Raw genomic sequence first — 114,945 nt, forward strand, 5'->3', positions numbered from 1 at the left:
GGCTGCGGCCTCGGTCACGATCGCCATGGTCTCGGCCGCCTGCTCGCCGCCCATCACCGCGGTCTTGGCATTCGGCCATGAGAAGCAGAAGCGTGGGTGGAAGCCGCGGCCGCACATGCCGTAATTGCCGGCGCCGAACGAGGCCCCGCAATAGATGGTGATCTGCGGCACCGTCGCCGAGGTCACCGCCTGGATCATCTTGGAGCCGTGCTTGATCATGCCGGCTTCTTCATATGCCTTGCCGACCATGTAGCCAGTGGTGTTGTTGAGATAGAGGATCGGCGTGCGGGTCTGGCAGCAGGCCTGGATGAAATGCGTCGCCTTGTTGGCGCCGGCGGGATCGAGCGGTCCGTTGTTGGTGATGATGCCGATCGCCTGGCCCTCGATGCGGGCATGGCCGCAGACGGTGGCCGGACCGTAGTTCGGGGCCATCTCGGTGAAGTCGGAATCGTCGATGATGCGCGCGATCACCTGCTTCATGTCGACCGGGCGCTTGTGGTCCATCGGCATGATGCCGAGCAGCTCGTCCTGATCGTAGCGCGGCGGCTTGAAGTCCGGCAACTCCCTGCCGGGCCGTTCCCATTCCAGCGCCGCCATGATCTCGCGGGCGATGCGCAGCGCATCGCGATCGTCCTCGGCGAGATAGTCCCCGAGGCCGGACACCTGCGTGTGCATCTCGGCGCCGCCGAGCTCTTCCTCGGTCGCGATCTCGCCGGTTGCAGCCTTCAACAACGGCGGCCCCGCGAGGAACGCGCGGGTGCGCCCGCGAACCATGACGATGTAGTCGGACAAGCCAGTCTGGTAGGCACCGCCTGCGGTGGACGAGCCGTGCGTGACGGTGACGACGGGCAGGCCAGCCGCGGAGAGCCGCGCAAGATTGCGAAAGATGTTGCCGCCGCGAACGAAGTCCTCGACGCGGTAGCGCAGGAGATTGGCGCCGGCGCTTTCGACGAGCTGGACGTAAGGCAGCTTGTTCTCCAGCGCGAGTTCCTGCACCCGCAGGGTCTTGTCGAGGCCGTAGGGCTGCAGCGCGCCGGCATCGATACCGGAGTCGCTGGCGCTGACCGTGCATCGAACACCCGAGACGAAGCCGATGCCGGCGATGACGCCGCCCCCCGGCACGCTCTTGGCCACATCCGACACGTCGAACATGTAGCCGGCGAGCGTGGAGAGCTCGATGAAGGGCGCGCCGGGATCGAGCACCAGCGCGACGCGCTCGCGCGGCAGCAGCTGACCGCGCTTATGGAAGCGGTCCTTTGCGGCCGCCGATGCAGCACGCGTGCGTTCTTCGAGTGACCGCATGCGGTCGATCAGGCCGAGCATGCCGTCACGGTTGGCGTGATAGGCGGCACTGCCGGGGGAAATGGTGTTTTCGAGAATGGACATCAAAGCTCCTACCCGTCATTCCGGGGCGCGCGTAGCGCGAGCCCGGAATCCATACTCCCGATCGTGGTTATGGATTCCGGGCCTGGCCCTTCGGGCCATCCCGGAACGACGGAGTGTGTGACTACCTGTTCGTCCCAAAGATCTTCCGCGCCTCGGCGGGGCTGGCGATTTCGCGGCCGGCGCGGCGGGCACAGGCGGCGATGGCCTCGATCAACTGGCCGTTCGACGTCACCTTCTTGCCGTCGGCGAGATAGAACGCATCCTCGAGGCCGGTGCGTAAGTGCCCACCTAGCTCGGCACAGCGCTGGTGCAGCGGCCAGATCTCTTCGCGGCCGATCGCGGTGACCTGCCAGTGCGCTTCCGGGCGCTTCAGCTTGATCAGGATCGGCAGCAGCTCGGGATCAGCGGGCATGCCGGAGGCGACGCCCATCACGAAGTTGTACTCGAGCGGACCCTTGTACATGCCGACCTGGTGATACATGCCGACGCAGCGCACGATGCCGACGTCGAAACATTCGAACTCTGGGATGGTGCCGACCGCGTTCATGACGTCGAGATAGTCCTTCACTTTCTCGACCGCGTTGTCGAACATCATCGGCGGCCAGGCCCAGGTGTTGTCGGCCTTGACCTTGAGATAATTCAGCGAGCCGGCGTTGCAGGCGGCGATCTCCGGCCTGGTCTCGCGGATGCAGTCGAGCGCGCCGGAGTAGTTCGGCCCCGACACGCCCGAGGTGTGGTTGATGATGACGCCGGGGCAGGCTTCGCGGATCGCCTGCTGGATCTCCTTGCTGACGCTCACTTCCCAGGACGGCAGATGGCCCTTGTTCGGCGCCTGCTGGCGCAGATGGATGTGCATGATCGACGCGCCCGCATCGAACGCCGCCTTGGCCTCCCGCGCCATCTGCTCGGGCGTCACAGGTACGTTGTGCTGCTTCGGGTCGGTGAGCACGCCGTTCAGCGCGCAGGTGATGACGGCCTTGTCGCTCATGCCAATGATGTCTCGCAACGTTGAGAATTCAACGCCTCCGATCATGTGATGCAGGGCATGCGGCTTCTTGCGCGGAGAAGCTGGGAAAATCGACGAATCGCGGCCGCGCTATCCCGCCTCCGCGAGCTCCCGCACCGTCTCGCTGCTGCGGTAGATCGCAAGGTCGCGCGAGCCGACGAAGATCGCCCGCGGCTTCAATCCATAGAAGCGGCGGATCGAATGGCTGAAATGGGTCGAGTCGGGATAGCCGATGTCCTGCGCGAGATGGGCGAGGTTGAGGTCCTGGTTGGCGAAGTGCAGCAGATGCCGCGCACGCTTCCAGGCGCGGAAGGAGCGGAAGGAGATGCCGGTCTCTTCCTTGAACAGATGCAGGAAGCGCGAGGCCGAGAGGCCCGCTTCGGCGGCACAGGTGTCCGCTGTCACCGGCTCGCCGGAGAAACGCTCGATGCGGGCGACGGCGCGCGTCACGCGCGGGTCGAGCACACGGCGTGGCAGCGCCTCGCCAAAGCACATCTCGTCGAATTCGGCGGTGGCGATGTCGCCGTAGCGGCGCTGCCGCAGCAGCGCGTAAGCCGCGAGGATCTTTCGGGCATAGACTGGCCGGTCGGGTCCCATCAGCCGCTGGGCCAGATCTTCCAGCACGCCATCCGGCATGCTTTCGGGCTCGAGCGTCACGCTGATGGCGGTGCGGTAGTCGCTGGCGATCGAGTGCCGCTGGTTCGGCAGGGTGACGAACAGCTCGGCCGTGGCGGGAACGTCGTCGATCGTCATGTGCAGGCTGCCCTTCACCGCGACATAGACGTGGCAGCAACCTGGGGTCCGCTTGCGGGGCCGGCCGAGCAAGCCGGCATAGAAGACCCGCTCCGGCGTGATCAGCATCAGATGGTCGGATTCGCGACCCTTGTCTTCCATCGGGGATCCTCCTCGCGCGGCTCTTTGGCCGCTGCGGACGGAGGTCACCTTAGCGGAAATTTGGGCGCTGTCACGACGGGATAGCGCTGTCATCGCGCGCAAAACATTACCGTTCCGGGACGACCGAAGCGCGGGCGCGGAACCTCGCGCTGCAACTCCTGGATTCCGGGTTCGCGCTATTGCGCGCCCCGGAATGACAGCCTCCCTTACGCCCTCACCCTTGGCGCAACATTCTGTTCCGCGCCGGCCTTCTGCTCCGCAGCAACGGCACGCTTGAAACCGTCGCGCTGCTGCAAGCGCGCCCAATAGGCTGCGACATTCGGTCCAAAATCGTTGGCGAGACCGATATTTTCCGCGAGGCGGAGTGCATAACCAATGACAATGTCAGCGGCGGTGAACCGGCCGGCGCACAAGGTTTCGGCATTCGCGGTCGCTGCCTCTACTGCGCGCAGCCGCCCCAGGAACCACTTCGCATAGTCGGTGGCGACCTGCGGGTTGCGGCGCTCCTCGGGCTCGAGCTGGGTGTAGCGGAGCACCAGCGTTTGCGGGAACGTTAACGTGGCGTCGCTGAAATACATCCAGTTCAGGAAGGCGCCATAGGCGGGATCCTCGGGACCGACCATCAGCGGCGTCGGACCGTATTTGACGCCGAGATAATGGCAGATGCCTGATGACTCCGTCATCTTGGTCTCGCCGTCGACCATGAAGGGAATCGTGCCGAGCGGATTGAGCGCGAGGTATTCTTTGGCGAAGACGCGCGGCGGGAACGGCAACATCTTCAGCTCATAGGGCAGCCCCATCTCCTCCAGCATCCAGAGCGGACGGAACGAGCGCGCGGCGTCGCAGTGATAGAGCGTGATCATCAGGTCGTCTTCCCCTTGCTGCCGGGCAGCGTACCCATCATCTTGCACAGGACCATCAGCATGACCTCGTCGGCACCACCGCCGATCGAGGTCAAGCGGCTGTCGCGATAGGCGCGGCTGACCGGCGTCTCGTTGGTAAAGCCCATTCCGCCCCAATATTGCAAGCAGGCGTCGGTGAGCTCGCGGCCGAGCCGGCCGGCCTTCAGCTTGGCCATGGTCGCAAGCTTTGTGACGTCCTCGCCGGCGACCAGCTGCTCGGCGGCGCGATAGATCAGCGCGCGGAGCAGCTCGACCTCTGTCTGCATCTCCGCGAGCTTGAAGTGCACGACTTGGTTGTCGAGGATGCTCTGGCCAAAGGCCTTGCGGTTGCGCGTATACTCGATCGTCTCGTTGATGATGTATTCGTGTGCCTTCAGGCAGGCCGCCGCGCCCCAGAGCCGCTCCTCCTGGAACTGGATCATCTGGTAGGTAAAGCCCTTGCCCTCCTCGCCGATCCGGTTGCGCTTGGGCACGCGGACATTGTCGAAGAAGATCTGCGCGGTGTCCGACGAGCGCATGCCCATCTTGTCGAGCTTGCGGGCGACCGTGACGCCCTTGCTCTTCATGGGCACGCAGATCAGCGATTTGTTGCGATGGACGGGACCATCGCCGGTGTTCGCGAGCAGGCAGATCCAGTCGGCCTGGGTGCCGTTGGTGATCCACATCTTGCCGCCGGTGATGAGGTAGTCGTCGCCGTCGGAGCGGGCGCTGGTCTTGATCGAGGCGACATCTGAGCCCGCGCCGGGTTCGGAGACGCCGATGCAGGCGACATAGTCGCCGGAGATCGAGGGCGCGAGAAATTCGCGCCGCACTTCGTCCGAACCGAACCGCGCCAGCGCCGGCGTCGCCATGTCGGTCTGCACACCGATCGCCATCGGCACGCCGCCGCAGGTGATGGCACCGAGCTCTTCGGCCATCATCAGCGCATAGGAATAGTCGAGGCCGGAGCCGCCGAACTCGACAGGCTTGTTCAGGCCGAGGAAGCCGAGGCTGCCCATCTTCTTGAACAGCTCGTGCGCCGGGAAGATGTCGGCCTTCTCCCATTCATCGACGTGGGGATTGATCTCGTTGGCGATGAATTTCTGTAAGGAGCGACGAATCTCGTCGTGGTCGCCGGTGAACAGCATTTCTTCCTCTCGTCACAACCCCATCTGCCGCGACGCCAGATCCTTCATGATCTCCTCGGTGCCGCCGCCGATGGCATTGACCTTGACTTCGCGGTAGATGCGCTCGGCCTTGATGCCGCGCATGAAGCCGGCGCCGCCAAAGATCTGAACGGCTTCGGAAGCGCAGAACGCCATGGTCTGCGTCGCCTGGTTTTTCATCATGCAGATTTCTGCCACCGGGCTTTCGCCCTGCTCGAGTCGCCAAGCCAGCATTTCCAGCATCGCTTGCGACGCCGCAACCTTCTGCGCCATGTCGACGATCTTGTGCCTGATGACCTGATGCTGGGCGAGCGGCTTGCCAAAGGTCTTGCGCTCCTTGGCGTAGGCGACCGCCTCGTCGAGACAGACGCGGGCAAAGGCGGTGCAGCCCGCGGCCATGCCCATGCGCTCGCTGTTGAAATTCTGCATGATGATCTTGAAGCCTTGGCCCTCCTCGCCGATCAGGTTTTCGGCCGGCACACGGCAATCGTCGAAATGCAGCGTCGCGGTGTCGGAGGCCCACCAGCCCATCTTTTTCAGCCTGGTGCGCGACAGGCCGGGCGTATCGCCTTCGATCAGGAGCAGGCTGACACCGCCGGCACCCTCGCCGCCCGTACGCACCGCAACGGTCAGATAATCGGCGCGCACGCCCGAGGTGATGAAGGTCTTCTCACCGCTCACGACGTAGTGATTGCCGTCGCGCCGAGCGCGGGTACGGAGGCTCGCGACATCTGACCCGCCGCCCGGCTCGGTGATGGCGAGCGCCGAGATCTTCTCACCTGACAGCACCTGCGGCAGCACGCGTGCCTTCACTTCGGGCCGCGCTGCGCGGGCGATCGGCGGCGAGCCGATGGTGTGGCTCATCAGACTGGCGCTGACGCCGCCGGCACCTGCCCGCGCCAATTCCTGGCTCGCAACGATCTTCATGAACTGGTCGGCGGCGATCCCGCCATATTCCTCGGGGAATCCGAGGCCCAACAGGCCGATCTCGGCCGCCTTGCGATAGAGCGCACGAGGGAATTCGCCGGCCTCGTCCCACTCATGGGCGAACGGCGCGATCTCCTTGTCAACGAAGCGGCGCATCACGTCGCGGAAGGCGTCGTGCTCGGCGGTATAAAACGGGCTCTTCATGGCGTGCGCGCCTTCGACGACTCTCTTCTCGTTCCACCATGGCTGGAACATCGCCGGCTCACTTGCGCGCAGTGGCTGGCTGGGGGAGCAGCACCTCGCGGGTCATGGCCTAGCAACTCAACGCAAGACGATTTTCACCCCTCGCAGGCCAACTCCAAATCAAAAAAGACTGCTGCACAGAAACTCCGGCTGGCCTCCCAGGGCCAGCCGGGCATGGTGCACAGCAATAAAATTCAGGCGGCACAAGACCGCCGAGGGAGGAAGCGTTGGCCGTTCGTTACTACGACTGGATCGCTCATCATGCGCGCCGCGCTCCCGGCAAGGTCGCGACCATCGATCTCGCGAGCGGCCGCCGCTTCACCTATGCAGAGCTCAATGCGCGCGTCTCGCGCCTCGCCTCGTTCTTCCGTCATACGCTGAAGGTTGCGCGCGGCGATCGCGTCGCGGTGCTGGCGCTGAACACGACCGACACGCTGGAGGTGCAGTTCGCGTGCGGACGATTGGGTGCCGTCTTCGTGCCCCTGAACACCCGCCTCACCGTCCCCGAGCTTCAGTTCATCACCGGCGATTGCGCGCCGAAGGTGATGATCCACGACACCGATCTGGCCGAGACGGCGCTCAGCGTCGCAAAGCTCTGCAACGTCGCGACAAGTTTGCTGCTCGGGCCCGGCGGCGCTTATGAGGCAGGCATCGCCGCGGCGAAACCGCTCGAGCGCGCCGAAGAAGTCACGCTCGATGATATCTCGACCATCATGTACACGTCGGGCACGACGGGACACCCGAAGGGCGCGACCATTACGCATGGCATGACCTTCTGGAATTGCGTTAATCTCGGCGGGCCCGCCTGCATCGGACCGTCCTCGGTGCTGCTCACCGTGCTGCCGCTGTTCCACACCGGCGGATTGAATTGCTACACCAACCCGGTCCTGCACGCCGGCGGCACCGTGATGATCATGCGCGCCTTCGATCCCGGCACGGCGCTCGGCCTGATCGGCGACCCGGCGCAGGGCATCAACGTGTTCTTCGGCGTGCCCGCGATCTACCAGTTCATGGCGCAGCATCCGGCGTTCGCAACGACTGATCTGTCCCGATTGATCGTCGGCGGTGTCGGCGGCGCGCCGATGCCGTTGCCGCTGCTGAAAGCTTGGGAAGCGCGCGGCGTCGCGCTTCAGCAGGGTTACGGCATGACCGAGACCTCGCCGGCCGTGCTGGTGCTCGACCGCGAGGACGCGGCACGCAAGGCCGGCTCTGCCGGCAAGCCGGTGCTGCACACGGAGGTCCGCATCGTCCGCCCCGACGGCAGCGATGCCGATGTCGGCGAGCTCGGTGAGCTCTGGGTCAAGGGACCGAACATCACGCCGGGCTACTGGAACAGGCCCGAGGCGAACAAGACCTCCTTCACCGACGGCTGGCTGCACACCGGCGATGCAACCCGCGTCGATGACGAGGGCTTCTACTACATCGTCGACCGCTGGAAGGACATGTACATCTCCGGCGGCGAGAACGTCTATCCGGCGGAGGTCGAGAACGTCCTGCACCAGCTCACCGCGATTGCGGAGGCCGCGGTGATCGGCATTCCCGACCCGCAATGGGGCGAGGTCGGCCTCGCCATCGTCGCGGTCAAACAAGGCCAGCGGCTGACCGAGGCCGACGTCTTCGCCCATTGCGCGGCCAATCTGGCGCGCTTCAAATGCCCGCGGCAAATCCGCTTCATCGATGCCCTGCCGCGCAACGCCACCGGGAAGATCCACAAGCCGACCCTGCGCAAGGAATTCTCGGTGGCTTCCGAAGTCGACAAGAATGTCGCCAATGCCTGATCAAAGCGCCCCTTCGCGGGCGCTTCTGTTTTTTGACGTGCCTGCCCCAACCCAGAAGAATCGCCAAGGAAAAACCAAGGAATTTTCATGAACAAGAAACTCCCCCTGCTTGCCGCAGCGACCGCGCTGACGCTGCTCTCAACCCAGGGCGCCTTTGCCCAGAAGACATACGACACCGGCGTCACCGACACCGAGATCAAGATCGGCAATGTCGAGGCATATTCCGGCCCGGCGTCCGCCTACGGCATCATCGGCAAGACCGAGGAAGCCTATTTCAAGATGATCAACGATCAGGGCGGCATCAACGGCCGCAAGATCAACTTCATTTCCTATGACGATGGCTATTCGCCGCCGAAAACGGTGGAGCAGATCCGCAAGCTGATCGAGAGCGACGAGGTCTTCCTCGTGTTCAACGCGCTGGGCACACCGACCCAGACCGCCGTGCAGAAATATCAGAACTCCAAGAAAGTGCCGCAGCTCTTCCTCGCCACCGGCGCCAGCAAGTGGAACGATCCGAAGAACTTCCCCTGGACCATGGGCTTCCAGCCCAGCTACCGGGTCGAGGCACGGATCTTCGCAAAATACATTCTGAAGGAGAAGCCGGACGCGAAGGTCGCGATCTTCTATGCCAACGACGATTTCGGCAAGGACTACCTTGCCGGCATCAAGGACGTGTTCGGCGACAAGGCCTCGAAGCTGATCGTGGCCGAGGAAAGCTACGAGACGTCGGAGCCCTCGATCGATGCGCATATCGTCAAGCTCAAGGATACAGGCGCCGATGTCTTCGTGAACATTTCGACCCCGAAATTCGCGGCTCAGGCCATCAAGAAGATCGCCGAGCTTAACTGGAAGCCGATGCATCTGATGACCGACGTGTCGGTGTCGATCGGGGCGGTGATGAAGCCCGCCGGCTTCGAGGCTTCCGAGGGCGTGCTCTCGGCCGGTTACCTGATGGATGCGTCCGATCCGCAGTGGAAGGACAACGAGGGCATGAAGAAGTTCCTGGCCTTCATCGAAAAATACATGCCCGGCGCCAACATCTCGGACACCAACCTGGTCTACGGCTACGCCGCCGCCCAGACGATGGTGCAGGTGCTGAAGCAGGCTGGCGACAATCTCACCCGCGAGAACGTGATGAAGCAGGCCGCGAGCCTGAAGGACTTTATCCCGGATACGCTGATCCCGGGGATCAAGATCAACACGTCGGCCAACGATTTTGCGCCGATCGAGCAGCTGAAGATGTGGCGGTTCAAGAGTGGTCACTGGGAGCTGTTCGGCGACATCATCAGCGCCGATGTCGGCGGCTAGTTCGCCACGAGCCTCGCACATCTCGAGGAAATAGCGGCCGCAGGGCCGCTATTTTTCTTGCAGGCCGCGCGCGGCGGACTATCCCGGCAGCAAGAGTGCAAAGGATTCCTCGACGGTACGGCGCAAATGATCGCGGTAGAGTGCATGGTTGACGTCGCCAGGCGCGATCCGCCCCAGCGACGGGGTCGGGACATTCTTGAGCGGCACATAAGCGATCGGCGCAGCGACCGGCGTCAATTGCGAGCCGGCGCCGGCACGCAGCGTCGAGATGATGCCATACATCGCGCCAGTCACGGTCGGCCGCGACACCGTGATCACCCGGTGCTGGCCATGCTTGTTGATGACGAGATAGATGAATCCGGACTGATGCGGCACCGCGACTTCGCCGGTGTGCTCGTAGGCCGCGTCCGTCCGCTCGCCCTCGCGGAAGACCAGCGAGGAGACCTTTGGCTCCCAGACGATCTCGGTGCGATAGGCGAAGATCGCATCCTTGTCGCCAAAGGAAGGTCGCAGCGTGATGTAGACACCCTCGAGCCATGTCACGGCGCGATGCGAATAGGAGCCGAGGCCGTCTGGGGCGACATCGTTGCCTGCCGCGGGCGCCGGCGCAACCTGGCTCTTGCGCAGGGACACGCCTAGCGCCTGCTCCAGCCGGACCGTGGTCGCCAGTGTGAACGGACGACGGCCGCCGAGCGCCTTTTCCAGCGTCGACAGGCTGAGCTTGGCCTGCTCGGCCAGCGCCTGCCGCGAGATGCGGCGCTTGGCGATTTCCTCGCGGATCGTCTCTGCAACCTCCCGGCTCTGCTCGTCCGAAAGCTGCTTGTCAGAGAGCTTGTCTTGCGTCTGCATCATTAACCCTGCTCCACGGCGGCCAGTCTAGCAGGGCGGACAAGTCAGCACAAAACCGGACACGGCCGCCCAAGCTGCCGGCCGCCCAGGCCGACCGCGACGGAACATTGCCAATCATTCTGCTCGCGGGATCCGGCCCTCCCGACCGATGCTCGGCGTCGTCAAACACGCTTCGGGAGCAGGCAAATGGACAATTACGACACGGTCGACAGCGACGAACACCCTTGGCTCGGCAGGCTGATCAAGGTCGGGCTGTTCCTGCTGGCGCAGAGCATCGCCGTGCTCCTGGTCAGTTTCGTGGCCCTGCTGGTGAGCTTCGAGACCTCCTGGTCGGCGACGACGGAGCAGGCGAGCCTGCTTCAGCCTGGGGACGCCAAATCCGGCACCCTCCTGCTTAGGGAAGACGGTGCCTATACTGAAGCCATCCGTCTCGGGATCGACGTCGACGTCACGGTCTCTGGTCCGACGCTGCGCACGCGCGTCACACAGATCTTCCGCAATCCGACCAAACACTGGGTCGAGGCGACCTATGTCTATCCGCTGGCGAGTGCCGGCGCGGTCGACACGCTGAAGATGGTGGTCGGCGATCGCGTCATCGTCGGCGACATCAAGGAGCGTCAGCAAGCGCGAACCATCTACGAGCAGGCCCGCCGCACCGGGCAGAAGGCCGCACTCACCGAGCAGGAGCGGCCGAACATCTTCACCAACTCGGTCGCCAATATCGGCCCCGGCGAAACAGTGCTCGTGCAGATCGAATATCAGGAGCCGGTGCATCAATCCGGCAACGAATATTCGCTGCGCGTGCCGCTGGTGGTCGGGCCGCGCTACAATCCGGCACCGATCGTGCAGAGCGTCGACTTCCGCAAGGACGGCTCCGGCTGGGGCGCAACCACGTCCGACGCGGTGCCGGACCGTGATCGCATCTCGCCACAGGTCCTCGATCCCGCCGAGAACGCGCCGGTGAATCCGACCAGCATCACGGTGCATTTGCATTCCGGCTTTGCGCTCGGCGAGGTGACGAGCCATTACCACAACGTCAAGATCGAGAGCCCCGACGACACGACACGCGTGGTGACGCTTGCCGACGGCACCGTGCCCGCCGATCGCGACTTCGAGCTGACTTGGAAGCCGGCCGCCCGAAAGGCGCCTTCGGTCGGCCTGTTCCGCGAGCACGTCGGCGATGCCGACTATCTGCTCGCCTTCGTCACGCCGCCGGCCACCGAGCAGGCCACGCAGAAGCCGCTATCTCGCGAAGTGGTGTTCGTGATCGACAATTCCGGCTCGATGGGCGGCACCTCGATCGAGCAGGCCAAGGCGAGCCTTCTCTACGCACTCGGCCGCCTCCAGCCGAACGACCGCTTCAACGTGATCCGCTTCGACGATACCATGGACGTATTGTTTCCGGCCTCGGTTCCGGCCGACGCTGCGCACGTCGGTGAAGCGACCTCGTTCGTCAGCGCATTGCAGGCCCGCGGCGGCACCGAGATGGTACCGGCGATGCGTGCGGCCCTGACCGACAAGCTCGCCGACACCAGCATGGTTCGCCAGATCGTCTTCCTGACCGACGGCGCGATCGGCAACGAACAGCAATTGTTCGAGACCATCACGGCGATGCGCGGCCGCTCGCGCATCTTCATGGTCGGCATCGGCTCCGCGCCCAACACCTACCTGATGACGCGGGCCTCCGAACTCGGTCGCGGCGCCTTCACTCATATCGGCTCCGTCGAGCAGGTCGAGGAGCGCATGCGCGGCCTGTTCGCCAAGCTGGAGAATCCCGCCGTGACCGGCCTCAGCGCAAAATTCTCCGAAGCCAAGGCCGATATCACCCCCGCGATCATCCCCGACGTCTACCGCGACGAGCCGCTGGTGCTGGCGGCGAAGCTCGACAAGCTCGCAGGCTCGCTGGAGATCAAGGGTCGCGTCGGCGACCGGCCATGGTCGGTGACGCTGCCGCTGCAAAATGCCGCCGAAGGCAAAGGCCTGTCGAAACTCTGGGCCAGGCGCAAGATCAGCGATGCCGAGGTGGCGCGGACGCTCCGCGAGATGACCCCTGAGGATGCCGACAAGACCATCCTTGCGCTGGCCCTCGACCATCAGATCGTCACGCGGCTGACCAGTCTCGTCGCAGTCGACAAGACGCCGAGCCGGCCCGAAGGTGAACCGCTCGAGCTCAGCGAACTGCCGATCAACCTGCCGGCGGGCTGGGATTTCGCGAAGGTGTTCGGCGAACGGCCGCAGCTGACGCCGGCGCAATTGCGCGAACGCCGCGCCGATGCAGGCCAGCCTGCAGCAAGGCGGCCGGCCCCGGTCACGTCGGATTCGATCCGCCTGCCCAAGACCGCGACCTCGGCCGAACTGAAGATGATCGCAGGCCTGGTCATGATCGCGCTCGCCCTGATCCTGTTCGTGTTCAACCGGCGTCGGACCTTGCTCACCGACGCTGCTTGAGGGAGGAGCCCCCCGAACTCCTCTTGCTTGGCGCGCGCGGCTGCCCGTCCCGAAACCAACGGCCGCGCGCGCTTTTTTTGGTGTAACCCATGCCCCGCCTCATCTCGCCTCTGGTGCTCGCACTCGTCGGAACGTTCCTGCTCGGCGAAGGCGCCTATATTCACGCCAAGGCGTGGCTCGCGCAGGTGCTGCTGGAGCGTGCGTTCGAGCGGAGCATTGCGACCGGCCAACCGGTCAAGCCGTGGTCCTGGGCGGATACCTGGCCGGTGGCACGGATCGAGGTGAAGCGGATCGGCGCCAGCGCCATCGTGCTCTCTGGTACAAGCGGTCAGGCCCTCGCCTTCGGCCCCGGTCATCTCGACCAAACCGTCGACGCCGGCGAGCGCGGCGTTGCCGTATATGCCGCACATCGCGATACACATTTCCGCTTCCTGCGGAATGTCGTCATAGGTGACGTGGTCGATGTCACACGCAGCGACGGCAAGCATTTTCGCTACCGCACGGACGGCTCGGCGATTGTCCGTTTCGACGCATCGGGCATCGATCCCTCGACGCAGGATTTCGAGCTTGTCCTTACGACTTGCTGGCCGTTCGACGCCATCACGTCCGGCCCCGAACGCTACCTCCTGCATGCCACCCTGATCGGAGATCGCGAATAGCATGGCCGAAGATTAAGGGCTTCGCTCGCGATCCGCCGCGCATTCCGCCACGCGGCATGCAGCGCGGCTGGTTGCCACTCCACACAACTCGCCATACGATCCGGAGACGCACGACCAAGAAGAACAACAGGTGAGATCACGCCATGGAAGCTCAGGTTTCTACCGCATCGGTTCCTGCCCGCCCATGGTCGCCACCACCCGATGCCAGCGACATCGTCAAAGGCATCCACGCCATGCTGCATCCGCACAACATCGTGCTGGTGGGCGCAACCGACAAGCCGGGCAACTACGCCGAGCGCATCTGGAACAATCTGGTCAAATACGGCTTCGAGGGCGGGCTCTATCCCGTCAACGCCAAGCGCGACACCATCTGGGGCGTGCCGTGCTACAAGGACTTTGCGAGCCTCCCCGAGAAGCCTGACCACGTTTTGGTGCTGGTGCCGGCGCGCTTTGCCGTGCAGGTGATCCGCGATGCCGCTGCCGCGGGTGCGCGGTCGGCCACCATCGTCACCTCTGGTTTCAGCGAGTTGCAGGACGAGGAGAGCCAGAAACTCGCCGCGGAGCTGCAACAGGCAGTGCGCGAAACGGGCCTCGCGGTCACCGGCCCCAACTGTCTCGGCAATTTGAGCGCCGGCGAAAAGCTCTTCACCAATATCGACGACCGCATCGTCACCATGGAACAGGGTGCGGTGGCGATCGCCGGCCAATCCGGCGCCATCGTCATGGCGATCCGGCAGGCGCTGGAGGATCGCGGCGTCGGTGTCGGCTACATGGTGACCACGGGCAACGAGACAGGGCTCGAGACGCCCGACCTCATGCGCTATTTCGCGGAGGATCCCAGCGTCAAGGTGATCGTGGTCTATCTCGAAGGCGTGCGCAACACCAAGGCGTTTCGGGACGCCTGCAAAGCCGCGCGCGCCGCGAGCAAGCCGGTGATCGCACTCAAGCTCGGATCATCGGAAGGTGGCCGCGCGGCAGCGATGGCGCATACCGGCGCGCTCGCCGGCTCGATCGAGACATTCGACGCGATCGCAACCCGCGAAGGCGTGATCCGCGTAAGCGGGCTCGACGAATTGATCGAGACCGCCGAATGCTTCGTCCATGCCAAAGTTCCCAAAGGCAATCGGCTCGCGGCGGTCTCGCTCTCCGGCGGCAAGCGTGGCATGCTGATCGACGCCTTCTACGCGGAGGGCCTTAATTTTGCACCTTTGAGCCCACATGCCAGCGGCGAGCTTGCGAAAATGCTGGGGCCGGGTTCGATTGTCGGCAATCCGCTCGACGCCGGCTTTGCGGCAGTCGTCGATCCCTCCGTCTACATGAAGTCGATCAAGCTGATGATCGACGATCCCGACATCGATGTCGTGATCATTGATGCTGAATTGCCCAAGGCTCCGCACGAGTTGCGCGAGCGGAACCTGCGGATCGTCGACGAGATGGCAAGCCGGGCCGGAAAGCCCGTGATCTATGTCAGCGCGATGTCGATCGGCTTCACGGAGTTCACCAAGGGTCTGCGCAAGTCGCTGCCGCACCTCACGGTCATGCAAGGACTCGACCGTGCCGTCACCGCGATCAAATCGCTGCTCGCTTATGCGAAGCTGCGCAAGGAGGTGCCCGACATCGTCTCGAGCTCGAAGCCCGCCGCGCGCGCTGTGCTGGAGAAGGCGCTGAAATCCGCGACCGGCGCTGCGCTCGACGAAGTCGCCTCGAAGAAGCTGCTCAAGGCCTATGGCATTCCGATTTCGAAGGAGGGTATCGCGCAGACCTCCGTGGAAGCCGTGAAGATCGCCAAGCAGATCGGATTTCCGGTCGTGGCCAAAGTCGTCAGCGCCGAGATCCTGCACAAATCGGATATCGGAGGCGTGGTGCTTAACCTCAAAAGCGCAGCCGAGGTGAAGAAGGCATTTGCCGACATCACCGCGCGGGTGAAGAAGCTCAAGGGCAAGCCGAAGCTCGACGGCATCCTGATCGCGCAGCAGGTCAAGGCTGACCTCGAACTCGTGGTCGGCGCCTCGCTCGACGCCGAGATGGGGCCCGTCGTTCTGTTCGGCACGGGCGGTGTCGATATCGAGCTGATGAAGGACGTGGCGCTGGCCGGCGCACCGCTGGACGAGGCCGAGGCGCGGCTCCTGATCGGCCGCACCAAGGCCGGCGTCAAGATGCGCGGCTATCGCGGCAAGCCGGCTCTGCACGAAGTTTCCGCCGTCAAGGCACTGGTTGGGCTGTCCAACCTGATCGCGGACGCCGGCGACCGGATCGCTTCCATCGACGTCAACCCGTTCCTGATCAACGCCAAGACCGGCGTCGCGGTCGATGCGCTGATCGTGTTGAACAATGCCGCAGCCAAACGCGCCGCGAAGCATTGATGTCGCAATGGGCGGATTAGCGAAGCGCAATCCGCCTATTTGTACAAATGCCAGCACCAAACGGCGGGTTACGCCTCCGCCTTCGCTCTTCCAGCTACGGCGGACAAGTCGTTAACCCGCCCGCGCTAGTATTGCGGCCTTCTTCCAACTTCCCCGCTTTGGTCGTAAAATCGCACCCGCATGGCACGCGCGAGCAATCTGGTGATTGGAACGGCGACGCTGGCGGTGATCGCCGTGGCGTTCGGCGGCCTGCTCGGCGTGCAGAAGTGGCGCACGGTTCAGAGTCGCAGCCAGTTGCGCGTGGTGTTCGAGGGCGGCTCCGCGAGCGGACTGCGCCGCGGCGGCCCGGTCAATTTCGACGGCGTACCGGCCGGCCAGATCTTGTCGATCAAGCTGGACAGTCCACGCAAGGTCGTGGCTCTGGTGTCGCTCGATAACACCGCGCCGATCCGCAAGGACACGGTGGCCGGCATCGAGTTCCAGGGCCTTACCGGCGTCGCCGCGGTTTCGCTGATCGGCGGCGCTCCGTCCGCGCCACCGGTGCCGCTGGATTCTGACGGCGTCCCCGTGCTGACCGCCGATCTCAGTGACGCCGAATCCATCGTCGACACCTTGCACAGCGTCGACCGCACCATCGTCAGCAACGCGCCCGCCATCAAGGAGGGCCTGCGTACCTTCGAGGACTACACGGCCGATCTCAAAGGCAAGGGCGACGAGATCGACGCGGTGATGCTCAAGGTCGACAATGCGTTCGCGGGCTTCGACAAGGCGGTCACCAAGATAGAGGGCGTGGTGCCGGGCTTCGTCGACGGCAGGGCCGACGAACTGTTCGAAAAGGTGAAGGGGCTGCACGAGCTCGCCGACACCATGAAGAAGAAATCGGCAAGCTTCCTCGAAGACACCCGCCGCTCGCTGCTCGATGTCAGCGAGGCCGCCAACAAGATGAGCGGAACGCCCACGCCCGCCGCGGCTCCGCGCCCGCCGCGCAAGCCGACGCAAAAGAAACGATAGAGCCTACCAGGTGTAGCGCAAGACGGCCTTGCCGGCTGTGGAGCGCGTGACGTTCGAGAACTCGCCCTCGAAGGTTGCCGAAGCGGACCAGCCGTTCATCCAGTTCATTTGCACCGACGCCGTGGTCAGCGCGGAATCGCGCGCCAGCGCCGCGCCGTTCACGACGAAGGCCGAACCCGGCAGCGCCTGGAACACCGCGCCGACCGTGCGGTCCGGATTGAAATCATGCGCCCAGGCGGCGCGGCCGCGCAACGTCACCACGCCGCCGGCGGCGGCGAACGATCTGTCGGCGCGCAGGCCGAGCTCGGTGCGGGTACTGGTCACGTCCTTGGCGGCATAGTTCAGTGCGAAGGTGTTGTTGCCGACCACGGCGAATTCCGAATAGCTCGGCAGGCTGAACAGCGTGGCCTGGACCGCGGCATAGGGCGTCAGCCCGATCCACGGCGTTGCGTGGCGATAACCGCCCTCGATACGGCCCGACACGGCGTTGGTGTTGAACTGCGCACGCAGCTGATCGGTGCCGGCCGCGGTGACGATGCGGTTGGTCGTGACATCCTGCCAGCCATAGGCGAGCGCCGCCGTGATGTAGGCGGGGCCGGAATTGTGACGAACGAAGGCGCCAGCCTGGAACAGGTCGGAGTGCCCCCAACCGAGTCCGTTGACGCCAAAGCCGGTGCCACCACCGGCGAGCGCGAAGCCCGCAACCGTCGACGGCGAGAAGCGGTAATCGAGACCGACCGCAGTGCCGTAGAGGCTGCTGGTGGTGGCGTTGGAGCCGAGCCCCGCATGGCCGTCAGTGGTCTGCGAACCGCCGAAGCCGGCGGCCCAGACATCCCAGCGCTGCTCGAACGTCGGAGCCGGCGCCTTGCGATAGATCGAGGCAAAGGCATCGCTCGGTCGCCTGCCAGCCGCAGCATAGGCGTTCGCACTGATCTCGTCGGCATAAGGCGTCGCACCCGGCGTGCCACTGCGGCCCGCACCGAAAACGTCGGTCAGCAGGCCCATGAACAGGTTCATCGCACTGAACGTCGTCTGCTGCGATCCCGTTGCGGACTCACCCGAGGCCTGGGTCAGGCCGGCGGGGCCGAGGCCCGCGAGTTCGGCTGGTAGAACGCCGTTGGCGTCGAAGAAGTTCTGAAGGGTCGTCGCGACGCGCTGCTGGTTGACGCTCAGCGCGTATTTCGCGCCGTAGTTCAGCGTGAAATCGAGCAAGACCTCGTTCGAGCCGACGGTCGTCGTGCCAATCAGTCCACCCGGTGCGGCAACGCCGGCAAAATTGCCTGAAGCGGTGCCGAGGAAGTCCATGATCGCGTAGTGCTTCATCACCGTGCTGCCGGGATACAGCGCAACGCCGACCATGCCGTTCAACGCGACATTTCCGGTGACGAGCGCATGGCTCGTGCTGGAGGCGCTGCCAACCTGCACGACATAGACCGAGCCGGCCTGAAGAGTGAGATCGCCCTGGACCTGCATGCTCGAACCCGGCCCGCCATCGCCGGGAGCGTAGGTGCCGTCGTTGCCGATGACCGTGTTACCGACGATGCCGGCGCCATACAGCGCGCCGCCCGCATTGACCGTGGTCAGGATGGACTGCGAGATATCGCCATCGACGCGCAGGATGCCGCCATTCACCGTCGTCGTGCCGGTATAGGTGTTCGTGCCGGAGAGGATCAGCGTTCCGCTGCCGACTTTTTCCAGCGAGCCCGGTCCGGCGGCACCGCAACCGCAGGGATTAGAGTCGCCGATGACGCCGCTGACCTCGGTCGACAGATTGTTGCCGCCGACGACGAGCGTGTTGCCGTCGCCGATATAATAAAAGCCACTCCCTTCGATCGATCCAGCGGTGATGCGGCCGTCGCCGGCGGGGCCGGTGCCGCCGCCGAAATCGACGATGCCGGTGCCGGTGGTGATGAAGCGCGCGGCGCCGCCGGTGGAATTGTCGAAGAACGAGGTCTGGCCGCCGTCCCTGGTGATGATTGTCGCATTGCCGGCAGTCGAGAACGCACCAAAATCGGTGATGCCGTTGGCTTCGTTGATGATCGTTGCGTTGGCGGCGGTCGCAGTGCTTCCGGGCACGGCGCCGAACGTCGTACCGCCAAAATCCTTGTTGACGATGGTCGCCGACCCCGCCGAAGCTTGATCGATGAACGCAGTGCTGCCGCTGTTCTGGTTGGTGATGCTGGCTGAGCCCGCACTGGTCTGACTGAAGAAGGCGATCAGGCCGCCGTCATTGGTAATGGTCGCCCGACCGGCCGTCGCGGTGTGGGTTCCGCTCCCGGTCGGATCACCGAAATAGATCTGGCCATTGTTGGTGATCGTCATGGCGCTGGCCGAGGTCGCATTGAGGAACGTCGTCACGCCGGAGAAAGCGTTCGTGAGCGACGTGACGCCCGACATGTCGGCGTTGACGATCTTGAACAGGCCCTCGTTGGTGACGCCGCCGATGATGCTGCCGGTATGGGTCGCATCACCAAGCTGCAACGAACCACAGGTGCAGATGAAGGTATCACCGGCATAAGTATTGGCGCCGAGCAGCGCCAGGAAACCGGGGCCCTGCACCGAGATGCCGCCACTACCGACGATGCGGGACGTGATCACGGCCGAGGGATCCCCGGTGCCGGTCACATCGTTGGTGAAGAACGTGGTGCCGCCTGGTGCCAGCCTGAGGTCACCGCCCTGGATGGTATAGATCGAGCCGTCGCCGGTGAGGTCGAAGCCCATGAGACTGGTGAGTTGCACGCCGCCTGGCGTGACCGTCACCGTACCGCCCGTCGCGGGCGTCGAGGGACCGCTGCTGCCGAACAGCGTGCCGGCTGATGCGGGGTCATAGGCCGTGCTGGTCGAGCCGAAGAAGTCGGTCCAGTTCGTCGTGACGTTGTCCCAGACGCCGCCACCGCCGTTGACCGAGCCGTTCGGTGTGGTCTGCGATCCGTTGAAGACCTGTTGCGCGGATGCGGGGCTCGCCATAACGGCCACGCTCGAGGCGAGGCCAAGCCAGAGTGCCGTGGCAACACACCAGCGCGCACAACCCTGCCCGCTCGATGGCAACCCAGCTTCCAAGTTCAACCCCTGCCACGCGGCGCTCCCAGTGGCGCCGCCGGGGAATTTAGGGCACGGGGATGATCAGTAGAACTACGGCCGGGTCAGAATCCGGCTTCGAGCCTGCAACCTGGACAGATTCGACACATGATGTTGCAACCGGGCCACGTTTTGACACGTTCAACTGCGGCAGAATGGCCGGCCATATGGACGGCCATTCACATCAGCACATCCACAGTCATGGATCGGGCTGCCGGAAACCCTCACCCATACACAAACGCCTTGTCATCAAGATCCGTCTTCGGGATTTCGTCCTTCTCGGTCCAGTAGTCCTGGCTATGCTGCCATTCCGGCTTGTCGCCGCGCTTGGGCAGCAGGTTCATGTTGCGCATGATGTAGCCGGGGTTGAAATTCTCCGGATCGATCCACGGCAGGATCGGCATGTTGTGGTCTTCGGGCCGCAGCTTGACCTCGACTTTCTTCGCGCCCTTGGCCTTCATATGGCCGAGCAGACGGCAGACGAAGTCCGCGACGAGATCGACGCGCAGCGTCCAGCTCGCACGGAAATAGCCGAACACCCAGACCATGTTCGGCACGCCCGTGAACATCATGCCGCGATAGGTGACGGTGTCGCCGAAAGCGAGCGGCTTGCCGTCGATCTCGAATGCGATGTCGCCGAGCGCCGAGAGATTGAAGCCGGTCGCGGTGACGATGACGTCAGCTTCCAGCAGCTTACCGGATTTGAGCTGGATGCCGTTCTCGACGAAGCACTCGATCTCGTCGGTGACCACCGAGGCCTTGCCGCTGGCAATGCCCTTGAACAGGTCGGCATCGGGCACGAAAGCGATGCGCTGCCGCCACGGGCGGTAGCTCGGCGTAAAATGCGTCTCGACGTCGTAGTCCGGACCGAGAACCGCGCTGATTTGACCGATCAGCTCCTTCTTCACCTGCTCGGGCTTGGCCAGGCAGAGCTTCGTGAACGCATCCTGCTCGAACAGGATTTTTCGTCGAACAATCTCGTGGATCCAGGCTTCATCCACCTGGAGCCGGCGCAACTCCTCCGCGATCTCGATGGCGTTGCGCCCGAGGCGGAAATAGGTCGGCGAGCGCTGCAGCATGGTGACATGCGCGCAATCGTCCGCGATGTTCGGCACCAGTGTCGCAGCGGTCGCACCCGATCCGATCACAACGACCTTCTTGTCCTTGAGTTCGATGTCGTCGGGCCAGGTCTGCGGATGGACGATTCGCCCCTTGAAGCGATCCATGCCCTTCCACTCCGGCGTATAGCCTTCAGAATGGCGATAATAACCCTGGCACATCCAGAGGAAGTTGGCGGTGAAGGTCCTGGCCTCGCCGGTGTCCGTCGTCACGGCCTCGACGGTCCAGAGATTCTGCCCGCTCGACCAGCTGGCCGAGACGATCTTGTGCTTGTAGCGGATGTGGCGGGCGATATCGTTGTCGTCGATCACCTCGTTCATGTAGGCTAGGATCTCCTCGGCGGTCGCGATCGGCGGCCCGACCCAGGGCTTGAAGCTATAGCCGAAAGTGTGCAGATCGCTGTCCGAGCGAATGCCGGGATAGCGATGCGTGCTCCAGGTGCCACCGAAGGTCGCCTGCGTCTCGAGGACGACGTAGCTCGTGCCCGGAAGCTGCTTTTCGATGTGATAGGCGCTTCCGATGCCGGAGATGCCGGCGCCGACGATCAGCACGTCGAAATGTTCCGAAGCCTGTTTGGTCGTGGCGTGACTGCGAACAGCGACATTCATTGTTGCTTCTATGCCTTGTCATTTTCAGGCCGCCTTGATGGCGACGCGTTTCCTCCGCGACGGGCATGATCGTCCATCGCGCTTCCCTTGCAAAATGACATAGATCAAGTCGCGATCAAACTACAACGCCGCGCCCCAGCTCCGCGCGGTCTGCAAGATCCAGTCGCGATAGAGCGTCAGCGGCGTAACCCCGGTCAATCCGCCGCAACCGGCAGCGCCGTTCGGCCCCGTGGACCAGCTGATGACGCCGACGAGCACGGCACCGCCCGGCTTGTCCTCGAACACCGGGCCGCCGGAATCGCCGGTACAGGCACCGATTCCGTCACGAACACCATTGGTTACGGGATCGACCAGGCGGATCTGGAACGTGCCGGGCTGGCCTGTGACAACGAGACCGGCGACGCGAATCGTACCACCGCTCTTGCCATCACCGCGAACGGTGACGCCGATACCGGCGATGGCAAAGCGGCTGCCGACACGAATTGGAATGTCGGGCGCGCCGACTGGTACCGTCGATTTTCCCTTGAGTGGAATTTCTAGTTGCAGCAATGCCACGTCGGCCGTGGCGCGGTGCGCCAGCATGGCCTGCATGTTGAAGCTCGGGTGGATCGCGACGGCGCGCACGTTCAGCAACTGCGGCGTACCGTCCGCGCCGCGATCAACAATCTTGTAGTCTGCGCCGGGCTGCACGCAATGGGCAACCGTGAGCACGAGCTTCGGCGCGATCAGGCTGCCCGTGCAGAAATTGCCGCGCGAACCGACGATGGTGACAACCGCACGCGCAACGCCATCCGTCTGCGGCGTGCCACCGCCGACGATCGCGTAGGCAGGCGTGGCAAGCAGCAGCGTGGATATGACGAGAGTCACGAGATTCTTCATGGAACACGCTCTGGCGTCGGCAGGACTGGCCCTTGCGGATAGCGCATGCTAGCCCTCTTGGAAAGGAATTGACGAGGGCAGGATCTTGGCGATCGAGGCTGTAATCTTTGATTTTGGCGGCGTGTTGACGAGCTCGCCGTTCGAGGCGTTCACGCGATTCGAGACGGAGCGCGGCCTGCCCGCCGACATCATCCGGCGCACCAACGCCGCCAATCACCTGGAAAATGCCTGGGCCAGGTTCGAGCGCGCCGAGGTCGATATCGAAACTTTCGACGAGCTGTTCGCCGGGGAATCGCGCGCCCTCGGCGCTGAAGTGCGCGGCCGCGATGTGCTGCCGCTGCTGCAGGGCGATCTTCGTCCAGAGATGGTCGAAGCCTTGAAGCGCATCAAGGCACAATTCAAGACCGGCTGCATCACCAACAATCTGCCGGCCAATGCGATCGGCAGCATGACCGGGCGCTCGCTCTACGTCGCCGAGGTGATGGTGCTGTTCGACCACGTCATCGAGTCCGCCAAGATCGGCCTGCGCAAGCCTGACCGGCGCATCTACCAGCTGATGGTCGAGACGTTGAAGGTCGATCCAGGCAAGTGCGTCTATCTCGATGACCTCGGCGTCAATCTAAAGCCCGCGCGCGAGATGGGCATGACCACGATCAAGGTCACCAGCGGTGCGCAGGCGATCGTGGAGCTCGAAGCTGCCACAGGGTTGACGCTGGCGTAGTCTATCATTTTCGTCATTGCGAGCGCAGCGAAGCAATCAAGAGTCGTTCCGCCGCGGTGCTAAACTCGCAATGACGGGTGTGGCGAGACTCGCCTGAATAGAGCCTACTCCGCCGCAGTGGCGATCCGTTCCGGAAATGCCGCCGCCAGCGAGGCGCGGTCGGGCTTGAGCACGCCACGCTCGGTGATGAGGCCTGTGACGAGGCGCGCCGGGGTCACGTCGAACGCGTAGTTCGCAACCGGCGAGCCCTCTGGCACGATGCGCACCGTCTCCAATCGGCCGTCGGCGGTACGGCCGGTCATGTCGGTGACCTCAATGCCGCTGCGCTGCTCGATCGGGATGTCGCGGATGCCGTCATCGACGGCAAAATCGATCGTCGGCGACGGAAGCGCGACGTAGAACGGCACGTTGTTGTCGTGCGCGGCGAGCGCCTTCAGATAGGTGCCGATCTTGTTGCAGACGTCGCCATTGGCGGCGACGCGGTCGGTTCCGACGATGGCGAGATCGACCATGCCGTGCTGCATCAGATGCCCGCCGGTATTGTCGGGGATCACGGTGTGCGGCACGCCGTGATGCCCGAGTTCCCAGGCGGTGAGCGAGGCACCCTGGTTGCGCGGGCGCGTCTCGTCGACCCAGACATGGATCTTGATGCCGCGCTCGTGGGCGAGATAGATCGGCGCGGTCGCGGTGCCCCAATCGACGGTGGCGAGCCAGCCGGCGTTGCAATGGGTCAGCACGTTGATCGTCTCGCCCGGCTTCTTCCTGGCCACGATCGCTTCGATCAAGGCTAGACCATTGGCGGCAATCCCGCGATTGATCTCGACATCCTGTTCGACGATCTCATCGGCGCGGGCGTAAGCGGCTTCCGCTCGTTCGACCGGATCGATCGGCGCGAGCGTCGCGCGCATCTCGTCGAGCGCCCATTTCAGATTGATCGCGGTCGGTCGCGCCACGACGAGCGTATCGTAGGCGCGCTTCAGACCGGCGTCTGAGGCGTCCTCGCGCATCGCGAGCGCCATGCCATAAGCCGCCGTCGCGCCGATCAGCGGCGCGCCGCGCACCAGCATGTCGCGGATCGCCATCGCCGCGTCCTCGCACGAGGTCAGCTTCGCAATGACAAACTCGTGCGGTAACCGGCGCTGATCGATCGCGCCGACCGACCAGCCGTCACGCTCGCGCCAGATGCTGCGGAAATGATTGCCATCGACCTTCATGGATCATGCCTTTCGTCTCAACCGCACAGGATGCGCCCGGCCACTGCGTCGAGCTTCTTCAAAAGCTCGGGATCGCGCGCTTCGGGCGCGGTGATCAGCGCGGTGTCGAGCGCGCGATCCGAGCCGATCGGGCACGGCTCGTGCTCACGCGGGAAATCCTTGGCCAGCCGCGCCACCAGCGCCTTGGCCTTGTCGGCGTTCGACGTCAGTACGCGGATGATGTCCTGCACGGTGACTGCGTCGTGATCGGGATGCCAGCAGTCGAAATCCGTCACCATCGCGACGGTCGCGTAGCAAATCTCCGCCTCTCGGGCGAGCTTTGCCTCGGGCATGTTGGTCATACCGATGACTGAATAGCCCAGCGTTTTGTAAGTCATGCTCTCCGCGTAGGTGGAGAATTGCGGCCCCTCCATGCAGACATAGGTGCCGCCCCGTGCGATCGCGATGCCCTCGGCTTCGGCCGCCGCAGCCAGATGGATACGCAGCCGCGGCGAGACCGGGTGCGCCATCGAGACGTGCGCAACGCAGCCCTTGCCGAAGAACGAGCTCTCGCGCCTGTGGGTGCGGTCGACGAACTGGTCGACGAGGACGAAGGTACCGGGCGGCATCTCCTCCCTGAAAGAACCGCAGGCCGAAAGCGAAATCAGATCCGTGACGCCGGCACGCTTCAGCGCGTCGATATTTGCGCGGTAGTTGATATCGGAGGGCGACAGACGGTGGCCCTTGTCATGCCGCGGCAGGAACACGATAGGCAGACCAGCAATTGTCCCGCGCCGCACCGGTGCTGACGGCTCACCCCAGGGGCTCTTGATCACTTCTTCGCGCGCGCCCTCGAGACCCGGCAGATCGTAGATGCCGGAGCCGCCGATGATGCCCAGTACCGCCTGTGTCATGCCTGCTCACCCCTGTCCGCCACCTGCGACATGGTTAAGCTATGCCAGTTTTGCGGCGGTTTTGAAACGGGGTGGCGAGGGTCCTGCCGGGAAGCGGCGGCCGGATTAGGCCGCAGTCGCCGGCTGCAGCTGGGTCGCGACCATCCGTTCCAGCGTCTCGACGGACTGGAAATTCTCCGGCGTGATCTCGGTTTGCGGAATGGTGAAGTCGAATTCGGCTTCGACGCCCAGCATCAGATTGACCATGTCCATCGAGGTCAGGCCGGCATCGACGAGCTTCGTGGACAGCGTGATATCGGCGGCGAGCGAGTTCTGCGCGAGGATGCCCTTCACCAGCTTGATGATGCGGTTACGCACGTCGGTGCCGAAGGCCTGCATGGTTAAATTCCCATATGTCCAAAATAGATCGAACCTGTCGCCCGGTACGATGGGCGCGACGGACTGATCTCACAATGGGTGTCACCATTACTTCGCGTTTCTTAGTAAACGATGACTCAGATTGTCTGGAATTTGAGCTTCTTCCAGAACCCTAACGCCATCACGGAAATTCGGGCCATGCAAACAACCGGGTCTTAACTGTTCGTTCGGAATTGCAGTTCGTTTACCCTCAATTTCATCGACGAATTTGAATTAAATCCGTAGCCTCCTCTCACAAGCAAAGATGGTCGGAGGATCGCCGATGCGACATCGCGAATGATGCCGGCGATCCCGAACGACGAAGCGGAGGCGGACGAGTATGAACGTGCGTGAAGCAGTCCAGACTTTCGACGAAACTCAGCCGAGCCTTCTCGAGCACGGCCCCTCCTTGATCGAGCGCGCGGCGCGCACCGCCAGCGTGGCTGCGGCCGACGCCGACGCCGTCGATCGCGACGCCCGCTTTCCGCACAAGGCATTCGACACCGCACGCGAGCAAAAGCTACTCGGCGTCATGATCCCGGTCGAGTTCGGCGGCTTCGGTGCCTCGATCTACGACGTCACCGACATCTGCTACACGCTCGGGCGCGCCTGCGCCTCGACCGCGATGATCTATGCGATGCACCAGACCAAGGTCGCCTGCGTCGTCAGACACGGTCACGGCATCCCCTGGATGGAAACCATGATGCGCCGGGTCGCTCGCGACCAGTGGCTGCTCGCTTCCTCCACCACCGAAGGCCAGAATGGCGGCAACATCCGAGCCAGCGCGGCCGCGGTCGACCACGCCGGCGACACCGTTTCTCTGGTCCGCGACGCCACCGTGATCTCCTACGGGGCCCAGGCCGACGGCCTCGTCACCATCGCCCGCCGCGCCACCGAGGCTGCGGCTTCGGATCAGGTGCTGCTGGCTCTCGCGAAGGACGATTACTCGCTGAAGCAGACGCAGGGCTGGGAAACGCTCGGCATGCGCGGCACCTGCTCGACTGGTTTCGAGCTCAAGGTCGACTGCCCCGCCGACCGGGTGTTCCCGGAGGCCTATGACAAGATCCACGCGCAGACCATGACGCCGTTTGCGCATCTGTGCTGGTCGTCGGCCTGGGCCGGCATTGCCGCGGCCTCGGTCACGCGCGCGCAAGCTTTCGTCCGCAAGGCCGCCCGCGGCTCCGGCGGCCAGATGCCGCCAGCGGCCGCGCATTTCACGGCCGCGAAGATGTCTCTGGCAAAGCTGCGCGCGCTGATATCGGCCAATCTCGACGCGTTCGCCCATGCCGAGCATGACGAGCGCGCGCTCGGCTCGCTCGACTTCCAGTCGTCGATCACCCTTCTCAAGGTGCAGGCCTCCGAGCTTGCGGTCGAGACCGTGATGCATGCGATGCGCACCGCGGGCCTCGCCGGTTATCGCAACGACGGCGAGTTCACCATGGGCCGCCATCTGCGTGACGTGCTGTCGTCGCCTATCATGATCAACAACGACCGCATCCTGGCCAACGCCGCCACCTCGACGCTGATGAGCGGCATCCCGACGAGCCTTCGTGACTAAACCAACAAGAACAAATTTGAGATAGCAGGACACCATCCCATGAACATTGCCGTCCTCCCCGATTCGCCTGACACCGCGCCCCAGATCGTCGACCCGCTCGATCATCTCACCGACAAGCTGTTCCATCGCATGGGCTCGGACGGCGTCTACGCCCGTACCGCGCTCTACGAGGGCATCGTCGAGAGGCTCGCCGCGCTGATCACCAATCATCGCGAAGCCGGCACCGAGGCGCTGCGCTTTCCACCCGTGATGAGCCGTGCCCAACTGGAAAAATCCGGCTACCTCAAGAGCTTTCCCAACCTGCTCGGCTGCGTCTGCGGCCTGCACGGCACCGAACGCGAGATCAATGCCGCGGTGAGCCGCTTCGATGCCGGCGGCGACTGGACAACCTCGCTCTCGCCCGCCGACCTCGTGCTGTCGCCCGCGGCCTGCTATCCCGTCTATCCGATCGCGGCGAGCCGCGGCCAGTTGCCGAAGGGCGGCCTGCGCTTCGACGTCGCCGCCGACTGCTTCCGCCGCGAGCCGTCGAAGCATCTCGACCGGCTGCAATCGTTCCGGATGCGCGAATATGTCTGCATCGGCACGCCGGATGACGTCGCGGATTTCCGCGAGCGCTGGATGGTGCGCGCGCAGAAGATCGCGACCGATCTCGGCCTGACCTTCCGCGTCGACTATGCCAGCGACCCGTTCTTCGGCCGCGTCGGCCAGATGAAGGCGGTGAGCCAGAAGCAGCAGCAGCTCAAGTTCGAGCTCCTGATCCCGCTGCGCTCGGAAGAGCAGCCGACCGCCTGCATGAGCTTCAACTATCACCGCGAGCATTTCGGCACGACCTGGGGCATCCAGGACGCCAATGGCGAGCCCGCCCACACCGGTTGCGTCGCCTTCGGCATGGATCGTCTGGCCGTCGCGATGTTCCACACTCACGGCACCGATCTCTCCGCCTGGCCCGCCAAGGTGCGCGAGATCATGGGCATGCAGCCGCAACTCGCGGCCGACGCCCACGGCGAAGGCTGGCGCTAAGTCGAGAGGCCGACCATTTCTACGGGCAGGACGAGCGTGATCCACACCAAGGTCCGATGTCGCGAGATCACCGAGTCCGATGTCGACGGCATCGCTGACTTGCTGACGCGCGGCTTCGCCGGCCGCTCGCGCAACTACTGGATCCAGGGCCTGCGCCGGCAAGCCTTCCGGCCGGTGCCGGACGGCTATCCGCGCTTCGGCTACATGCTCGACAATGACGGCGAACCGGTCGGCGTGCTGCTGCTGATCTACACGACGCGCAAGGATGGCGAGGAGATCGCCATCCAGTGCAATCTGTCGAGCTGGTATGTCGAGCCGGCCTACCGCAACTACGCGCCGCTGCTGACCAAGATCGCGCAGCGGCACAAGCACGTCACCTATCTCAACATCAGCCCGGCACCCTGGACCTGGCCGATCATCGAGACGCAGGGCTTTCGCGCCTATTGCCGCGGCATCTTCTTGTCCGTGCCCGCGCTGTCGCGCGCACCGCGCTGGAGCAAGATCGAAGTCATCTCTCCACATACCAAACAGATCGAAGGCCTCACCGACGCCGAGACCGAGCTGCTGACACGGCATGCGCGCTACAGCTGCCTCAGCCTCGTCTGCCGCACGCCGAAGGGCGTCTTCCCCTTCATCCTGCAACCGGTGCGAATCCGCCGCGGGTTCATCGCACCGCCGGTGATGCAGCTGATCTACTGCCGCAGCGCCGCCGAATACGCCGCCTGCGCCGGCCGGATCGGCCGGCTGCTGCTACGGCTCGGCAAGATCGCGGTGATCATCGATTCCAACGAGCCCGTCCCCGGCCTTGTCGGTATTTATACCGAGCGCCGCGGCCGCAAATATTTCAAGGGCCCGCATCGCCCGCGACTGGCCGATCTCACGGATACGGAACTCGTGCTCTACGGACCGTAGGCGCCGCGCGCGCCTACAACACCGCGATTTGTCGCGCGGGGCGAGACCTGCACTCTCTGCATCGGTAGTCACCCTCCGTAAACTACGGCGCTTAAGGGAATTTTCCCGCCTCTTCGCTACGCTCGGTGGCTGAATTACGTTGCGTTAAGCCTATTGCCACCGAGATCCGCTGATCCCATGACGTCGACCCGCGACAACGAGCTCGGTGCTTACAGCGAGCAAGGCCAAGAGGCCCTGCTGTCGCTGAGCCAGCTTGCGCTCGACGGCATGGAACAGGGCGTCTGTGTCTACGACCCCGGCAACCGGATCGTGCTGGTCAACCGCCGATATGTCGAGTTGTTCGGCATGTCGGCCGACATCGTGCGGCTCGGAACGAGTTACCGCGACGTCCTTGCCCACAGCATGGCGCGCGGAAATATTCCGGCCGATGAACTCGACACCCTCTACGCCTCGCGGATCGCATTGATTTCGGCCGGCAAGCCGTTCCAGACCCGGCAGACGCTGTCAAGCGGCCTTGTCATCACGCTCGAGCTGAAGCCGCTTCCCGCCGGCGGCTGGATGACGATCTGCGACGACGTCAGCCGCCTCGCCCGCCTCGAGACCGAGCTGCAGCTCCAGACCGAGCGCAGCCAGCATGCGCTCGCGCACATGTCGCACGGCCTCATCATGTACGACGCCGACGCGCGCGTCGTCGTCTGCAACGAGCGCTTCCTGCAATTCTACGACCTCGACCCCGACGTCGTGAAGCCAGGTGTCGCGCACAGCACGGCCATCGACCACTGGCTGTCGCGCGGAAACAGAGCGGACATGAGCGGAGAAGAGTTCCGCGACGCCCGGATCAACGACGTCAGGACCAGAAGCCCGAAGACCCTTCTCGTGACGCGCCATGACGGCCGCAAGGTGCAGGCCGTATCCCGCTTCATGCCCGACGGCGGCTGGGTCACCGTGCACGAGGACGTCACCGAACGATTGCAGCACGAGGAGACTCTGAAGCAGCAGAACCTCATTCTGGATGCCGCGCTCGAAAACATGGCGCATGGGCTCGCCTTCTACGACGGCGACATGCGCCTGCGCGTCTGCAATTCGACCTACCGGGAGATCTACCGGCTATCGCCGGAAGAGAGCAAGCCCGGCACCCATCTCTCCGAACTGATCGAGCGGTCGATTGCGAACGGCGCGTTCTCGTCCGAATACAGCCCGCAGCAGATCCTTGAAGCTGCCCGCGCCCGGATCGAGAGCAACGATTCCTCGCCGATGCGGCGGCGCATGACCAATGACACGATCGTGTCGGTGCGCTATTGCGCACTGCCCGAGGGCGGCTTCGTCGCGACCTACGAGGACATCACCGAACGCGAGCACGCGGTCGAGGAACTGAGCGAGCAGTATCGTCGCTTCGACGCCGCCCTGAACAACATGAGCCAGGGCCTGTGCATGCTCGATGCGAGCCTGCGCGTGATCGTCTGCAACCGCCGCTACATCGAGATGTACGGCCTCTCGCCCGAGATCGTGAAGCCCGGCGTCTCGATGCGCGAGATCATGGAGCATAGCTGCGATCTCGGCATCCATCCGAACACGACGGCCGCCAAGCTGTACGCCGACTATGTCGAGCGGCTGCGCGAGGGCGAGCACACGCTGCACCGCCATTTGAGCGACGGCCGCATCATCAAGCTCAACCACAAGCGGATGGAGCATGGCGGCTGGGTCGTCACCTACGAAGACGTCACCGAGCGCCACAAGGCCCAGGCGCGCGTCGCGCACATGGCGCGGCACGACTCCCTGACGGATCTGCCCAACCGCACGCTGTTCCGCGAGAAGATGGGCGAGGGATTGAACCAGGTCGCGATCGCCGGCGGCGCCATGGCCGTGCTGTGCTTCGACCTCGACAATTTCAAGACCGTCAACGACCGGCTGGGCCACGCCGCCGGCGACCGGCTGCTGCGCTGGGTCGCGGCGCGGCTGAAGGAGAATGCCGGCGAGCACGACACCGTCGCCCGCCTCGGCGGCGACGAGTTCGCCGTGCTCCAGCGCGGCCCGCAGCCGCAATCGGCGGAGCGGCTGGCACGGCGACTGGTCGAGATCATCGGCCACCCGCCGCCGCTGGAGAGCCAGTCCATTCATGTCGGCGTCTCCGTCGGCATCGCGATCGCGCCGGATCACGGGCTCGATGCCGACGAGCTGATGAAGTGCGCCGACCTTGCGCTGTATCAGGCCAAGGCCAAGGGGCGCGGCGCCTTCCAGCTGTTCGAACCCGGGATGGAAGAACAGGCGCGCAGCCGGCACGCGCTCGAGCACGATCTGCGCGGCGCGCTGGAGGCCAGCCAATTCCATCTGGTGTTCCAGCCGCAGGTGCGGCTCGACACCACCGAGCTGACAGGCTTCGAGGCATTGCTGCGCTGGAAACATCCCTCGCGCGGTTTCGTCTCGCCGGCCGAGTTCATTCCGATCGCCGAAGAGAACGGGCTGATCGTTCCGATCGGCGAATGGGTGCTGCGCACGGCCTGCGCCACGGCCGCCGCGTGGCCCGAGGTCACGGTCGCGGTGAACCTGTCGCCCGTGCAGTTCCGCTCGCGCGGACTGGTGGCGATGGTCACGAGTGCGCTTGCCGAAGCCGGCCTGCCGCCGCAGCGGCTCGAACTCGAGGTCACCGAGACGGCGCTGCTCGACGACAGCGAAGCCACCATCGGGATCCTGCACCAGCTCCGCGCCCTCGGCGTGCGCGTCAGCCTGGATGATTTCGGCGTCGGCTATTCCTCGCTGAGCTACTTGCGCAAGTTTCCGTTCGATCGGATCAAGATCGACCGCTCCTTCGTCGGCACGCTCGGCGAAAGCCCGGAGAGCGTCGCCATCGTTCGCACCATCGCGAGCCTCGGCTCCGTGCTCGGCGTCGAGACCACGGCGGAAGGTGTCGAGACGGTGGAGCAGCTCGACTTCGTCCGCGAATGCGGCTGCACCGCGGTGCAGGGATATTATTTCGGCAAGCCCTGTCCGGCGTCCGAGGTCGGGCTGACCATCAAGACGCTGAACGCGATCCGCCGCGTGGCGTGAGTTTCTTCCATCGGCGTGAGCTTCCGCGAAAACAACCCCATGCACAGTAGAAGGGGGATTGATTTCAAAGGAGAAATTCAAGGACCAGGTGAAGCTCGGCTGCCCCACCCAGGGGGATGACCACGAAGCCCTACCCGGCCGCAGGCAGAGCGCTGTCCGGCAACGGACGCCACGGCCGGTCGGCTGAGGCGAGGCCGATCAGGCGGCCCTGGATGTAATCGCAGCCCCAGTCGCGCAGCATGTCGGCGGCCTCCTCGTCCTGCACCCATTCGGCAACGGTCTTGATGTCGAGGCGACGGGCGAGGTCGATCAGGGTCTGCACGAAGGCGCGGTCGTCGGCGGAACGGTTGATGTTCTGCACGAAGGCGCCGTCGATCTTGACGATGTCCACGCCGAGCTTGCGCAAATTGCGGAACGAGGTGTAGCCGGCGCCGAAATCGTCGATGGCGATGCGGCTGCCGAAATTCTTGAGCCGGCTGACGAAGGCGCGAACGTCGTCGATGTCCTGGATCGCGACCGTCTCGGTGATCTCCACGATCAGCCGCTCGGCGACGCCGGGATGGGCCCGCATCAACGATTCGATTCCGGCCCACCAGTCCGGGTCCATCGTCGTATCAGGCGAGATGTTGAGGCTGAGGCGGATGTCCGGCGCGGCCGCGAGTTCGGCAACCACCAGTTCGAGCACGCGATGATCGACCAGGCGGATGAGGCCGAGCCGCTCGGCAACCGGCACGATGTCGGGCGCAAGCAGCACCTGGCCGTCGCCCTGGTCCATCCGCACCAGGCATTCGTGGAACGCGCCCTCGCGGGTCGCAGCCGAGACCACCGGCTCGTAGGCGAGCTTGATGCGACGCTCGTTCAGCGCCGTGACGATCTCGTCGGTGACGCGGATGTTGACGCGGCGCTGCGCGTCGCGCGCGGCATCCGGACGCCACGCCGCGAACGAGCCGGCGCGGCGGCGCTTGGCGGCATCCAGCGTCTCGTGGGCGCGGTTGATCGCCTCGTCGGTATTGCGGGCATAGCGCGGCAGGCTGACCGCGCCGATCGAGACGGTGACCGAGACCGGGCCGGATCTGGTCGGCACCACCTCGTCGCGGATGCCGGCGAGGAAGCGCTCGGCGGCGACGTTCATGTCGTCGACGGTGCAGTTCTTCAGGATCAGGCCGAACTTGTTGCCGGAGAAGCGACCAAGCACGTCGCCGCCGCGCAGGCGCGCGCGAATCCGCTTGGCGACGTCGAGGATCACGGCGTCGGCCACGTCGAAGCCGAAGGCATCGTTGACACGGGCGAGATGATCGATGCCGACCAGCATGAAGGCCGCGGTCGAGCGGAAGCGGCTCGTCTCCTCGATCGCTTCGGCCAGCGCCGCAATCAGATGGGAGCGGTTGAGCTCGCCGGTCAAGGGATCGAGCCGGGCGAGCCTGCCCAGTTCCTCGTCGCGGGCGTGCCGTTCGTTGTTGATGCGGATGGAGCCGATCGCGCGCGTCGGGCGGCCGTCGGGGCCGGCGAACCAGCGGCCGGTCTCCTCGATCCAGACCACGGGATCGGAGGCGCTCATGCGCACGCCATATTCGACCCGGTAGGGCGTGCCGTCGGCGCCGTGCACGGCTGATGTCTGCGCGAGCGCGGCGCTCCGGAGCGTTTGCGCGGGCTCGATCAGCTTGGCGAACTCGGCGCCGGTCGCGAGCCGCTCGGCAGGGATCCCGGGGAAGATGGCACCGGCCTGCTCGCCCCACACGATGGCGTCGCTGGCAAGATCCCAGACGAACAGGGCCTCGCCGAGGGCGGCGAGGATTTCGGAGGCTTGCGGCAATGCAGGGGTCAAAAGCGCCTCGTTTCGGGACAGCGGGGAGTCCTGAGCCGGCACAGGATACGGCCAGATTCGCCTTCGACCCTAGGCAAAGTTCATAAACAATTTGGAAACCACGTTCCGGAACCCCGTGGAACGGAATAGGCTCGGCCGGCATAGGCCTTGCGAGACCATCACATGCACCGGCGCCAGCGTCCCAAAACGCGCCAGTTCAACCGGATCAGCGGTGTTGCGATGGTGAATGCGGACCAGATCGAAGAAACGACGCGGGAAGCGAGCACCGCGCTGGTCCCGTTGACCCCGGTTTTGCAGTTCCTTCGCAAGGTGCCCTTGACGCGTCCCGACCCCAGCTTCGTCACCCAGCTGATCGCCAATGCCGAACACATGCCCCAGGCAAGCCGGCTGCGCCGCGGCTCGTCCGAGGACGCACGCATGGCCTATGGCAACAAGCGCCCGCTACCCAGCGTCAGCTCTCGCACGCGTCAGGTGGCTTGAGAAATCTCAGCGCGGCTCTTCGGGGGAGGACGGCGTGCCGTTGCCCGGCTGCAAATGCGGCGAGGGAATTTCCGGCGACGGTGCGATCACCGGCTTCGGCGCGGGATGATCCATCAAAACGGATTCGGCAACCGATTGCGCCGAGGGCGCGGGCGGCGCGGGCGGCGGTTCGGGCACCTTCGGCTCGAACGTCGATGCCGGTGGCGGCGCCTCGGCCTGCCGCTTCGCCTTGCGTGGCACCGGCACGGTCTCTGCGGTGACATAAGTGATGCGGCGACGCGCGCGCTGCGCAATGCCGCCGAGGAAATCGGCCATCGCCAGCAGTACCAGCAGGAAGTAGGTGGAGTTGCCGAATTTGGGCCACATCACGAATTCGGCGGCGGCCGCGCCGAAGATGATCAGCGACAGCAGATGGTCCATCAGGAATTTTGCGCCGGGCCGCGCGCCCTTCACCACTTCGAGCAGCAGCAGCAGCACGCCGAGCGCCAGCAGCAGATCGGCGAGCGTGACCGGCCAGGTCTCGCCCGTGATCATCGGCACCTTGAACAGCACGTCCGAGAAGGACACGCTGGGCATCAGGAAGGCGATGATGTTGTAGACCGCGAGCGGAATCAGGAGCAGCGGGAAACCAACCATCGGCGAAATGCCTTCTCGATCAAGATATCCGGACAGAACAATGCAGCGGCGAAGCATTCGCTCCGCCGCCGTCACTGTCATATCTCATGGATTGGCCGAAATCAGGCAGGTCACGCCATCCTGATTGAGGATAACTCTGCCCGAGAAGAGTCTTTAGGACTCTTTCTTCTTCAGGACCTGACGGCCCTTGTACATGCCGGTCTTGAGGTCGAGATGGTGCGGACGACGGAGCTCGCCGGAGTCCTTGTCTTCCACATAGGTCGGCTTCTTGATGGCGTCTGCCGAGCGGCGCATGCCACGGCGCGACGGCGAGGTTTTTCTTCTCGGAACGGCCATTTCAGTATCCTCTAGGGATTGGTGTTCATCCGGGCATCGTCCGCGGAGGACGGCTCAGCACCCGCAATACGGGGCGAGCTGAATGCCGATCAAGGCCGGGCTTATAGAGGAAGGCTGGCCGTAAAGCTAGGCTCTTGGACCGGAAAATAAGCCCGAAAATCGCTCGAAATCAGCGATTTTCCCGCCAGCAGGTCAAAAGCGAGGACGCCTGCCCCCTCGCCACGTAGGTCCCGGCCAGCCGCCGGACGCCCGGCCCCGGGGTCCTGGCGCTGCGTTTGACCGGATTCGGCAGGATCGAGGCCAGAAGCGCCGCCTCCCGGGGGGAGAGATCGGCCGCTGACTTGCCGAAGGCATAGGCGCTGCCCGTCTCCGCCCCAAACTGCCCCTGCGGGCCGAGTTCGGCGATGTTGAGGTAGATCTCCAGGATCCGGCGCTTCGGCAGGACGAGGTCGACCCATAGCGCCAGCGGAAATTCCATCGCCTTGCGGATGAAATCGCGCCCCTGCCAGAGGAACAGGTTTTTTGCCACCTGCTGGGTGATGGTGGAGGCCCCCCGGAACGGCGTGCCGTCCTCCGTTGCGTCGTCGATGGCCTCGCGCAGTGCGCCCCAGTCGATGCCGTGATGCTTGCAGAAATGGGCGTCCTCGGCCGCCACCACCGAACGCGGCAGATGCGGCGACATCTCGGCCAGATCGATCCATTCCCGATGCATCGGCGCGCCCGTCAGCGAGCGCCAGGCCATCAGCGTCGAAACCGGATGGCCGGTGCGATAGAACGGCGCGATCACATAGGGCGTGAGAGCAACGACCACGAGCGCGACCAGCAGGATTTTGACGATGCGCAAATCAACCTTTCCGGCGCGAAATGAACGCAGCCGCGGATCCCGCCATTAAGTCTGTGATAATTCGGGCCTTTTCCAGCACTTTTTAGGCCTTCCAAACGATTGACTGGGGCGGGCGCATAAAGGATTGTCCGGCCGAATTTTGGTTCTGGAGCCTTTCTTGATGACCGGCACGTCACCGTCCGATTTCGCCAAGCGTCTGGACAAGACCGCTGATGACACCGAAACCCTGCTCGGGCGCCTGCTGTCGGACGACATCCTGCACGATGAGATCGCCCGCCCCAAGCGACTGATGGACGCAATGCGCTATTCGAGCCTGAATGGCGGCAAGCGCCTGCGGCCGTTCCTGGTGGTCGAGAGCGCCGCCGTGTTCGGCGTTCCCCGCGAAGCCGCGCTGCTGGTCGGCGCCGCGCTCGAATGCATTCACTGCTATTCGCTGATCCATGACGACCTGCCGGCGATGGACAATTCGGACCTGCGCCGCGGCCGTCCCACCCTGCACAAGCAGACCGACGACGCCACGGCGATCCTCGCCGGCGACGGCCTGTTGACGCTCGCCTTCGACATCGTCACCCGCGACGAGATTCATCGCGACGCCAATGTGCGGCTGCTGCTGACGCGGGCGCTGGCGCGCTGCGCCGGCATCGGCGGCATGGTCGGCGGCCAGATCCTCGACCTCGCCGGCGAAGGCCGCTTCGGCGGCAACGAGCCGATCGACGTCGCCCGCATTCAGCAGATGAAGACGGGGGCGCTGCTGCGTTACGGCTGCATCGCCGGCGCGATCCTCGGCCAGGCCTCGCAGAAAGAATACCAAGCGCTCGACGATTACGGCCGCGCGCTCGGCGAAGCCTTCCAGATCGCCGACGATCTGCTCGACGTCGAAGGCGATGCGGCCGCGCTCGGCAAGCCGGCCGGCGCCGATGCCGCGCTCGGCAAAACCACCTTCGTCACCCAGCTCGGCATCGACGGCGCCAAGCAGCGCGTCCGCGACCTGCTGGCGCGCGCCGACAGCGCGGTGTCGATCTTCGGCGATCGCGCCGCCGTGCTGCAAGCCGCAGCCCGTTTCGTCGCCGAGCGCAAGAGCTGACGTATTCACGATCTTCACCTCTCCCCGCTTGCGGGGAGAGGGAGCAGAGAGCCATCGCCACCATGGCCACTGACAAGGAAGACCCCGTCCTCGCCCGCTTCCGCCAGATGTCGCGACCGATGCGGCTGATCTACGCGCGGCCGCGGACCTTCATCTCGCTCGCCGTCGGCGTCCTCGTCTGCCTGCTCGTCCCCGGCTCGTACCGGCTGGTGACGCGGCTGTTGTTCGGCTGGGATGCGCTGATCGCGGTCTATCTCGTGCTGGTCTATACGATGATGCTGTGCAACGACCATCAGCACATCCGCCGTGCGGCTGCGATGCAGGACGACGGCCGCTTCGTGATCCTGCTGGTGACGGCGGTCGGCGCGTTCGCCAGCATCGCGGCGATCGTCTCCGAGCTCGGCACGCCGCACCGTGGCGCCGCGGAGCTCACCATCGCCATCACCACCATCGCGCTGTCCTGGGCCGCCGTGCACACGACCTTCGCGCTGCACTACGCTCATGACTATTACCGTCATCCGCCCGGCGGATTGCAGTTCCCGAGCGGCGACAAGGAAGACCACGCCGATTATTGGGACTTCGTCTATTTCTCGTTCGTGATCGGCATGACCGCGCAGGTCTCCGACGTCGGTATCACCGACAAGACCATCCGCCGCACCGCCACGGCGCACGGCATCGTCTCGTTCATCTACAATACGGCGCTGCTGGCGCTGACGGTGAACATCGCGGCGAGCGCGATCTCGGCGTAGCCGTCACAGCTCTCTTGCGACAGCTCAGTTGCAGACCTCGACATTGGCATCGACGTGAGGGCCGCCGCCGCCGTGATACTCGAGATGGCAACCGCGCTTGACGGGACGGCAGAGCAGATCGTTACAAAAGATCTGACCGCTTCCGCCCGTAGCGCGACCGGCGCCGGCGGCAACAGCAGCGCCGCCCGCAGCTCCCGCCGCCGCACCGCCGGACTGACGACGCTGCCGTGCGGGACGGTCATCGCCGTCGTCGCGCCTGGCGGTTGCAGGCTTGGCGCCTGCAGGCCTGGCCGGCTTGCCGACACGCTGCTTCTCGCACTCATTGTCGTCGTTCAGCACGAAACCGTCGCCGCAGACGATCTTGGTACAGGTGTCGCCGTCGGCCTTGAAGCCGTGATCGCAGACCAGCGGGCAGACCCGCGACTGCCTGGCCTTGACCGTGTCGAGCGCGTCCGTGCTCGCCACCTTCACGTCGAGCTTGGTGCCGGCATAGCGGTTGAACTGCGACAGCGACCGCTGCGAGGACGTGTTCCAGTTGCCGTCAGCCTGGCCTGAGAAGCAGCCGACGCGGCCGAGCTCGGTCTGCACCGAGCGGCTGAGATCGGCCGGCGTGGTGGCTGGCGTCAGCGCGGCGACATTGGTTCCGGCGGGACTCGCCGTGCCGGCCGGCGCGGCGGTCGGCGCGGCGGCAGCGAGATTGACGCGCTGCTGCTCGGCAGCGGCGGCCTGCTGCTGCGCCTGCTCCTTGGCCTTCTGCGCGGCCAACTGGGCCTGCTCCGCCGCCTTCGCGTCGGCCGCAGCCTTGGCCTGCGCGTCCTTCTGCGCACCAAGCGCAGCGAGACGGTCGCGCTCGGCTTCCGCCTGCTTTGCCTTCTCGATCGCTGCGGCATGAACCTGCTCGGCCTGGATCTTGTCGAGCTGGAGCTTGGCAAGGCTCGCGTAGAAACCGTCCGGGTGCTGGGCCAGGAAGGCCTCCCACGCCGGCTTGTTGCCGACCTGGAGCGCGAGCTCGTAGTCGCGGCGCATGTCGGCTTGCGGATTGACCGCAGGCGCGGATGCCGCCGCGGCCGCAGGCGCGGCCTTGACCGGCACCAGCGGCACGTCTTCACCGCCGAGCGAACCGTAGACGAACGGCTCCTGCTTGTTGCCGGTCGACTTCAGCACGTCGTCGCGCACGAAGCCGAAAGCGCGGCGGACGTCGAGGCCAGGCGTCGTCAGATGCTTCGACAGCGCGATCGTGAAGGGACTGTTGGCGCCGTCGCCATCCTGCGCGGTGAACCCGGCCTTGGCCGAATAGGCAATCAGCGTGTTGGTGCTGGTCGGCTCGACCTGGGCCAGACCACGACCGATGCCGCGCGAAGCGAGCGTGCGCTTCATGGTCCGGCCAAACGGATTGTCGCGGCAGGCGTCGAGGATCACCAGGCGAAGCTGCTTCGCCGGCTCGACGGCGACCAGAACGCGATCGAGCGAAAGCGCCTCGTCATAGACGTCGGTGTCGCGCTCGAGCTTGGCGTCGACCGGGATCAGATAGTTGGAGCCTTCGACCTCGATGCCGTGGCCGGCATAGTAGACCACGGCGATGTCGGCATCGCGGGTCGCATCGGCGAAGTCGCGCAGCACGCGCCGCGTTTCGAGCGCGGTCAGATCGTGGCGGGAATCGACGACGTCGAAGCCGGCATCCTTCAGCGTCTTCGCCATCACCGCACCGTCGTTGACGGGATTCGGAAGCGAGGGCGCGTGCTGATAGGCCGAGTTGGCCAAAACCAGCGCAACCCGTTTTCCGGCGAAGGCGGGCTCGGCACCCGACATCAGCGCGACAGCGAGCAGAAGCAGGCAAAGTCTGAAAATATTTCGCATGACACGACGTCCAAATATTCGGGGTAGTTCACACCCTCGGGGCTAGCCTTAGCAAGATCCATTGCCCGCGCTTGTGACGGAGGTCACGCACACCGCACCGGCGACATGCCGAGGAACCCTTTTTGTTAGTCGCGCCAGAGCCTTGGCGGTTCGCCACCAAATGCCCGCGGGCCGGTTTCCGCTACGCATCTCCGATGTGGCCCCGATACTGCGGCAGATTGTCCGTGATCTCGTGCCACGGCGCCTTGGAGCCGACGAAGATATGGGCGGTCGGGCGGATGGTGGGGGCATCGACCAGGGTTCCCATGGCGACATGGGCCCATTGGCCTTCGCGGACGCGGGAATAAAGCAGCGAGCCGCAGCGGCCGCAGTGCGCGTCATGGGTGGTGTCGTCGCCGTAGATGATCCTGATGTCCTCGCCCCCGACGAGGCGGAGCCGGCTGTATTCGATGCCGGCAAACGGCTTGAAGGCGGAACCCGTGGTCCGGCGGCAGTTCGAGCAGTGACAGTTCAGCGCGTAGGAGAACGCGTCCGCCACCTCGTAGCGGACCGCGCGGCAGGTGCATTCGCCGGCAAGGATACGAGCATTCTGATGTCGTGAACCCGTCATGATGGTGCCCTCGCGCAAATCGCGGAAGACAGAGATAGCGCAATCTGACGCGTCCGACTAAATTCTCGCCAAGCCATCATTCAAAGGGATGACCCATGAGCCCAAATCGGTCGAGCGTCGAAGCCGTCGTGCAATCCTATTTTGACGCGCTTTACGAGGGCGACGCCGACAAGCTCGGCGACGTCTTCCATCCGTCCGCCGATCTGCGCTGGGTGGAAAAGGGCGAGCTGAAGATCCTGACCGTGCCTGACTGGCTCGCCTGGGTCCGCAAGCGCCCCTCCGCCAAGGCCGAAGGCAAGCCGCGCGAGGATTTCATCGTCACGATCGACCGTTCGGACGACAAGACCGCCTTCATCAAGGTCAAATGCCAGCTGCCACCGCGGTTTTTCACGGACTATCTGGTGGCGATGAAGCTCGCCGACGGCTGGCAGATCGTGTCGAAATCGTATCGGTACGATCTGAAGGAGTGAGGGCTTTCGCCGGCCATCCACCTGCCGCACTCATCCCTCATTCTCCGTCATTGCAAGCCCAACTCTCGCCACACGTCATTGCGAGGAGCTCCTGCGACGAACCCAGAGTCCCTCCGCGGAGAGACCCTGGATTGCTTCGCTTCGCGCGCAATGACGACGCGGATAGCCCGTCGATTGCATCTCTTTCCACTTCTCCGTCTCCTAGAAGGCCCCCCATGCTCGATCGCCGTTCCGTGCTCGCCTCGCTCTGCTGGATGGCCGCTTCTCCCGCGCTCGCCGCGGAGGCGCCGCCCGAGCTTGAATCCTATGAGCGCGAGAGCGGCGGACGGATCGGGGTCTATGCGGAGAATCTCGCCACCGGCGCAAAACTCGCATGGCGCGCGGACGAGCGCTTCGTGATGTGCTCGACGTTCAAGGCTTCGCTCGCGGCCTGCGTGCTGGCGCGGGTCGACCGCGGCGAGGAGAAGCTGGCCGCGATGATCTCTTTCGGCAAGGCCGACCTGCTCGAGTACGCGCCGGTTGCGAAGCAGAACCTGACGGCCGGTGCGATGTCGGTCGCCGACATGTGCAAGGCGATCGTCGAGCTCAGCGACAACACCTGCGCCAACCTGCTGCTGGCGCGGATCGGCGGGCCCGCCGCGCTCACGTCGTTCTGGCGATCGACCGGCGACACCACCTCGCGGCTCGACCACAACGAGCCCGAGCTCAACCGCTCGCCGCCCGGCGATCCCCATGACACGACCACGCCGGCAGCAATGGCCGGCAATCTGAAGCGGCTGGTGACGGGCGAAGCGCTGTCACCGGCTTCCCGGATCCAACTCACCGAATGGATGGTCGGCTGCAAGACCGGCGCGAACCGGCTGCGCGGCGGCCTGCCGGCAGCCTGGAAGATCGGCGACAAGACCGGCAGCAACGGCAAGGACGCATCAGGCGATATCGCCGTCGCCTGGCCCAAGCCCGATGCGCCGATCCTGATCGCGGCCTATACCCAGGGCGGCGCGCCGAATCCGGCTCAGCTCGAGGCGGTGTTCGCGCGGATCGGGCGCATGGTGGCGGAAAAGCTGGTGTAGGCCGCCTTGCATTGACCTCCCGGCCGCTTCCGGCCAAGACAGGTCATGATCGCAGCGAAATTCCAGACCTTTCTCATCCTGCTCGCCGTGCTGGCAGGCACCGCGCTGGTTGCACGCCGCTTCAACCTAGCGCCCGCGATCCTGCTGATGCTCTCCGGCGTCGGCCTCGCTTTCGTGCCCGGGATGCCGCCGGTGGAACTGCCGCCGGAGCTGATGCTGCTGATGGTGCTCCCGCCGCTGATCTACTCGGCGAGCGTGGCGATGAGCTGGCGCGAGTTCAGGAACAATCTGCGTCCGATCGTGCTGCTCGCGGTCGGCGCGGTGATCTTTACCGCCGCGATGGTGGCGACGGCGACGCATTACGTGATCGGCCTGCCCTGGAGCATCGGCTTCCTGCTGGGCGCGATCGTCGCGCCGCCCGACGTGGTGGCGCCGCTCGCGATCGCGCGACGGCTCAACATGCCGCGCCGGCTGCTGGTCATCCTCGAAGGCGAAGGGCTCGCCAACGATGCCACCGCGCTGATCCTGTACCGCTTCGCGCTCGCCGCGATCGTGGTCGGGCATTTCTCGCTGCCGCTGGCAACAGGCGAATTTGCCCTGATCGTCGCCGGCGAGATCGCCTTCGGCATCGGCGTCGGCTGGCTCTCGCTGCGTTTCCGCAGATGGTCGTGCGAGCCACGGGTCGAACTGACGCTGTCGCTGATCACGCCTTACGTGTCCTACTGGCTGCCCGAACACGTCGGCGGCTCCGGCGTGATCGCCACCGTCGCCTGCGGCCTCTATGTCAGCTGGAACGGGCCGCTGCTGATCTCGGCGTCGACGCGGCTGCAGGGCATCTTCTTCTGGGACCTGATCATCTACCTCATCGAGGGCCTGCTGTTCCTGCTCACCGGCTTCCAGATGCGCGCGCTCTACGAAAAATCAAAAGCGTTTCCGCTCGACGACATCATGCTCGCGACCGCATTGGTCATGGTCATCGTCGTTCTGGCGCGCTTCGCCTTGCTCTATCCCGCGACTTACCTGCCGCGGATGCTCTCGAAGTCCCTGCGCGCGCGCGATCCCTCGCCGCCCTGGCAATGGCCGTTCGCGCTCGCCTTCACCGGCGTGCGCGGCGCGGTGTCGCTCGCCGCCGCGCTGGCGCTGCCGTTCACACTGCCCGACGGCAATGCCTTTCCCTATCGCGACCTGATCCTGTTCGTCGCCTTCGGCGTCATCTTCATCACGCTGATCGGCGTCGGCCTGACGCTGCCGCCGGTGGTGCGCGCGCTCGGCATCGCGGAAGCCGGCCGCAACGAGCATGTCGCCGAGCACGAGGCCGAGATCGCGGCACGGCGCCAGGCGCTCGACGCCGCGCTGAAATCGCTGGATGCGCTGACCGAGCAGAAAGAGGTGTCGGACGAGGTGATGCGGCTGCTGCGCGCCCGTCATGAGATCCGCGTCAACCAGCTGCCTGACTCGCTCGATCCCGCCCACCACGACGTCTCCGCGGCCGGCACCGCGCTGACCCGCGAACTGATCGAGGCCGAGCGCAAGTTCATCCACGACCTCCTGCGCGACGGCCAGATCACCGACGAGACGCGGCGGAGGATCGAACGCGATCTGGATCTGGAAGAGGCGAGCCTGGCGAACCGGGAGTATCAGGGCACGCCGCTGTAGCCCGACGGCAGCCTACCGCTTCCCGCAATAGGTCCGCATCGCCGTCACCACGGCCGTCGCGATCAGCTCCCGCCGTTCCGGCGAGTTCATCGCCATTTCCTCGTCGCGGTTGATGATGGAACCGGCTTCGAGCAGGACTGCCGCGCTTCGGGTCTGCGAGAGCACGACGAGGGCGTCGTAGCGGTAGACGCCGACATCCTTGTCGAGCAGGGGATGCCGATAGCGGCCCATCAGCGGCAACGTGTATTGGCTCGCATAGTGCAGCCCGCCGGCTTTCAGCTCCTTGCCCAGCAGCCGGGCAAAAGAGAGGCTGTCGGTGAAGTGCGGATTGCGCTCCGATACGAACAGCGAATGGCCGCTGAAGCGGTCGCTGAACCAGCTCCTCGAGCCGTCGAACTCCCATTCCTCGAGCAACTTGTCCGGGACGGAATCATGGTGGATCGACAGGACAAGGTCGGCGTGGTCGGCGTTGGCCGTGGCAACACGCTTGAGCAGGCTCGCCTTCGCCTTGCCATCGGTCACCAGCACGCGGGTCGCGGCGAAGCCCGCCGACTTCAGACGCGTTCCGATCAGCCGCGTCAAATACAGATTGAATCCGAATTCCACGTCGTTGCGCGCGCTGGTCGCCCCTTGCGCTTCGGAGGTGTGGCCGACATCGAGGATGATCCTGAATTTGCGGGGGTCGCAGGTCTCCGGTGCGGATGGCTTGACCTTGACCCGCGCGGCCTTGCGTGCCGCGGCCGCTTCGCTGTCGTCCACCGACGAAACCAAGAGCGGGATCAGCGAAACAACGATGGCGGCGGTGATGCGCCACGACATTCTCACACCGGCCGTTCCCCCTTCACCGTCACGCGCGTGCCCGAGCGTGTATGCGGCCAGTAGTCCCACATCGCGCGATGCTGGGTGCAGCGGTTGTCCCAGAAGGCGATGGCGTTCTCGGTCCAGCGGAAGCGGCACTGGAACAGCGGGTTCTCGGCGTGCTGGTAGAGATAGGCCAGCACCGCGTCGCTCTCGTCGCGCGGATGCCGTTGATGTGTCTGACGAAACCGCGGTTGACGTAGAGCGCCTTCTTGCCCGTAACCGGATGCGTGCGCACGACGGGGTGCTCCGCATTCGGGTAGGACGGCCGATCGGCGACGCCGTAATTCGCATAGAGCCCGCGATAGATCGGCTCGCCGTCGTGCAGCGCGGTGAGTCCGTCGAGATAGGCCTTCATGCGATCCGACAGCGCCTCATAGGCCGCATACATGTTGGCGAACAGCGTGTCGCCGCCGCGCGGCGGGCACTGCTTGATGTAGAGGATCGAGCCCATCGGCGGCTCGAAATCGCAGGACACGTCGGAATGCCAGCCCTCGCCGTTCGCGCGCGGCGAGTTCTTGTCGGCATGGATCTTCATCAGCGCCGGGTCTTCGTCCTCGTGCGGTGCGGCGGGATGAAAATGCAGCTCGCCGAACTTGCGGCCGAAGGCCAGATGCTGCTTCGGCGTGATGGTCTGGTCGCGGAAGAAGATCACGAGGTTTTCGGCCAGCGCGCGGTGGATCTCGTCCATCTGCTGGTTCGAGCGCGCATCGCCCTCGACGAGCTTGCCGATCTCGACGCCGGAAATTTCCGCGCCGATGATCGGCGTGAGCTTCTCGACCGCGATGGTCTCGTAAGGCGCGCCGTCGTCGGCCGTGTGGCGATAACGCGGGCCTTGCTTGCCGGATAGCGAGCTCATGGGTGCTGTCTCCCGATCGTTCTTGATTGGGAGCCATCGTAGCCCGGATGACGCGAAGCGCAATCCGGGAACGGTCGCGCAAAAGAAGAGGGCGGGCCGCTGTTAGCGAACCCGCCCTACGATTCCAACATCTGGAAGACGGCTACTCCGCCGCTGATACGGGCGCCTTGGCGCCCTGGCCGTAGCGCTGGTCGATGTAGTCGATCACCAGCGCCTTGAAGTCGGCGGAGATGGTCGGGCCGCGCAGCGTGCGGAACTTCTTGCCGTCGACGAAAACGGGCGCGGCGGGCGCTTCGCCGGTGCCGGGCAGCGAGATGCCGATATTGGCGTGCTTGGATTCGCCGGGGCCGTTGACGATGCAGCCCATCACCGCGACGTTGAGCTCCTCGACGCCGGGATATTTGCTCTTCCAGTTCGGCATCTCGTCGCGGATGAAATCCTGGATCGAGCGGGCGAGCTCCTGGAACGTGGTCGAGGTGGTGCGGCCGCAGCCGGGGCACGCGGCGACCAGCGGCACGAAGGTGCGGAAACCCATGGTCTGCAGCAGCTCCTGGCCGACCTGCACCTCACGGGTGCGGTCGCCGCCGGGCTCCGGCGTCAGCGAGATGCGGATGGTGTCGCCGATGCCCTGCTGCAGGAGGATGCCGAGCGCGGCGGACGACGCAACGATGCCCTTCGAGCCCATGCCGGCCTCGGTGAGGCCGAGATGGATGGCGTAGTCGGAACGGGAGGCGAGATCCTGATAGACCGCGATGAGGTCCTGCACCGCCGAGACTTTTGCGGAGAGGATGATGCGGTCCTTGGGCATGCCGAGCTCTTCGGCGCGCGCGGCCGAGAGCAGCGCGGACTGCACCATCGCCTCGCGCGTCACCGCGCGCACGTCGCGCGGATTGGCGGAGGCGGCGTTCTCGTCCATCAGCTTGGTCAGCAGTTCCTGGTCGAGCGAGCCCCAGTTCGCACCGATGCGGACCGGCTTGCCGTTCTTGTTCGCGATCTCGATGATGTCGGCGAACTGGGTGTCGCGCTTGTCCTTGAAGCCGACATTGCCCGGGTTGATGCGGTACTTGGCGAGCGCCTCGGCGCAGGCCGGATAGGCCGCGAGCAGCTTGTGGCCGATATAGTGGAAGTCGCCGATCAGCGGCGTGGTGATGCCGCGCTTGGCGAGGCCGTCGCGGATGTGCGGAACGGCGGCAGCAGCCTCTTCGCGGTCCACGGTGATGCGGACCATTTCGGAGCCGGCGCGCGCGAGCGCTGCGACCTGGGCGATGGTGCCGTCGATGTCGGCGGTGTCGGTGTTGGTCATCGACTGCACGACGATCGGCGCGCCGCCGCCGACGGCGACGTTGCCGACCTTGACCTGGGTGGTGTGATGGCGCGGCGCGGGCCCCGCGATGTCGGAATCGATGGTGCTTTCGGGCTTGTTCATGGGGTCCAAATATCAGGTTTTGGTGACGTTCAGCAATGCATCAGCCGGCGCCGCAGCCGTTTGGCTCGGACGGTTAACCAGGAAAAGCCCAGCAATTACAAGGACGGCTGCCGCCCCAAAGGCCAGGCTCAGGGTGTCGTGCATGATGAAATAGCTACCCACCACGCCAAACAAAGGGGTGATGAAGGTAAAAGCCGACAATTTGCTGGCCGAATAGGCCTTCACCAGCGCGAACCAAAGCGTGAACGTGGTTCCGACCACCCAGATCGCCTGGAAGGCCAGAAGCGCGAACGACAGCGGCGAGGGGGTGTGGGTGATGGACTCGCCCGACAGCAGGGCGGCCGCGCCCAGGATCGGGATCGAGGTCGCGACCTGGTAGCCGAGCGCCTTCTCCGGCGCGGCAAAGCGCAAGCGCGTGCCCTTGGCAACGAGCGTGGTCGCGGCCCACAGCGATGCACCAAGCACGATCAGGAGATCGCCGAGCAGAACGTGCGAATCGACATTGGCCTGCGGCACGCCGATCGCGAGCGCGACACCGGCAAAGCTCACGGCGAGCCCCAGCCATTGCGTGGTGCCAAGCCGCTCGCCGAGCACCTGATAGGAACCGAGCGCGACGAAGAAGGGCGCGGTGTAGAGGAACACCACCGCGCGGGAGGCCGAGGTCAGTCGCAGGCCCTGGAAGATCAGCACGAACTCGATGCCGAACATCAGCCCCGCAACCAGGCCGGGCTTCCACGTGTTGTCGTTCTCGAAGAATTTGACCCCGCGAAACGTGCCGATGAGAAACAGCACCGGCAGCGCACCCATCGAACGGATCATCGCCTGCAGCATCGGCGGCACGTCGGGCAGCACCAACTTCACCGCGATCTGGTTGAAACCCCAGGTCAGGCACAGCATGAGCATCAGGGCGATGGCGCCGGCACTGAGGGGACGACCGGCAGACGGGATGGGTTGAGGTGAGGACATTTCTTCCTGAGACCCGGCTTTGCGCCGTTGTTGCTTTAAGACGTTTTCTGACAATGGGTGCAGACGCCCGTGATCTCCACCACGGACAGTTTTGGCGCGAAGCCCGACGCACGCGCCGCGGCGTTGAGCTCCCTGGCAAAAGACCCTGACGGGATCTCGCCGACGAGACCGCAGCGCTCGCAGATCAGGAACGCGACCGCCGAGGTCGCGTCGTGATCGTGGGCGGCGCAGGCGAGATAAGCGTTGCGGCTCTCGATGCGGTGCACGAGGCCGTTCGCCATCAAGAAATCGAGAGCCCGGTAGACCGTGATCGGTGCCGGCCGCGGCATCGATTTGGCGAGTTCGTCGATCACCTCATAGGCGCCGAGCGGCCGATGGCTGGAAAGCAGTGCGCCCAGCACCTGGCGGCGGATCGGCGTGAATTTCTGCGCCCGCTGCTCGCAGACCGCTTCCGCATGCGCCAGCGCGTCCGCGGTGCAGCGTCCGTGATCATGGTCGGGCGTCGGAAATGCCGGCTTTGCGAGGGTCATTCGGCCCGCCTTCTAGCATTTCGGCAGGGGAACCCAAAGCACGACCGGCACGGCGGCGATCAGCCATGCTTTTGCTGCGGGACAGCATCGCATTAACCCGCCATGAAATAATCATAAGCTTGCTTATTATATTCAAGCTTATTGGAGTCCAAGCTCATGACCCGCGGGTCTGTCGACCAGAACTTCCTGTTCACGCTCGGCGAGCTCTACCGCCTGTTGCGCGTCTATGCCGACAAGGAGGCCTCGCGCTTCGGCATCACCCGCGCGCAATGGGCCGTGCTGGCCAAGGTCGAGCGCAGCGAGGGCATGAAACAGTCGGAACTCGCCGAGCTGCTGGAGATGCAGCCGATCACGCTGACGCGCCTGATCGACAAGCTCTGCGACAGCGACTGGATCGAGCGTCGCAGCGACGCCACGGACCGCCGCGTCAAGCGCCTCTATCTGAAGAAGGCCGGCCGCGCGCTGCTCGGCAAGATGAGCGGCCTGAAGTCCGAGCTGACCGCGAACGCGCTCGACGGCATCAACCCGGCGGACGCCCACCGTCTGCTTACCCAACTCGAAACCATCAAAGAAAACGTGCGTAGCGCGATCCAGACCTCCGGCGCGGAACAAGCACGCAAGGAGCAGCGCTATGGCTGAACAAGTCCTCAAATTCCAGCCCGAGCAGAAGATCGACAGCGGCAAGCCGACCAGGAAGGCCGGCACCGATCCGCGCCGCCGCTTCGTTGCCGGCCTGCGCCGCTATCGCCGCTTCCTGCTGATGGTGGTGCTGCCGATCGTGGCCGTCATCGCCGGCCTGACCTTCTATCTCAATGGCGGCCGCTATGTCGGCACCGACGATGCCTATGTCGGCGCGCAGAAGGTGCTGGTGACGCCGGATATCTCCGGCAAGATCGACAAGGTCGTGGTCAAGGAAGGCCAGAACGTACAGCTGGGCGACGTGCTGTTCGAGATCGACCCCGTGCCGTTCCGCCTCGCCGTGGACGAGGCCAGGGCGCAGCTGATGCAGGCGCAGACGACCTATGACAACCTTCGCGCCAACATCAAGATCTACGGCGACATGCTCGATCTCGCCCAGAAGGGCGTCGACCTGAAGCAGCGCGACGTCGAGCGCAAGCAAGCGCTGGTGAAAAACAGCTTCGGCTCGCAGCTCGACCTCGACAACGCGTCGAATGCACTGGTAACCGCGGGCGCGCAAACCCAATTCATCAGGCAGCAACTCTCGAACGCCAAGACACAATTGCTCGGCGACCCCTCCTTGCCGCTGGAGAAGTTCCCGCCCTACGCGCAGGCGAAGGCTAAACTCGACGATGCCGAGCGCAATCTCGACCACACCGTGCTGCGCGCGCCGATGGCCGGCGTCGCCACCCAGGTCGACCAGATCCAGCTCGGCCGCTTCGTTGCCGCCGGCACGCCGGTGTTCTCCATCATCGACATCGCCCATCCCTGGGTCGACGCCAATCCGAAGGAGAGCGACCTCACCCACGTCACCGAGGGACAGCCCGTGACCCTCGAGGTCGATGCCTTCCCGGACCATGTGTTCAAGGGCAAGATCGGCTCGCTCTCGCCCGGCACCGGCGCGCAATTCGCGATCCTGCCGCCGCAGAACGCCACCGGCAACTTCGTCAAGGTGGTGCAGCGCGTACCTGTCAGGATCTATTTCGACGAGAGCGACAAATACGTGAAGAAGCTGAAGGCCGGCATGAGCGTCTATGCCACCATCGACACCGGCCACAAGCGCTCGCTCGCCGGTCTGCTCGGCCTGTCGGCGACGGCAAATCAGGACAAGGACTAGGATTATGTCCGGTCCCAATGCCAGCCTGATGGTCCCCGGCCTGCGCCGGAACATGGTGACGATCTGCGCCATGACGGCGACCATCATGCAGGCCCTGGATACGACCATCGCCAACGTCGCGCTGCCCTACATGCAGGGCACGCTGTCGGCCTCGCAGGACCAGATCAACTGGGTGCTGACCTCCTACATCGTCGCCGCCGCGATCATGACGGCGCCGGTGGGATGGATCGCCAACCGCTACGGCCGCAAGCGCATCTTCATCATCTGCTCGGCCGGCTTCACGCTGGCCTCCGTGCTGTGCGGTCTCGCGCAGGACATCAACCAGATGGTGCTGTTCCGCCTGCTGCAAGGCGTGTTCGGCGCGGCACTGGTGCCGCTGTCGCAGGCGGTGATGCTCGACTATTACACGCTCCAGGAACGCGCGACCGCGATGTCGATCTGGGGCATGGGCGTCATGATGGGCCCGATCATGGGGCCGTCGCTCGGCGCCTGGCTCACCGAGACCTATTCCTGGCACTGGGTGTTCTTCGTCAACCTGCCGTTCGGCGTCATCACCGTGCTCGGGCTCGCCGTCTTCATGGACGAGACCGACAAGAATCTCAGCCTGAAGTTCGACTGGTTCGGCTTCGGCGCGCTGGCGATTGCGATCGGCGCATTGCAGCTCGCGCTCGATCGCGGCGAGCAGCTCGACTGGTTCGAGTCGATCGAGATCGTCACCGAGTTCGTCATCTCCGGGATCGCGTTCTATTACTTCTTCGCGCATTCCTTCACGACCTCGCGCCCCTTCATCCAGTTCGCGCTGTTCCGGGACCGCAACTTCCTCACCGGCTGCATCTTCATGACGGTGATGGGCCTCGTGCTGTACTCGACCATGGCACTGGCCTCGCCCTACCTTCAGAACGTCATCGGCTATCCCATCATGACCGCCGGCGGCCTGCTCGCGAGCCGCGGCTTCGGCACCTTCTTCGCCATGATGATGGTCGGCCGCATCATGAAGTACATCGAGGCGCGCACGCTGATCATCTGCGGCCTGACGCTGACGGCGGCCTCGCTGTTCCAGATGACCGGCTGGACCGACCAGACCCAGGTGCCGGAGATCGTCATCGTCAGCGTGATCCAGGGTTTTGGATTCGGCCTCGTCTTCGTGCCGCTCTCGACGGTGTCGTTCCTGACCCTGCCGAACCATCTGCGCACCGACGGCACCTCGATGCTGACGCTGCTCCGCAACGTGGCGAGCTCGGTCGGCATCTCCATCGTGATCGCCCAGCTGACGCAGGGCACGCGCAAGACCTATGCAATCCTCTCGGAGCACATCAACCCGTTCAACCACGCGCTCCAGATGCCCGACGTCCGCGGCCTGATCAACCTGTCCACCGATGCCGGCCGCGCCATGGCCGACCGCATGGTCAGCGTGCAGGCGCAGATCATCGCGTTCGCACACGACTACCAGGTCATCATGTTCTTCATCCTCTGCACCATCCCGCTGGCGCTGATGATCGGCTCGACCAAGGCCGCGCTGCGCAAGCAGGCGGCAGGTCCGGAACATGCGGTGATGGAGTAGGCAGTCTCAGCTGTGCGGCCATCTCCGCTCGTCGTCCCGGATCTGCGCCGGGACGACGCTGAACGAGTTGAGCCGCCGTCGCGCCTCACCGGCTACCAGGCGACCGCTACAACAGCTCCTCGCACCCGAGATCCTCGACCGCCATCATCACCCGCTCCAGATTATTCCACCAGATCAGCGGCGGGATGTTGATGCTCCATTGCCAGACCGGCTTGGTGATGTGCCAGAGCACCGATCGGCGATAATCCTGGTCGAGCGCCCCGCGCGAGTAGCCGCGAACGCCGTTCGCGATCAACGTCTCATGATAGTGATTGAGCAGCGCACGCTCGAGCACCTGCCGGCGCTCGGGATACCATTGCATGGCCATCATGTAGGCGAGATCACCGGTCGCCACGTTGATGCGCCACTGGTCGAAATCGAACATGCGCACGGTGTCGGCGACGCCGGCACGCGGCAGCATGAAGTTCCAGATGTGGGCGTCGCCATGGGCAATGGTGAGATGCCGACGGGAATGATAGCGCTCGAATAAGCGAGCCGACTGGTCGATCAGGCGGCGATAGAGAATGCGCCGTTCCTCGCTGAGGCGATCGCCGAGCAGATCGGCGAAGCGATCGTAATGGCCGGCGAAGATCTCCATATGCTGCGCGCTCTCGTCGGCGCTCACCCAGGTGCCGACGGTATCTCCAAGGCCGGGGTGATCCCACCAGGCGGCATGCCAGCGCGCGAGCGTCGTGACGATCGCGATCGCCTGATCGCGCGACGGCGGCAGCGGCCATTGCGTCGCGACCTCGTGACTGTCGGTGAGGTCTTCGAGCAGGAGGTGCCAGTCCGTGCTCTCCTCGTCGAAGCGCCCGTCGAAACAGCGGGGCACCAGCCCCGGTGGCATGTTCGGTGCCAGCTTCGTATAGAAGGTCACTTCATGCCGACCGCCATGCACGAGCGTCTTGGCAAAATTTGCATGAGGCGTTTTGAGGAACAAGGTCTGCGGAGAACCGGCGGACTCCCCGACATAGCGCAGTCCGAGCCTGATGATGTGCGACACCAGAGTATCGCGCTCATGCAGCACCTTCACTTCGCGCACGGCGCCCGCGTCCAGTGCGCCGGCCTTGCGCAGCGCAGCCGTGAGGAAATTAGGTTCGGCGACCGCCGGAAGTTGCGGATTCGTCATGACCACGATGCCCCCGTGTCGAGCAATACTGCACGATCACAATCGCGGACACCAGCGGCAGATGCACGGAAGTGAAGGCGCTCAGGCCGCCGCCGCTTCCTCTCCAAAATTCCGGGCGATGTAACGGGCGAGCTCCTTCTTTTGCGCATCGCCAAGGGCAAAGGCGACGTGCGCGGCTTCGCCGTCATGGGTCCGGACCGTGAAGGGGAGCGGCAATGCAAATCCCCTGATGCGCAGCACCCCGGTCTCACCAACATCGAGCTGGGACGCGCAGCGGATCCAGGCTCCGCCTTCCGAAAGATCAACCAGCGTGGTCGCGTGCGCAGCCTGCCGGTTGTCGGTGACCGTCACTTCCAGATCGGTCGGATAGCGCTTGCTGAGGCGTCGATCGACCTCCGTCGCCGAACTGCGCACCGTGCGGACGAGCAACGACTGCAACGACGACAGGTTTGAAGATACGCCGGAAATCGCATCTCGCATCTCGGCCGCACGCGCGTTGACGGAATCGGCATCCTGGCTGACGCGGGCGATCTTGGTGGACACCTGCTTGGCCGCGGTTGCCGACTCCTGGATCGACCGCGCGATCTCGCGCGTCGCCGCGTCCTGCTCCTCCATCGCCGCCGCAACCGAGGTCGCAACGCCGTCGATCTCGGTGATCTGGCCTCCCATCTCCTCGACCGCCTGCACTGCGGCCTGTGTCGATGCCTGAATCTCCGCGATCAGCCGCGCAATCTCTTCGGTCGATTTTGCGGTCTGGTTGGACAAGGATTTGACTTCGGCCGCCACCACCGCAAAACCGCGGCCGGCCTCGCCTGCACGCGCAGCCTCGATCGTGGCGTTCAAGGCAAGCAAGTTGGTCTGGCCGGCAATTCCACCGATCAAATCGGAGACTTCAGCGATTTTCTTCACGGAGCCCGATAGCGCCTGGATGGTGGCGTGAGCCTGCTCGCGACCTACGACGGCCGATGCCGTGACCTGGCTTGCGCGCGCCAATTGTCCCGAAATCTCGCGAATCGATGCAGTCAATTGCTCCGCCGCAGCGGAGACGGTATCCGCGCTGGCGAGCGCCTGCTCGGAAGCCGCGGCGACGCCTTGCGATTCTATCGACAGATCCCGCGCAATATCCGAGAGATTGGTGGCTGCGCGCTCCACACCCTGGGTCGCGTCGGTCGCCGTCTCGACCGAAGCGCCGGTTTCGCGCTCCACGGTGGCGGCCATGTTCAGCAGCGCTTCGCGCTTCGTCAGGTTGGCCTGCTCCTCGTTACGAATCTGCTCCTCGCGCAGCCGCGCATTGTCCAGCGCACCCTGCTTGAATACCGCCAGCGCGCTCGCCATCGAGCCCACCTCGTCGCGGCGTTCGGCGTAAGGCACTTCCGCGGAGAGGTCGCCGGTCGCGAGCTTCTGCATCGCGCCGGTCATTCGAACGATCGGGCGCACGACCCCGAATGCGACGAAGGCGATACCGCCGATGATCAGCGCAAGCACGACGGCAGACACGCCCCACACGACATAGGAGATGGAGGCGTCGCGCTCGGCGGCGAGCTTTTCCATGTCGGCGTTCTTCTTGTTGGCCCCCTCGACGATGCCGTCGATGATGCCGCGATGGGCCGTATAGGTCTCCTTCAGCTGCGCGTAAGCACGCTCGGCCGACGTGCCGTCCTTGCCGTTGAGAGCCGGCATGAGCTGATCGAGCACCAACTTCCAGAATTTCTGAACCTCGACATCTGATTTGGAAACCAGCGCCGTCTTCAGATCCGCTCCCAGGCTGGACGCGCTCCAGAATGCTTTGCGATCTTCATAGTCCTTCCGGAGTTGAACGAGGCGCTCACCGTGAGCAGCAAGTTGATCCGGCTCCCGCATTGCCAGAGTCGCGACCAGATAGGCTTCGAGCACGTAAGCCGGGGGCGGCAGGATGTCGGCGACGAGATCGTTGCCGAGCTTGATGTCGGAATAGAGCGGACCTCCGACCTTCAGCTCGCGCAACGCATAGACGCTGGTGGCCAGCACCGCCGAGAAACCGAGCACGAGGAGAAGACCAAACGCAACGATGGCGGAGGAAATCGACAAACGCATTTTCATGGAGGATGCCCGCAAGATGTACGGTCCCCATGAATAGTCCTATCAAGTCAACGGACACTGAATGGGACTATCGAAATTCCGCAGCAGGAGCCTCCGTAGGATACCGGAGGAGGAAAGATAATTCGCATCTCTCGCATTGCATCATTTCAAGAAGCGATGCCCGGGAGCAGGCCCGGGCATCGCAACGAAAGAAGCAATCGCGGTTGGCTCACACGTCGAAGAACACCGTCTCGTTGTCGCCTTGCAGGCGCAGGTCGAGCTTGTAGACGCCCTTGCCGGCCTCGCGTACCGCGATCAGCGTAGCGCGGCGGTCGGCGGGCACCAGGCCCAGCACGGGATCGGCAGCGTTGCCGGCCTCGTCGCTGAAATAGATGCGGGTATAGAGATGCCGCAGCATGCCGCGCGCGAACATCGCCAGGACGATGTACGGCGCCTGCGGCTTGCCGTCAGGGTCGGGCACCGCGCCCGGCTTGATGGTGTCGAAGGAATAATTGCCGTCCTTGTCGGTGCCGCAGCGGGCGAAGCCGCGGAAGCTGGCGTTCGGCAGCGCGCGCTTGTCCTGCGGATCGGCGTAGCGACCCTGCGCATCCGCCTGCCAGATCTCCAGCATGGCGTCGGGCACGACGGCGCCGTCGCCGTCGAGCACGCGGCCCTCGATGCGGACGCGATCGCCGGAAACATCCGGGGTCAGCGTCGAGTTGGTGAACGCGTCGTTCCAGGAATATTCTCCGGTCGGCGTCAGGCCGTATTTGAAGAACGGGCCGACCGTCTGCGACGGCGTGATCCCGTCGGGCTTCACAGAATCCTGCACGTTACTTGGTCTCCATGGGGGTGGCGTTCTTGCCGCGCAGCACGATGTCGAAGCGATAGCACAGCGCCCATTCGGGCTTGGTGTTCTCCAGGTCGAACGACGAGACCATGCGCATCCGCGCCTTTTCGTCCGGCACCGAGTTGAAGATCGGATCGAACGGAAACAGCGGATCGCCCGGAAAATACATCTGCGTCACCAGGCGCGTGACGAAGGAATGGCCGAACACCGAGAGGTGGATGTGCGCCGGCCGCCAGGCATTGTGGTGATTGCCCCAGGGGTAAGCGCCGGGCTTGATGGTGACGAAGCGATAGTAGCCGGAGGCATCGCTCTGGGTGCGGCCCGCGCCTGTGAAATTCGGATCGAGCGGCGCCGGATGCTGGTCGCGGACATGGACGTAGCGGCCGCAGGCGTTGGCCTGCCAGATCTCGACCAGCGAGTTGGGCACGCCGCGGCCGTCCTCGTCGCGGACATGGCCGTGCACGATGATGCGCTCGCCGAGCGGCTCGCCCTTGTGCTGGGTGGTGAGGTCATTGTCGCCGTCGCGCACGGTCTCGTGGCCGTAGACCGGACCGGTCAGTTCCGACAGCGTATGGCGCATCGGGATCAAGGGCTTGTTCGGCGCGCGCTTGATCGAGCTCTTGTAGTCGGGCGACAGCGGCAGCGGATGCGCCTTGTTGCTGTCGACGGGATAGATGAATGTCATTGGCGAACTCCTCCCCGGCCATCTTGGTCCGGCCGGATAACCTTTGCGCCAATCATTATAGAATATAACTAATTTAGGGAAGCGAGTTTAGCACCCTTCCTGCACCGGGCACTACTTGATCGGCGCACGCGGCAGCACGGCCTCGCCGGCTTCGAGCCGGTAGATGTGGTCGAGCGAATACCAGGGCGTTGCGACATCGGACGCAGTCGGATGAGGCGTCTCGTGGCGCACGAACTTGCCGATCAGCGCTTGCGTCACGCCGAACTGCACGTCGCTGTCGATGTGAGGGTCGTTGGGATCGTAGACCTGCGAGATCAGCACCTTGAATCCGGGCTTGAAGATCAGGGCGTGCAGGTGCGCGGGACGATAGGGGTGCCGGCTCTGCGCCTCCAGCAGGCGACCGACCACGCCGTCGGTTGGAATGGGATAGCCGACCATCATCACCGAGCGGAAGGCAAAACGGCCGTCGGCATCCGTCGTGAACTTGCCGCGCAGGTTCATGTCGGCCTGCTCGGGGTCCTGGTTCTCGTAGAGCCCGACCGGCGAGGCGTGCCAGACATCGACCTCGGCAGCCGCGACGGGACGGCCGTCCTTGTCGACGACGCGGGCGTTCACGAACAGCGGCGCACCCGGCGTCTCGGAGCGGACGATCGATCCGCCATTCTCCACGCGCGGCGAGTTCAACCGCCAGAACGGCCCGAGCAGCGACTGATCGGTTTCGGTGTTTCCCTGGTCGCCGTTGTTGAGCAGGCACACCAGCGGCGAGACGCCGAGCGAGCCCGCCATCAGCACGACTTCGTTGTGCGTGTCGCTCGTCAGTTTGCCGAGTTCGGCAATGATCGCCGTGGCGTCGCGGAATTCCTTCTCGGTCAGCCTGACATCCCGGACGAAGCCGTGCAGGTGCTTGACCAGCGAGACCATGATCTGCCGCAGCCGCGGATCGGACGTCCGCTCCATCACCGCAAGTGCGGCGGCCGTGACGTCCTGCTCGCGCGCGATGATCATGCTTGTCTCCCAACCGCCGGACTCTTCGCCTCTCCCCGCCTGCGGGGAGAGGGAGAGGAGAAAGCTCAGTTCAGCTTCTCGATCGCGACGGCCACACCCTGGCCGACACCGACGCACATGGTGGCGAGCGCCAGCTTGCCGCCGCGCTTTTCCATGCCGTGCACGGCGGTGAGCGCCAGGCGCGCGCCGCTCATGCCGAGGGGATGCCCGAGCGCGATGGCGCCGCCATGCGGATTGACGAAATCGGCATCGTCGGCGACGCCGAGCTGGCGCATGCAGGCGATGCCCTGCGAGGCGAAGGCCTCGTTGAGCTCGATCAGGTCGAAATCGGTGATCTTCTTGCCGAGCCGCTCCATCAGCTTGCGGGTCGCGGGCACAGGTCCGATGCCCATGATGCGCGGCGGCACGCCGGCCGAAGCGAGGCCGAGGATGCGCGCGCGGGGCGTCAGACCATGCTTCTTCACCGCGGCTTCCGACGCCAGGATCATCGCCGCCGCGCCGTCATTGACGCCCGACGCGTTGCCGGCCGTGACCGTGCCGGGATTGCGCACGATCGGCTTCAGCTTGGCGAGGCCTTCGAGCGTGGTCTCGGGACGCGGATGCTCGTCCTTGTCAACAGTGATGGGGCCGGCCTTGCCGCCGGGAATGGTGATCGGCGTGATCTCTTCGGCAAAGTAGCCGGCAGCGATCGCCTTGCCGGCACGCTGCTGCGAGCGGATCGCGAAGGCGTCCTGGTCGGCGCGCGAGACCTGGAATTCCTCGGCGACGTTCTCGCCGGTCTCGGGCATTGCGTCGACGCCGTACTGCGCCTTGAGCAGCGGATTGATGAAGCGCCAGCCGATCGTGGTGTCGAAGATTTCGGCCGAGCGCGAGAACGCTTCCTGCGCCTTGCCCATCACGAAGGGCGCGCGGGTCATGGACTCGACGCCGCCCGCGATCGCGAGCTCGATCTCGCCGGAGCGGATGGCGCGCCCCGCAGCACCGACCGCATCGAGGCCCGAAGCGCAAAGCCGGTTCAGGGTCTGACCGGGAACCGAATCCGGGAGGCCCGCCAGCAGCAGCGCCATGCGCGCGACGTTGCGGTTGTCCTCGCCGGCCTGGTTGGCACAGCCGAAGAAGACTTCGTCCACCTGCGCCCAATCGAGATTCGGGTGCTTGGCCATCAGCGCCTTGATCGGGGCTGCGGCGAGGTCGTCGGCACGCACCTTGGCGAGCGAGCCGCCGAAACGGCCGATCGGGGTCCGCACGGCATCGCAGATAAAGACGTCACGCATCATCGTTCTCCCTGAATGTCGCGATCCGGCGAAAATTCTTCAATGTCGGCGGAGTTTTAGGAGGGCGCCCGCGGCAGGTCAATTGACGGTTTCTTGCATGTTCCGAGGGGCGCGCACGCCGCCAGCGCATGCCGCGGTGCGGACAACGTGGAAAACCTCTCCTGCCAGCCCAAAGCGATAGGAGCGAAGGGGGAAATTTTGTAGGTTGCGCCGCCCATGACGATGCAACAGCCCATTCCCGTACCGCCACCCGACGAAGCGCCCGCGCCGCAGGCGGAAGCCGCCGCGCGCGTCACGCCGATGATGGAACAGTACCTGGAGATCAAGGCGGCGCATCAGGGCCTGCTGCTGTTCTACCGGATGGGCGATTTCTACGAGCTGTTCTTCGAGGACGCCGAGATCGCCTCCAGGACGCTCGGCATCGTCCTGACCAAGCGCGGCAAGCACCAGGGCAACGACATCCCGATGTGCGGCGTGCCGGTCGAGCGCTCCGAGGATTATCTGCATCGCCTGATCTCCGCCGGCCACCGGGTCGCGGTGTGCGAGCAGACCGAGGATCCTGCCGCCGCAAAGGCGCGCGGCAACAAGAGCGTGGTGCGCCGCGGCGTGGTGCGGCTGGTCACGCCGGGCACGCTGACCGAGGACACGCTGCTCGATGCGCGTGCCAACAACTATCTGCTGGCGATCGCGCGAGCGCGCTCGTCCGCCGGCGGCGACCGCTTCGGCCTCGCCTGGATCGACATCTCGACCGCTGAATTCACCGTGACCGAAGTCTCCGGCGGCGAGCTTGCCGCGACGCTGGCACGCATCAACCCGAACGAGGCCATCGTCACCGACGCGCTCTTTGGCGACAACGAGCTCGGACAGACCTTGCGCGAGCTGCCGGCGGTGACGCCGGTGACACGTGACGTCTTCGACGGCGCCACCGCGGAAAAGCGGCTGTGCGACTATTTCGCCGTCGCGACCATGGATGGCCTCGCACAGCTCACGCGGCTCGAAGCCGCCGCCGCGGCCGCGGCCGTCACCTATGTCGACCGCACCCAGGTCGGCAAGCACCCGCCGCTGTCGCCGCCCGCGCGTGAAGCCTCCGGCGCGACCATGGCGATCGATCCCGCCACCCGCGCCAATCTCGAGCTGACGCGCACGCTCGCGGGCGAACGCCGCGGCTCGCTGCTCGATGCGATCGACTGCACGGTGACCTCTGCCGGCTCGCGCCTGCTGGCGCAGCGGCTCGCTGCGCCGCTGACGGATGCCCCGGCGATCGCGCGGCGGCTCGATGCCGTCAGCGCCTTCGTCACGGATTCGGCGACACGGGAGGACATCCGCAGCATCCTGCGCGGTGCACCCGACATGTCGCGCGCGCTCGCCCGTCTCTCGGTCGGCCGCGGCGGCCCGCGCGACCTTGCCGGCCTGCGCGACGGCATCATTGCCGCCGACCAGGTGCTGGCGCGATTGTCCGAACTCGACCAGCCGCCGCTGGAAATCGCCGCGGTGATGGCGGCGCTCGAGCGTCCCTCGCGCGAGCTCGCTGCGGAATTTGCAAGCGCGCTCGACGAGCAGCTGCCGCTGATCAAGCGCGACGGCGGCTTCGTCCGTGCCGGCTACGAGCCGGCCCTCGACGAAGCGCGAAACCTGCGCGACGCCTCGCGCCTCGTCGTGGCCTCGATGCAGGCGCGCTACGCCGACGACACCGGCGTGAAAGGCCTCAAGATCCGCCACAACAACGTGCTCGGCTATTTCGTCGAGGTCACCGCGCAGCATGGCGACAAGCTGATGTCGGCGCCGTTGAACGCGACCTTCATCCATCGCCAGACGCTGGCGGGCCAGGTGCGCTTCACGACGTCCGAGCTCGGCGAGATCGAAGCCAAGATCGCCAATGCCGGCGACCGTGCGCTCGGCCTCGAGCTCGAGATCTTCGAACGGCTCTGCGCCAAGGCGCTCGCGATCAGCGACGACCTGCGCGCCGCGGCGCAAGGCTTTGCGCTGCTCGACGTCGCGACGTCGCTGGCCAAGCTTGCCGTCGACGAGAACTACGTACGGCCCGAGGTCGACGGCTCGCTCGGCTTCGCCATCGAGGCCGGCCGCCATCCGGTGGTCGAGCAGGCGCTGAAGCGCAACGGCGAGCCGTTTATCGCCAATGCCTGCGATCTCTCGCCGAGCCCAGCGCAAAAGTCCGGTCAGCTCTGGCTGCTCACCGGTCCGAACATGGCCGGCAAGTCGACCTTCCTGCGCCAGAACGCATTGATCGCGCTGCTCGCACAGATCGGCAGCTTCGTGCCGGCCACGCGCGCGCGGATCGGCATCATCGACCGCCTGTTCTCGCGCGTCGGCGCCGCCGACGATCTCGCCCGCGGCCGCTCCACCTTCATGGTGGAGATGGTCGAGACGGCTGCGATCCTCAACCAGGCCGGCGAGCGCGCTCTGGTCATCCTGGACGAGATCGGCCGCGGCACCGCGACCTTCGATGGCCTCTCCATTGCTTGGGCCGCGATCGAGCATCTGCACGAGAGCAACCGTTGCCGCACGCTGTTCGCCACGCACTATCACGAGCTGACCGCGCTTTCGGCGAAACTGCCGCGCATGTTCAACGCCACGGTGCGCGTGAAGGAATGGCAGGGCAATGTCGTGTTCCTGCACGAGGTGCTCCCCGGATCGGCCGATCGCTCCTACGGCATCCAGGTCGCCAAGCTCGCAGGACTTCCGCCAGCAGTAATCACGCGCGCGAAATCTGTACTGGCAAAACTCGAAGCGCAGGACCGCGGCCAGACCGCCCGCGCGCTCGCCGACGACCTCCCGCTATTCGCCGTCCCCTCACGCGCCGCCGCGGAAGCCGCGCCGCCGACCGAGGCCGAACTGCTGATGGACGCGGTCAAGGCGCTGCACCCGGACGAAATGTCGCCGCGCGAAGCGCTGGACGCGCTCTATGCGTTGAAGGCCAAGCTGCCGAAACAGTGACGGCCCTTCCGGAGGTTAGTGCGCCAGCCGCTTCCGGCGGCCGTTCCACCACAGCGTCAAGTTCCAGACGATGCAGGTGGCGAGGCCCATGCCGAGGCCGGCAGCCGAGCCGAAGCTCGACGCGCCGACATGGAGCACCGCAATCGCCATGCCGAAGCCGAGCAGGCCCCAGGCCGAGTTGGCGAGCACGGCCGCAGTCGGCGGACCGCCGATGCGCGGGTGCAGGATCACCATCATGCTGGTGAATACGATCGGATACAGTGCGATGACGCCGGAGACGCGCGGGCCGACCCAGCCCGAGGTCGAGACCACGATTGCAACGAGCGTTGCGACCAGCGAGGCGCGGAACGGAATGTCGTACCAGCGGCGCGTCACCAGTGGCATCTTCACATGGCGGTACTTTGCGAGCAGCGGAATGCAGATGCCGAAGGCCACCAGATTGGCCGCGAGCCCGGCCGTCAGGGTCCACTCGAACAGACGGATGATGGACGCCAGGACAATCCACACTCCCACAGCGCTTCCAACGCTCACGGCAAAGCTGTGCCGCTGCGCCAGCACGACGTAAGTCAGCCCGAGGAAGATCGTCGCGGCGTTGACGGGAAGGCTCGACAGCGCGCCCTGCGCAATGAAAGCAGCGTCATGGTCGATCGCGAGGAAGACATAGGAGGGCCCCGCCGAAATCGGCAGCGTCGCCACCAGCGCTCCGATCACCGGACCGGAGCGCTCGGTGATGATCGACGCCGACACCACGAAGGCGGCCGCAACCGCCATGCGCAGCAGAAGGAAGAGGATGTAAGACAGTTCGGCCGGCATCTTTTTCTTCTTGCCCTCCCCTCGAGGGGGAAGGAGGCAGCTACATCCGCTGCATCGACACCGAAACCTTCGGGCCGTTCTTGATGGTCTGATAGACCACGCAGTAGCGCTCGGTGAGCTTGAGCAGGAGATCGAGCTTGTCCTGCGGCGCTGGCGTGTCGACCTCGAAGCGCAGGCGGATCTCGGCGAAGCCGACCGGGGTTTCCTTGTCGACGCCGAGGGTGCCGCGGAAATCGAGGTCGCCTTCGGCATAGACGTTGCCGGTCCTCAGCGGCACCTCGATCGCGGTCGCGACCGATTTCAGCGTGACGCCGGCGCAGGCGACAAGCGCTTCCAGCAGCATGTCGCCGGAACAGAGTTCGAGGCCGGAGCCGCCGGTGGCGGGATGCAGGCCGGCCATCGCGATGGCGCGGCCGGTCTCGACCTTGCAGGCGATGCCTTCGCTATCGGTCGAGCCCTTGGCCTTCAGCGTGATCATCGCGGTCTTGGGATCGGTCTTGTAGCGTTCCTTGATCGGGGCCTGCATCTGGCGCAGCTCTGCGGCATCCATCTCGTTCTCTCCCGGGAAAATTGCTCTCCGATGTACCGGCTCGGGGCGAAATTGTCACCACCACACGGCCTGACCGGGACCCTGGGTTGCGTCACGGTCGGGCATGTTGCGATCGAGCGAACGGTCGAGTGACGTCAGCACGCTTCGTTTGAAGTTCTCGAACAACGGCGAATTGCGGTCGCGCGGCCGCATCACCGTTACGCGGTCGGCCAGCGCCATAGCCTCGTCGATGTCACCGGCTGCTCGCGGTGCACGAGGAGACCCGCAAACATTCGCTGGCGAACTACGACGACCTCGAGGAAGATCTTCATCGCGTCGCAAGGCTGCCCGACGCTGTCGTCGTCAAGCAGCTCAGGAGCCGAGTTCGCCCGCAGCCGCATCGGTGCGGGTCCAGGTCGGCCCAGACGTCTGGATCGCCGCAGGTCGCGCGGCAAGCAAGAAATTTCATGTTTTCAATGGGTTACATCCTGAGTTCATCGAGAAAATCAAACCCTTGAAAGCGTGTGGCCTGAGAACAATTTTGCTTCGGCGGGCCTTTTCCAGCATGGAACGACACTTGCCAGAGAATGGCTGATGACAGCGCCTGTCAGCTCTTATATCCGGTGAGACATGGACACCGTTGCGACCGAGCACAAGCCAGAGCTGGATGATCGCTTCGACACGGCGCGGATCACAGCCGCGGTCGATGCCCTTGCCGAAAAGCATCAGGGACGCGAGGACACGTTCCGCACCGCCGTGGCGCAACTGCTCAAGGCGGAGCTGATCGCCGCACGCGCCGCAGCGCAAGCGATCCTGCTGAAGGACCGCCACGGCCGCCGCTGCGCCGAGCGTCTCTGCCACGTGCAGGATGAGATCATCCGCATCCTCTATTCGGCCGCGACGCGCCATCTCTACCGCTCGCCGATCCCGAGCGGGGCGGAGCGCATGGCGGTGGTGGCGACCGGCGGCTACGGCCGCGGCCTGATGGCCCCCGAGTCCGACATCGATCTGCTGTTCATCCTTCCTTACAAGCAAACCGCCTGGGGCGAGCAGGTCGCAGAGGCCATCCTCTATTGTCTGTGGGATATGGGGTTGAAGGTCGGCCACGCCACGCGCTCGGTCGATGAGTCGATCCGGCAGGCGCGGGGCGACATGACCATCCGTACCGCGATCCTGGAGACGCGCTTCCTCACCGGCGACCAGCCGCTCTATAACGAGCTGGTCGAGCGCTTCGACAAGGAAGTGGTGCAGGGTACGGCGTCCGAATTCGTCACCGCCAAGCTCGCCGAACGCGAGGAGCGGCATCGCCGCGGCGGCCAGTCGCGCTATCTGGTGGAGCCCAACGTCAAGGACGGCAAGGGCGCGCTGCGCGACCTGCACACGCTGTTCTGGATCGCCAAATACGTCTATCGCGTCCGCGACACCGACGAACTGGTCGAGCGCGGCGTGTTCGACGCGCAGGAATATCGCAGCTTCCGCCGCTGCGCCGACTTCCTCTGGTCGGTGCGCTGCAATCTGCATTTCTACTGCAACCGTGCCGAGGAGCGCCTTTCCTTCGATCTCCAGCGCGAGATCGCGATCAGGCTCGGCTACACCTCGCATCCCGGCATGCAGGACGTCGAGCGCTTCATGAAGCACTACTTCCTGGTCGCCAAGGAAGTCGGCAACCTCACCGCCATCCTCTGCGCCAAGCTCGAGGACCAGCAGGCCAAGCCCGCGCCGGTGCTGAGCCGGATGATGGCGCGGCTGCGCCCGACCCAGGCGAAGCGGCGCGTCCCTGACAGTGACGACTTCATCGTCGACAACAACCGCATCAATGTCGCCGCGCCCGACGTGTTCAAGCACGATCCGGTCAATCTGATCCGCATCTTCCGCCTGGCTCAGAAGAACAACCTCGCCTTCCATCCGGATGCGATGCGCGACGTGACGCGCTCGCTCGGCCTGATCAACGCGCAGATGCGCGAGAATCCCGAGGCCAACCGTCTCTTCATGGAGATCCTGACCTCCGACAACGCCGAGATCGTGCTGCGGCGAATGAACGAGACCGGCGTGCTCGGCCATTTCATCCGCGCCTTCGGCAAGATCGTCTCGATGATGCAGTTCAACATGTATCATCACTATACGGTCGACGAGCACCTGATCCGCTGCGTCGGATTCCTCCAGGACATCGAGCGCGGCGGCATCGAGGAATTCGCCCTCGCCAGCGACCTGATGCGCAAGATCCGGCCGGAGCATCGCCCGGTCATCTACATCACGACGCTGCTGCACGACATCGCCAAGGGACGGCCGGAAGATCATTCGATCGCCGGCGCCAAGGTCGCACGCCGGCTCTGCCCGCGGCTCGGCTTCAGCGCGGCCGACACCGAGCTGGTGGCCTGGCTCATCGAGGAACATTTGACGATGTCCACGGTCGCGCAGTCGCGCGACCTCTCCGACCGCAAGACCATCGAGAATTTCGCTGCCGTGGTGCAGTCGGTCGAGCAGATGAAGCTCTTGACCATCCTGACCACCGCCGACATCCGCGGCGTCGGTCCGGGCGTGTGGAACGGCTGGAAGGCGCAGCTTTTGCGCTCGCTGTATTACGAGACCGAACCGGTGCTGACCGGCGGCTTCTCGGAGGTCGACCGCGGCAAGCGCCTCACGGCCGCCTATGCCGAATTCCGGCACGCCTTCGCCGAGTGGCCGACGGACGAACTCGATGCCTATGTCGGCCGGCACTATCCGGCCTACTGGCTCAAGGTGGAACTGCCGCGGAAAATTCGCCATGCACGGTTCGTGCGCTCGAGCGAACAGGCCGGCCACAAGCTGGCGATCAATGTCGGCTTCGACGAGGTGCGCGGCGTCACCGAGCTCACCATCTTCGCCGCCGACCATCCCTGGCTGCTGTCGATCATCGCAGGCGCCTGCGCCTCGGCCGGCGCGAACATCGTCGACGCGCAGATCTACACCACGACCGACGGCCGCGCGCTGGATACGATCTCGATCTCCCGGGAGTACGACCGCGACGAGGACGAGGGACGGCGCGCCACGAGAATCGGCGAGATGATCGAGGACGTGCTGGAAGGCAAGCTGCGCCTGCCCGAAGTGGTGGCGCGACGCACCGTGCGCAGCAAGGCGAAGCCGTTCGTGATCGAGCCTGAGGTGACCATCAACAACCAATGGTCCGACCGCTACACCGTGATCGAGGTTTCGGGCCTCGACCGCCCCGGCCTGCTCTACGAGCTGACCACCGCGATCTCGAAGCTCAACCTCAACATCGCCTCGGCCCATGTCGCAACTTTCGGCGAGCGCGCGCGCGACGTGTTCTACGTGACCGACCTGCTCGGCGCGCAGATCAACGCACCGACCCGCCAGGCCGCGATCAAGAGCGCGCTGACTCATGTGATGGCCGGCGACAAGGCGGTTCAGCCGGCGGCGTGAGGAGCGAGGCCTAAACCGCCACGCCCTCGTGCCGCAGCAGCCAGCGCTTGCGCTCGAGGCCGCCGCCATATTTCACCAGCGAACCGTCTGCACCGATCAGGCGATGGCACGGCAGCACAACGCTGATCGGATTGGAGCCGTTGGCGTGGCCGACGGCACGAATGGCTTTCGGCATCTCGATCTTCGCGGCCAGCGTGCCGTAGCTCATCGTGGTGCCCGCCGGAATCTTCGCGAGCGCCGTCCAGACCTTCTGCTGGAACGGCGTGCCGGCGACGCGCCAGGCGATTCGTGCGAGTTGACCGAGATCGCCTTCGAAATATGCCGAGAGCGCGGCCTTCATCGCGGTTGGCGCGGGCTGATCGATCAGGTTCACCGCGCCATGATGCAGGCGCAGCAGATCGCGCATGCGGTGCTCGTAATCGTCCCAATCGAGCGCGCGCAGCGCGCCATCTGCGTCCGTGACGAGCAGCGCCGTACCAATCGGTGTCGCCAGCCGATCGAGGCCGAAGCGTTCAGGCGTCATCGTTGATCGAGCGAGCATTACGGCACCATCACGTCGGAACACGGTTCGCACTTGCCATGCCTGATATGCTAACGTCCACCCGAAAGCTGACGCTTTCGGGGGAGCTCAACTTGATTCTCATTGCCAATGTCCTGGTGGCGCTGGTCGCCGCGCTGCACGCCTATTTCCTGATCCTGGAGATGTTCCTTTGGGACAAGCCACAGGGCTTGAAGGTTTTCCGCAACACGCCCGAGAAGGCCGAGATGACGAAAGTGCTCGCCGCCAATCAGGGGCTCTATAACGGCTTCCTCGTCGCCGGCCTGATCTGGGGTCTGGTCCACGGCAACCCGGCCTTCGCGTTCCAGATCAAGATCTTCTTCCTGCTCTGCGTGATCGTGGCCGGCGCCTATGGCGCGGCGACCGTCAGCACGCGCATCCTGATGGTGCAGGCGCTACCGGCGGCGATCGCACTGTTTGCCTTGTTTCTCGCCTGAGGGACACCAGCGCAGGGTCGCAATCCTTGCGCGACGCCCGGCCTTCCTCCACAATCTTCGGCAGCGATGGCAACCGTTATAATCGACGGGAAAAGACCATCGGCCGGAAAATTCCGTAGGGAGGAACAACCAACATGAGCAATCGCAGAGCCTTCATAGCTGCCACGGCAGCGCTTGCCGTCGCGTTCTCCACGAGCCAAGCCCTCGCCCAGAAAAAATACGATACCGGAGCGAGCGACACTGAAATCAAGATCGGCCAGACCGTGCCGTTCTCAGGCCCTTATTCCGTCTACGCCAATATTGGCAAGACGCAGGCCGCCTACATGAAGATGATCAACGATCAGGGCGGCATCAACGGCCGCAAGATCAACCTGATCCAGTATGACGACGCCTATTCGCCGCCGAAGACCGTCGAGCAGGTCCGCAAGCTCGTGGAAGGCGACGAAGTCCTCCTCACCTTCCAGATCATTGGCACGGCGGCAAATGCCGCCGTGCAGAAATATCTCAACTCCAAAAAGATCCCGCAGCTGTTTGCCGCCACGGGCGCGTCCAGATTCAGCGAACCCAAAGAGTTCCCGTGGACGATGGGGTACAATCCCAACTACTTCACTGAGGGGCGGATCTACGGCCAGTACATTCTGAAGGAGCATCCGAACGCCAAGATCGGCGTCCTCTATCAGAATGACGATCTGGGCAAGGATTACGTGAACGGGCTGAAGGCCGGCCTTGGCGACAAGGCGGCGAAGATGATCGTCACCGAAGCCTCATACGAGGTCTCCGACCCCACGATCGATTCCCAAGTGCTCAAGATCAAAGATGCCGGCGCCGACCTGTTCTACAGCGCCTCGACGCCGAAAGCTGCGGCACAAGCCATTCGCAAGATCCACGAACTCGACTGGCACCCCGTGCACATCCTGGACATCAATGCGAGCCCGGTCAGCGCCACGCTGAAGCCGGCAGGTCTCGAAGCGTCCAAGGGAGTGATCAGCGTCAACTACGGCAAGGATCCGGCCGACCCGACCTGGAAGGACGATCCGGGCCTGAAGAAGTACCTCGACTTCATGGCTAAATATTTCCCTGAAGGCGACAAGATGAACACCGTCAATACATATGGCTATTCGACGGCCCAGCTCCTGGTCCACGTGCTGAAGCAATGTGGCGACGATCTCACGCGCGAGAACGTGATGAAGCAGGCCGCAAGCCTGAAGGACGTCGTGCTCGATCTCGGCCTGCCCGGCATGAAGATCAACACGTCGCCGACCGACTACCGCGTCAACAAGCAGCTTCAGATGATGAAGTTCAACGGCGAGCGCTGGGAACTGTTCGGTCCGATCATGCAGGACGCAGGGCCTGCAGGTTAGCTCGATCCGGGTACCGCGCTTCTGCCCCCGACAGGCGCGCGTAGCGCATGCTCCGCACCGATGGTGCGGAGCATCATTTTTTGAATGTTATCCCGGGCCGTCAACCATGTCCTGAAGTCTCGCCGCCGGCTCGGCCAAAGTCGCTTCCTGCCCACCATGTCATCTTGCGTCGCACCACGACCTCCGCCACACTTCCGCCCAGCGATGGCGTCCGCTTGCTGCCACGGCGACGGAAAGATCACCCGCGATAACAAACTGAGGAAATTGCGAATGAGGAACGGACTTTTGCATTTGGTCACTGGCACGGCGCTCGCCCTGGCGCTGTCGGTCTCGGCGGCCAGTGCCCAGAAGAAATACGATCCCGGTGCGTCGGATACCGAAATCAAGATCGGCCAGACCAATCCATTCAGCGGGCCGGCCTCCGCCTATGCCACAATCGGCAAGACGCAGGCCGCCTACATGAAGATGATCAACGATCAGGGCGGCGTGAACGGCCGCAAGATCAACCTGATCCAGTATGACGACGCCTATTCGCCGCCGAAGGCGGTGGAGCAAGTCCGCAAGCTGGTCGAGAGCGACGAGGTGCTGCTGACCTTCCAGCTTCTCGGCACCCCCTCGAACGCGGCCGTGCAGAAATATCTCAACTCCAAGAAGGTGCCGCAACTCTTCGCGGCCACTGGGGCTTCCAAGTTCACCGATCCGAAGAATTTCCCGTGGACGATGGGCTTCAATCCCAACTACTTCGTCGAGGGTCGCATCTACGGCCAGTACATCATCAAGAACCACCCGAACGCCAAGATCGGCGTGCTCTATCAGAACGACGACCTCGGCAAGGACTATCTGAACGGCCTCAAGGCCGGCCTCGGCGACAAGGCCGCCAAGATGATCGTGACCGAAGCCTCCTACGAGGTCTCCGATCCCACGGTCGATTCGCAGATCCTCAAGATCAAGGACGCCGGTGCCGACCTGTTCTTCAGCGCCACCACGCCGAAACAGGCCGCGCAGGCGATCAAGAAGATCGCCGAGCTCGGCTGGCACCCGGTGCAGATCCTCGACATCAACGCCACTTCGGTCGGCGCGGTGATGAAGCCCGCGGGGCTCGAGGCGTCGAAGGGCGTGATCAGCGTCAATTACGGCAAGGATCCGCTGGACCCGACCTGGAAAGACGACCCCGGCATGAAAAAGTATTTCGCGTTCATGGCGAAGTACTATCCCGAAGGCGACAAGGACTCGAGCTTCAACAGCTACGGATACATGACGAGCCAGTTGATGATCTACGTGCTTCAGAAGTGCGGCGACAACCTGACCCGCGAGAATGTCATGAAGGTCGCCACCAGCCTGAAGAACGTGCAGCTCGATCTCTTGCTGCCAGGCATCTCCGTCAGCACCTCACCGACCGACTATCGCGTCAACAAGCAGCTTCAGATGATGAAGTTCAACGGCGAGCGCTGGGAGCTGTTCGGCCCGATCATGGAAGATGCCGGCCCGGCGGGCTAGTTCTCGAAAGCAACGGCCTCAACGACGTGATGCCCGGGCCTGTCCCGGGCATCCACGTTTTTGGAGTCGAAAAAGAAGGCGTGGATGGCCGGGTCAAGCCGGTCAAGCCCGGCCATGACGGTACTCAGGTCGGTATCTCCCCAAAATTCTTCCCCACAGGCAGTACCGCGTGCCGGATCAGGCGCGAATCCTCGACTGCTGCCTGGCGGTGCTTGACCGCCTCGCGATAGACGGGGTCTCGGATCATCTCGACGAAGGCGGCGACGCTCGGGTACTCGGCGATGAAGCAATGATCCCAGCGCTCCTCCTGCGGACCGATCAGCATCAGTTCGAACCGGCCCTGCCAGACGATGCGGCCGCCAAGGCGTTCGAACACCGGGCCGCTCTCGCGACCGTAGGCCGCATAGGCTTCTGCACCGCTGGCCTTGCGGCCGTCGGGGTAGGCCGCCTCTTGGCGCAGCCGCACCAGATTGAGCATGTGGATCGGACCCGGGCGGTCGTTTTCCCGGAATTGCGCGAAGATCTCCTTGGTCGGATCGATGTGGCCCATGCGAGCTCCCTCTTCTTGATGGCCGTGATCCTAGCTCTGCCGCCCGATGAGCGGAACTGCGGCCTGGGAATGCCGTACCTCCTAACCAGACGTTAAGGACGGGGTAACGGGGCCTTAAACAGCGACCGCTAGCGTGCGGCGGGGCGGGGTGACCGGGCGTTTGCGTATGGGGTCGGGAAAGAAAAAAGGTGGGCGGAAGGAGCCGTTGTTCGGCTTGCCCGCTGCGCTCGCCGACCTGCGCCTGACGGCGGCCGATCGCATTCCCGGCGGCGGCGACGACAAGCCGAAGAAATCCGCCAAGCGCAAGAGCGAACCTGCCGGCGACGAGCCGCCGCGCGAGCGCAAGGCGCCGGCCAGAAGCAGCGGCGCCAGGCGCCGATCGAGATCATCCTTCAGCGCCGGCCTCGGCCGCCTCGTCTATTGGGGCGCCGTGCTGAGCCTGTGGGGCGTGATCGCCGTAATCGGCGTCGTGATCTGGGTCGGCGCCCATCTGCCGCCGATCCAGTCGCTGGAGATTCCGAAGCGTCCGCCGACGATCCAGATCGTCGGCATGGACGGCACCCTGCTGGCGCAGCGCGGCGAGATGGTCGGCGCGAACGTATCACTGAAGGACCTGCCGCCCTATCTGCCGAAGGCGTTCATCGCCATCGAGGACCGCCGCTTCTATTCGCATTTCGGCATCGACCCCGTCGGCATCCTGCGCGCGCTCATCACCAACGTGCTCCATCGCGGCGTGTCGCAGGGCGGCTCGACGCTGACGCAGCAACTCGCCAAAAACCTGTTCCTGACCCAGGAACGAACCCTGCAGCGCAAGCTGCAGGAGGCGGAGCTCGCGATCTGGCTGGAGCGCAAGCATACCAAGAACGAGATCCTCGAGCTCTATCTCAACCGCGTCTATTTCGGCTCCGGCGCCTACGGCGTCGAAGCGGCCGCGCAGAAATATTTCGGCAAGCCGGCGAAGAACGTCACGATCGCGGAAGCCGCGATGCTGGCGGGCCTGGTCAAGTCGCCCTCGCGCCTCGCGCCGAACCGCAATCCGGAAGGCGCCGAAGCGCGCGCGCAAGTCGTGCTCGCGGCGATGGCGGACGCCAAGTTCATCACCGAGGCGCAGGCCCAGGCCTCGATCGGCCATCCCTCCTACAATGTGAAGCCGGTCGGTGCCGGCACGATCAACTATGTCGCCGACTGGATCGGCGAGGTGCTGGACGACCTCGTCGGCCAGATCGACGAGAGCATCAGGGTCGAGACCACGATCGATCCGAAGCTGCAGGCCGTGGCGGAGGCCGCCGTCATCGACGAGCTCGCCGCCAAGAGCGTGAAGTTCAACGTCAGCCAGGGCGCGCTGGTGGCGATGACGCCCGACGGCGCCGTGCGCGCCATGGTGGGTGGCCGGAACTATTCCGAGAGCCAGTACAACCGCGCGGTCACCGCCAAGCGCCAGCCGGGCTCCTCGTTCAAGCCGTTCGTCTATCTGACGGCGATGGAGCAGGGCCTGACGCCCGACACCATCCGCCAGGACGCGCCGATCGAGGTCAAGGGCTGGAGGCCGGAGAACTACACGCATGAATATTTCGGCCCGGTGACGCTGACGCAGGCGCTGGCGATGTCGCTCAACACCGTCGCCATCCGCCTCGGTCTCGAGGTCGGGCCGAAGAACGTGGTGCGCACCGCGCATCGGCTCGGCATCTCCTCCAAGCTCGAGCCCAACGCCTCGATTGCGCTCGGCACCTCGGAAGTCTCGGTGGTCGAGATGGTCGGCGCCTATGCACCGTTCGCCAATGGCGGCTTCGCCGCCATGCCGCACGTGGTGACGCGGATCAAGACGCTCGACGGCAAGCTGCTCTACATGCGGCCTGCCGACGAGCGCAACCAGGTGATCGAGCCGCGCTATGTCGGCATGATGAACACGATGATGCGCGAGACGCTGATCTCGGGCACGGCGAAGAAGGCCGAGATTCCCGGCTGGCAGGCGGCCGGCAAGACCGGCACCAGCCAGGACTATCGCGACGCCTGGTTCATCGGCTACACGTCGAACCTCGTCACCGGCGTCTGGCTCGGCAATGACGACAACTCGCCGACCAGGAAGGCGACCGGCGGCGGCCTGCCGGTGGAGGTCTGGACCCGCTTCATGCGCGCAGCCCATGAGGGCGTGCCGGTGGCGGCCCTGCCGAACCTGCAAGGCAATTGGGGGCCGGCGAACCTCGCGCAGATCTCATCGCAGGTGTCGCCGCCGACGCAGGCGGCCGCGCCCGGATATTCACCGGGATATTCCCCTGGACCTGCTCCGGTGCCGGCCGGCAATGGCGGCTATCGCGCGCCACCGCCGCCGACGCGCGCCAATGTCAACGCACGGCCGGAAGCAGCCGCAGGGCTTGATGGCTGGCTGATGGACCGGCTGTTTGGCGGGAATCGATAGACCCCGAAACAACAACGCGAAAACAACCCCATGCACAGTAGGCGGCGGTTACGGGCTTGATGTGCGGTGGGACTTGCGAGGCGGTTGATATGGCTCGCAGATCGACCAACGTGGCGCAAGGCGCACTCTCTGTGCCGGATCGCCCGCTTTTGCGGGCGATGACAGCGTCAGTCGGGGCAACGGCGCGCCCTAATCCTCGACCCCGTAACGGTGCAGATCGTTGCCAGAGGTGTCGAGCCACTTCTTGGCGCGCTCCATTGAGGGACAAATCTTGCCGCAGACGCGCCAGAAGCGGGCCGAGTGGTTCATCTCGACGAGATGGGCCACTTCATGCGCGGCGAGATAGTCGAGCACGAAAGGCGGCGCGAGGATCAGGCGCCAGGAGAACGACAGCGAACCGGCCGAGGTGCAGGAGCCCCAGCGGCTGGACTGATCGCGGATCGAGAGCCGCTTGACCTTGACGCCGAGCTCGGCGGCATGGGCCTCCGCGGAGCGTTGCAGATCCTTGCGCGCCTCGCGCTTGAGGAAGTCGCTGACGCGGCGATCGACATGCTCGAGCCCGCCGGCGACGCAGAGAATGCGTTCGCCGCTGTCGCGAATTTCGGTCCACACCGTGCCGCGGCTGCCGGCGCGATGCACGATGCGATGAGAAACGCCGCGAAGCGGTATCACTGTGCCATGCTGGAACGGCGCAGCCTTCGGCAAACGACCGAGACGCGCCGCGATCCACGCGCCGTGACGCTGCGCGAAGTCCTTGGCTTCAGCGAGCGTGCCGCGCGGCGGGATCGTGAGGATCGCTTCGCGATCGCTCGGATGGATTCTGAGTGTGTAACGGCGCGCGCGGCGGTGCCTGCGCAGCCGAATCGCAAAGAATTGCGATCCATGGGTGATGAGAAGGGTCTTCGGTTCGTGAGGCCGACGGTAGAGGAGCGCGCGAGTGGCCATGTCTGTCAGTCCGGGGAGCAAGAGATCGCCCGGATTCTGCCATAACCGCCGCCACGGAAAGCGCTCGGCGCAAAAACAAATCATTTGCCCAATATACAGGGGTTCTGCAGTCCGGAGACCCTACAGACTGGGGTTGGAACCGGGTTTTTTCGCCCCCCGCTGGACGCATGCGACACCCCCAAGGGCTGAGGGGTGACTCACTCCTATAACGCTACCTAAATACCCCGATTCTGGCGGGAACCCGGGACTGCCGGAGCCTCCGGCAGGGGCCGAAGTTTCGACGGGAAAGCCGAAATAGCTGGGTTATTCGGCTGCGAGCGCCTGCAACGATGCCGGATTCGCAGCCGAGACCATGAAGTCATGGATGCGCGGCACGATTTCCGACTTGAAGCGCGAGCCGTTGAACACGCCGTAATGGCCAACGCCCTTCTGGACGTAATGAACGCGGCGATGATCCGGAATCGAGCTGCACAATGCGTGCGTTGCTTCGGTCTGGCCGAGACCCGAGATGTCGTCATTCTCGCCTTCGACCGTCATCAGGGCAACACGCGTCACCTTCGAGGGATCGACCAGAGTTCCGCGATGGGTCATCTCGCCCTTCGGCAGCGAGTGCTTCACGAACACGGTGTCGACGGTCTGCAGATAGTACTCGGCCGAGAGGTCCATCACCGCGAGGTACTCGTCGTAGAACTCGCGGTGCTTGTCGACGAGGTCGCCGTCGCCCTTCACCAGATGGGCGAACAGCTGCTTGTGGGCGTCCATGTGCCGATCGAAGTTCATGCTGATGAACCCGTTGAGCTGCAGGAAGCCGGGATAGACGTCGCGCATCATCCCCGGATGCGGGAACGGCACCTTGGTGATGACGTGATTGCGGAACCAGTCGATGCCGCGCTCCTGCGCAAGGTTGTTCACCGCGGTTGGATTGCGGCGGGTGTCGATCGGACCGCCCATCAGCGTCATCGAGGTCGGCACGAAAGGATCACGCCGCGCTTCCATGATCGAGACGGCAGCGACGACGGGCACGGAGGGCTGGCACACGGCCATGACGTGGGTGTTGCCGCCCAGCACCTGCAGCATCTCGATGACGTAATCGATGTAGTCGTCGAGATCGAAGCGGCCCTCGCTCAGCGGCACCATGCGGGCGTCGGCCCAATCGGTGATGTAGACCTCATGCGCCGGCAGCAAGGCCTCGACGGTGCCGCGGAGCAGCGTCGCGTAGTGGCCGGACATCGGCGCCACGATCAGCACGCGCGGCTGCGGGCTGCGCAGCGGACGGGCGAATTTGCGATCGAAGTAGAGCAGATTGCAGAACGGCTTTTCCCAGACCGAGCGAACCTCGACGGGGACGCGGATGCCGTTGACCTCGGTGTCGTTGAGGCCCCACTCCGGCTTGCCGTAGCGGCGCGTGGTGCGCTCGAACAACTCGCAGGCCGCGGCGACGGACTTGCCGACCTCGGTGCGCGTCCATGGATTCAAGGGATTCTGAAACAGAAGCTTGGTCGCGTCGGTGACGGCACGTGCCGGATTGAGAGAGGCATGCGCCATCTCGTACATCCAGTACATCGGCGTGGTCAGGACCGGGCTGCCTTCTGCTGCCAGGGGCGGCGCGCCGCCAAACTCACCAATCGGCATGGTCAAATTCCTCTTCGCATCGCAGCATACTGCCGAATGCGTAATATTGCGTCAATGCATGGTTCCGTACATCTACGTGCTCAAAGCAGCCAAACCCGCCAGAATCCACGGGAAAGTGCGCTATTCCCCGCCCGACAGCAGCGAGCCGTGCTTTCTGGCGCTGCGCAAAAGGGCAAGGAATGCCCCAAAAGAAGCCAGCAGAAGCACTGCGTTGATGGCTAACGCCTCCAGCATCAAATCGGTCCGGAAGGTGTTCTCGATCAGGAGCGCGCGCATCCCTTCGAACACGTAGGTCGGGGGCAACGACCATGCGATATATTGCAGCCAGGGCGGCAGCACGCTGACCGGATAATAGATGCAGGAGAGCGGCAGGATCGCAAAGATCAGGGTCCAGACGATGCTCTCGGCGCCAAGACCGTTCCGCAAGACGAGACCCGAGACGAAAATGCCGACCGACCAGCCGGTGAAGATCAAATTGAAGAAGAAGGCGATCAGCGGCAGGCCGAGGCTGTAGATGTTGAAGTGAAACAACACCAGCGCGAGCAAGGTCATCGGGATGATGCCGAGCAGCAGCCGGATCAGGCTCATCACCATCAACGACAGCAGAAACTCGATCGGCCTCAACGGACTCATCATGAGGTTGCCGAGGTTGCGCGCCCACATCTCCTCCAGGAAGGAGATGGAGAAGCCGAGCTGCCCGCGGAACAGGGTTTCCCAGAGGATCACGGCGCCGATCAGCGTGCCGCCGGCACGCGCGAAGTAACTGGCGTTCTGCGCGGCATAATATTGGATGAAGCCCCAGGTGATGACCTGGATCGCCGGCCAGTAGAGCAGGTCGAGCAGCCGCGGCCATGACGATATCAGCAGATACCAGTAGCGCAGGATCATCGCACCGATGCGCTGGACCGAGATGCCGTGATGGAGGGAGACTTCGCTCATCGCGCCCCCTCCTTCGCACCGTTCACCCGGCCGCGCGCGACGTCCAGAAAGACCTCTTCCAGCGTGGTGCGGTTGTAGCGGGCCATGATGGCGTCGGGTGTGTCGTCGTCCTCGACCCGGCCGCGCTTCATGATGATGACGCGGTCGCAGAGCCGTTCGACCTCCAGCATGTTGTGTGACGCCAGCAGGATGGTGGCGTCGTTGTCCTTGCGGTAACGCTCCAGATGCGCCCGCACCCAATCGGCGGTGTCAGGGTCGAGCGAGGCGGTCGGCTCGTCCAGCAGCAGCAGCTCGGGCTCGTTGATGAGCGCCTTCGCCAGCGCGACCCGGGTTTTCTGCCCGGCCGAGAGCTTGCCGTTGGCGCGGTCGATGAAGTCGTTGAGATCGAGATCGTCGGCCAGCTTTGCGATACGGTCGGTCAGATGCCTGACCGCGTACAGCTTGCCGAAGACGGTCAGGTTCTGCCGCACCGTCAGCCGCATCGGCATGTCGACATAGGGGCTCTCGAAATTCATCCGCCCCAGCACTTCGGCGCTCTCCTCCGGCATCCGATGCCCGAGCACGCGGACGCGGCCGGAGGTCGGCAGCACCAGCCCCATGATCATCGCGATGGTGGTGGTCTTGCCGGCGCCGTTGCCGCCCAGCAGCCCGGTGATGCTGCCGCGGGGAAGCGAAAAGGAGATGCCGTCGACGGCGCGGGTCTGCTTGTAGACCTTGACGAGGCGATCGACCTCGATGGCCGCGGACAATCGAGTGCCCGCGACAGTCGGCCGACTTGAAGCATTGTCATTCCCGGTCATGCTACGGGCGTTCTTCCGCCATTGCGCGGTGGAGCGCAAGGCTTGATGTAAATGGCTCGCAACCAAGAACCGATTTCTGCGGGCCGGCGTGTTTGTGATCGGACACGCGCACCGCTAGATTGACTGTGATGACCGAGACCGCCGCTTCCGACTTCCGCCCGTCGCAACGACACATCCGCCTGGACACCATCCTGCGGCTGCGCTGGCTTGCGGTGCTTGGCCAGCTTGCGGCGATCTTCATCGTGGCGCAGGGGCTCGAGTTCGACGTCGCGATCGTTCCCTGCGTCAGCATCATCGGCCTGTCGGCGACGCTCAATCTGGCGCTGCAGACCGCGGTCAATCCGATGCAGCGGCTGGAGCCGATCCACGCCGCCGCGCTGCTGGCGCTGAACATCGTGGAACTGGCCGGGCTGTTGTTCTTCACCGGCGGCTTGCAGAACCCGTTCTCGTTCCTGTTCCTCGCGCCGGTCCTGATTTCGGCAACGGCCCTGCCCGCACGGCTGACCTTCGGTCTCGGCATTCTGGCCGTGGCCTGCGCCTCGATCCTGTTCTTCGTTCATTTCCCGCTGCCATGGGATTCCGAAGATCCGGTGGTGCTGCCGCCGATCTATCTCGTCGGCGTCTGGCTTTCGATCGTGCTCGCGATCGGCGTCACCAGCCTCTATTCGTTCCAGGTGACCGAGGAGGCGCGCAAGCTCGCCGACGCGCTCGCCGCGACCGAGCTGGTGCTGACGCGCGAGCAGCATCTGACCCAGATCGACGGACTTGCCGCTGCCGCCGCGCACGAGCTCGGCACGCCGCTCGCGACCATCTTCCTGATCTCGCGTGAGCTCGAGAAGACGGTGAAGGACCCGAGCTTCGCCGCCGATCTGAAGACCTTGCGCGAACAGACGCAGCGATGCCGCGACATCCTGAGCAAGATCACGCAGCTCTCCTCGGCCGGCGCGCCGTTCGACCGCATGAAGCTGTCGGAGCTGATCGAGGAAGTGGTGGCGCCGCACCGCGATTTCGGCGTCGACATCAAGGTGCGGATCGCGGTGACGACGACATCAGAGCCGGTCGGGTCGCGCAATCCGGCGGTGCTCTACGGCGTCGGCAACATCGTCGAGAACGCCGTCGATTTCGCCAACACCACCGTGGAAGTGAACGCGTGGTGGAACAACGACACGATCGAGATCGTGATCTCCGACGACGGCCCGGGCATTCCGCCCGACATCATGAAGCGGATCGGCGAGCCCTATTTGTCGCGGCGGCGCGGCCAGGATGCCGGCGGCGGCCTCGGACTCGGCGTGTTCATCGCCCGCACGCTGCTCGAACGCACCGGCGCCAAGGTCTCGTTTACCAACCGGACCTTTCCGGAACACGGTGCAGTGGTCCAGATCGCATGGCCGCGCGAGCGTTTTGAGGCTATCGAGAGCCTCGAAGAAACAATAGGATAGGCCGCGACCTTGCGTCGCACGTGAGGCCGGATCGACTATTTGCGGCCTTGGCACCGCCCGATTGCGACGCCATATGTGGATGTGCAGGAGAGAGGAAAACACCTTGAACGCCATCGCCGAACTGAACGAACAGACCGACCGCTCGCTTCTCATCGTGGAGGACGACAAGCCGTTTCTGGAGCGCCTGTCGCGCGCCATGGAAACGCGCGGTTTTGCGGTGACGTCATGTGACACGGTCTCGGATGGCCTTGCGCAGATCGGCAAGTCGGCGCCGGCATTCGCCGTGGTCGATCTCAGGCTCGGTGACGGCAACGGTCTCGACGTCGTCTCCGCGCTGAAGAAGAAGCGCCCCGAAGCCCGTGCCATCGTGCTGACCGGCTATGGCAACATCGCCACCGCCGTCACCGCGGTGAAGATGGGCGCAATCGATTATCTCTCGAAGCCTGCGGACGCCGACGACGTCGTCGCGGCGCTGCTCTCGACCAGCGCCGAAAAATCCGAGCTGCCGGCGAACCCGATGTCGGCCGATCGCGTTCGCTGGGAGCACATCCAGCGCATCTACGAGATGTGCAACCGCAACGTCTCGGAAACGGCGCGCCGCCTCAACATGCACCGGCGTACGTTGCAGCGCATTCTGGCGAAGCGCGCGCCGCGGTAACGGTCTCGCAGGGTGGATTAGCCGAAGGCGTAATCCACCGCTCGTCTTTCAGAGCGGACGGTAAAGAGGTGGGTTGCGCCTACGGCTAACCCACCCTGCGGACTCATTCCCAAAACTCCGCGTGCCCCTGCGGATCGACCAGGCGGTTGATCCGAAGCGCCGCCGCCATGCCGAACCGCACCGTCATCTGCTTGCGCGTCGCCGCCGCGATCTTGTGCTCGGGCGCTTCGCACTGCATGTGCGCGCCATAGGCGTCTGCGATGATCAGGCCGGTGCCTTCAGGGAAGATCTCGCAGGGCAGGTCCTGCGTGAAGGCGAAGAACAAGCGGTCGCAATGAGCACGGTATTCGTGCCATTTCCGATCGGCGCGCAGGTCCTCGACCGATGATTTGATCTCGACGATCCAGATCTCGCCGCGCTCGTTCAGCGCCACGAGATCGGCGCGCCGGCCCGATGGCAAGGGCAATTCGCTGAGGCACGAAAAGCCGAGCGAGCGCAAGAGCCGCGCCGTGCCGCGCGCGATCGCGAGCGCCGTTTCCGACTGACGACGGTCGGGAGATGGAACAAGAACGATGTTGCGGGCGGGGTTGTCCATGCGGGAGAGAGTAGCCGATTCCATCCCACCCGTCATTCCGGGGGCGCCACCGGAATCGCGGAACCTCCCCTTCCCCACGCACTTATCACGCAGCCGCCGCACCTCGGCGGAAGCATCGAGGCTGCGCGCATGATCGACGATCTCTGGTACAAGAACGCCATCATCTATTGCCTCTCCGTCGGCACCTACATGGACGCCGACGGCGACGGCGTCGGCGATTTCAAGGGGCTGCTCCGCCGGCTCGACTATCTGCACGGGCTCGGCATCACCACGATCTGGCTAATGCCGTTCCAGACCTCGCCGGGCCGCGACGACGGCTACGACATCGCCGACTATTACAGCGTCGATTCCCGCTATGGCACGCTCGGCGACTTCGTCGAATTCACCCATGGCTGCAGGCAGCGCGGCATCCGCGTCATCATCGACCTCGTCGTCAACCACACCTCCGACCAGCATCACTGGTTCAAGCAGGCGCGGCGCGACAAGAACTCACCCTATCGCGACTGGTACGTCTGGTCCGACAAGAAGCCGGCCGGCGCCAACAAGGGCATGGTGTTTCCAGGCGTGCAGAAATCGACGTGGACGCGCGACAAGGACGCGGGGGCGTATTACTTCCATCGTTTCTACGATTTCCAGCCCGATCTCAACACGTCGAACCCGCGCGTGCAGGCGGAGATCCTGAAGATCATGGGCTTCTGGATCCAGCTCGGCGTCTCCGGCTTTCGCATGGACGCGGTGCCATTCGTGATCTCCACCAAAGGCGCGAAAGTGAGGAAGCCGGTCGAGCAGTACGACATGCTGCGCAGCTTCCGCGAATTCCTGCAATGGCGCGAGGGCGACGCCATCATCCTGGCCGAAGCCAACGTGCTGCCGGATACCGACATGGACTATTTCGGCGACGACGCCGACCGCATGCACATGATGTTCAACTTCCACGTCAACCAGCATCTGTTCTATGCGCTGGCGTCCGGCGACTCGCGCCCGCTGGCGAAGGCGCTGAAAGCAACCAAGCCGCGGCCGGCCTCGGCGCAATGGGGCCTGTTCCTGCGCAATCACGACGAGCTGGATCTGGGGCGCCTGACCAAGGCGCAGCGCGAGGCCGTGTTCAAGGCGTTCGGCCCCGACAAGGACATGCAGCTTTACGACCGCGGCATCCGCCGCAGGCTTGCGCCGATGCTCGGCGGCGACCGCCGGCGGCTCGAGCTCGCCTACAGCCTGATGTGCACGCTGCCCGGCACGCCCGTGATCCGCTACGGCGACGAGATCGCGATGGGCGATGATCTGTCGCTGCCCGAGCGCAGTTGCGCGCGCACGCCGATGCAATGGTCGACCGAGCCGCAGGGCGGCTTCACCAGGAGCGACAAGCCGGCCTGCCCCGTGATCGACGAGGGGCCGTACGGCTATCCGCACGTCAACGTCGCCAAGCAAAGGCGCGATCCCAACTCGATGCTGAACTGGACCGAGCGCATCGTCCGCATGCGCAAGGAGGTGCCCGAGATCGGCTGGGGCGACTTTGCTGTTATCCCGACCCGCGATCCCGCCGTGTTCATCATGCGCTATGACTGGCGCAACAATTCCGTGCTGTTCGTGCACAATCTCGACGAGAAGCCGCGCGAGACCGCCTTCTCGACCGGGTTGCCCGACGATGCCGGGGCTCACCTGATCAATCTGCTCGCGGAGGACCACAGCCACGCCAACAAGCGCGGCAAGCACCGCGTGGTGCTGGAGCCCTATGGCTATCGCTGGTACCGGGTCGGCGGACTGGATTATCTGCTGAAGCGGAGTGATGTGGATGGGAAGACGGTAAAGGGAAAGAAGCAGTGATGTAGCCGCCGCTGTCGCGTCACCCTCCGCTGTCGTCTCGGACAAGCGAAGCGGAGACGACGGCTAAGAGGAACTCGGCGGCACGATCACCACGCCCTCATTCCCCCGCAGATCCAACACGCCCTCCAGCCGTTCCCCCTCGCGATCGAGGAACGTCGACAGCAAGATCTCGCTGCCGAAGCGGAGCGCGCTGGTGGTGACGGCGATCGGCTCGGGGCCGAGATTGAGCACGATGACGAGCGAACGGCCCTCGGCTTCGCGGCGATAGACGAGCAGATCGCCCTGCGCGGCGATCGGGTGATAGTCGCCGGCGACCAGCGCCGGCGAACTCTTTCGCAACGCGATCAGGCGCTTGTAGAGGCTGAGAATCGAGCGCGTGTCGGCCTCGAGATTGACCACGTTCTCGCGGACATGGTCCGCCGGCAGCGGCAGCCACGGCCTCGCGTCCGAGAAGCCGGCGAAGTTCGATGCGTCCCACTGCATCGGCGTGCGGCAGCCGTCACGCCCGACGCCGATGCCGGGCACGTTCTTCTCGAAAGGATCTCGGACATCCTCGGGCGCGATGGCGAGCTGATGCATGCCGATCTCGTCGCCATAATACAGCGTCGGCGTACCGCGCAGGGTCAACAGCAGCATGGCGGCGATTCGGGCCTGCTCGGGGCCGACGCGGCTGGCGACGCGCGGGCGATCGTGATTGCCGAGCACCCAGTTCGGCCAGGCGCCCCGCGGTAACGCCTTCTCATAGTCCTCGATGATCTTCTCGATCGAGCGCGCGCTCCAGAAGGTCGAGAGCAGCGCGAAGTTGAACGGCATCTGCGCGCCGGTGAGATCGTTGCCGTAATAGGCCATCAGACGATGCAGCGGCAGATAGATCTCGCCGATCAGCACGCGCGCGGAATATGCGTCCGTCACGCGCCGCATCTCGGCGATGACGTCGTGCACCTCCGCCTGGTCGGTGGAATATTGCGTCAAGATCTTTTCGTTCGGCGGCCGGCCCTCGACGTAGTGCGGGTTGGGCGGATTGTCGCGAAACACGGCATCCTTGATCAGGTGCCAGATCACGTCGACGCGAAAGCCGTCGACGCCCTTCTCCAGCCAGAACCGCATCACGTCGTAGATCGCGGCGCGGACCTGCGGATTGCGCCAGTTGAGGTCCGGCTGCGCGGCGAGGAAGGCGTGGTAGTAGTACTGCCCCGTGGTCTCGTCGAACTGCCACGCGCTGCCGCCGAACTCGGACAACCAGTTGTTCGGCACGCCGCCATCGGGCGCGGGCTCGCGCCAGATGTACCAGTCGCGCTTGGGGTTGTCGCGCGAGGCGCAGCTCTCGACGAACCAGGGATGCCGGTCGGAGGTGTGGTTCGGCACGAGATCGAGGATCAGCTTCAGACCGGCGTCATGCGCGGCCGCGAGCAGCGCGTCGAAGTCCTCCATCGTGCCGAACAGCGGATCGATGCCGGTATAGTCGGAGATATCGTAGCCGAAATCGGCCATCGGCGAGGGGAAGATCGGCGACAGCCAGATCGCGTCGACGCCGAGCGACTTCACGTAAGGCAACCGCCGCAAGATGCCGGCGAGATCGCCGACGCCGTCACCGTCGCTGTCCTGAAAGGAGCGTGGATAGATCTGATAGAAGATCCCGTCGCGCCACCAAATCTCGCCGTCCCGTGCCATCGGAAATCCCACCCGGAAATCTGTGCTTCGCGCGAGAGAACGCGGAAGCAACGCCCCGGTTCAAACAGCGACGCGAATGGGACGGCCATGTGACGGCGGCGCGGCTGTTCCCGCGGCCGACCACGACTATTTTGCTTGGCGGCGCAGCAAAAATCGGCATTGTGAGGCCATGACCGAGCAAACCGACACCCAACAAGCCAAGGCCGGCGCGATCATCGTCCCCGTGACGCTGTTCGAGCAGAACTGCACCATCATCTGGGACGAACCCGGCAAGAAGGCGGTGGTGATCGACCCCGGCGGCGACGTGCCGAAGATCTTGGAAGCGATCAAGCAGACCGGCGTGACCGTGGAGAAGATCTGGCTGACCCACGGCCATATCGACCATGTCGGCGGCGCGGCCGAGTTGCGCGACGCGCTGAAGGTGCCGATCGAAGGCCCGCATGCCGCGGACAAGTTTCTGCTCGACAACGTGGTGGAGAGCGGCGCGCGCTTCGGCATGACCGGGGTGCGCAATTTCGAGCCGGACCGCTGGCTCGACGAGGGCGACAGCGTGTCGATCGGCGGCTTGACCTTCGACATCCTGCATTGTCCCGGCCACTCGCCCGGGAGCGTGGTGTTCTACAACAAGGATTTGCGTTTCGCCCATGTCGGCGACGTGCTGTTCGCGGGCTCGGTCGGGCGCACCGACCTTCCCGGCGGCAGCCACGCCACGCTGATCAATTCGATCCTGACGAAGCTGCTGCCGCTCGGCGACGATGTCGGCTTCATCTGCGGCCACGGCGCCGGCTCGAGCATCGGCCAGGAGCGGATGACCAATCCGTTCATCACCGGCGAGATGTGAGGTTCATTCGGCGGCGTCCGCGAGCGCCGCGCTCTCACTCAGGTTGCGCTCACCCCATTCGCGGATCGCAGCGACGACCGGCACAAAGCTCTTGCCCTTGCGGGTGAGACGATATTCGACCTTGGGCGGCACCTCGCCGAAATCCTTGCGATCGATGAGGCCGCTCGCGGTCAGCGCCTTCAATTCGCGGCTGAGCACGCGCGGAGTGATCTCGGCGCTGCCGGATGCGCCGCGCAAGAGGCCGCTGCGGATCTCGCCATAGCGGCGCGGGCCGTCCTTGAGATCCCAGACGATGCGCAGCTTGTACTTGCCGCTGATCATCTTCTGAAAGGCCGCGACCGGGCAGCTGCGTGGGGAAGCTCTTGCCATGCCGTCTCCTCCAAGTGCAGGAAAGCAGGATAGGAGCGGCGCCGAAAAAGTCCATACTATCAATTTTGTCCGTACTTGCGGGATCGCATCCAGGCCGCAGATGATGGTGCACATGACGAACAGGGAGCGTCACATGAAGCACTTCATGATCAAGTACGAATTCAGGAACGGCGCGACGGAGGCCTGGCACCAGGAGATCGGCCGCTTCATCAAGGCGATCGACAGCGATCCCGAGTTGAAGGGGCGGATCGGCTATCGCGTCCTGAAGAACCGCGACGACGGCCACTATTTCCATCTCGCCAGCGTCGCTGACGAAGACGCGCAGAAGACGCTGCAATCACGCGACTTCTTCAAGCACTATTCCGCGATGACGCGGCAGGTCTCCGGCGGCGAGGTGACGGCAACGCCGATCGAGATGATCGACGCGACGGCGTGAGGCTACTTCATCAGGCCCGCGGCCGTCAGCGCGCGGGTGATGACCTGGCCGAGATCGAAGCCGCGACCCTGGTCGCGCGTCGGCTCGGCCTTGTCCTCGGCGACCTTCGCGCGGATCGTACGGGCGAGATGTGGTGCGGGTGACCGCGCGGGCACGGGCCTTGCCTCCGCCTTGCTGGCGTCGTGGATCCAGCCGGTGAGCCCGAAGAATTTCGCGATGTGATAGGACGAGGAGATGCCGGCCTCGATCAGGAAGGCGCCTTCGACGCCGTAACGCTGCTCGTTGTCGGCAAGCCCCAGCGGCGTGCCGTGCGCCATGCCCGTGATGGCATAGGACTCGACCAGCGTCTCGCCGTCCTTGTTCCACCACGCCTGGCGCGGATAACCGTCGACATTGGTCTCGGCCATCGGCGTCATCGGCAGATCGTGCAGGTCGAGCCACTGCTTGACGATCTCGTTGGCATTGCCCGGATTGACGGTGCGGTCGGCGCTGCCGTGCCACACCGACATTTTCGGCCAGGGCCCGCGATGGTTCGAGGCCCGGCGCACGAAATCGCCGAGCTCGCGCTCGGGCCGCGCAGGCGAATGGAACATGCCGTCGAGCGCCTCGCGCAGGTTCGAGGCGATGCCGTAAGGCAGGCCTGCGATCACGGCGCCCGCGGCGAACACCTCGGGATAGGTCGCGAGCATCACCGAGGTCATGCCGCCGCCGGCGGACAGGCCGCTGATGTAGATGCGCCTTGGATCGATGCGATGCGTCTGAACCATATGCGCGATCATCTCGCGGATCGACCTCGCCTCGCCGCTGTCGCGTGCGGTGTCCTCGGGATTGAACCAGTTGAAGCAGGTGTTGCCGTTGTTGATGCGCTGCTGCTCGGGCATCACGAGCGCAAAGCCGTAGTGACGCGCGAGCGTCGACCAGCCCGCGCCGAGATCGTAAGCCGCGGCGGTCTGGCCGCAGCCGTGCAGCACGACGACCAGCGCACGCGGCTTCTGCAGCTGCGCCGGCACGAACGCGAACATGCGCAAGGCGCCGGGATTGTCGCCGAAGCCGGTGACCTCCTGCAGCGAATTGGAGCCGTCAGCGCCCGCGCCGAAGTCGGGCAGGCGCAGACCGTCCAGCCTTTGATCTGGTCTTTGATCTAGTCTTTGATCTGGTCTTGGCAGACGTCTCAAGAGATCGACATTACGGGCAAGCGACACGGCAAGTTCCTGGTGGGCGGCTTTCAACGTTTACCCAGACCAGATAGTTGCTGCAGTGCAAAATGAAAAGGCCGTGTGCTGCCGATCACCTGTGAAACGCGCAGAATCCCGCAGAATTCCGCACGTATTGACCGCACTGCCTCAACTTCATGCAGGTGCGCGGCGCATCCATGACAGGAATGCGGCCGAGATCATGATTAACGCCGCAAACAGCGCGAGCGAGGCGAGAAATCCTGCGCGCGCTGATTGCAACGATTCGACCGCGAAGAACACCGCGCCGATTGCGGCCACTCCGGCCGCATTTCCGATCTGCGCCGTGGTGCCGTACATGCCGGACGCCGAGCCCGCGGCGACAGGCTTGACGGTCGAGAGCACCGCACCCGAGAGCGGCGCCATCACCAGACCCTGGCCGTAGCCGAAGATGATCATGACAAGCGCGAGTTCGGTCGGCGTCGGCGCATCAACGAAGTCAGCCACGCATGCGAGTGCGGCGAGACCCGCGATCTGCAACGCGCAGCCTTCGATCAACACCTTGGTGCCGCGATGTCTTGCCCGTGCGCCGCTATGGCGCGAGGCGACGACGAAAGCGAGCGCGAGCGGAACGAAGGCGAGGCCGGCCGAAAGCGGCGGGATCTTCAGGCCGCGCTGCATGAACAGCGTCATCACCAGATAGAACGAAAGATTGGCGGCGAAGAAAAAGAACGCAGCGCCGAGCCCGCGCAGGAACGCCGCGTCAGCCAAAAGCGTGAGATCGATCAGCGGCATGCCGCCGCCGCGCGCGACCGCGTGTTCGAGCTTCACGAACGCCGCGAGGATCACAGCGCCGCTTCCCGTCACGGCCCACAGCAACGGCGCCCAGCCGACATCGTGGCCGAACAGCAGCGGCCCGATCAGGCACAACAGGCCGGCGAACAGCACGACGCTGCCCTTGATGTCGAGCCGTGTGCCCGATCGCCGCGGCGCCGTCGGCATGACGCGCCAGGCAGCGAGCGCGATCACGAGGCCGCTGGGCACGTTGACGAAGAACACGGAACGCCAGCCGGTGTGGGCGAGATCGATCGTGACCAGCAGACCGCCGAGCAGAAAGCCCGCGGCGCCCGCGAGCCCGAGCACGATGCCGTAGATGCCGAAGGCCCGGTTGCGCGACTCGTCGGTGAATAGCAGATGCAAGGTCGCCAGCACCTGCGGCACCATCAGCGCGGCCGTCGCCCCCTGCGCCAGCCGGGCGACGATCAGCTCCATGCCTGATTGCGCGAGGCCGCACCACAGCGACGCGGCGGTGAAACCGAGCACACCGGCGAGAAAGACATTCTTCGTCCCGTGGATGTCGCCGAGGCGGCCGCCGGTGACGACCAGCGTGGCATAGGCGATCAGGTAGATCGCGATGACGGATTCGATCTGCGCCGGCGTCGCGTGGAGGTCGACGGCGATGGTCGGAATGGCGACATTCACGATGAAGGCGTCGACGCCGAACATGAACTGCGCGGCGACGACGATAGCCAGCACCCACCAGCGGCGGGTCGAATCGACGGGCTTCGTGACGGTCTGATGCATTCTTCGCGCGGCCCCGGGATGATCACCGCCGGATGATTCCAGACCGCGCGCGGTGTTGCGATTACCTCGGAGGTAGTCCGTGCGCTCTTGGCCGATCTCCGCAACCAGCAAGAGGAAGAAGAAACGCGCATGCCTGCATTCCGCCATACGGGACATCGCGCGATTGCGTTCGCGGCAACGCCCACGTAGCCTCGCATCACCAACAAACAGAAAATTCAGCCGGAGAGAACGCCATGGCGCGCCTGAAGTTTGGAGCCTTTCTTGCCCCGCATCACCCGATCGGGGAGCATCCGATGCTTCAGTTCCGGCGCGATCTCGATTTGGTCGAGCAGCTCGACGCACTCGGTTATGACGAGTTCTGGTGCGGCGAGCACCATTCCTCCGGTTGGGAAATGATCGCCTCGCCCGAGATGTTCCTGGCCGCGGCCGGCGAGCGCACCAAGCGGATCAAGCTCGGCACCGGCGTGATATCGCTGCCCTATCACCATCCCTTCAACGTGGCCCAGCGCATGGTGCAGCTCGATCACATGACCGGCGGCCGCGCCATCTTCGGCTCCGGGCCCGGCGCGCTGGCCTCCGACGCGCATACGCTCGGCATCGACCCGATGACGCAGCGCGACCGCCAGGACGAGGCGATCGCCGTGATCCGCCGCCTGTTCAACGGCGAGCGCGTCACCGCCAGGAGCGACTGGTTCACCATGAACGACGCGGCGCTCCAGCTCCTGCCGTTGCAGGAGGAGATGCCGTTCGTGGTGGCCTCGCAGATCTCGCCGTCGGGCATGACGCTCGCCGGCAAATACGGCATCGGCATCATCTCGCTGGGCTCGATGACGACGCAAGGGCTGATGTCGCTGCAGCAGCAATGGCAGTTCGCCGAGGACGCCGCCAAGAAGCACGGCACCATTGTGAGCCGCGCCGACTGGCGCGTGCTGCTCACCTTCCACATCGCCGAGAGCCGCGAGCAGGCCCGCAAGGAAGCCGGCGCCGGGCTGATGCGCTGGCACAACGAATATAACGTCGGCACGCTGCAACGGCCGGGCCTCACCGCCTTCTCCTCGCCCGACGAGGCCGTGGACAAGACCGCCTTCGTCGAGGGCGCGGCCTCGACCATCGGCACGCCCGACGATCTCGTCAAGACCATCAAGAACGTGATGGAGGTCTCCGGCGGCATCGGCGCCGTCATCGGCTTCGTGCACGACTGGGCCAATCCGGAAGCCACGCGCCGGAGCTGGGACATGGTGGCGCGCTATGTCGTGCCCGAGATCAACGGCTATATCGACGGACTGCGCAGGTCGCAAAAATTCGTGATCGAGAACCGCGCGATCTTCGAGCGCGCAGGCCAGGCCGTGATGGCCAAGATCATGCAGAACGAGAAGGCCGCCGAAGCGCTGAAGGTCACCGGCCCCGGCCGCGTCGCCATTCCCGCCGTCAATGCGCCGGATCTGCAAAAGGAAGCGGCGAAGCGGTAAGCCGCAAGACCATCCGGTGGTCGTCCCGGCGAAGGCCGGCCTTCGCCGGGACGACGATCGTGTGCTCGGCGACGCGCCAAACAACCCTCGCGTCATCGCGCCCGTATTGTGCTATATCGTCGGGGTCAGCCATCCGGAGCGATCGTCATGTCGATGCAGAATGTGGCCGCGCCTGTGCTTCCGTACACCGCGCCCCGGCGCAACGAGCTGACGCACATCCCCGGCGACGAAGGCTGGCCGATCATCGGCAAGACCTTTCAGACGCTTGCCGATCCCAAGGGACATATCGAAGCAAACGGCGCCAAATACGGGCCGGTCTACCGCACCCACATATTCGGCGAGACCAATGTCGTGCTGCTCGGGCCGGAGGCGAACGAACTCGTGCTGTTCGACCAGCACAAGCTGTTCTCCTCGACACACGGCTGGAACAAGGTGCTCGGCCTGCTGTTTCCGCGCGGGTTGATGCTGCTCGATTTCGACGAACACCGCCTGCATCGCAAGGCGCTGTCGGTCGCGTTCAAGTCCGGACCGATGAAATCCTATCTCAGCGATCTCGATCGCGGCATCTCCGCGCGCGTCGCGCAGTGGAAGACCAGGCCCGGGGAGATGCAGCTCTATCCGGCGATGAAGCAGCTCACGCTCGATCTCGCGGCAGCATCCTTCCTCGGCGCCGGTATCGGCCCCGAAGTCGACGAGATCAACCGCGCCTTCGTCGACATGGTCGCGGCCGCCGTCGCCCCGATCCGCAGGCCCCTGCCCGGCACCCAGATGGCGGCCGGCGTGCGGGGGCGCAAGCGCATCGTCGCCTATTTCCGCGAGCAGATTCCGCTGCGACGCGGCAATCACGGCGGCGACGATCTGTTCTCGCACCTCTGCCGCGCCACCCACGAGGACGGCGCGCTCTTGTCCGAGCAGGACATCATCGACCACATGAGCTTTCTGATGATGGCGGCGCACGACACGCTGACCTCGTCGCTGACCTCCTTCATCGGCGAACTCGCCGCGCATCCGGATTGGCAGGCCAGGCTGCGCGAGGAAGTTGCTGCGCTCGGGCTTGCGGCGGACGCGCCGACCAGCTTCGATGATCTCGAAAAAATGCCGCTGTCGGAGATGGCGTTCAAGGAGGCGCTGCGGATCAAGCCGCCGGTGCCCTCGATGCCGCGCCGTGCGATGCGCGACTTCACCTTCAAGGGCTTTACGATTCCCGCCGGCACCGCCGTCGGCGTCAATCCGCTCTACACGCACCACATGAAGGACATCTGGCCGGAGCCGGATCGCTTCGATCCCCTGCGCTTCACCGAGGAAGCCCAGCGCAACCGCCATCGCTTCGCCTGGGTGCCGTTCGGCGGCGGTGCGCATATGTGCCTCGGCCTGCACTTCGCCTACATGCAGGCAAAATGCTTCGCGCGGCACTTCCTGCAGAACGTCGAGGTGTCGCTCGAGCCCGGCTACAAACCGGATTGGCAGATGTGGCCGATCCCGAAGCCGCGGGATGGGTTGAAGGTGCGGGTGAAGGCGGTGTGACCATCGTGTCCCGGACGCACGAAGCGCGAGCCGGACCCAGAACGTTGCGGCATATTCAGCACGGAAAGACGGACCCCGGCTCTGCAGCCGCACCGATGAAGAAGCGCTGCGCGGCGTCCGGGGCACGAGACATCGTCTTGCGCGACGCGCCATAGCGGTGCTGCCGGCTCCAGTTGTGCCGGCCTGCGATCACAATTTTGGCACCTTCGGCAACGAAGACTTCCGCAATCCGCTGTCCGATCCTGCTGGTCGCGCCCGAGATCACCGCACCCTTGCCGTCTAGCCTGCCGATGGAATGTCCCTGCTTTTGAATGATTTGACGCCAAATGGCGGACACCGATCGATGACGCTTCCGCGACAGTCGACGCCGCCGCGATCGCTATTCCTGCCTGATCGTGGCAAGGCAAGCTTTGCTTGTGCATGCGGGATGCGTAACATCATGACCCATCTTTCGTTTTTAGCGCGTCACGCGCGACCGGGCTGCGTATGGGGAAGCTGATCGACGAATTCCGCAAAGGCTGGCAGGGCGAGGCTCCGCCATCGCTCGGCCTGAGCATCGCATTCGCCGTGGCCTCCCTGCTGCTTGCGACGCTGGCCCGCTGGGGGCTCGCGCAGGTGCGCCCGGACGTCTATTTCACGCCGTACTTTCCGGCCGTGCTCTTCGCCGCAGCCTTCGGCGGCCTGCGGATCGGCGTGGTGACGGCGCTGGTCGGCGGCGTGCTCGGCGTCGTCGTGAATTTCGACCACACGTTTCCCGACCGCGCACGGTTCGTGCTTCTGACACTCTATTGGGGCGTCTCTGCGCTCACCATCTGGGGCGTCGAGCACTATCGCACGATGCTGGCGGAGCAGCGCCGGATTTCCAAGCGCCTGATCGAGGAAGAGGACTATCGCAAGGTGCTGGTCGACGAGCTGCAGCACCGGCTGAAGAACAAGCTGTCGACCGTGCACGCCGTGCTGCACCAGGTGCTGCACGATCAGCCGCAGGTCTGGGCCCGGATCGATCCACGGCTGCGCTCGCTGGCGGCGACCGATGATCTGATCTCGCGGATCGACAAGGCCGGCTGCGACATCCGCGATCTCCTGATCTCGGAGCTCGGCCCTTACGGCCATGTCCGCTTCACCCTCAACGGCGACCGGCTGTTCCTGCCGCCGAAGCTCGCGGTGACGCTGTCGCTGATGTTTCACGAGCTCGCCACCAACGCCGGCAAATACGGCGCGTTCTCCTCACCGCGGGGATTGTTGCAGGTGTCATGGACCGTCAGCGACGATCGCCTGACCGTCACCTGGGACGAAACCGAGGGACCGACCGTCGGCGAAATCTCCGAGCCCGGCTTCGGCACCAAGCTCTTGAAGTCGGCGCTGTCGGCCTTCGACGGCAAGACCGAGGTCTCCTATTTGAAGACCGGCCTGCATTGCATCATGCAATGTCGCATTCCCCGGAGGGAGTGACCGTGGACCGCTCTGCCTACGGGAGGCAGAGCAATCGCCATGGATCGACGATTGTCCGCGGGCTTGCTTCGTCCCTCCCGCTTGCGGGAGAGGCCGCCGCGCTCGCAGAGCGCGGCGGGTGAAGGTTCTCTCCACCCAGGGACATTCTCTGCAGTCCTCGACAATCCCGACACGGAGAGACCCCCACCCCAAACCTTCCCCCGCAAGCGGGAGAGGGAGCCCACTTTCGATGCCGCAGCAGCGTGCACACGATGTGCAGTCGCCTCCTTCGGGAGAGGTGTCGACTACGCTCACACCGATTTCAAGCGAAAGCGAACCGCGCATTCCACTCGCGCTTTCGCAAGCGCTGTTGACCTTCTGTTAATGACGATCGGCGGCACGCCTCGTATCGTCGCAAGTTTCTCGCAAAACACCCCCGTATTTCTGCGGACCCCTTAACCAAACCTAAGAGGGAACCGCGCATGATCGCGTCCATTGCAAAGCCGCGCTGAACAAGAAGATTCATGACTTCTATGAACGACAACGCATACAACGGCGCGAGCGAGGCCGAACTCGGATTTCTCAAGGAAATCGTTAGAATGCTGCCTGCCGGCCTGACCGTGCAGGACGCGCAAGGCAAGCTTCTGCTGGTTAACGATGTCGCCGCGTCCCAGCTCGGCATGGACGGCAGCCGTCCCTCGCCCAATCTCGCGCCGCGCCGCGAGGCCTGCCAGCAAGCGTTGAAGTCCGGCCAGTCGGTCACCTCCGAGGAAGCGCTCCACGATGGAGCCGCACGCCAGGTGCTGCTGACCACCCATCGCCCCATCCGCCACGCCGGACGCGAACTCCTGATCTCGGCCTCCTCCGACATCACCGAGCAGAAGAATTTCGAGGACCAGCTGTTCCGTTCGGCTTATTTCGACGAGCTGACCGACCTGCCCTCGCGGCGCGTGATCGAGCATCGCACCAACGGCCTTTTGGCGCGCGACCAGCCCGGTGAACGTTTCGCGCTGGCGTTTCTCGACGTCGACAATTTCAAGCACATCAACGACTATTACGGCCACGCCGTCGGCGACGCGCTGCTGGTCGAGCTGTCGAAACGGCTCGGGCGAGACTTGCGCGACTCCGACATGCTGTCGCGCATCTCCGGCGACGAGTTCCTGCTGCTGCTCTCGCCGATCCAGAGCCAGGACGAGGTCGCCGAATTCATGCAGTCGACGTTGGAGCGGCTGACCGCGCCGTTCTTCATCGACAATTCCGAGCTGTTCGTTTCCACCTCCGTCGGAGTCAGTCTCTATCCCGATCACGGCCGCAACTTCGAAACGCTGCGACAGAACGCCGACATCGCGATGTACCGCATCAAGAACAACGGCAAGGGATCCGCATCTTTCTTCGATGCCGGCATGGAGCGCGAGGCCCTGGCACGGATGAAGATCGAGCAGTCGCTGCGGCTCGCCATTCTCGAAAAGCGCTTCTGTTGCGCGTTCCAGTCCAAGGTCGACATCCGCACGCAAGCCGTGAGGGGCATCGAGGCGCTGGTGCGCCTGCGCGACGACGAGGGCGTGATTCAGGCGCCGGGCTCGTTCATCAATCTCGCCAGCGAGCTCGGGCTGATCGACGAGCTCACCCATCTCGTGCTGGCCGAGATCGTCAAGTCGATCGACCTGATCAACGAGAGCTTCGGCGCGGACGCCACCATCAGCATCAATGTCGCCGCCAAGCAGGCCGGCAACCCCGAATTCATGCGCAATTTCGCGCAGGCGATGAAGGACACCGGCTTCCCGCAGCGCTTCATGATCGAGGTGACCGAAGACGCCTTCGTCGCCAAGAATCATTTCCAGAGCGAGATCCTGCCGATGTTCCGCAAGCTCGGCGTCGGCATTTCCATCGACGATTTCGGCACCGGCTATTCGTCGCTCTCGGCGCTCGCCGACATCACCGCCGACGAGATCAAGATCGACCGCTCCTTCATCACCGACATCCATAAGCGGCCGCGCAGCCAGGGCATCCTGCGCGCGATCGAATCCTTGAGCGAAGCGCTCGGCATGACCGTGATCGCCGAGGGCCTCGAAACCTACGAAGAGCTCGCCTATCTCCAGGCCGCGACCAAGATCCGCTACGCGCAGGGCTATTATTTCGCCCGACCGATCTTCCTGGAGGAGCTGAAGCTCGCCACCCCCGCCTCCAGCGAATCCCGCACCAGCGTCTCGGCCCGACCGATGCAGCAGAACCGGCAGGGCTATTCGCGGGCGAGCGCGTATCGGCGGTAGGCCGGCGGCAGCGCAACTCCCTCGCCCGGCCTCGGGTCGAGGGCGCCGACGCCTCGCATCAAGCTTCGGTTAACGATGCAGCGCAGCGTGCCGTACAACCGCTGCGCAACCGGGACGCGATGCCTCGCGGCTCGCGTTGCTGGATATCCGTAGAAGTCCGCAACCGGTTTAAGCCATGGGTAACCGGCTTTCCTAAGCATTGCGCCATCTGTCCGTAGTAATTCTGGTCCTCCAGGGGAGTGGGATGCGCCGGGTTTTCCAACAGATGGCAGCCGCAATTTTCTCGGCCGCGAAAAGCGGCTGGGACGCTGCCGTGCGGCGCGGCCCCGTGCTGTGGCTGACGCTCTCCGGCGCGCTTCTCGTCGCCGGCATCTTCGCCGTGACCGCGATGGCTGTCGGCGAGTTTCGCGAGCGGACGCTGACCAACCGCGAACGCGAGCTGGAAAACACCGTGCAGCTGATCGCGCGCCATTTCGATCAGCAGTTTGAAGACTCCGACGTCGTCGCGGCCGATTTGATCGGACAGATGCACCTGCCCGAAATCACCTCGCCGCAGATGTTCCGCGAACGCATGTCGGGCCACGAAGCCAACCGGATGCTGCGGAGCCGGATCGGCGCCGTCTCCTATCTCGGCGACATCGCGATCTACGACGCCGACGGCGAGTTGATTGCCTGGTCGCGCGCCCAGCCGCTGCCGAAGATCAACATCTCCTCGCGAGCCTATTTCCAGTCGTTCAAATCGAACCCGATGTCGGAGCCGGTGCTGCTGGAATCCGTGCGCAGCTTTCTGATCGGAAAATGGACCACGGTCGTGGCGCGCCGGCTGAGCCTGCCGGACGGCACTTTCGTCGGCGCGCTGGTCCGGCGGATCGATCCCGACAGCTATCAACGCTATTTCGCCTCCGTCGCACTTGCCGACGGCGCCGCCATCTCGCTGTTCGACCGCGAAGGCGTGATGCTTGCACGCTACCCGAATGTCGAATCGATGATCGGCAGGAGCTACAAGAATGCGCCGCTGATGCAGAACGTGCTGTCCCGGGGCGGTCAGCAAACGCTTCGTGTCAAGAGCCCGGTCGACGGCACGGAGAAGCTCGGCTCGGCCGCGTCGCTCACCCATTTCCCGCTGGTCATCGTGGCGACCAACACCATGTCGGCCGCGCTGGCGGACTGGCGGCAGCAGACCGGTTTCCTGATCACCACCGCGACGCTGTCGGCGGCCGTGATCGCGCTGATCCTGTTCATGATCATTCGCCAGATCATCAGGCAGAATCGCGAAGCCCAGCGGCGGCTGGAGGCGGAGCGGCTGCAGCTCGACACCGCCCTCAACAACATGTCGCAAGGGCTGATCCTTTACGACGCGGCCGGATACATCGTCACCTGCAATCGCCGCTATGCCGACATGTTCGGCCTGTCCCACGACGTCATCAAGCCCGGCTGTCACATCCATGAGGCGATGCGTCACCGCAAGGAGCGCAACGCATTCAGCGGCGACGTCGAGGAGTTTTGCGCCGAAGTCATGAGGGGCGTCGCCGAAGGCAAGGTCGCCACCAAATTGCATCAATTGCCCAACGGGCGCTCCTTCCAGGTCATCAACACGCCGCTCGCACAAGGCGGATGGGTCGCCACGATCGAGGAGATCACCGAGCGCCGCAATCTGGAGCAGGAGCGCGACCGCAACTACACGTTCCTCCGCGAGATCATCGACCACATCCCGTCGCAGATCACGGTGAAGGACGCCCACACGCGGCGCTACCTGCTGGTCAACCGGATTGCCGAGGACATCTTTGGAGAAGGCGGCAAGTCGATCGTCGGCAAGACGGCGACCGACATCCTGCCCGAAGCGGACGCCGGCATCGTCACGCGCGACGACGACATCGTGCTGCAATCGCCCGACCGGCTGCTGCAGAAGGAGCAAAGCTGGAAGACCCCGGCCGAAGGCCAGCGTCATACCATTTCAAAGCGCATCGGCATCTGCGACAAGGCCGGCGAGCCGCGCTACATCATCAACGTCATCGAGGACGTCACCGCGCAGCGCAAGGCCGCCGAGAAGATCGCCCATTTGGCGCATTACGACGCGCTGACCAACCTGCCCAATCGCGTGCTGTTCCGCGAGCAGATCGAGCGCGAGCTCGAGAAGGTCGCCGGCGGCGCGCAGTTCGCGCTGCTCTACATCGACGTCGACGAGTTCAAGGGCATCAACGATTCGCTCGGTCACCATGTCGGCGACGAGCTGCTGATGGCGATCGCCGGCCGCATCCGCGCCTGCCTCAAGCCGGGCGATCTGATCGCCCGGCTCGGCGGCGACGAGTTTGCGGTGATCCAGACCGGGATCGAGTCCTCCACCGACGTCCTGGCCTTCGTGACCCAGATACATGAGGCGATCCGCCGCCCCTATCATTGCCTCGGCCACCAGCTCTCCACCGACGCCAGCATCGGGATCGCACTGGCACCGCAGGACGGCGCCGATCTCGACCAGCTCATCAAGAACGCCGACCTCGCAATGTACGGCGCCAAGGCGCAAGGACGGCGCACCTACCGGTTCTTCGTGCCGGAGATGGATGCAAGCGCCAAGGCCCGCCTCACGCTGGAGCAGGATCTGCGCCAGGCGCTGATCAATGGCGGCTTCGAGATCCACTACCAGCCGCTGGTCAACCTGCACACGGGCGTGGTCTCCGGCTGCGAGGCGCTGCTGCGCTGGCGCCATCCCGAGCGGGGCATGGTTTCGCCGGCCGAATTCATTCCGATTGCCGAAGACACCGGCCTGATCAACGAGATCGGCGAATGGGTGCTGCGCACGGCCTGCAACGAGGCCGCGACCTGGCCCGCCCATGTCCGCCTCGCCGTCAACGTCTCGCCGGTGCAGCTCAAATGCGACACGCTGGCGCTGCGGATCGCAGGAGCGCTGGCCGCCTCTGGCCTCGAGCCGCGGCGGCTCGAGCTCGAGATCACCGAGGCCGTGCTGATCCGCGACGACGAAGCTGCGCTCTCGATCCTGCACCAGCTCCGCTCGGTCGGCGTGCGCATCGCGCTCGACGATTTCGGCACGGGCTATTCCTCGCTGAGCTATTTGAAGCGCTTCCCGTTCGACAAGATCAAGATCGACCGCTGCTTCGTCGCCGACATCGCCGAGGCCGGTGGTTCGCCCGTGATCGTGCAGGCCGTGGTGAACATCGCCTCGGCCAGCAGCATGACCACGGTCGCCGAAGGCGTCGAGACCGAAGCGCAGCGCGAGATGCTGCGCGCACTCGGCTGCACCGAGATGCAGGGCTATCTGTTCAGCAAGCCGCGGCCGGCCGCCGAGGTGCGCGAGCTGTTCGGCCCCGATGACGCCATGCCCGTGGCGGCGGTGGCCTGACATGGCAAAGCCCCCCAAAATGATCGACGTCGCGGATTCCTACGCGGTGCGGCTGATGCAGCACCTGGTGGTGCCGACCTTCGTGATTGATCCGAAGCGGCGTGTCGTGATCTGGAACAGGGCCTGCGAGCGGCTGACCGGCGTTGCCGCCGCTGATGTGATCGGCACCAACAGGCACTGGCAGGCGTTCTACGAGACCAAGCGCCCTTGCCTCGCCGACATCGTCGCGCTCGACCGCCCGGAGCAGCTGCCCGAGTTCTATTCGGAATATGCCGCGCGCGGTCATAACGGGCTCGGCTTTTCCGCGGAGAACTGGTGCGTGATGCCGAAGCTCGGCAGCCAGCTTTACCTCGCGATCGACGCGGGTCCCATCCATGACGAGGCCGGCAATCTCATCGCCGTGGTCGAGACGTTGCGCGACCTCACCGATCAGAAACGTGCCGAGATGGCGCTGAAGGAGCTCGCCACCAAGGACGGCCTGACCGGGCTGTCGAACCGTCGTTCGTTCGACCAGATGCTGATGAGCGAATGGGCCCGCGCGCAGCGGACGCAGAAGCCCTTGGCGCTGCTGTTCGTCGACGTCGATCATTTCAAGCTGTTCAACGACGCGCACGGCCACCAGAGCGGCGACGAGTGCCTGCGCGCGGTCGCGGGAGTCGTCAGCCGCCACGCGGTGCGCCCGCTCGACCTTGCCGGCCGCTATGGCGGCGAGGAGTTCGCGCTGATCCTGCCCGACATGAGCTCCGACGATGCCTGCACCATCGCCGAGGAAATCCGCCGCGCGGTCATGGCCTTGGCGATCACCCACGGCGCCCATGGCGCCGGCGAGCACGTCACCCTCAGTGTCGGTGTCGCCAGTCACGTCCCCGGCGAGGGCGACGGTGCCCCCGACCAGCTTCTGGGCGCGGCCGACCAGGCGCTCTATGCCGCCAAGCGCCTCGGCCGCAACCGGGTCGTCTCGTCCGAGCGGGTGCTGGCCGAATTCGCAGCCGTCGGCTGGGATAGCGCCCCGGTTCCTGGCCTGGCCCCGCGCAAATCGGCCTAAAGCGCGGATATTGCCGCGGCGAGAGCGGTTGCCCACCCCTCGCCATTAGGCTAAATGAGGCCTCGCTGCACCCGTAGCTCAGCTGGATAGAGCGTTGCCCTCCGAAGGCAAAGGTCACACGTTCGAATCGTGTCGGGTGCGCCACTTCCTTGCAAGGCCACGAATCCCTCCCTTGTCAACCCGCTTGGGCGGCGGTCTCGGTGGAGCCGGCGAGATCGACCATGTCGCTTCGCTTCCGCAGCACTTCCGCATCATGTGGGCGCGGGCCTCCTGGAGGCCGACGAAGGTCTCATCGACGTCGACGTCCGGACGAGGGCCGTGCGTGGCCCCCGTCCTCGCGTTCTCAGTGCCTGATATGCTCGAACACGACGATCACGCCGGTCGGCTCGGGCTCGTGCGCCATCAGCCGTGTCAGATCGGCATCGCTCCAGTCGGCGAGGCTGACGACTTCGCCGGTCTCGCGTTCCGCGCCCTGTGACGGCGTCGGCTCCAAAACCTTCAATCCCATCTCGTCGACGAAGAACGTGTGCTCGCCGAACATGCTGTTGAGCTGGGGCATCGCGGGATGCTCGTCGGGCAGCACCTGTGCACCGAGCTGGTTGACGGTTTGCTTGACCTGTTCGGATGTGAGCTTCATGAGCTGCTCCGTTCTATCGTTCGAGTTTCACGGCTTGAGCCAAAATGTTGGCCGGAGCGCGCGTGTTCCCTGCGCCTGTTGGCTGGCTCAAACTCCCGAACGGGTGCTGCGCACAAATGTTCCTGCGAAATGAAATTCGTGATCGCGCGCAGCGTCTGCCGCGCCGACGGCGCGAGATCGCCACACGATATCCCCGATCTGGCCGGCGGCGCTAGTCTAGTCGGCCGCTTCGACGATCCTGATATCGCGATCGGCGCCGTCGCCAAGCAGATCGTGCGCGGCCTTGTAGGCCGGGCTTTCATAGGCGGCCCTGGCGCGCTCGACGCTGTCGAACTCGATGAGAACGACCCGTTCCATCTGGCCGAGCTCGAAGGCCGCAGCCGGCATGCCCCGCGCGAGCACGCGGCCGCCGGCGGCCTCGATCGCCGGACGCGACGGCTTGGCATAGGCCGCCATGGCATCGGGATTTCTGATCGCGCGGTAGGTCGCAACCCAATAGGCTTTGGCCATTCTCGTCTTCCTGGTTTCTCGTGAGCTAATGCTCGCCCCGGTTTTCGCCGACCGAGAGCGCGCAGATGCGCGACAGATAAGTGTAGGGCAGACCGGTCTCCTCGGCCCAGGCGTTGAACTGCGCCTGCACCCTGGCGAGATCGCCCTTCGACTTGACCTCTTCGGCGATGTCCAGGCCCGCATCGCGCAGGCAGGCAACGACGTCCTTGGAGGTGACAAAGCCGTCCCAGCCGACGAAGCGCAGCAGCATCTGCCCGGTGTTGCCCCCTAGCCGGCTGCCGCGCCTGGTCAAGAGATCAAGCAGGCCGACCTCGTTGGACGGCGGCCATTGCGCCAGGAATTTGCCGAAGCTGCCGTGCTCTTTCGCGATCTCCTGCACGAAGGCGGCATTCTCGCGCACCGACATGATCTTGGCGCCGTTGCGCACGATCCGCGCATCGCGCAGCAGGCCTTCCCAATAGTCTTCGGGCTGGAAGGAGAGCTTGGCCGGCTGGAAGCGCAGAAAGGCGTCTTCGAAACCGTCCCATTTTGCGTCGATCACGCTCCAGGCAAAGCCCGCGCAAAACACCCGCTTCGTCATCTCGGCGAGGATGCGATCGTCGCCGAGCCTGGCCAACCGCTTCAGGTCGGGCTTGTCAGGCATCAGCTTGTCGAGCGCCTTGGGGCCGCCCTTGCGCTTCTCGGCGCGGGTACGAATGGTCTTGAAGGACGTCATGGCGATACCGGCGTTGAGGGCGCGCCACGACACCAGAATTCGGCGATCCGGTCCAGCCCAGCGACGACCCGGGGCTTGCGCGCTTCAATCCGCCGCAGCATGGTTGACGGGACAGGCCATCCGTACTGGTCCGCTTCTTGCTTCATGAATGACGTTTTGAAATTCCCAAATACTTTCACACTCCCGCCGACGGATCCCCAATGCGCTGCCTGGTCGTGGCCGACCTGCACTATTCGCTGCCGCAGCTCGACTGGCTGGTTAGCGCGGCGCCGCAGTTCGATCTGGTGATCTTCGCGGGCGACGCGCTGGACGTCGGCTCGATGGTGGATTTCCGTGCCCAGATCGTGGTGGTGAAAAAGTACCTGGCGATGATCGCGTCGAAGACCCGCGTCATCCTCTGCTCCGGAAACCACGACCTCGACGAGCGCAACGCGGAAGGCGAGAAGATCTCCCGCTGGATTTCAGAGGTCCGCGAGCTTGGCATTGCCTGCGACGGCGACAATCTCACCATCGGCGATACGCTGTTCACGGTGTGCCCGTGGTGGGACGGACCGCTGGTGAAGCAGCGCATCGTCGACCAGTTGCGCGATGCCGCGGTCGATCACCCACGGCGCTGGATCTGGGCGCATCATGCGCCGCCGGCCGATTCACCGACGAGCTGGGGCGGCAAGCGCTTCTTCGGCGATGTCGAAGTGGTGCAGTGGATCATGCAGTATCAGCCCTCGATGGTGATCTCGGGCCATGTGCACCAATCGCCCTTCATCAAGGACGGCTCGTGGTACGACCTGATAGGCCAGACCTGGGTGTTCAACGCCGGCCTGCAGCCGGGACGCCCGCCGACACGCATCGTGCTTGATCTCGATGAGAACAGGGCGTTCTGGCTGGCGGCCGGCGAAGCGCAGTGGATCGATCTCGGCGCACCGCTGAAGCGGCCGGCGTCCCATGTCACCGAGCCGCCGGACTGGCTCACATCCTTGGATCGGATTTCCGATCCGAGCCTGGCGAGACCTCGAGCGGCGGCAGGTTGATCATGCTCTGGAGCACCTCGCCGACCATGGCGAGATGCGTGCCGTGGCCGGCATATTGGCGCTTGAGATCGGCGAGATAGGTGTTGGCGGCATTGAGCCGCTGCGCCAGCATGCGCGCGAGCAAGAGCGCGAGCTCCGGCTGCTGCTTGAGGAGCGAGGCAGCATCCTCGAACTCGTAGACGACCGTGTCGCTACAGGCTCGTACGGTCGCAGTATGCGGCACTCCCAGCAACACCGACATCTCGCCCAGGACCGCACCCGGCTCCGTGACGGTGGCGACGATCATCTCGCCCTTGAGCACCTCGAGCTTGCCGTCCATCAGCACATAGAGATGGCCGGAAGCGCCGCCCTCTGTCACCAGATCGGTGCCGGCGGCAATCCTCCGCTCCGTTCCACCGGTGCAACAATCCAGAACCGCGCGCATCGCCGCATACTCCCGTAAGAGACGGCAGTAGAGCACGATCCGCGGGGAGATGCAGCGGTTTTTGCGCATGCCGCCGCACAGCACTACATCCGGCGCGAAGCGGTTCGCCTCATCGTGCGAGAACCGCGGCGGAGGCCCTTGCCCAGCTCCGCCTCGGTGTCAGGCCCGCGAGAGTGCGGGCACCTCTTCCGGCATGATCGCCTGGAGACCGCCGAAGCGACGCTCGCGGCCGTGGAAGGAGGCCAACGCCGCGGCGAGATCGCCCGCATCGAATTCGGGCCACATCCTCTCGGTGAAATGCAGCTCGGCATAGGCACCTTCCCAGAGCAGGAAATCCGACAGCCGCTTCTCTCCCGAGGTACGGATGATGAGATCGACGTCGCGGAGGCCAGCTTCGCCAGTGACGAGCTGCGAGAAGGCCTCGCGGGTCAGGCTGGTCAGCGCAGCCGCCTTCGCCGCGGCGTTCAGGATGGCCTCACGCGCGGAATAGTCGACGGCGATCCGCAGATGCAGCGTGGTGCCGCGCGCGGTCGCGTCTTCTGCACGCGCAATTGCGGTGGCGATGCCGTCAGGCAAGCGATCGCGACGGCCGATCACGTTGAGGCGCACGCCGTTCTTCACCAGGCTCTGCACTTCATTGGCGAGATAGAGGCGCAGCAGCGTCATCAGGGCTGCAACCTCGGCCTTGGGCCTGCGCCAATTGTCGGTCGAGAAGGCATAAAGCGTCAGCGTGCCGATGCCCTGCCTGGGTGCGGCCTCGACGATGCGGCGGATGGTCTCGACGCCGGCCTCGTGGCCGCGCACGCGCGACAGCCCGCGCCGCGTCGCCCATCGTCCGTTGCCGTCCATGATGATGCCGACGTGAAGCTTCTCGTTGTGGGACGTGACGTCACTTTGCATCGCAAAGTCTCCGGTCAAAAAAGGGGACGATCAGGTCGAAAGAAAGCCGAGGCGGCCGAGCGGCGACGCCTCGCGGCCGGCGGCCTTGGCGGCGTCGCGCACCAGCCGCTCGAGCACGGCGAGATAGTCGAGGAAGCGGCGGCGGCCAGCCTTGGTGAGGCGGCAGGTGGTGTGCGGGCGATTGCCCTCATAGCCCTTGGTGACCTCGACGAGGCCGGCCTCCTGGAGCACGGCGAGGTGCCGGCTGAGATTGCCGTCGGTGAGCCCGCAGAGCTGCTTCAGATCGGCGAACGCAAGCCCTTTCGGGTGCGCCATCAGCGAGGTCAGAAGCCCGAGCCTCGCCTTCTCGTGGATCACACGGTCGAGCCCTTCATAGGAGAAAGGCGCGCTGTCAGTCTTCGACATCGTTGTCTCCGGACGCGAAATACAGAATGGCCGCCATCACCGACTGGCCGATCACGAAGGGCAACCCCATGGTCCAAGGCGACAGCATGTGTGTCTGGCTCGCCAGCACCACCACCGCAAAGCCCGAGACGAAGTACCAGGCTCCCGCGAACGCCACGCTGCGCGGCAACGAGCGGACGGACGCGAAAATGCCGAGCGACACTAGGATCTGCCACAGGCCCGGCAGCAGCCACAGCGTCTCGCTTGCGAACTTCCACATCACCACCGCAAGCAGGACGCCTGCGACGCCCGCAGGCAGGAACTGCTCGACCGCCTGGTGGATCATGGCATCGGCAAGGCCGGAATGATGACGATGCGAACGCGCACGCATCTCGATCCAGATCATCAGGCCGGATAGCGCGGCTGCAATGAACCAGCCGAGAAAGAAACCGAGCGGCTCGCCGGTCGGATCGCCGAGCAACCAGAACTGCAGGATGGCGGTGACGAGTGCGACCGCGCCGGTCGCGGCCATCGTCGCCGGACCGTAACCGCGGAACGCCGTGCCGGCCGCAATCTGGCTGCGGATCGCCACGATGTCGGCCAGCGCCTTGTCGAGATCGCGCATCGGCAATGCCAAGACTCCGCTCCACCGGGTTCATGGACCGGCTTGTCCAGATACTTTGTATCGCAAAGTATACCGCGCCGCAAAGTAAAGGCAAGCCGGAAGGTCGCTCGACGGAGACGATATCTGCACAGACAACTGCTGGTTGCGCGCCACCCGCTCGTGCAGCTAAGATGCGGCCAAAGTGTCCGGGGGGAAGTCATGTGGTTGAGGTCGTTTGCCGTTGCGGCTGTGCTGCAACTGGCTTTTGCGGGGCTAGCGCATGCGGCGGGACCGTTCGGCTCCATCAATGTCGGCAACTGGATCGGCGGCGCCTTCAGCAACGACCAGACCGGCGCCTTCTCCCATTGCGCCGCAACGGCACCGTATGCAAACGGCGTCAACCTTGTCGTAAGCCAAAATGTCACCGGCATATGGTCGCTGGCCTTCGCAAGTCCCAGCTACCACTTCAACAAGGGCGAGAATGCTGCGATCGACGTGACGTTTGACGGGCAGGAGCAAGCCAGGCTGTACGCCACGGCCTATCAGACCAACATGCTTACGGCCGTCATGCCGGTCAACGTCGCGCGTAGATTTCAAAAGGCGAGCCTCATGGTCGCAACAGCCGGCCGCGCTGTCCTGAATTTCGACCTGACCTCGACCGGGCCGGTGATCGCCGCATTGGCCAACTGCGTAAATCGCGTGAAGGCCGACGGGCTGAGCAAGGCCGGCGATTTTGCGAAGAGTGCCGCGAGGCCGGCAGTAACGGCGGACAAGCAGGGATCATCGCCGGCAAGCAAGGCCGGCAGAGGAGCAAAGAGCAGCTCCGGCTTTGGCACCGGCTTCGTGGTCAGCGCCAGCGGGCACATCGTCACCAACAACCACGTGATCGACGGTTGCAGCGAGCTCAAGGGCAATCTCACCGGTGAAGCCGCGATGGTGTTGCGCGTCGTGTCGAGCGACGCAAACAACGATCTCGCTCTGTTGCAGGCGCTCTCGACCGCGACATTCAAGGAGTTTGCCCGGATCCGCGACCGTTCGATCCGCTCCGGCGATTCCGTCGTGACGATCGGCTTTCCGTTCCACGGATTGCTGACCTCGGACTTCACAGTGACGACGGGCATTGTGAGCTCGCTCAGCGGCATGCGCAACGATTCACGCTTCCTGCAGATCAGCGCGCCCGTGCAGCCCGGCAACAGCGGAGGCCCGCTATTCGATACGACCGGCCAGGTCGTTGGCGTCGTCACCGGGAAGCTCGATGGATTGCGAGTCGCCGCCGCGACCGGCAGCATCCCCGAAAACATCAACTTCGCCATCAAGACCGGCGCGCTACGCGACTTCCTCGACAATTCGGTGGTGCCGTACCAGACGGCCGAGCCGAAGGGCGAACTCAAGACCACCGACATCGCCGGAAACGCACGCGCCTATACGATGCTGATCTCGTGCAACGGCACGGAACAGGCGGACGCGAAGAAGTAAGGTCGCCGCCAGTGGTGCCTCCCTTCCGGCGTCGCCCTGGCGAAACCTAGCAAAAACCAGGACCACATCTGTGAACGCCCCCTCACCCGTGACAGCAAGCGCCCTTCGCCTGTGGCTCGTACTGGTCCCGCAGGCGGACCCAATCCATCGGATACGGCAACCCGTCTTCGTGACGGCCGAGCGGAGTGAGGTCGAGATATTGATAAGCGGCGTTCATCATGTCGAGGCCGCGGGCGAAGCAAGAGTAGGTATGAAAGATCTCGCCGGCTTCGTTGCGGAAGAACACGCTGATGCCGGGCAGCTCGGGCCCATAGAACGGTGTGGTGCCGAAATTGTATTTCGGTACGCCCCGATCGATCTGCTCAGGCGTAAACGAGACCTCGTAATCGTAGTTGAAGTCGCTGCCGCCTGACGACACCCAGTCAAAACTCCAGCCCATGCGTTTCTTGAACGCCTCGAGCTTTTCGACTGGCGCCAGCGAGACTGCGACCATGGTGGTGTCGCGCGCCGCCAGATGCGGCACCATGCGCTCGAACCCGTCGACCCAGAACGAGCAGCTCTTGCAGGCCGCCTCCCAGTCCGGTGCGAACATCACGTGCTGGACCACGAGCTGCGGGCGGCCCTTGAAGAGATCGCCGAGCGTCACCTTGCCATTCGGCCCGTCGAACACGTAGTTCTTGTCGACCTTCACCCAGGGCAGCGCGCGGCGCTCCTCGGCCAGTCGCTCGCGCGCCTGCGAAAACTCCTTTTCGTGCGCCAGATGGGCTTTGCGGGCGGCGACCCATTGCTCGCGCGAGACGATCTGATGTTGCTGCATGGTATCCTCCTCGGACGAAGATCAGGCGACGAAGCTCTCGAGCTTGTCGATGAACGACCTCCAGCCGCGCTGGTGGTTGTCGCGCGCGGTCTCGTCGAAGAACTGGGCGTGATGGAAGATCATCAACGTGCCGGCGCTGTCGGGCTTCAGCGAGATCGTCACCAGCGATTCGCGCTCGGGCGTCGAATGCCAGGCCCAGGTGAAGACCAGGCGCTCGTTCGGCACCACCTCGCGGTAGATGCCGCCGGCCTCGAAATACTCGCCGTCGTCGCGCGTGAACGAGATGCGATAGCGGCCGCCGGTACGAACATCGAGCTCGGCCTTCAGCGTTGCCGGCTTCATGCTCGGCGGCCCGAACCACTGCACTAGCTGCGCGGCCTGCGTCCAGGCGGCGAAGACTTTTTCCGGCCGCGCGCGGAGGCGCCGCGTGAGCGTGAGGCTTGGACCTTCGCTTGCGCGTTCGGCGGCACCGGCGGCTGCGTTGACCATGGTTTGTCCTCCACAAAGTCGGCAAGGCGGTCGAACCTCTCGGACCAGAATTGCGCATAGCGATTGAGCCAGTTCATCGCCCGCTCCATCGGATGCGCGCTGAGCCGGCAGGACACCGTACGCCCGGTCTTCTCGCGTACGATCAGGCCCGCGTCCGTGAGCACGTCGAGATGCTTCATGATTGCGGGCAGCGAGATCGCGAACGGCGCCGCCAGCTCGCTCACCGACAGGCCGTCCTTTTCGCCGAGACGCGCCAGCAATGCGCGCCGGGTCGGATCGGACAGCGCGGCGAAGGTGCGATCGAGCGTCGCGTCCTGATACTTAACCATACGGTTTAGCATACGCGCGGATGCCATTCCGTCAAGGGGAAACCCACGCAAGCAAAAAGCCCCGCCTTCCGGCGGGGCTTCATTCGTGGTCGATCACGAGACTGCTACTCAACCTTGAGGCCGGCGAACTCGACGACCTTCTTCCACTTGGCGGTCTCGGCCTCGATGTCCTTGCCGAACGCCTCTGGCGTCTCCACCAGCGGATCGCCGCCGAGCTCGACCAGGCGCTTGGTCATCTCGGGCTCCTTCATGAGCGTGTTCACCTCGTTGTTGAGCTTGGCGATCAGGTCCTTGGGCATGTTCTTCGGTGCGCCCATGCCGAACAGCGCGCTCGCCTCGTAGCCTTTCACGGTCTCGCCGATCGCCGGCACGTCGGGCAGTTGCGGCGAGCGCTGCGCCGTGGTGACGCCGAGCGCGCGAAGCGAGCCAGAGCGGATGTGCTGGATGATCGAGGGCATGTTGTCGAAGATCACCTGCACCTGGCCGCCGAGCATGTCGGTGATGGCGGGCGCTGCGCCGCGATAGGGTACATGCTGCATCTTGCAGCCGGTCATCGCCATGAACATTTCGCCGGACAGATGCACCGAGGTGCCGTTGCCTGAGGAAGCCATGTTCACCTTGCCGGGATTGGCCTTCACATACTCGATGAACTCGGCGACGGTCTTTGCCGGCACGTCCTTGTTCACGGTCATCACGTTCGGCACGCGCTGGAACGCGGCGATCGGCGCGATATCACTGACGAAGTTGAACTTGAGGTTGGCGTAGAGCGTGGAGTTGATGTAGTTCGCTGGATTGACCAGCAGCACGGTGTAGCCGTCGGGCTCGGCGTTGACGACGGATTCGGTGCCGATATTGTTGCCGGCGCCCGGCTTGTTCTCGATCACGAATTGCTGGCCGAGCCGCTCCGACAACCGCTGGCCGATCAACCGCGCCAGAATATCGGTGGCGCCGCCCGGCGGATAACCGACCACGAACTTCACCGGCCGGGACGGATAGTCCGCTGCAAAGGCTTTCGACAGCGGGCTGGCTGCAAGCGGGGTGGCGGCGAGCAGGCCCAGCGCGGAACGGCGAGTGATCATCTCGAGGGTTCTCCCAGTGTTGTTCTTGGTGGCGGCGTCAGCGGCGTTGTAACAAAGCCCGCCCTTTGCGAAAAGTGCGCCAGGCTCATGGCGACGAAAGGATAAGGCATGCCCGTCAAGGTCCAGGCCCTCGATCACCTCGTGATCAACGTCGCCGACGTCGCTGTCACCACCGAGTGGTATCGCAAGATCCTCGGCATGGAAGTCAAGGTGTTCGATCCCGGCGGCGGCAAAGCGCCGCGGACCTCACTTCAGTTTGGTCAACAGAAGATCAACGTCCGGCCGCGCGACGCCGACAAGGTGGAGTGGTTCACCGCCGACCACCAGACCGCCGGCAGCGAGGATCTGTGCTTCCTCACGTCCTCGACCCCCGACGAGGTGGTGGCGCATTTGAAGGCGCATGGCGTCGCGATCGAACAAGGCCCGGTTCCCAAGCAGGGCGCCCGCGGCACGCTGCGCTCGGTCTATTGCCGGGATCCGGACGGCAGCCTGATCGAGATTTCGTCGTACGAGGATTAGACGGCGAACGACGCCCCTCCTGGTTTGCGCCCCGCACCATGTGATGGCAGGAAAACGCAATAATAGAAGGGCGGCCGCCATCAAGATGCCGGCCGCACGGGAGGACTCATGGCCATTCAACAAACCTCAACTGGTATCGCGAGCCCGTTCGATGGGCTCGACGTGCCGTGGCTTCTCAAGATGCGCGCCGAGGTTCGGCGTGATCATCCATTTCTGATCTGGGCGCCGTTCGACGCGCCGGCGCGGCGCTGGAGCTACGGCGAATTCCACGAGCGGGTCGGCGCGCTCGCAGCGGGGCTCGCCCGGCGCAGCGTGAAGCCGGGCGAGTACGTGCTCATTCACCTGGACAATTGCATCGAGGCGCTGCTCGCCTGGTTCGCCTGCGTCGAACTCGGTGCAATTGCCGTCACTACCAACACGCGCTCGGCGCCGGCGGAGATCGAGTATTTCGCCGATCATTGCGGCGCGGTCGCTGCGATCACGCAGCCGGCCTATGCGGAAATCGTCGCGCAGAACTGCCGCAACATTCGCTGGCTGGCGGTGACCTCGCACGATGCGGGCGCCGCACCCACGCAGGCGGTTTCGCGCGGCGATAGCTTTGAGTCCCTGTTCGCCGACAGCGCCGATCGGCCGAAGCGTGCGACCGATCCGCTCGCGCCTTGCAGCGTGCAGTACACGTCGGGCACGACGTCGCGGCCGAAGGCGGTGCTGTGGACCCACGCCAACGCGCTGTGGGGCGCCAAGATCAACGCTGCGCACGAGGACCTGCACGCCGGTGACGTGCACCAGACCTATCTGCCTTTGTTCCACACCAATGCGCTGGCCTATTCCATGCTGGCGGCGCTGTGGGTCGGGGCCACCTGCGTGATCCAGCCGCGCTTTTCCGCGAGCCGGTTCTGGCGCGTCGCGCGCGAGCATGGCTCGACCTGGACCTCGACCATCCCGTTCTGCATGAAGGCGCTGCTCGAGCAGGAGATCCCTGGGGATCACAAATTCCGCTTGTGGGGCACGGCGGTCAACGAGCCGCCGGCCTTCGCCGCGTTCGGCGTCAAGATCATCGGCTGGTGGGGCATGACCGAGACCATCACGCACGGCATCATCGGCGAGATCGACCAGCCCAACATCCCGATGTCGATCGGCCGCCCCGCGCCGGAATACCAGATCCGCATCACTGACGATGATGGACGGCCCACCGCGGTCGGCGACACCGGCAATCTCGCGATCAAGGGCATTCCCGGCCTGTCGCTGTTCGCCGAGTATCTGCACAACGAGAAGGCGACGCGGGAGAGCTTTGACGAGCACGGCTTCTTCCTCACGGGCGACCGCGTCGAGCGCCTCGCAAACGGCTTCATCAGGTTCGGCGACCGCGCCAAGGATATGTTGAAGGTCGGCGGCGAGAATGTCGCGGCATCCGAGATCGAGCAGGTGATTGCCATCGTCCCTGGCGTGCGCGAGGCCGCTGTGGTTGCGAAGAAGCATCCAATGCTGGACGAGGTGCCCGTCGTCTTCATCATCCCGCATGGCGGCGTCGCGGGCGCCGCACCTGACCTGCAGGACCGCGTGATGACGGCCTGCCGCAAGGGCCTCGCCGACTTCAAGGTGCCGCGCGAGATCCGCCTCGTCGACGACATGCCGCGCTCGACCCTGGAGAAGGTGGCGAAGGCAGAGCTCAGGAAGATGCTGGGGTAGCGGCGCGGGATCAGAACGATCCCAGCGCCACCGGACGGAACGCCTGCAGGAGCTGCTGGTCCAGCTTGCCGCCCATGCCTTCCATCATCGCGAAGGCACGCGAGTGGGTGAAGGGCATGCGGTAGGCGCGCTTCTCGACGAGAGCTGCGTAGATGTCGACGATCGTCGTCAGGCGCACGATGTCGCTGATCTGGTTCGACGACAGGCCGTTGGGATAGCCGCTGCCGTCGAGGAATTCGTGGTGATGCAGCACGACGTCGAGCATCTCCGGCGGGAAGCCGCCCTGGGCCGCGAGCGCATCATAGCCGCGGCGCGGATGCTGGCGGACTTCGGCCATCTCCTCGTCGGAGAGCTTGCCGGGCTTGTCGAGCAGGTTGGAAGCAACGAAGGCCTTGCCGACATCGTGCAGCAGCGCGGCGCGGGTCAGGCGGCGCTGGTCGTCCTCGCGCATGCCGAGATGCTGGGCGAAGGCGACGGCGAAGCCGGTGACGAACAGGCAATGCCGATAGCTGCCGACATGGTGGCAGCCGACGGTGGTGAGCCACTCGCGCAGCGAGGAGTGCTTGATCGCCTTCAGGATCTTGTTCTCGGCGGCGATGACGTCGTCGAAGGTCAGGGGCACGCCGAGCGGCAGCTTCTCGAACATCTTCGCCAGCACCGCGTGCGCCGCCTCGACGCCGCGGTTCAGCGTCTTGCCGCGATCGGTCGCGTCGTAGGTCGCCGTGTCGGGGAACGCCGCGCGGATGCGCTGCAGGATCGCCTCGGGCTGCAACGGGCGCGAGATGGTGTCGGTGGCGCCGAGCGCCCAGGCCTGCATGGTGCCGTGATGCAGCGCGTCGGCGAGCACGAACAGACGCGGCATCGAGCGATAGGCATCGCCGCGCAGCTTGTTGCGCACGCGCTGCACGCTTTCGGGCGAGCGCAAATTGATGTCGACCACGAGGCCGGAGAGATCGCGCGACGGCTGCTCGGGGATCTCCTGCGTCGTCACCGTCGAGACGTCGCCGACGGCCTTCAGGATGCTGGCGAGCTCGGTGCTCGCATCGCTCCGGTCGGAGGCGAGCAGAAGCCGGCGTTTGGCGGCGGATTTGGCTGGCGCGTTCATGGCTTCCCCAAAAGCACGGGACTGTCTTTGGCGTCAGCCTATGCCGGATCAGGTTCTCCGGCCCTTAAGAGGCGTGCTCAACCGAACCTGCCGAAATTGCACGCAATTTTACGGGTCGGGTTTCCCCCAACGGCGAAAACAACCCCATGCACAGTAGGAGGACCATTGAAAATGCTGAGCTTTTCGCAAAAAAAGTCCGCCGGAGGTGCCCCTCCGGCGGACGTCTCACCTCACAACTGCAAGACGCAGCTTACGCCTTCATCGCGCCTTTCACGGCTTCCGCCGTGATCGGCAGCGCCCGGACGCGAGCGCCCGAAGCATTGAAGATGGCGTTACCGATCGCGGGGGCGACGACCGTCACCGCGGGCTCGCCAACGCCGGTGGCCTTCTCGCCATTGGCGATCACGGCGACCGCGACCTCAGGCATCTGGCTCATGCGCAAGGGCCTGTAGCTATCGAAATTGGTCTGCTCGATGCCACCGTCCTTCAGCGTCGCTTTCTCGTGCATCGCAAGCGACAGGCCCCACAGCGCCGCACCCTCGACCTGGGCGCGGATGTTGTCGGGATGCACCTGCGTGCCGACATCGGTTGCGACCGTGAGCTTCTTCACGGTCACCTCGCCCGACGGCGCGACGGCCACATGCGCGACGCAAGCGGTCCAGCTTGCGGTCGCACGCTCCTGCGACGACACGCAGGCGACGCCCATGCCTTCTCCCTTGGGGAGCTTCTTGGTGCCGTAACCGGCAAGGCCCATCGCGGCGAGCAGAGTGTTGCGCAGCCGCTGCGCGCCACCGTCGTTCTTGCCGGCACCGTCGAGCAGCGAGATGCGAAATTGCGCCGGGTCCTTGCCGGTCGCCGCCGCGATCTCGTCGATCATGCTCTCGACCGCCCAGAAGGTCCAACCCGGCGCCACCGAACGGAGCTGGCCCGACGGGGTGGCGTTGTGCGCCATCTCGTTCTTGATCGCGCGCACATTGTGGTTCGGCACGGTATAGAAGAAGTCCGAACCGTTCACTGTGAACGCGTCGAGCGGGCCCTTCTTGTCGACCGAGGGCGACAGGAAGTCGGGGATGCCCCAGCGCGCGGTCGGCCAGGCCGAGACCACGTCGTGGCTGAGCGCGACGAGCTTGCCGTCGCCGTCCACGCCGGCCTTCACTTTCTGGTAGGTGAGCGGACGCGAGAAATCCATCGTCATGTCGTTCTCGCGCGTGTAGATCACCTTCACCGGCTTGCCGACGGCCTTGGCCGCCTGCACCGCCGGCACCATCATGTCGGCGTCCAGCCTGCGGCCGAAGCCGCCGCCGAGCCACATCTGGTGCATCACCACGAACTTCGGATCGATCCCGGCAGCTCCCGCCGCAATCGCGCCGGAGCGCGTCGCGAACTGATTGCCGGAATAGATGTGCAGGATGTCGCCCTTGAACTCCGCAGTGGCGTTCATCGGCTCCATCGGCGCGTGGATGTTGATGCTGGTGGTGTACTCCGCCTCCAGCACCTTGGCCGCCGTGCCGAGCGCGGCTGCGACATCGCCGTCCTTGACGAAGAACTGGCCGGAATCATCGAGCTTCTGAAGCCGCATGGCTTCGTCGAGCAGCGACTGGCTGGACAGTTTTGCATTCGGGCCGCCGTCATAGCTGATCTTCAGCGCCGCCGCCGCCTTCTTGGCGTTGGCATAGGTGCTGGCGACGGCAACCACCCAGCCCGACGTCGTCTGGGTCTTGTCGTCGATTGTAACGGCCTTGATGAAGCCAGGCACCTTCTTCGCAGCGTTGTCGTCGACCGATTTCACCGTCGCGCCGAAGCGCACCGGCGGCGTGACGAGCGCGCCATAGGCCATGCCCGGAATCATCACGTCGATGCCGTACTTGGCCGTGCCGTTGGTCTTGGAGGGGATGTCGAGCTGCGGCACCGACACGCCGATCATGGTGTATTGATCCGGCGTCTTCAGCTTGATCGCCTTGAGCTCGTCAGGCGTGAAGGTCTTGGTCGCCTTGCCGCTCTTGACGACGTCGGCGAACGACATCTGCTTCTTCGACTTCGGATGCGAGATCACGGAATCGCGCACCACGAGTTCGCCCGCGGGCACGCCCATGGACGCGGCCGCGCCCTCTGCGAGCGCCATGCGCCCGGCGGCACCCGCCCGGCTCATCGCGTCGAAGTTCATCATGGTCGACCAGCTGCCGCCGGTGATCTGCGCACCGAGGACCGGGTCGTTGAACTTCGGATCGTTGGAAGCGAGGTTGACCCGCATGTCGCTCCACTTCGCGCCCAGTTCCTCGCAGACGATCTGCGCCATGGTGGAAGCGATGTGCTGACCCATGTCGGCCTTGCCGCAGGTCACGGTGACCAGGCCATCGGGCGCGATCGCGTACCAGACGCTCGGCTCGAAATTGGCCGGGGCCGCGGCGAGCGCTTCACCAATGCCGGGCACGCCGGCATAGCCGAGCACGAGGCCGGCGGCGGCGGTGCCGACCAGGAATGAGCGGCGGCTGAGATCGGTCGTCTCTGGCATGACGTTCTTCACGTGCTCGTTCATGTGTGCCTCCGCTCGTTGCCGGCGGCGGATGCGGTACGCATCTCGGTGGCGGCGCGCATGATCGCCTTCTGGATCCGCGAATAGGTCATGCAGCGGCAGAGATTGCCGTCCATATGTGCCACGACCTCTTCCTTGGTCGGGTTGGCATTCTTCG

General features: G+C 64.6%; 97 protein-coding genes, 1 tRNA gene and 3 pseudogenes (2 of these 101 running past the window's edge). 42 read left to right on the forward strand and 59 right to left on the reverse strand.

Annotated features, from left to right (window positions below):
- The 6 genes from QY049_RS30180 to QY049_RS30205 form a co-directional block, all read right to left on the reverse strand.
- Positions 1-1,386, reverse strand: partial view of an acyl-CoA carboxylase subunit beta gene (locus QY049_RS30180; RefSeq protein WP_258764268.1) — the 5' portion only. It extends 231 nt beyond the left edge of the window; 1,386 of the gene's 1,617 nt are visible here — the first part of the coding sequence; the start codon lies at positions 1,384-1,386; the stop codon falls past the left edge of the window.
- 121 nt (positions 1,387-1,507) lie between these two features.
- Positions 1,508-2,374: a 3-keto-5-aminohexanoate cleavage protein gene (locus QY049_RS30185; RefSeq protein ID WP_258764269.1), complete on the reverse strand. Its 867-nt coding sequence runs from the start codon at positions 2,372-2,374 to the stop codon at positions 1,508-1,510.
- A 108-nt stretch (positions 2,375-2,482) separates the two neighbouring features.
- Positions 2,483-3,286 carry an AraC family transcriptional regulator gene (locus tag QY049_RS30190; RefSeq protein ID WP_194478504.1) on the reverse strand — a complete coding sequence of 268 codons (804 nt, stop codon included), beginning with the start codon at positions 3,284-3,286 and terminating at the stop codon, positions 2,483-2,485.
- Between the two features lie 206 nt (positions 3,287-3,492).
- A complete protein-coding gene (locus tag QY049_RS30195) occupies positions 3,493-4,149 on the reverse strand; it encodes a glutathione S-transferase family protein (RefSeq protein ID WP_258764270.1) in 657 nt (218 codons plus the stop codon).
- On the reverse strand, positions 4,149-5,315 hold the full coding sequence (locus QY049_RS30200) for an acyl-CoA dehydrogenase family protein (RefSeq protein ID WP_258764271.1): 1,167 nt from the start codon (positions 5,313-5,315) through the stop codon (positions 4,149-4,151). Before QY049_RS30200 ends, QY049_RS30195 begins: the two co-directional genes overlap by 1 nt.
- Positions 5,316-5,327: 12 nt before the next feature.
- A complete protein-coding gene (locus QY049_RS30205; protein WP_194478507.1) occupies positions 5,328-6,464 on the reverse strand; it encodes an acyl-CoA dehydrogenase family protein in 1,137 nt (378 codons plus the stop codon).
- Positions 6,465-6,730: 266 nt separating this feature from the next.
- Here QY049_RS30205 and QY049_RS30210 point away from each other — a divergent pair, with 266 nt between their 5' ends.
- Both QY049_RS30210 and QY049_RS30215 read left to right on the forward strand, forming a co-directional pair.
- Positions 6,731-8,281, forward strand: coding sequence for a long-chain fatty acid--CoA ligase (locus tag QY049_RS30210; RefSeq protein ID WP_258764272.1), 1,551 nt, complete (start codon positions 6,731-6,733; stop codon positions 8,279-8,281).
- A gap of 87 nt (positions 8,282-8,368) precedes the next feature.
- On the forward strand, positions 8,369-9,589 hold the full coding sequence (locus QY049_RS30215) for an ABC transporter substrate-binding protein (RefSeq protein WP_258764273.1): 1,221 nt from the start codon (positions 8,369-8,371) through the stop codon (positions 9,587-9,589).
- Between the two features lie 78 nt (positions 9,590-9,667).
- Here QY049_RS30215 and QY049_RS30220 read toward each other — a convergent pair whose 3' ends face one another.
- The gene (locus QY049_RS30220; protein WP_258767088.1) at positions 9,668-10,438 is read right to left on the reverse strand and encodes a helix-turn-helix transcriptional regulator; all 771 of its coding nucleotides are present in this window, start codon (positions 10,436-10,438) and stop codon (positions 9,668-9,670) included.
- A gap of 186 nt (positions 10,439-10,624) precedes the next feature.
- On the opposite strand from QY049_RS30220, the gene QY049_RS30225 reads away from it, so the two are divergent.
- The 4 genes from QY049_RS30225 to QY049_RS30240 all read left to right on the forward strand — a co-directional run bounded on the left by QY049_RS30225 (position 10,625) and on the right by QY049_RS30240 (position 16,919).
- Positions 10,625-12,886 (forward strand): marine proteobacterial sortase target protein, encoded by a 2,262-nt coding sequence (locus tag QY049_RS30225; RefSeq protein ID WP_258764274.1) that lies wholly within the window; start codon positions 10,625-10,627, stop codon positions 12,884-12,886.
- Positions 12,887-12,975: 89 nt separating this feature from the next.
- Entirely contained in the window at positions 12,976-13,545 is a 570-nt protein-coding gene (locus QY049_RS30230) for a class GN sortase (RefSeq protein WP_258764275.1), read from the forward strand.
- 143 nt (positions 13,546-13,688) lie between these two features.
- A complete protein-coding gene (locus QY049_RS30235) occupies positions 13,689-15,908 on the forward strand; it encodes an acetate--CoA ligase family protein (RefSeq protein WP_194478512.1) in 2,220 nt (739 codons plus the stop codon).
- A 180-nt stretch (positions 15,909-16,088) separates the two neighbouring features.
- A complete protein-coding gene (locus QY049_RS30240) occupies positions 16,089-16,919 on the forward strand; it encodes an MlaD family protein (RefSeq protein ID WP_258764277.1) in 831 nt (276 codons plus the stop codon).
- A gap of 3 nt (positions 16,920-16,922) precedes the next feature.
- Here the strand turns inward: QY049_RS30240 and QY049_RS30245 are convergent, their stop codons facing one another.
- The 3 genes from QY049_RS30245 to QY049_RS30255 all read right to left on the reverse strand — a co-directional run bounded on the left by QY049_RS30245 (position 16,923) and on the right by QY049_RS30255 (position 22,603).
- Complete coding sequence (locus QY049_RS30245; RefSeq protein ID WP_258764278.1) at positions 16,923-19,886, reverse strand: autotransporter domain-containing protein; 2,964 nt, start codon at positions 19,884-19,886, stop codon at positions 16,923-16,925.
- Positions 19,887-20,221: 335 nt separating this feature from the next.
- Positions 20,222-21,724 carry an NAD(P)/FAD-dependent oxidoreductase gene (locus QY049_RS30250; RefSeq protein WP_258764279.1) on the reverse strand — a complete coding sequence of 501 codons (1,503 nt, stop codon included), beginning with the start codon at positions 21,722-21,724 and terminating at the stop codon, positions 20,222-20,224.
- A 120-nt stretch (positions 21,725-21,844) separates the two neighbouring features.
- Complete coding sequence (locus QY049_RS30255; RefSeq protein ID WP_194478516.1) at positions 21,845-22,603, reverse strand: trypsin-like serine protease; 759 nt, start codon at positions 22,601-22,603, stop codon at positions 21,845-21,847.
- A gap of 85 nt (positions 22,604-22,688) precedes the next feature.
- Here QY049_RS30255 and QY049_RS30260 point away from each other — a divergent pair, with 85 nt between their 5' ends.
- Positions 22,689-23,324, forward strand: a complete 636-nt coding sequence (locus QY049_RS30260; protein WP_258764280.1) for an HAD-IA family hydrolase — start codon at positions 22,689-22,691, stop codon at positions 23,322-23,324.
- A 104-nt stretch (positions 23,325-23,428) separates the two neighbouring features.
- On the opposite strand, the gene mtnA is transcribed toward QY049_RS30260, so the two are convergent.
- The 3 genes from mtnA to QY049_RS30275 form a co-directional block, all read right to left on the reverse strand.
- Entirely contained in the window at positions 23,429-24,538 is a 1,110-nt protein-coding gene (gene mtnA, locus QY049_RS30265) for an S-methyl-5-thioribose-1-phosphate isomerase (RefSeq protein ID WP_258764281.1), read from the reverse strand.
- Between the two features lie 17 nt (positions 24,539-24,555).
- Entirely contained in the window at positions 24,556-25,431 is an 876-nt protein-coding gene (locus QY049_RS30270; protein ID WP_258764282.1) for an S-methyl-5'-thioadenosine phosphorylase, read from the reverse strand.
- Between the two features lie 105 nt (positions 25,432-25,536).
- Positions 25,537-25,809 carry a phosphopantetheine-binding protein gene (locus QY049_RS30275; RefSeq protein ID WP_258764283.1) on the reverse strand — a complete coding sequence of 91 codons (273 nt, stop codon included), beginning with the start codon at positions 25,807-25,809 and terminating at the stop codon, positions 25,537-25,539.
- A gap of 358 nt (positions 25,810-26,167) precedes the next feature.
- Here QY049_RS30275 and QY049_RS30280 point away from each other — a divergent pair, with 358 nt between their 5' ends.
- The 4 genes from QY049_RS30280 to QY049_RS30295 all read left to right on the forward strand — a co-directional run bounded on the left by QY049_RS30280 (position 26,168) and on the right by QY049_RS30295 (position 32,362).
- Positions 26,168-27,385 carry an acyl-CoA dehydrogenase family protein gene (locus QY049_RS30280; protein WP_194478521.1) on the forward strand — a complete coding sequence of 406 codons (1,218 nt, stop codon included), beginning with the start codon at positions 26,168-26,170 and terminating at the stop codon, positions 27,383-27,385.
- Positions 27,386-27,424: 39 nt separating this feature from the next.
- Positions 27,425-28,405 carry an amino acid--[acyl-carrier-protein] ligase gene (locus QY049_RS30285; RefSeq protein WP_258764284.1) on the forward strand — a complete coding sequence of 327 codons (981 nt, stop codon included), beginning with the start codon at positions 27,425-27,427 and terminating at the stop codon, positions 28,403-28,405.
- 36 nt (positions 28,406-28,441) lie between these two features.
- Positions 28,442-29,317 carry an acyl-CoA acyltransferase gene (locus QY049_RS30290; RefSeq protein ID WP_258764285.1) on the forward strand — a complete coding sequence of 292 codons (876 nt, stop codon included), beginning with the start codon at positions 28,442-28,444 and terminating at the stop codon, positions 29,315-29,317.
- A gap of 177 nt (positions 29,318-29,494) precedes the next feature.
- Entirely contained in the window at positions 29,495-32,362 is a 2,868-nt protein-coding gene (locus QY049_RS30295) for a PAS-domain containing protein (RefSeq protein ID WP_258764286.1), read from the forward strand.
- Between the two features lie 130 nt (positions 32,363-32,492).
- On the opposite strand, the gene QY049_RS30300 is transcribed toward QY049_RS30295, so the two are convergent.
- Positions 32,493-34,187: a bifunctional diguanylate cyclase/phosphodiesterase gene (locus QY049_RS30300; RefSeq protein WP_258764287.1), complete on the reverse strand. Its 1,695-nt coding sequence runs from the start codon at positions 34,185-34,187 to the stop codon at positions 32,493-32,495.
- Between the two features lie 219 nt (positions 34,188-34,406).
- Here QY049_RS30300 and QY049_RS30305 point away from each other — a divergent pair, with 219 nt between their 5' ends.
- Positions 34,407-34,667, forward strand: a complete 261-nt coding sequence (locus tag QY049_RS30305; RefSeq protein ID WP_258767089.1) for a hypothetical protein — start codon at positions 34,407-34,409, stop codon at positions 34,665-34,667.
- Between the two features lie 6 nt (positions 34,668-34,673).
- Here QY049_RS30305 and QY049_RS30310 read toward each other — a convergent pair whose 3' ends face one another.
- From QY049_RS30310 to mtgA, 3 genes are all read right to left on the reverse strand, one after another.
- Complete coding sequence (locus tag QY049_RS30310) at positions 34,674-35,303, reverse strand: hypothetical protein (RefSeq protein WP_258764288.1); 630 nt, start codon at positions 35,301-35,303, stop codon at positions 34,674-34,676.
- A gap of 153 nt (positions 35,304-35,456) precedes the next feature.
- Positions 35,457-35,639 carry a 50S ribosomal protein L32 gene (gene rpmF, locus QY049_RS30315; protein ID WP_007598106.1) on the reverse strand — a complete coding sequence of 61 codons (183 nt, stop codon included), beginning with the start codon at positions 35,637-35,639 and terminating at the stop codon, positions 35,457-35,459.
- A 169-nt stretch (positions 35,640-35,808) separates the two neighbouring features.
- Positions 35,809-36,483 (reverse strand): monofunctional biosynthetic peptidoglycan transglycosylase, encoded by a 675-nt coding sequence (mtgA, locus tag QY049_RS30320; RefSeq protein ID WP_194478527.1) that lies wholly within the window; start codon positions 36,481-36,483, stop codon positions 35,809-35,811.
- A gap of 160 nt (positions 36,484-36,643) precedes the next feature.
- On the opposite strand from mtgA, the gene QY049_RS30325 reads away from it, so the two are divergent.
- Together QY049_RS30325 and QY049_RS30330 are read left to right on the forward strand one after the other, a co-directional pair.
- A complete protein-coding gene (locus QY049_RS30325) occupies positions 36,644-37,567 on the forward strand; it encodes a polyprenyl synthetase family protein (protein WP_194478528.1) in 924 nt (307 codons plus the stop codon).
- A 62-nt stretch (positions 37,568-37,629) separates the two neighbouring features.
- Positions 37,630-38,316 (forward strand): DUF1345 domain-containing protein, encoded by a 687-nt coding sequence (locus tag QY049_RS30330; protein WP_194478529.1) that lies wholly within the window; start codon positions 37,630-37,632, stop codon positions 38,314-38,316.
- Positions 38,317-38,340: 24 nt separating this feature from the next.
- On the opposite strand, the gene QY049_RS30335 is transcribed toward QY049_RS30330, so the two are convergent.
- Positions 38,341-40,173, reverse strand: a complete 1,833-nt coding sequence (locus QY049_RS30335) for a caspase family protein (RefSeq protein ID WP_258764289.1) — start codon at positions 40,171-40,173, stop codon at positions 38,341-38,343.
- A 181-nt stretch (positions 40,174-40,354) separates the two neighbouring features.
- Positions 40,355-40,783 (reverse strand): GFA family protein, encoded by a 429-nt coding sequence (locus QY049_RS30340; protein ID WP_258764290.1) that lies wholly within the window; start codon positions 40,781-40,783, stop codon positions 40,355-40,357.
- Positions 40,784-40,878: 95 nt separating this feature from the next.
- Between QY049_RS30340 and QY049_RS30345 the strand changes: the two genes are divergently transcribed.
- From QY049_RS30345 to QY049_RS30355, 3 genes are all read left to right on the forward strand, one after another.
- Positions 40,879-41,253 carry a nuclear transport factor 2 family protein gene (locus tag QY049_RS30345; protein WP_258764291.1) on the forward strand — a complete coding sequence of 125 codons (375 nt, stop codon included), beginning with the start codon at positions 40,879-40,881 and terminating at the stop codon, positions 41,251-41,253.
- Positions 41,254-41,468: 215 nt separating this feature from the next.
- Positions 41,469-42,323, forward strand: a complete 855-nt coding sequence (bla, locus tag QY049_RS30350; protein ID WP_258764292.1) for a class A beta-lactamase — start codon at positions 41,469-41,471, stop codon at positions 42,321-42,323.
- Positions 42,324-42,368: 45 nt separating this feature from the next.
- Entirely contained in the window at positions 42,369-43,979 is a 1,611-nt protein-coding gene (locus tag QY049_RS30355) for a Na+/H+ antiporter (RefSeq protein WP_258764293.1), read from the forward strand.
- A 12-nt stretch (positions 43,980-43,991) separates the two neighbouring features.
- On the opposite strand, the gene QY049_RS30360 is transcribed toward QY049_RS30355, so the two are convergent.
- From QY049_RS30360 to QY049_RS30380, 5 genes and pseudogenes are all read right to left on the reverse strand, one after another.
- Positions 43,992-44,798 carry an N-acetylmuramoyl-L-alanine amidase gene (locus QY049_RS30360; RefSeq protein ID WP_258764294.1) on the reverse strand — a complete coding sequence of 269 codons (807 nt, stop codon included), beginning with the start codon at positions 44,796-44,798 and terminating at the stop codon, positions 43,992-43,994.
- Between the two features lie 2 nt (positions 44,799-44,800).
- A pseudogene (locus tag QY049_RS30365) lies at positions 44,801-45,696 on the reverse strand (TauD/TfdA dioxygenase family protein).
- A 142-nt stretch (positions 45,697-45,838) separates the two neighbouring features.
- Positions 45,839-47,122, reverse strand: a complete 1,284-nt coding sequence (ispG, locus tag QY049_RS30370; protein WP_258764296.1) for a flavodoxin-dependent (E)-4-hydroxy-3-methylbut-2-enyl-diphosphate synthase — start codon at positions 47,120-47,122, stop codon at positions 45,839-45,841.
- Positions 47,123-47,134: 12 nt separating this feature from the next.
- Positions 47,135-48,088, reverse strand: coding sequence for a DMT family transporter (locus tag QY049_RS30375; protein ID WP_194478537.1), 954 nt, complete (start codon positions 48,086-48,088; stop codon positions 47,135-47,137).
- A 35-nt stretch (positions 48,089-48,123) separates the two neighbouring features.
- Positions 48,124-48,618, reverse strand: coding sequence for a Fur family transcriptional regulator (locus QY049_RS30380; protein ID WP_194478538.1), 495 nt, complete (start codon positions 48,616-48,618; stop codon positions 48,124-48,126).
- Positions 48,619-48,774: 156 nt separating this feature from the next.
- Here QY049_RS30380 and QY049_RS30385 point away from each other — a divergent pair, with 156 nt between their 5' ends.
- The 3 genes from QY049_RS30385 to QY049_RS30395 are packed head-to-tail and all read left to right on the forward strand — an operon-like array spanning position 48,775 to position 51,974.
- On the forward strand, positions 48,775-49,257 hold the full coding sequence (locus tag QY049_RS30385; RefSeq protein ID WP_194478539.1) for a MarR family winged helix-turn-helix transcriptional regulator: 483 nt from the start codon (positions 48,775-48,777) through the stop codon (positions 49,255-49,257).
- Positions 49,250-50,413, forward strand: a complete 1,164-nt coding sequence (locus tag QY049_RS30390) for an HlyD family secretion protein (protein WP_258764297.1) — start codon at positions 49,250-49,252, stop codon at positions 50,411-50,413. The genes QY049_RS30385 and QY049_RS30390 overlap by 8 nt, the downstream gene beginning before the upstream one ends.
- A 4-nt stretch (positions 50,414-50,417) precedes the next feature.
- A complete protein-coding gene (locus QY049_RS30395; RefSeq protein ID WP_258764298.1) occupies positions 50,418-51,974 on the forward strand; it encodes an MDR family MFS transporter in 1,557 nt (518 codons plus the stop codon).
- Between the two features lie 106 nt (positions 51,975-52,080).
- Here QY049_RS30395 and QY049_RS30400 read toward each other — a convergent pair whose 3' ends face one another.
- The 6 genes from QY049_RS30400 to pcaF all read right to left on the reverse strand — a co-directional run bounded on the left by QY049_RS30400 (position 52,081) and on the right by pcaF (position 59,014).
- Positions 52,081-53,169 carry a phosphotransferase gene (locus tag QY049_RS30400; protein ID WP_194482899.1) on the reverse strand — a complete coding sequence of 363 codons (1,089 nt, stop codon included), beginning with the start codon at positions 53,167-53,169 and terminating at the stop codon, positions 52,081-52,083.
- 54 nt (positions 53,170-53,223) lie between these two features.
- Positions 53,224-55,221: a methyl-accepting chemotaxis protein gene (locus QY049_RS30405; protein WP_194478542.1), complete on the reverse strand. Its 1,998-nt coding sequence runs from the start codon at positions 55,219-55,221 to the stop codon at positions 53,224-53,226.
- Between the two features lie 208 nt (positions 55,222-55,429).
- Complete coding sequence (gene pcaG / locus QY049_RS30410; protein ID WP_258764299.1) at positions 55,430-56,032, reverse strand: protocatechuate 3,4-dioxygenase subunit alpha; 603 nt, start codon at positions 56,030-56,032, stop codon at positions 55,430-55,432.
- Between the two features lies 1 nt (position 56,033).
- Complete coding sequence (gene pcaH / locus QY049_RS30415; RefSeq protein WP_194478544.1) at positions 56,034-56,735, reverse strand: protocatechuate 3,4-dioxygenase subunit beta; 702 nt, start codon at positions 56,733-56,735, stop codon at positions 56,034-56,036.
- A 111-nt stretch (positions 56,736-56,846) separates the two neighbouring features.
- A complete protein-coding gene (locus tag QY049_RS30420) occupies positions 56,847-57,740 on the reverse strand; it encodes a dioxygenase (RefSeq protein WP_258764300.1) in 894 nt (297 codons plus the stop codon).
- A gap of 65 nt (positions 57,741-57,805) precedes the next feature.
- Positions 57,806-59,014, reverse strand: coding sequence for a 3-oxoadipyl-CoA thiolase (pcaF, locus tag QY049_RS30425; RefSeq protein WP_258764301.1), 1,209 nt, complete (start codon positions 59,012-59,014; stop codon positions 57,806-57,808).
- Between the two features lie 216 nt (positions 59,015-59,230).
- On the opposite strand from pcaF, the gene mutS reads away from it, so the two are divergent.
- Entirely contained in the window at positions 59,231-61,969 is a 2,739-nt protein-coding gene (gene mutS / locus QY049_RS30430; RefSeq protein WP_194478547.1) for a DNA mismatch repair protein MutS, read from the forward strand.
- A gap of 15 nt (positions 61,970-61,984) precedes the next feature.
- Here the strand turns inward: mutS and QY049_RS30435 are convergent, their stop codons facing one another.
- From QY049_RS30435 to QY049_RS30445, 3 genes and pseudogenes are all read right to left on the reverse strand, one after another.
- Entirely contained in the window at positions 61,985-62,782 is a 798-nt protein-coding gene (locus QY049_RS30435) for a hypothetical protein (protein ID WP_258764302.1), read from the reverse strand.
- Positions 62,783-62,822: 40 nt separating this feature from the next.
- Positions 62,823-63,332 carry an OsmC family protein gene (locus tag QY049_RS30440; RefSeq protein WP_258764303.1) on the reverse strand — a complete coding sequence of 170 codons (510 nt, stop codon included), beginning with the start codon at positions 63,330-63,332 and terminating at the stop codon, positions 62,823-62,825.
- Between the two features lie 54 nt (positions 63,333-63,386).
- Positions 63,387-63,566, reverse strand: a pseudogene (locus tag QY049_RS30445) (ABC transporter ATP-binding protein); the annotation flags it as partial.
- A 375-nt stretch (positions 63,567-63,941) separates the two neighbouring features.
- Between QY049_RS30445 and QY049_RS30450 the strand changes: the two are divergent.
- A complete protein-coding gene (locus QY049_RS30450) occupies positions 63,942-66,731 on the forward strand; it encodes a [protein-PII] uridylyltransferase (RefSeq protein ID WP_194478549.1) in 2,790 nt (929 codons plus the stop codon).
- A 10-nt stretch (positions 66,732-66,741) separates the two neighbouring features.
- Here QY049_RS30450 and QY049_RS30455 read toward each other — a convergent pair whose 3' ends face one another.
- A complete protein-coding gene (locus tag QY049_RS30455; RefSeq protein ID WP_194478550.1) occupies positions 66,742-67,272 on the reverse strand; it encodes a methylated-DNA--[protein]-cysteine S-methyltransferase in 531 nt (176 codons plus the stop codon).
- 38 nt (positions 67,273-67,310) lie between these two features.
- On the opposite strand from QY049_RS30455, the gene QY049_RS30460 reads away from it, so the two are divergent.
- The 3 genes from QY049_RS30460 to QY049_RS30470 all read left to right on the forward strand — a co-directional run bounded on the left by QY049_RS30460 (position 67,311) and on the right by QY049_RS30470 (position 70,585).
- Positions 67,311-67,727, forward strand: a complete 417-nt coding sequence (locus QY049_RS30460) for a DUF1304 domain-containing protein (protein WP_258764304.1) — start codon at positions 67,311-67,313, stop codon at positions 67,725-67,727.
- 134 nt (positions 67,728-67,861) lie between these two features.
- Positions 67,862-69,088, forward strand: coding sequence for an ABC transporter substrate-binding protein (locus tag QY049_RS30465; protein WP_301270375.1), 1,227 nt, complete (start codon positions 67,862-67,864; stop codon positions 69,086-69,088).
- 270 nt (positions 69,089-69,358) lie between these two features.
- A complete protein-coding gene (locus tag QY049_RS30470) occupies positions 69,359-70,585 on the forward strand; it encodes an ABC transporter substrate-binding protein (RefSeq protein ID WP_258764306.1) in 1,227 nt (408 codons plus the stop codon).
- A gap of 124 nt (positions 70,586-70,709) precedes the next feature.
- Here QY049_RS30470 and QY049_RS30475 read toward each other — a convergent pair whose 3' ends face one another.
- Positions 70,710-71,135: a DUF1330 domain-containing protein gene (locus QY049_RS30475; protein ID WP_194478554.1), complete on the reverse strand. Its 426-nt coding sequence runs from the start codon at positions 71,133-71,135 to the stop codon at positions 70,710-70,712.
- Between the two features lie 166 nt (positions 71,136-71,301).
- Here QY049_RS30475 and QY049_RS30480 point away from each other — a divergent pair, with 166 nt between their 5' ends.
- A complete protein-coding gene (locus tag QY049_RS30480) occupies positions 71,302-73,551 on the forward strand; it encodes a transglycosylase domain-containing protein (RefSeq protein WP_258764307.1) in 2,250 nt (749 codons plus the stop codon).
- 189 nt (positions 73,552-73,740) lie between these two features.
- Here the strand turns inward: QY049_RS30480 and QY049_RS30485 are convergent, their stop codons facing one another.
- From QY049_RS30485 to QY049_RS30500, 4 genes are all read right to left on the reverse strand, one after another.
- Positions 73,741-74,580, reverse strand: coding sequence for a M48 family metallopeptidase (locus QY049_RS30485; protein WP_194478556.1), 840 nt, complete (start codon positions 74,578-74,580; stop codon positions 73,741-73,743).
- Between the two features lie 219 nt (positions 74,581-74,799).
- Complete coding sequence (locus QY049_RS30490) at positions 74,800-76,128, reverse strand: polyhydroxyalkanoate depolymerase (protein WP_194478557.1); 1,329 nt, start codon at positions 76,126-76,128, stop codon at positions 74,800-74,802.
- A gap of 120 nt (positions 76,129-76,248) precedes the next feature.
- A complete protein-coding gene (locus QY049_RS30495; protein WP_258764308.1) occupies positions 76,249-77,067 on the reverse strand; it encodes an ABC transporter permease in 819 nt (272 codons plus the stop codon).
- The gene (locus QY049_RS30500; protein ID WP_258764309.1) at positions 77,064-77,867 is read right to left on the reverse strand and encodes an ABC transporter ATP-binding protein; all 804 of its coding nucleotides are present in this window, start codon (positions 77,865-77,867) and stop codon (positions 77,064-77,066) included. The genes QY049_RS30495 and QY049_RS30500 overlap by 4 nt, the downstream gene beginning before the upstream one ends.
- Positions 77,868-77,995: 128 nt before the next feature.
- Between QY049_RS30500 and QY049_RS30505 the strand changes: the two genes are divergently transcribed.
- Both QY049_RS30505 and QY049_RS30510 read left to right on the forward strand, forming a co-directional pair.
- Positions 77,996-79,306 (forward strand): ActS/PrrB/RegB family redox-sensitive histidine kinase, encoded by a 1,311-nt coding sequence (locus tag QY049_RS30505; protein ID WP_194478560.1) that lies wholly within the window; start codon positions 77,996-77,998, stop codon positions 79,304-79,306.
- A 103-nt stretch (positions 79,307-79,409) separates the two neighbouring features.
- Complete coding sequence (locus tag QY049_RS30510; protein WP_271607750.1) at positions 79,410-79,964, forward strand: ActR/PrrA/RegA family redox response regulator transcription factor; 555 nt, start codon at positions 79,410-79,412, stop codon at positions 79,962-79,964.
- 103 nt (positions 79,965-80,067) lie between these two features.
- Here the strand turns inward: QY049_RS30510 and QY049_RS30515 are convergent, their stop codons facing one another.
- Positions 80,068-80,559, reverse strand: coding sequence for an MmcB family DNA repair protein (locus tag QY049_RS30515; protein WP_258767090.1), 492 nt, complete (start codon positions 80,557-80,559; stop codon positions 80,068-80,070).
- A 129-nt stretch (positions 80,560-80,688) separates the two neighbouring features.
- Here QY049_RS30515 and QY049_RS30520 point away from each other — a divergent pair, with 129 nt between their 5' ends.
- Complete coding sequence (locus tag QY049_RS30520; protein WP_258764310.1) at positions 80,689-82,383, forward strand: alpha-amylase family protein; 1,695 nt, start codon at positions 80,689-80,691, stop codon at positions 82,381-82,383.
- Between the two features lie 63 nt (positions 82,384-82,446).
- Here QY049_RS30520 and QY049_RS30525 read toward each other — a convergent pair whose 3' ends face one another.
- A complete protein-coding gene (locus QY049_RS30525) occupies positions 82,447-84,054 on the reverse strand; it encodes an alpha-amylase family glycosyl hydrolase (protein WP_258764311.1) in 1,608 nt (535 codons plus the stop codon).
- A gap of 169 nt (positions 84,055-84,223) precedes the next feature.
- Here QY049_RS30525 and QY049_RS30530 point away from each other — a divergent pair, with 169 nt between their 5' ends.
- On the forward strand, positions 84,224-84,895 hold the full coding sequence (locus QY049_RS30530; protein WP_258764312.1) for an MBL fold metallo-hydrolase: 672 nt from the start codon (positions 84,224-84,226) through the stop codon (positions 84,893-84,895).
- A gap of 3 nt (positions 84,896-84,898) precedes the next feature.
- On the opposite strand, the gene QY049_RS30535 is transcribed toward QY049_RS30530, so the two are convergent.
- Positions 84,899-85,264, reverse strand: coding sequence for a helix-turn-helix domain-containing protein (locus tag QY049_RS30535; protein WP_194478566.1), 366 nt, complete (start codon positions 85,262-85,264; stop codon positions 84,899-84,901).
- Positions 85,265-85,397: 133 nt separating this feature from the next.
- Here QY049_RS30535 and QY049_RS30540 point away from each other — a divergent pair, with 133 nt between their 5' ends.
- Positions 85,398-85,700, forward strand: coding sequence for a hypothetical protein (locus QY049_RS30540; protein ID WP_246755659.1), 303 nt, complete (start codon positions 85,398-85,400; stop codon positions 85,698-85,700).
- A 2-nt stretch (positions 85,701-85,702) separates the two neighbouring features.
- Here QY049_RS30540 and QY049_RS30545 read toward each other — a convergent pair whose 3' ends face one another.
- Both QY049_RS30545 and QY049_RS30550 read right to left on the reverse strand, forming a co-directional pair.
- Entirely contained in the window at positions 85,703-86,902 is a 1,200-nt protein-coding gene (locus QY049_RS30545) for a PHB depolymerase family esterase (RefSeq protein WP_258764313.1), read from the reverse strand.
- A 147-nt stretch (positions 86,903-87,049) separates the two neighbouring features.
- Positions 87,050-88,456 carry an MFS transporter gene (locus QY049_RS30550; RefSeq protein ID WP_258764314.1) on the reverse strand — a complete coding sequence of 469 codons (1,407 nt, stop codon included), beginning with the start codon at positions 88,454-88,456 and terminating at the stop codon, positions 87,050-87,052.
- Positions 88,457-88,689: 233 nt separating this feature from the next.
- On the opposite strand from QY049_RS30550, the gene QY049_RS30555 reads away from it, so the two are divergent.
- A complete protein-coding gene (locus tag QY049_RS30555) occupies positions 88,690-89,925 on the forward strand; it encodes an LLM class flavin-dependent oxidoreductase (protein ID WP_194478569.1) in 1,236 nt (411 codons plus the stop codon).
- Positions 89,926-90,072: 147 nt separating this feature from the next.
- Positions 90,073-91,449: a cytochrome P450 gene (locus tag QY049_RS30560; RefSeq protein ID WP_194478570.1), complete on the forward strand. Its 1,377-nt coding sequence runs from the start codon at positions 90,073-90,075 to the stop codon at positions 91,447-91,449.
- Between the two features lie 178 nt (positions 91,450-91,627).
- Here QY049_RS30560 and QY049_RS30565 read toward each other — a convergent pair.
- Positions 91,628-91,741: pseudogene (locus QY049_RS30565) on the reverse strand (2,5-dichloro-2,5-cyclohexadiene-1,4-diol dehydrogenase); the annotation flags it as partial.
- Between the two features lie 194 nt (positions 91,742-91,935).
- Between QY049_RS30565 and QY049_RS30570 the strand changes: the two are divergent.
- From QY049_RS30570 to QY049_RS30590, 5 genes are all read left to right on the forward strand, one after another.
- On the forward strand, positions 91,936-92,901 hold the full coding sequence (locus QY049_RS30570) for a sensor histidine kinase (RefSeq protein WP_194478571.1): 966 nt from the start codon (positions 91,936-91,938) through the stop codon (positions 92,899-92,901).
- 512 nt (positions 92,902-93,413) lie between these two features.
- Complete coding sequence (locus QY049_RS30575) at positions 93,414-95,150, forward strand: bifunctional diguanylate cyclase/phosphodiesterase (protein WP_258764316.1); 1,737 nt, start codon at positions 93,414-93,416, stop codon at positions 95,148-95,150.
- A 244-nt stretch (positions 95,151-95,394) separates the two neighbouring features.
- Positions 95,395-98,505 (forward strand): EAL domain-containing protein, encoded by a 3,111-nt coding sequence (locus tag QY049_RS30580; RefSeq protein ID WP_258764317.1) that lies wholly within the window; start codon positions 95,395-95,397, stop codon positions 98,503-98,505.
- A gap of 1 nt (position 98,506) precedes the next feature.
- Positions 98,507-99,550, forward strand: a complete 1,044-nt coding sequence (locus QY049_RS30585) for a diguanylate cyclase (protein ID WP_258764318.1) — start codon at positions 98,507-98,509, stop codon at positions 99,548-99,550.
- Positions 99,551-99,617: 67 nt separating this feature from the next.
- Positions 99,618-99,694: transfer RNA gene (locus QY049_RS30590), tRNA-Arg, on the forward strand.
- Between the two features lie 199 nt (positions 99,695-99,893).
- On the opposite strand, the gene QY049_RS30595 is transcribed toward QY049_RS30590, so the two are convergent.
- The 3 genes from QY049_RS30595 to QY049_RS30605 all read right to left on the reverse strand — a co-directional run bounded on the left by QY049_RS30595 (position 99,894) and on the right by QY049_RS30605 (position 101,412).
- Complete coding sequence (locus tag QY049_RS30595; RefSeq protein ID WP_258764319.1) at positions 99,894-100,187, reverse strand: hypothetical protein; 294 nt, start codon at positions 100,185-100,187, stop codon at positions 99,894-99,896.
- Between the two features lie 216 nt (positions 100,188-100,403).
- The gene (locus QY049_RS30600) at positions 100,404-100,697 is read right to left on the reverse strand and encodes a DUF1330 domain-containing protein (protein WP_258764320.1); all 294 of its coding nucleotides are present in this window, start codon (positions 100,695-100,697) and stop codon (positions 100,404-100,406) included.
- A 25-nt stretch (positions 100,698-100,722) separates the two neighbouring features.
- Entirely contained in the window at positions 100,723-101,412 is a 690-nt protein-coding gene (locus QY049_RS30605; RefSeq protein ID WP_258767091.1) for a DNA-3-methyladenine glycosylase I, read from the reverse strand.
- A 200-nt stretch (positions 101,413-101,612) separates the two neighbouring features.
- On the opposite strand from QY049_RS30605, the gene QY049_RS30610 reads away from it, so the two are divergent.
- Positions 101,613-102,440, forward strand: a complete 828-nt coding sequence (locus QY049_RS30610) for a metallophosphoesterase (RefSeq protein ID WP_194478599.1) — start codon at positions 101,613-101,615, stop codon at positions 102,438-102,440.
- Here QY049_RS30610 and QY049_RS30615 read toward each other — a convergent pair.
- The 4 genes from QY049_RS30615 to QY049_RS30630 all read right to left on the reverse strand — a co-directional run bounded on the left by QY049_RS30615 (position 102,379) and on the right by QY049_RS30630 (position 104,773).
- Positions 102,379-102,864: a Crp/Fnr family transcriptional regulator gene (locus QY049_RS30615; RefSeq protein WP_258764321.1), complete on the reverse strand. Its 486-nt coding sequence runs from the start codon at positions 102,862-102,864 to the stop codon at positions 102,379-102,381. The genes QY049_RS30610 and QY049_RS30615 overlap by 62 nt on opposite strands.
- A 159-nt stretch (positions 102,865-103,023) precedes the next feature.
- Entirely contained in the window at positions 103,024-103,764 is a 741-nt protein-coding gene (locus QY049_RS30620) for a di-trans,poly-cis-decaprenylcistransferase (protein WP_258764322.1), read from the reverse strand.
- Between the two features lie 30 nt (positions 103,765-103,794).
- The gene (locus QY049_RS30625) at positions 103,795-104,169 is read right to left on the reverse strand and encodes a transcriptional regulator (protein WP_194478601.1); all 375 of its coding nucleotides are present in this window, start codon (positions 104,167-104,169) and stop codon (positions 103,795-103,797) included.
- Entirely contained in the window at positions 104,156-104,773 is a 618-nt protein-coding gene (locus QY049_RS30630; protein WP_258767092.1) for a hypothetical protein, read from the reverse strand. Before QY049_RS30630 ends, QY049_RS30625 begins: the two co-directional genes overlap by 14 nt.
- Before the next feature lie 198 nt (positions 104,774-104,971).
- Here QY049_RS30630 and QY049_RS30635 point away from each other — a divergent pair, with 198 nt between their 5' ends.
- Positions 104,972-106,228, forward strand: a complete 1,257-nt coding sequence (locus tag QY049_RS30635) for a S1C family serine protease (RefSeq protein WP_301270376.1) — start codon at positions 104,972-104,974, stop codon at positions 106,226-106,228.
- 82 nt (positions 106,229-106,310) lie between these two features.
- Here the strand turns inward: QY049_RS30635 and QY049_RS30640 are convergent, their stop codons facing one another.
- The 4 genes from QY049_RS30640 to QY049_RS30655 form a co-directional block, all read right to left on the reverse strand.
- Positions 106,311-107,045: a thioredoxin family protein gene (locus tag QY049_RS30640; RefSeq protein ID WP_258764324.1), complete on the reverse strand. Its 735-nt coding sequence runs from the start codon at positions 107,043-107,045 to the stop codon at positions 106,311-106,313.
- A 21-nt stretch (positions 107,046-107,066) separates the two neighbouring features.
- The gene (locus tag QY049_RS30645) at positions 107,067-107,411 is read right to left on the reverse strand and encodes an SRPBCC domain-containing protein (RefSeq protein WP_258764325.1); all 345 of its coding nucleotides are present in this window, start codon (positions 107,409-107,411) and stop codon (positions 107,067-107,069) included.
- Positions 107,411-107,863, reverse strand: a complete 453-nt coding sequence (locus tag QY049_RS30650; protein ID WP_194478605.1) for a helix-turn-helix transcriptional regulator — start codon at positions 107,861-107,863, stop codon at positions 107,411-107,413. Before QY049_RS30650 ends, QY049_RS30645 begins: the two co-directional genes overlap by 1 nt.
- A 104-nt stretch (positions 107,864-107,967) precedes the next feature.
- Positions 107,968-108,942, reverse strand: a complete 975-nt coding sequence (locus tag QY049_RS30655) for a tripartite tricarboxylate transporter substrate binding protein (protein ID WP_258764326.1) — start codon at positions 108,940-108,942, stop codon at positions 107,968-107,970.
- Positions 108,943-109,050: 108 nt separating this feature from the next.
- Here QY049_RS30655 and QY049_RS30660 point away from each other — a divergent pair, with 108 nt between their 5' ends.
- The gene (locus tag QY049_RS30660; RefSeq protein ID WP_258764327.1) at positions 109,051-109,461 is read left to right on the forward strand and encodes a VOC family protein; all 411 of its coding nucleotides are present in this window, start codon (positions 109,051-109,053) and stop codon (positions 109,459-109,461) included.
- 108 nt (positions 109,462-109,569) lie between these two features.
- The gene (locus tag QY049_RS30665) at positions 109,570-111,150 is read left to right on the forward strand and encodes an ATP-dependent acyl-CoA ligase (protein ID WP_258764328.1); all 1,581 of its coding nucleotides are present in this window, start codon (positions 109,570-109,572) and stop codon (positions 111,148-111,150) included.
- Positions 111,151-111,160: 10 nt separating this feature from the next.
- On the opposite strand, the gene QY049_RS30670 is transcribed toward QY049_RS30665, so the two are convergent.
- From QY049_RS30670 to QY049_RS30680, 3 genes are all read right to left on the reverse strand, one after another.
- Entirely contained in the window at positions 111,161-112,255 is a 1,095-nt protein-coding gene (locus QY049_RS30670; protein ID WP_194478609.1) for an HD-GYP domain-containing protein, read from the reverse strand.
- Positions 112,256-112,505: 250 nt separating this feature from the next.
- A complete protein-coding gene (locus QY049_RS30675; protein WP_258764329.1) occupies positions 112,506-114,791 on the reverse strand; it encodes a xanthine dehydrogenase family protein molybdopterin-binding subunit in 2,286 nt (761 codons plus the stop codon).
- Positions 114,788-114,945 carry the 3' portion of a (2Fe-2S)-binding protein gene (locus QY049_RS30680; RefSeq protein WP_194478611.1) on the reverse strand. Its footprint extends 334 nt past the window's final position, so only the last 158 of its 492 coding nucleotides appear in the window; the start codon falls outside the window, past its right edge — the gene reads right to left on this strand; it ends in the stop codon at positions 114,788-114,790. The genes QY049_RS30675 and QY049_RS30680 overlap by 4 nt, the downstream gene beginning before the upstream one ends.

It is taken from the genome of Bradyrhizobium sp. WYCCWR 13022 (assembly GCF_030435535.1).
Lineage (GTDB): Bacteria > Pseudomonadota > Alphaproteobacteria > Rhizobiales > Xanthobacteraceae > Bradyrhizobium.

Excerpts from the sequence above, each read along its gene's own strand:
- QY049_RS30240 (WP_258764277.1), top strand. The coding sequence starts at position 16,089 with ATGGCACGCGCGAGCAATCTGGTGATTGGAACGGCGACGCTGGCGGTG.
- QY049_RS30405 (WP_194478542.1), bottom strand. The coding sequence starts at position 55,221 with ATGAAAATGCGTTTGTCGATTTCCTCCGCCATCGTTGCGTTTGGTCTT.
- QY049_RS30490 (WP_194478557.1), bottom strand. The coding sequence starts at position 76,128 with ATGCCGATTGGTGAGTTTGGCGGCGCGCCGCCCCTGGCAGCAGAAGGC.
- QY049_RS30360 (WP_258764294.1), bottom strand. The coding sequence starts at position 44,798 with ATGTCGTGGCGCATCACCGCCGCCATCGTTGTTTCGCTGATCCCGCTC.
- QY049_RS30655 (WP_258764326.1), bottom strand. The coding sequence starts at position 108,942 with ATGATCACTCGCCGTTCCGCGCTGGGCCTGCTCGCCGCCACCCCGCTT.
- QY049_RS30385 (WP_194478539.1), top strand. The coding sequence starts at position 48,775 with ATGACCCGCGGGTCTGTCGACCAGAACTTCCTGTTCACGCTCGGCGAG.
- mtnA (WP_258764281.1), bottom strand. The coding sequence starts at position 24,538 with ATGAAGGTCGATGGCAATCATTTCCGCAGCATCTGGCGCGAGCGTGAC.
- QY049_RS30310 (WP_258764288.1), bottom strand. The coding sequence starts at position 35,303 with ATGGTTGGTTTCCCGCTGCTCCTGATTCCGCTCGCGGTCTACAACATC.
- QY049_RS30470 (WP_258764306.1), top strand. The coding sequence starts at position 69,359 with ATGAGGAACGGACTTTTGCATTTGGTCACTGGCACGGCGCTCGCCCTG.
- bla (WP_258764292.1), top strand. The coding sequence starts at position 41,469 with ATGCTCGATCGCCGTTCCGTGCTCGCCTCGCTCTGCTGGATGGCCGCT.
- mutS (WP_194478547.1), top strand. The coding sequence starts at position 59,231 with ATGACGATGCAACAGCCCATTCCCGTACCGCCACCCGACGAAGCGCCC.
- QY049_RS30255 (WP_194478516.1), bottom strand. The coding sequence starts at position 22,603 with ATGAAGAATCTCGTGACTCTCGTCATATCCACGCTGCTGCTTGCCACG.
- QY049_RS30540 (WP_246755659.1), top strand. The coding sequence starts at position 85,398 with ATGAAGCACTTCATGATCAAGTACGAATTCAGGAACGGCGCGACGGAG.
- QY049_RS30500 (WP_258764309.1), bottom strand. The coding sequence starts at position 77,867 with ATGACCGGGAATGACAATGCTTCAAGTCGGCCGACTGTCGCGGGCACT.
- QY049_RS30675 (WP_258764329.1), bottom strand. The coding sequence starts at position 114,791 with ATGAACGAGCACGTGAAGAACGTCATGCCAGAGACGACCGATCTCAGC.
- QY049_RS30550 (WP_258764314.1), bottom strand. The coding sequence starts at position 88,456 with ATGCATCAGACCGTCACGAAGCCCGTCGATTCGACCCGCCGCTGGTGG.
- QY049_RS30305 (WP_258767089.1), top strand. The coding sequence starts at position 34,407 with ATGGTGAATGCGGACCAGATCGAAGAAACGACGCGGGAAGCGAGCACC.
- QY049_RS30485 (WP_194478556.1), bottom strand. The coding sequence starts at position 74,580 with ATGATTTGTTTTTGCGCCGAGCGCTTTCCGTGGCGGCGGTTATGGCAG.
- QY049_RS30600 (WP_258764320.1), bottom strand. The coding sequence starts at position 100,697 with ATGGCCAAAGCCTATTGGGTTGCGACCTACCGCGCGATCAGAAATCCC.
- rpmF (WP_007598106.1), bottom strand. The coding sequence starts at position 35,639 with ATGGCCGTTCCGAGAAGAAAAACCTCGCCGTCGCGCCGTGGCATGCGC.
- QY049_RS30460 (WP_258764304.1), top strand. The coding sequence starts at position 67,311 with ATGCCTGATATGCTAACGTCCACCCGAAAGCTGACGCTTTCGGGGGAG.
- QY049_RS30195 (WP_258764270.1), bottom strand. The coding sequence starts at position 4,149 with ATGATCACGCTCTATCACTGCGACGCCGCGCGCTCGTTCCGTCCGCTC.
- QY049_RS30535 (WP_194478566.1), bottom strand. The coding sequence starts at position 85,264 with ATGGCAAGAGCTTCCCCACGCAGCTGCCCGGTCGCGGCCTTTCAGAAG.
- QY049_RS30325 (WP_194478528.1), top strand. The coding sequence starts at position 36,644 with ATGACCGGCACGTCACCGTCCGATTTCGCCAAGCGTCTGGACAAGACC.
- QY049_RS30480 (WP_258764307.1), top strand. The coding sequence starts at position 71,302 with ATGGGGTCGGGAAAGAAAAAAGGTGGGCGGAAGGAGCCGTTGTTCGGC.
- QY049_RS30330 (WP_194478529.1), top strand. The coding sequence starts at position 37,630 with ATGGCCACTGACAAGGAAGACCCCGTCCTCGCCCGCTTCCGCCAGATG.
- QY049_RS30185 (WP_258764269.1), bottom strand. The coding sequence starts at position 2,374 with ATGAGCGACAAGGCCGTCATCACCTGCGCGCTGAACGGCGTGCTCACC.
- QY049_RS30630 (WP_258767092.1), bottom strand. The coding sequence starts at position 104,773 with ATGCGCGATCTCGACAAGGCGCTGGCCGACATCGTGGCGATCCGCAGC.
- QY049_RS30575 (WP_258764316.1), top strand. The coding sequence starts at position 93,414 with ATGAACGACAACGCATACAACGGCGCGAGCGAGGCCGAACTCGGATTT.
- QY049_RS30280 (WP_194478521.1), top strand. The coding sequence starts at position 26,168 with ATGAACGTGCGTGAAGCAGTCCAGACTTTCGACGAAACTCAGCCGAGC.
- ispG (WP_258764296.1), bottom strand. The coding sequence starts at position 47,122 with ATGAACAAGCCCGAAAGCACCATCGATTCCGACATCGCGGGGCCCGCG.
- QY049_RS30505 (WP_194478560.1), top strand. The coding sequence starts at position 77,996 with ATGACCGAGACCGCCGCTTCCGACTTCCGCCCGTCGCAACGACACATC.
- QY049_RS30235 (WP_194478512.1), top strand. The coding sequence starts at position 13,689 with ATGGAAGCTCAGGTTTCTACCGCATCGGTTCCTGCCCGCCCATGGTCG.
- QY049_RS30355 (WP_258764293.1), top strand. The coding sequence starts at position 42,369 with ATGATCGCAGCGAAATTCCAGACCTTTCTCATCCTGCTCGCCGTGCTG.
- QY049_RS30420 (WP_258764300.1), bottom strand. The coding sequence starts at position 57,740 with ATGATCATCGCGCGCGAGCAGGACGTCACGGCCGCCGCACTTGCGGTG.
- pcaF (WP_258764301.1), bottom strand. The coding sequence starts at position 59,014 with ATGCGTGACGTCTTTATCTGCGATGCCGTGCGGACCCCGATCGGCCGT.
- QY049_RS30475 (WP_194478554.1), bottom strand. The coding sequence starts at position 71,135 with ATGGGCCACATCGATCCGACCAAGGAGATCTTCGCGCAATTCCGGGAA.
- QY049_RS30665 (WP_258764328.1), top strand. The coding sequence starts at position 109,570 with ATGGCCATTCAACAAACCTCAACTGGTATCGCGAGCCCGTTCGATGGG.
- QY049_RS30585 (WP_258764318.1), top strand. The coding sequence starts at position 98,507 with ATGGCAAAGCCCCCCAAAATGATCGACGTCGCGGATTCCTACGCGGTG.
- QY049_RS30225 (WP_258764274.1), top strand. The coding sequence starts at position 10,625 with ATGGACAATTACGACACGGTCGACAGCGACGAACACCCTTGGCTCGGC.
- QY049_RS30605 (WP_258767091.1), bottom strand. The coding sequence starts at position 101,412 with ATGACGTCCTTCAAGACCATTCGTACCCGCGCCGAGAAGCGCAAGGGC.
- QY049_RS30640 (WP_258764324.1), bottom strand. The coding sequence starts at position 107,045 with ATGCAGCAACATCAGATCGTCTCGCGCGAGCAATGGGTCGCCGCCCGC.
- QY049_RS30570 (WP_194478571.1), top strand. The coding sequence starts at position 91,936 with ATGGGGAAGCTGATCGACGAATTCCGCAAAGGCTGGCAGGGCGAGGCT.
- QY049_RS30245 (WP_258764278.1), bottom strand. The coding sequence starts at position 19,886 with ATGGCGAGCCCCGCATCCGCGCAACAGGTCTTCAACGGATCGCAGACC.
- QY049_RS30610 (WP_194478599.1), top strand. The coding sequence starts at position 101,613 with ATGCGCTGCCTGGTCGTGGCCGACCTGCACTATTCGCTGCCGCAGCTC.
- QY049_RS30340 (WP_258764290.1), bottom strand. The coding sequence starts at position 40,783 with ATGACGGGTTCACGACATCAGAATGCTCGTATCCTTGCCGGCGAATGC.
- QY049_RS30200 (WP_258764271.1), bottom strand. The coding sequence starts at position 5,315 with ATGCTGTTCACCGGCGACCACGACGAGATTCGTCGCTCCTTACAGAAA.
- QY049_RS30345 (WP_258764291.1), top strand. The coding sequence starts at position 40,879 with ATGAGCCCAAATCGGTCGAGCGTCGAAGCCGTCGTGCAATCCTATTTT.
- QY049_RS30435 (WP_258764302.1), bottom strand. The coding sequence starts at position 62,782 with ATGCCGGCCGAACTGTCTTACATCCTCTTCCTTCTGCTGCGCATGGCG.
- QY049_RS30295 (WP_258764286.1), top strand. The coding sequence starts at position 29,495 with ATGACGTCGACCCGCGACAACGAGCTCGGTGCTTACAGCGAGCAAGGC.
- QY049_RS30270 (WP_258764282.1), bottom strand. The coding sequence starts at position 25,431 with ATGACACAGGCGGTACTGGGCATCATCGGCGGCTCCGGCATCTACGAT.
- QY049_RS30275 (WP_258764283.1), bottom strand. The coding sequence starts at position 25,809 with ATGCAGGCCTTCGGCACCGACGTGCGTAACCGCATCATCAAGCTGGTG.
- QY049_RS30215 (WP_258764273.1), top strand. The coding sequence starts at position 8,369 with ATGAACAAGAAACTCCCCCTGCTTGCCGCAGCGACCGCGCTGACGCTG.
- QY049_RS30530 (WP_258764312.1), top strand. The coding sequence starts at position 84,224 with ATGACCGAGCAAACCGACACCCAACAAGCCAAGGCCGGCGCGATCATC.
- QY049_RS30560 (WP_194478570.1), top strand. The coding sequence starts at position 90,073 with ATGTCGATGCAGAATGTGGCCGCGCCTGTGCTTCCGTACACCGCGCCC.
- QY049_RS30230 (WP_258764275.1), top strand. The coding sequence starts at position 12,976 with ATGCCCCGCCTCATCTCGCCTCTGGTGCTCGCACTCGTCGGAACGTTC.
- QY049_RS30660 (WP_258764327.1), top strand. The coding sequence starts at position 109,051 with ATGCCCGTCAAGGTCCAGGCCCTCGATCACCTCGTGATCAACGTCGCC.
- QY049_RS30450 (WP_194478549.1), top strand. The coding sequence starts at position 63,942 with ATGGACACCGTTGCGACCGAGCACAAGCCAGAGCTGGATGATCGCTTC.
- QY049_RS30205 (WP_194478507.1), bottom strand. The coding sequence starts at position 6,464 with ATGAAGAGCCCGTTTTATACCGCCGAGCACGACGCCTTCCGCGACGTG.
- QY049_RS30635 (WP_301270376.1), top strand. The coding sequence starts at position 104,972 with ATGTGGTTGAGGTCGTTTGCCGTTGCGGCTGTGCTGCAACTGGCTTTT.
- QY049_RS30595 (WP_258764319.1), bottom strand. The coding sequence starts at position 100,187 with ATGAAGCTCACATCCGAACAGGTCAAGCAAACCGTCAACCAGCTCGGT.
- QY049_RS30455 (WP_194478550.1), bottom strand. The coding sequence starts at position 67,272 with ATGCTCGCTCGATCAACGATGACGCCTGAACGCTTCGGCCTCGATCGG.
- QY049_RS30580 (WP_258764317.1), top strand. The coding sequence starts at position 95,395 with ATGCGCCGGGTTTTCCAACAGATGGCAGCCGCAATTTTCTCGGCCGCG.
- QY049_RS30380 (WP_194478538.1), bottom strand. The coding sequence starts at position 48,618 with ATGACCCTCGCAAAGCCGGCATTTCCGACGCCCGACCATGATCACGGA.
- QY049_RS30375 (WP_194478537.1), bottom strand. The coding sequence starts at position 48,088 with ATGTCCTCACCTCAACCCATCCCGTCTGCCGGTCGTCCCCTCAGTGCC.
- QY049_RS30555 (WP_194478569.1), top strand. The coding sequence starts at position 88,690 with ATGGCGCGCCTGAAGTTTGGAGCCTTTCTTGCCCCGCATCACCCGATC.
- QY049_RS30650 (WP_194478605.1), bottom strand. The coding sequence starts at position 107,863 with ATGGTTAAGTATCAGGACGCGACGCTCGATCGCACCTTCGCCGCGCTG.
- QY049_RS30620 (WP_258764322.1), bottom strand. The coding sequence starts at position 103,764 with ATGCAAAGTGACGTCACGTCCCACAACGAGAAGCTTCACGTCGGCATC.
- QY049_RS30190 (WP_194478504.1), bottom strand. The coding sequence starts at position 3,286 with ATGGAAGACAAGGGTCGCGAATCCGACCATCTGATGCTGATCACGCCG.
- QY049_RS30335 (WP_258764289.1), bottom strand. The coding sequence starts at position 40,173 with ATGCGAAATATTTTCAGACTTTGCCTGCTTCTGCTCGCTGTCGCGCTG.
- pcaH (WP_194478544.1), bottom strand. The coding sequence starts at position 56,735 with ATGACATTCATCTATCCCGTCGACAGCAACAAGGCGCATCCGCTGCCG.
- QY049_RS30525 (WP_258764311.1), bottom strand. The coding sequence starts at position 84,054 with ATGGCACGGGACGGCGAGATTTGGTGGCGCGACGGGATCTTCTATCAG.
- QY049_RS30395 (WP_258764298.1), top strand. The coding sequence starts at position 50,418 with ATGTCCGGTCCCAATGCCAGCCTGATGGTCCCCGGCCTGCGCCGGAAC.
- QY049_RS30670 (WP_194478609.1), bottom strand. The coding sequence starts at position 112,255 with ATGAACGCGCCAGCCAAATCCGCCGCCAAACGCCGGCTTCTGCTCGCC.
- QY049_RS30520 (WP_258764310.1), top strand. The coding sequence starts at position 80,689 with ATGATCGACGATCTCTGGTACAAGAACGCCATCATCTATTGCCTCTCC.
- QY049_RS30390 (WP_258764297.1), top strand. The coding sequence starts at position 49,250 with ATGGCTGAACAAGTCCTCAAATTCCAGCCCGAGCAGAAGATCGACAGC.
- QY049_RS30495 (WP_258764308.1), bottom strand. The coding sequence starts at position 77,067 with ATGAGCGAAGTCTCCCTCCATCACGGCATCTCGGTCCAGCGCATCGGT.
- QY049_RS30515 (WP_258767090.1), bottom strand. The coding sequence starts at position 80,559 with ATGGACAACCCCGCCCGCAACATCGTTCTTGTTCCATCTCCCGACCGT.
- QY049_RS30465 (WP_301270375.1), top strand. The coding sequence starts at position 67,862 with ATGAGCAATCGCAGAGCCTTCATAGCTGCCACGGCAGCGCTTGCCGTC.
- QY049_RS30220 (WP_258767088.1), bottom strand. The coding sequence starts at position 10,438 with ATGCAGACGCAAGACAAGCTCTCTGACAAGCAGCTTTCGGACGAGCAG.
- QY049_RS30250 (WP_258764279.1), bottom strand. The coding sequence starts at position 21,724 with ATGAATGTCGCTGTTCGCAGTCACGCCACGACCAAACAGGCTTCGGAA.
- QY049_RS30615 (WP_258764321.1), bottom strand. The coding sequence starts at position 102,864 with ATGCGCGCGGTTCTGGATTGTTGCACCGGTGGAACGGAGCGGAGGATT.
- QY049_RS30285 (WP_258764284.1), top strand. The coding sequence starts at position 27,425 with ATGAACATTGCCGTCCTCCCCGATTCGCCTGACACCGCGCCCCAGATC.
- QY049_RS30625 (WP_194478601.1), bottom strand. The coding sequence starts at position 104,169 with ATGTCGAAGACTGACAGCGCGCCTTTCTCCTATGAAGGGCTCGACCGT.
- QY049_RS30440 (WP_258764303.1), bottom strand. The coding sequence starts at position 63,332 with ATGGATGCCGCAGAGCTGCGCCAGATGCAGGCCCCGATCAAGGAACGC.